Source organism: Rhodoferax sp. LS1R11, assembly GCF_056521395.1.
This window is the reverse complement of record NZ_JBWMAW010000002.1, coordinates 1-114,486: the sequence shown is the minus strand read 5'-3', so window position 1 is coordinate 114,486 and position 114,486 is coordinate 1. Positions and strand designations below refer to the sequence as shown.

The following is a 114,486-nucleotide window of genomic DNA, read 5'->3' as shown; positions in this document are numbered from 1 at the left end:
CAGAAGATCGTCGACGGCCTGCGCACCGGCAACAACTTCGCTACCAGTGGTCAGCTGATTGATCGCATGGCATTTGTTGCCTGCGCATCCTACGCCGGCATGGGCAAACGCACCGATGCCGCCGTGGAAGCGCTGGCGATTGCCGCTGCCACCAACAATACCGACATCGATGTCGCCGGTTGCGCCACGATGGGCGAGAAGCTGGTAGTGCGTCCCGGTGCGGAAATTGTGGTGTCGATCGTGGTGCGTGACCCAGACGGCAGTAACTTCTCACCCTATACGTTCCCCAACCCGTCGCTCAAGCAGATCGGTGTGACCCAGCCTCTGAACATGCCGGAGGTCGATCACATCGATCTGGTCCGAGGCATGGTCACGGGCTACAAGACACCCGGAACGGCGGACTATGCGGGCGAATGGCCGCGTAACACCAACTGGCTCAAGACGGACGGTACGACGGTCGGTCTGGGTGCGGTTCCTGCCGGGGCAAAGAACACGTCGGCAAGCGTGATCAGGACCTTCAGCGATGCGGGCGCAAATCCTTGGGTCTCTGTGCTCGTGGACAACGCGTCTTTCCTGAAAATGACCTACCGGATACCGGCCGTGTCGGCTTCCCAATATGTACGGATTCGTGGCACCAACCTGCCTGCGTCCGTTCCTTTTGAGACGGATGCCAATGGCAATCCCTTGTCTGATTTGTACACCAATGCCGGCAACACCGCCAAGCTGGCTATTCCGTGCACGACAGTGGGTGGCACTTTGACTGGCGATGCGATTGACGGGTGCCCTGCGCACTTGCCAACGGTCAGCGGTCAGAAGATGGTTGCGTATGACGTGGCAGCTTGGTCTGATTTGTGGTTCTACAGTAACCCGATCTACATCCAGGTGAACGGCTCGTCGACGGTCGCAGGCGTCCAGTAACTCCAGCGGGTTGAATCACCCGAGGCGCCGCGCGACATCGTGCGGCGCTTTTTTCGTTTTTGCCGATATTCATTGAACACGACATGTCCACATCACCACAGAAATTCTCCATGCCAAATAGCAAGGCAGCTTTTGAAGGCAACGTAGAACGGCCAACCTCCTGGTTGCGCGAACCCCTTTTGCATTTTGTCGTGCTTGGTCTACTGTTGTTCACGGTCGACCATTTCCTGTTCACGCGTGCTGACGATCCTCGCACCATCGTCGTGGGAGCGCAGGTTGATCGTGAAGCCCAACAGGTATTCAAGGCTTCGCGCGGACGCGAAGCCAATGCCGAGGAACTGGCAGCGTTGCGCAAGATCTGGCTGGACAACGAGGTGCTCTACCGCGAGGGACTCGCACTGCAGGTGGACAAAGGCGACACCGCCATTCGCGAACGCGTGATCTTCAAGGCCCTGAGCATCGTCGACGCAAACGTCAAACGTCCTCCGTTCGACGACAAGGTGTTGCGTGACTGGTTTGAAAGCCACCGTAGCAAATACGATGAGCCGCTGCGCTACGACTTCAAGGAGGCCGTACTATCGGGCGACAACTCGGAAGCTGCGACCCGTGCGTTCGCGTCTGAGTTGAACACCGGTGCGCCCGGCGACGCCAAGGCGGGCTTGCGTGTATTCACGGGTCGACCCAAGTCCAATTTGCTGCAGAGTTACGGGGCCGAATTTACCCAGGCGCTGGAACAGGCGCCGCCCGGGGAATGGCGGGCCCAGTCGACAAAGGACGGCTGGCGCGTGATCCAGCTCAACGCGCTCGTGCCCGGCAAGCCGGCAGTCTTTGAAACCCTGCATGGCATTGTGTTGCAGGACTGGACCGACTCGGTGATGGCCGAGCAGCGCAGTGCCGCAGTGCATGCGCTGGCCAAGAAATACAAAATTCAGGTTGAGGGTGCGGCGAAATGACGCGGCTGCTGCGCGCGATGCTGGCTGTGATCATCGCCGTGCTCACCCATGCGGCCGGGGCACACGAGATCAGCATGGCCGAGATGCAGTTGCATGAGATGTCACCCGGACAGTTCCTGTTGCAATGGGCTGCGGGTGAAAAGGGCGATCCACGGGACGACCTGACGCCAGTCTGGCCTGACGGTTGCATGGCCGAGAACAACGTACTGCGCTGCGGGCCGGCTGGCTTGTCCGGAACCGTCTCGATGGAGGGTGTGGGCAAGAAATATTCAGCCGCTTTGCTGAAGGTGTTCTGGCAAGATGGCCAGTCGCGCGTCTACACCCTGACAGCGGGTCAGCCAACGGTGCAACTGTTTGGTTCGGCAGACGACAAACGCGCAATGGGCGAGATTGCGATGGCCTACATCGTGCTGGGTTTCGAGCACATCATGAGTGGTATCGATCACCTGCTTTTCGTGATGGGGCTGTTGTTCTTGGTCGGTTTCCGGCGCCAGCTGGTCTGGACCATCACGGCTTTCACGGTCGCCCACAGCTTGGCGCTTGTCAGTGTGGCGCTTGGCTGGCTGACGTTGCGTCCCACGCCAGTTGAGGCCTGCATTGCATTGTCCATTGTCCTGGTGGCGTCGGAAGCGCTAGGACACAGGATGACGCTCGCAAGGCAATGGCCAGCACTGGTGGCCTTTCTGTTCGGCCTGGTGCATGGCATGGGCTTTGCCGGCGCGCTGAAGGAAATCGGCCTGCCGGAGAACCATATGCTGGTCGCGCTGCTGACCTTCAATCTCGGTGTGGAAGTTGGCCAGCTGGTGGCCGTGGCCGCAGCATGGTTGTTGTTGCGTCCCTTGGGCTTTGTGTGGCCCAGGGTTGACCGGTTACGCACAGTGGTGTTGTACGCCATTGGCTCACTTGCGGCCTATTGGTCGTTCTTGCGCATTTTTGCGCTCGTGTTCAATTGACAAGGTGGGGGTTTTTATGAGTTCAGCAGTAGTTTTTTCCTCCGACGCCAATGCCCGGGCCGGGAGCTGGATCCGGCTGGGTCTGTCGGTTTTGATGTTGTGTGCGCCGGTTTTGGCTCAGGCGCACACGGAATCAGGCACCGTTGGCGGATTCATCAGCGGTTTTCTGCACCCGCTGACCGGGCTGGATCACATTGTTGCGATGGTGGCGGTCGGCATCTGGGGGGCCTGGCTGGGTGCGCCCGCCATGTGGCTGCTTCCGGTCATTTTTCCCCTGGTGATGGCCTTGGGCGGCGCATTGGGAATCCTCGGTGTCCCGCTATCTGGCGTCGAATTGGCGATTGCTTTGTCCGGAGTCGTACTGGGCGTGATGGTGGCCTTTGCCATACGCCCGCCGCTGTGGGTGGCTGCCGTCCTGGTGGGATTCTTCTCGATCTTCCATGGCTACGCGCACGGTGCAGAGTTGCCGGAGGCGGCCAACGCCGTCACATATGCCGTGGGTTTTGTCGTCGCCACCGGCATGCTGCATTTGGGCGGCATTGCGGTCGGGTTGCTGGTTCGCTGGCCTTGGGGTCGTATCGCGGTACGTGGTTGCGGTGGCTTGATCGCGGCGACCGGCGTGGTTTTCCTGCTCCGCACGCTGTGAGTTCTGCCCGTTGTTGTAGCAGGCAAGGCTTCAGTCTGGCGCTGCTGTCATGCGCTGGGCTGCTTCTGCCAACGAATGTGTTGGCCCATGGCGCAGTACCGGGAATGAAAGGGCTGGGTATCGGCCTGATTCATCCGTTGATGACGCCGGCCCATTTGCTGCTGCTGTTGGCGATGGGATTGCTCGCGGGCCATCGGGTTTCAAGGCGCCCGGGCCTGCCGATGCTGTTGTTCATGCCATTTTCTGCCGTGGCGTTGCTCTCGACGGTCCGGTTTTCGATCCCCTCCGGGATGCAGTTGCTAGTGCTGTTACTGGCGTTGGGTTATTCGCTGCTGGTGGCCTTGTCGGTTCGCCTGACTGACAAGACCATGGCGGCCCTTTTTGCAGTGGCCGCGGCCGCTCTTGGGCTGGACTCCGGCGTGGCTGGAGGCGCCGCGGCAACATCTGTGGCTGTCACACTGGCAGGAACGTGGATCGGTCTGAACCTGTTCGCAGTCAACTTTGTCTACTACACCACGATCTTGCCGCGCAAGTATTGGGTCATGACGGGAATACGGGTGGCGGGTTCATGGATTGCTGCAATCTGCTTTCTGGTGATCGCATTCGCGCTGAAGGACATGGGCCTGTTCTGAGCACCCCACAGGTGAACAAGGACATGCGGTCCGCCTGCCCGTCTTGGACCTAATTCAGTTCGCCCAGCACCTGTGCCGCTTCAGGCCGCGCCGGTTGCAGGCGCGACAACTCTTTGAGCAGCAACCGTGCTGGTGGCGCATCGATCCGGCCGAGCGCGGTGGCCATTTGCAGCAACGGTTCGTAGGCGGGCCGGAAGTCCGGGCTGATACGCAAGACGGACAACAGCGGGTCGCGAACTTGCGTCAGCATGCGACGCACGTCGGCTGACGGGCGTATATCGCGGCCGATTTCGATGTAACGCGTGCGCGCCGCCCAATAGGCGGCCATGCGCCTTTGCATCGCGGTGTCCGGTTCGGGGCCAAACAGGTCGGCCGGTGTGATCGCCAGTTCCTGCAGGAGCTCAATGAGCCGGTCGCGCGGCAGGGAGTCGGGTGCATAAGTGATGCGAGGTGCGCCGTAGGCCACCACCGGGCGGTCATCGGTATTCGCACGTGACTCGCCCGCAAAGTGCGCGAGAGATTCCGGGCCCGCGATGAAGCTGCCAAGCACGGAAAATTCATCGGGAAAACCCAACGCGGCGGGAGGCTGTGACCACGTGGCGTTTTCGATGCGCGCGCGTACTTGCGTGGCATCGAAGTGTCGCCTGTCGGTGCGTCCGACCAGGCCGATCACCGGCGTGTCCAGGCTGTTGGTGGCGAGCATGGCCCAGCCACCCGGATAAACGGCGACAAACGATTGCACGATGGCCCTTAGCGTTTGCAGGTCCAACTGGTGCAATGGCAACCACTGGCAGAACAGCCCGCCATCGGCCAGGCGCTGACGCACCGCCTGGAAATGCTCGACGGTGTAGAGCGCGCCCGAACCACTGCGCGCGGGATGGAAGTTGTCGGACACGATGACATCGTATTGTTGCGCCGAAGCCCTTACATAGCGCCGTGCATCGGCCGCAATCATGTGCAGGCGCGGGTTCGGCGCGCCGTCTGTCAGCGCACGCGTGAAGATTGCGGACGCTGCGATGACCTCGGGCAGCAACTCCACGACGTCAACTTGTAGCTCAGGTTCTGCAGTCGCAGAAGCCGACGTGACGCCGGTTCCCAAGCCAAGAAACAAAGCGCGTCGCGGCGCTGGATGCAGCAGCAGCGGCAACATGGCCTGGCGCGCATCGGCCAGGTAGCTGTTGCTGCTGCCTTCCTGCTGGCGGTTGTCGATACGTAGCCGCATGACGCCTTGGGCGTCTTCGACCACGCTGACCGCCGCCATCGCGCCATCCCGATAACTGACGATATGGCCCCCCTCGGGCACGTCGACAAAGGCCAGTGGCGGCGCCCACACCATCAGTCCCAAGGTTACGCCAGCCGGGACCCACACCATGGGAGAGTTCCAGAAGTCTGGCAACGCAAGTGCCAGATAGCCGGCCGCGATGATCAACAGTGCGAACTTGGGCCCGAGTGCGGGAACGAGCAACACACCAAACAGAAAGGGCGCGGCAGCGGCGCCGAGCGTATTGAACGCAAGCGCACGACCGAACGGCACGCCGGCAGTGCGGGCTTGTGTGGTCAGATGGCTGAACAATGCGCCCATCGCCAGCGTTGGCAGTGCGAATGCGACGAGCGCCATCGCCGCTTCGGCCGCAATCGCCGCTGCCATGCCGCCGTGCAACGCCTCGCGCACCCAAGCTTGAAGCGCCTGCACGCCCCACAATGCACATGTTGCCAGGAGACTGCTCGCTGCCAGGGCGCAGAGCAGTCGGTTGCGCATGCGATCCGGTGCTTGCGTGCCAGCGAGCCATCGCTGGTAAATAGCGGCGCCGACGGCGGTACCCGCCAGATAGACCGCCAACAGCATCGCAAAGGTATAGACCGTGTTCTCTGCCACCTGGCTGAGGACACGAACCACCAGTACCTCGTAACCGATGCCGAGCAATCCGGTCAGTGTCAGCAGCAGCATCAATCTGCCGGCGTTGACGACTGGTTCGCAGCGGTTTACAGCTTCGCCGTGGGCGGCGCCGTCGAAACGCAGGCGCATGGCCAACGCTGCACAGCCCACGTTGAGTGCTGCGCACAACAGCGTCGTACGTACCAGGCCCAGCGTCGGCACCAGCCAGAACGCGGCCGCCAGAACACCGATCACTGCGCCCAGCGTATTGCTCGCGTACAACATCGCGATGGAACGGCCGTCACGCCGCATGTACCCCACTACCCGTTCCATTGCCGGGAGCGTTGCGCCCATTGCCGCGGTGGCCGGTAGCAGCAGCACGAAGGTGCCAATGAACGACGTGGCCCATTGCCAGGCCGGGTCCGGTTGTGTGCCGGCAATGGAGATCAGCCATCCGCCCAGAGGATCCATCAGGAGTGCCAAAGCGACGCTCCAAGCGGCGATGACCAACTCGCAGGCCACATACCAGTGTGCGGGTTGTGCACTGCGGGAAATTCGTTGCCCGAGCGCCCATGCGCCCAGCGCCAAGCCGCCGAAAAATGCCGCTACAACGGCCAGAACGGCGGCGGTTTCATGACCGAGCCAGATGGCACATTGTTGCGTCCAGACGATCTGATAACCCAGTGACGCGAAACCGGAAGCACCCATCAACAGCATGGCAAGACGCTGGTGTGTGTGTGTTGATTGCGTGGGCCGGGCGAGTGCTAAAGAAGGGGCGGGTTGCATTCCGCGATGGTAGCGATGCATTGCGTCAATTTGAAGAAAGCCGCTATTCATCCAGCGGTCACCACCGCTTCTGCGCTGCGTCCGGTTATCCCAACCCCATGGCCAGGCTCAGCCGCTGAACTGGATTCTGTAATCCCAGGAGTCGAGCCGCGTGGGAATGGCGTTGAAGGACAGCGTGATGCGGCGCTCGCCCTGGTTCGGTGGAACCGCGTGCATCAGGTAACTCGGAAACAGCACCATGTCGCCCGGAGTCGGTGCAGGGCTGATCCATTTGTCGGCACTGTAGGGTCCGGGCGTGGTTCCCGCGTGCTCGTTCTTGAACGCGAAATCGGTACCGCCGGGCGATTTCATGAATACCGTCTGCGATTGTGGGTGTGTCGGCGTCAGGTAGACCACGCCAGAGATGAAGCTGTTGGCATGGTTGTGCATGGCCTGGCGACCATCCTGGTCCAGCACGTTGACCCACATCTCCTTGATGGCCCAGGGCATGTGCTCGCCGAACAGCAAGGCGCCGAACTCCGTCAGTTTGGGTGTTATTCGTGCGGCAGCTTCGGTAAATAGAGGACTGTCAGCAGGACGTAGCATCTCGGTATGCGACAGGTTGGGCGAGGAGTTGTTATCGCGCATCGCCAGCGTGCTGAAATGCGTGACCAGATTGTCGACGAGGGTCTTGTCCAGCGTCGCAGGTGCGCGCATGAACGGGATGGGGAAAAGACCGATGATTTCATCCATGATGCAGGTGTCGTTGCGGTGGGCCGGCAAGTCGTTCAGGAAATGCCGGCCGAGTTGGCAGTTTTAGTAAAAAGTTGGAGCACTCTGCCAGGACGGCAGAGCAGCGTGTTCGGTCTTTATTCGGAAACGAACTCGGTGCTTGTGAATTGCGCGTGACTCCACAGCAAAGAAACACCCAGGAGAAGCTTTGTTCCCGCTTTCTCCTTGATCTGGAATTTACATTCCAGGCTGACATCGCCGTCTTCGCCCATCAATTGTGTTTTGCTCCCCACATCGCAAACGAGTGGCGCGTCATTGAGCGTGGAAGTGATTGACGCGGTTGTGTCGTCGTGACTACCCGCCAAGTTGGCTTTGACACGGAAGCGCTGCACGGCTCCAGTTGCCTCAAGCGGACACTTGAACTCTATCAAGTCCCCGCCGGCAGACTGGGAATCACAAGTCAGGCTTCTGCCAGCCGCAGAGGTGGGCGCTTCGGCCGCCGGGGCAAGATTTGCTGAACATAGAACGATCACGGCAATGACTAGTCTGATCACGGTATTCCTCGTATTCGTCCATACGCGCTTATGCGCTCTAACTGAAAAGTCAGGGGTTGCGCACTGTTGCTCAGGTCCCCTGTGACGCCTGGCCAGCCAAGATTAGAAACCTTGACTAAGTCAGGGAGATTACATTTTTCGCGATGCAGATGAAATGCGGGCGTAAATTATTTACCCGCGCCGGTCCCCGCTAAAATCCGCCGGTGAATACCTCCCTGACCGAACGACAAAAATCCTGGCTGACCCTGGCCGGACTCTGGACCCTGCTGCTGATCATGGCGGCCCTGCGGCCTCTGGCGGTGCCCGACGAGGGCCGTTATGGCGAAATCGGCCGCTGGATGCTGCAAAGCGGCGACTGGCTCACACCGCGCCTCAACGGTATTCCCTTTTTCCATAAACCGCCTTATGTCTACTGGCTGGAGGCCATGTCCCTGGCAGTCTTTGGCGTCAACGAACTGGCGCTGCGACTGGTGCCGGCGCTGCATGTGGGCATGATGCTCACCGCCCTGTATCTGGCGGCGCGCACCATCAGCACCGAACGCATCGCCCGCCGTGCCGCCATCATGCTGGGCACCAGCCTGACCTTTTTGATCGGCGGTCAGTACGTGAACCACGACATGGCGGTGGCGGCCTGGATTGGGGTGGCCATCTGGTGCTTTGCGTTTGCCTTCATGGCGGGTGACAAACCTCACGCCAATTGGGCTCGTGTGGGTTTCATGGCCTGTGGTTTTGGCATGCTGAGCAAAGGCCTGATCGGCATTGCGCTGCCTGGCCTGGTGATTTTCCTCTGGCTGATCTGGACGCGCCAGTTCAAAAAATTGCTGTACCTGCCCTGGGTGAGCGGCCTGGCTCTGTTCGCCGCCATTGCCTTGCCGTGGTTCGTGATTGCCCAGCAAAAATACCCGCAACTTTTTAACTACATGTTCATCGGGCAGCAGCTCAACCGCTACACCGCCGCCACCTACAACAACCCGCAACCCTGGTGGTTTTACCTGTTGTCGATTGCCTTGCTGCTGTTCCCCTGGGTGTTCTTTTCGTTGAAGCAGGTGCGCCCCCAGACCGCTCAGGCGCCGGGTGCCATGGCCCAAGAGTGGCACAGTCTGTGCTGGATCTGGGCCGGGGCCATCCTCGCGTTTTTCTCCATTCCCAACTCGAAGCTGATTGGCTACATTCTGCCGGTGATTCCCGCCATGGCGCTGTTGTCGGCCCTGGGCTGGGAGCGTGTCATGGCCCCGCGCGCGGCGTCACGCAAGATTTTTGCGGCGCTGTGTGTGCTCAATATTGGCGTGGCACTTGCACTGGTCCTCAAGGTGGGGGACGTCACCCGCACCGGGCGCGCGCAAGATATTGCCCTGGCGCTGGCCTGCGAGGCAACACCGACTGACACGGTCTATGTGTCGGATGCCTTTCCTTACGACCTGCCGTTTTATGCCCAGACGAGCAAACCCATGGTGGTGCTGGAGAACTGGCCCCTGTTGCGCAAGCAGGTCGGTGACGGTTGGCAGCGCGAGTTGTTTGAAGGCGCTGATTTTGATGCCCAGGCCACCCGCTTGCTGCAAGGGCCTGAAGAACTGGCCAAGGCCGGTGCGGTGGCTGGCAACTGGTTTGCTGCACGCACGGGCAACAAAATGACCGAGGGTCTGGCGGGCTGGAGCGTGTTTTTTGAGGGCGCTGGCTGGGTGCTCTACCAGTCAGGCAAGGGCTTAGCGGCGGAAGGCCCAAAAGCGGCTGAACACAAAGGTTTGCCCGGCTGCAAAGACCAGGGCCACAAATAAAGCCAGCAGCGAGGGCCAGCCCAGCCCGCGCAACAGCACCATGAAGACCAGTTCATTGCTGGCAAAACCGGCCAGCGCGGTCACGGCAAAGCGGCCCAGGCTGGTGCCCACACTGGTGGCCGAATCCTTGAAGCTCAGGAGCCGGTGACCCGCAAAGCTGACAAAAAACGCAATGAAAAAACCCAGCGCATTGGCTATCTCGGGCCACATGTGGTCTTGCGCCAGCGCGAACACCACCATGTGGGTGAGGGCTGCCGCGCCCCCCACGGCCAAAAACCAGAAGGTGGAGGGGCTCAAAGAAACGAGGCCTGGCCGCTTGCAAGGGGCAACTCGGCACCGGCAGCAAGGGCGGGTGCCTGCAGGCCGCTGCCTTCGCGCTGGCTGATCAGATAGGCAGGCCGCTGCTTGACCTCTTCGTAAATACGGCCCACATACTCCGCCAGCACACCCACGGACAACAGCTGGATGCCACTGAAAAACATCATGCCGACCACGATCGTGGCATAGCCCGGCACGGCAATGCCGGTGATGAAGTACTCCCCTACCACCCAGGCGCCGTAGCCCAGGGCAATGGCTGACAAGGCGAGTCCGACCACGGTCAAGGCGCGCAAGGGCGCGATGGAAAACGCCAGCATGCCGGTGAGCGCCAGCGAAATGGAGCCCCGCAGGCCAAAGTTGCTCTTGCCGTCGGCACGGGGCAGCGGCTGGTAGTCAATGGCCGTGCTGTTGAAGCCGACCCAGGCGTACAGCCCCTTCATGAACCGGTTGCGCTCGGGCAGGCTTTTCAGGGCCTGCACCACCTTGCGGTCCATTAGCCGGAAGTCGCCCGCATTGGCAGGAATCTTCACCCGGTTACCAAAATTCACCATTTTGTAGAACAAGCCCGTCAGGCTGACCTGCAGTCCGGACTGGTCTTCACGGGTTTTGCGCACCGCATAGACCACGTCCGCACCGTCTTTCCACTTTTGCAACATTTCAGGCACCAGGGCCACAGGGTGCTGCCCGTCAGCGTCCATCAAGACCACCACGTCGCCACGGGTTGCGTCGATGCCCGCTGTCAGGGCGGGTTCTTTGCCAAAGTTGCGCGAGAGTTTGAGGTAAACCACCTGCGGGTGGGCGGCGCACAGGGCCTTCATGACCTGGGTGGTGTCGTCCCGGCTGCCGTCATCGACCACGATCAGCTCGACGGCGTCGCTCAAAAAGGAGAGCACGTTCAAAATTTGGGGCACCACAGCGCCAAGGTTGCGCGCCTCATTGAAGGCGGGAATCACGCAGGAGATGGAGGGAGACTGGGTAGAGCGGGTCATCATGGCCGAATCATGCCAAAAGAAAACCCCGTCCAGCGTCGCTGGCGGGGTTTTTTTGCAATTTGGGGCGTCAAATCATGACGCCGCCTGCGTGGTAAGCGGTTTACTTGCTCAGGCACTCTTTCATGAAGGCCTTGCGCTCGTCGCCCTTGAGCTTCTTGGCGCCTGCGTCCACATTGCAGGTTTTCATCTTGCTTTGTTGGGTTTCTTTCTTGGCGCTCAGGCACTCTTTCATGAAGGCTTTGCGCTCATCCCCTTTTTTGTCAGCCGCGTCTTTGTTGCACATGCCCATTTTGCTCTGCTGGGGCGTCTTGGCATCCGCATCCGCGGCGTGGGCGGTGCCCAGAGAGAGAGTTAAGCCCAAGGCGAGGAGGGTCAATAATTTCTTCATCATGCTTCCTGTCGAAACGAGTTGAGGGGGATCCCGGGCGATATTCCAGCATAGAACACCCTGTTTGGCAAACCCGGCGGCAACGCCTTGTGACAATGTTGGCGGTATGTCCATTTTTCGGGTCTGGCGTGCCTCGTAAAATCGACGGATGCTGTCTGTAAAAATTGAATTACTCGAATCCCTGGCGCAAGCCCTGGAAAACCTCTCACCCGGCGCCGGTGCCAAAGCCGCCTTTGAGTCGCCCAAAGTCGCGGCCCATGGCGACTTGGCCACCACCGCTGCCATGCAACTGGCCAAGCCGCTCAAACTCAATCCGCGCCAACTGGCCGAGACCCTGCGTTCGGCCTTGCTGGCCGCGGTGCCCTATCAGCGCTGGGTCGAGGCCATTGACATTGCCGGTCCCGGCTTTATCAACATCAAACTCAAACCCGAGGCCAAACAGCAGATCGTGCGCGAGGTGCTGACCCAGACCACCACGTTCGGTGCGCAGGCTCCAACGGGCCACCGCATGCTGGTGGAGTTCGTGTCGGCCAATCCGACTGGGCCGCTGCATGTGGGCCACGGCCGCCAGGCCGCCCTGGGTGACGCAATTTGCAACCTGTTTCAGACCCAGGGCTGGGACGTGCACCGGGAGTTCTATTACAACGACGCCGGGGTGCAGATCGGCACACTGGCCAACAGCACCCAACTGCGCGCCAAGGGCTTCAAGCCGGGCGACGCCGAGTGGCCCGAGCTGGCTTACAACGGGGACTACATTGCCGACATTGCCACGGACTTTCTGGCGAAAAAGACGGTCAAGTCAGATGACCGCGAGTTCACGGCGTCAGGCGATGTCGAGGCGCTGGACGATATTCGCCAATTTGCCGTGGCCTACCTGCGCCATGAACAAGACCTGGATCTGCAGGCCTTCTCGGTCAAGTTTGACAACTACTACCTGGAATCCAGCCTGTACACCAGTGGCAAGGTTGACGCGGTGGTCCAGCGCCTGCAGGACGCCGGCAAGACCTATGAGCTGGACGGCGCGCTGTGGCTCAAGTCCACCGAGTACGGGGACGACAAGGACCGCGTCATGCGCAAAGGCGACGGCAGCTACACCTATTTTGTGCCTGACGTGGCCTACCACATCACCAAGTGGGAGCGGGGCTTTGAGAAGGTGGTCAACATCCAGGGCACCGACCACCACGGCACCATCGCCCGCGTGCGGGCGGGGCTGCAGGCGGCCAATGTGGGCATCCCCCAAGGGTACCCGGACTATGTGTTGCACACCATGGTACGGGTGGTGCGTGGGGGCGAAGAGGTCAAAATCTCCAAGCGTGCGGGCAGCTATGTCACGCTGCGCGACCTGATCGAGTGGACCAGCAAGGATGCCGTGCGCTTCTTCCTGCTCAGCCGCAAGCCTGACACCGAGTACACCTTCGATGTGGACCTCGCCATTGCCAAGAACAACGACAACCCGGTGTACTACGTGCAATACGCCCACGCCCGCATTTGTTCGGTGCTGGCGGCCTGGCGCGAGAAGGACGGCGGCGATGCGGCGACGCTCAAGGATGTGGATCTCTCCGCGCTGCAAAGCCCGCAAGCCCAGGCGCTGATGCTGTTGCTGGCCAAGTACCCTGACATGCTGACTGCTGCGGCGGTGGACTTTGCGCCGCACGATGTCACTTTCTACCTGCGCGAACTCGCTGCTTGCTACCACAGCTACTACGATGCCGAGCGCATTCTGGTCGATGATGAAGCCGTCAAGCTGGCCCGTCTGGCGCTCGTCGCCGCGACGGCGCAGGTGTTGCACAATGGTTTGGCCGTGCTGGGTGTGAGTGCCCCGCAAAAGATGTAAACAAAGAGAGAGAGACAGCGAATGAAACAGCAACGTGGTGGAACCATCCTGGGGTTCATTGTTGGGGTTGTGGTCGGTTTGGCTGCGGCGTTGGCCGTGGCGGTCTATGTCACCAAAGTCCCGGTCCCGTTTGTCAGCAAATGGCAAAGCCGTACGGCCGATATGGATGTGGCCGAGAGCAAAAAGAACAAAGACTGGGACCCCAACACCCCTTTGTATGGCAAGAACCCGGCCAAGCCCATCACACCCGCTCCGGCTCCGGTGACTGAGACGGCGCCAGCCGACGGAGCGGCGGTGGTTGCGCCTCCTGTGGCTGTGGTCAAGGCCAAACCGGCTTTTACGGCGGCCTCAGACGCTGCCCCCACGACAGCTCCGAAAACGAAAGCTGACGTGAAGTCGGCCAGCAGCGTGGACCCCTTGGGCGATCTCGCCAAGGCCAAGTCCTCTGGCGCGACCGCTGAACCATTCACCTACTTCGTGCAGGCGGGCGCATTTCGCACCCCCGAAGACGCAGAAAGCCAGCGTGCAAAATTGTCTCTCAGTGGCATAGAAGCCCGGGTGACCGAGCGTGAACAGGCCGGGCGGGCCGTGTTTCGGGTGCGGGTCGGGCCTTTTGACAAAAAGGACGAAGCCGAACGAACCAAGGAAAAACTGGACGCCGCCGGGATGGACACCGCGTTGGTCCGGGTACAGCGTTAATCCCCCTGAACGGTGCGAAGTACCGAACTTATCGTCGCCATCCTGATCCGATATCTTTTTGTTTGGAGTATTTGAAGATGAAACGTCGTGAATTTTCTCTGGCTTGCAGTGCGGCTGCAGGGGCTGCACTGGTTCCGTTGGCTGCCCAGGCGCAAGCGAAGCCGCCTGAGGCAGGTACGGATTATCTGGTGGTGGAGAAGCCCGCTGCCGTCGAAGCCAAGGCCGGGATCATCGAGGTTGTTGAATTCTTTTGGTACAGCTGCCCCCATTGCAACGCCTTCGAGCCCACTTTTGACGCCTGGAGCAAGCGCGTACCCAAAGACGTCATGGTGCGCCGGGTGCCGGTCGCGTTCCGTGACGACTTCGTGCCGCAGCAGCGCCTGTTTTATGCCCTGGAGGCCATGGGCCTGATCGACAAGCTTCACAGCAAGGTGTTTGCCGCGATTCATGTGGAAAAACAAAGCCTGGACAAGGTCGGCCCCATCGGAGACTGGGTGGCCAAGCAGGGCGTGGACAAGGCCAAGTTCCTGGAGCACTTCAATTCCTTCTCCGTCTCCACCAAAGCGTCTCGCGGCACCCAGTTGCAAAACGCCTACAAGGTGGAAGGCGTTCCCGCCCTGGGCATTGGCGGGCGTTTTTACACCGATGGCTCGTTGGCCAAGAGCATGGAGCGCGCACTGAAAGTAGCTGAGCACCTGATGGCAGGCATTCGCACGGGCCGGTGATCACCTCATTCGCTGAACTGGCCCGGGTGGCAGGGCGTTCAGCCGGGACGCCGTTGCGGCTAAGCGACAGCTCGTGTCTGTCAAGCAGATTCAGGCATTTGTGACGTAACAGGCTTGAGTCAACGCTTACCGTCGTTACAATCCAAAGGCAACGTATTAATGCAAGATTCGTGCCTTTATGAAATCATCACTTTCCTCTCTGCTTTTGATCGCGGCGCTGGCCCTTTCGGGGGGAATCGCGCACGCCGACAAAGCGGACCGCAACAAGCCCATGAATGTGGAAGCTGATACCTTGCGTTACGACGACGCCAAGAAGACCAGTGTCTTCACCGGCGGCGTGGTCTTGACCAAGGGCAGCATCGTGATTCGGGGTACCAAAATTGAGGTTCGCCAGGACGCCGAGGGTTACCAGTTCGGGCTGGTGACTTCGGAGCCCGGCAAGCTGGCCTACTTCCGGCAAAAACGTGAAGGCCTGGATGAGTACATCGAAGGCGAAGGCGAGACCATCGAGTACGACAGCCGGGCCGACACCGTCAAGTTCATCAAAAAAGCGCAGCTGCGCCGCTTTCAGGGCACCAAACTGAACGACGAAATGACCGGCGCCGTTATTTTCTACAACAATAGCACAGACGTTTTCACGATTGATGGCTCAGTGGCCAAGGCCAGTCCGGGCACGCCAGCCGGGCGCGTGCGTGTCATGCTGACACCCAAGTCGGACCCTGCTGCGGCCAACGGCGCAAGCCCTTCGCCGGTGCTGCGCGCCAGCCCGACGCCGGAGGAGCCGAAAAAGTGACGAACGACGTCTCTGTGGCCGAGGCCTCGTCTCGGGCCGATGGCCTCAACGGCGAAAGCCGGCTTGTGGCCAGCCACCTGCAGAAGTTCTATGGCAGCCGCAAGGCCGTCAAGGACGTGTCGCTGACGGTTCGAAAAGGCGAGGTGGTGGGCCTGCTGGGTCCCAACGGTGCGGGCAAAACCACGTCGTTCTACATGATTGTGGGCCTGGTGCGCGCCACCTCGGGTGACATCACCATTGATGGCCAGTCCATCGAGCACATGCCCATTCACCGGCGGGCCCGCCTGGGGCTGAGTTACCTGCCGCAGGAAGCCTCCATTTTTCGCAAGCTCAATGTGGAAGACAACGTGCGCGCCGTGCTGGAGCTGCAGCGCGACGAGGCCGGCAAACCCCTGGGCAAAGCCGAGATCGAGAAACGTCTGACCGAGCTGCTGCAGGAGTTGCGCGTGGACCACCTGCGGGAAACGCCCGCCCTGGCGCTGTCCGGTGGCGAGCGGCGCCGGGTTGAAATTGCCCGCGCGCTGGCTACCCAGCCCCGGTTCATTCTGCTGGACGAACCGTTTGCCGGGATTGACCCGATTGCCGTGATCGAGATCCAGCGCATCATCAGTTTTTTGAAAGCCCGGGGTCTGGGCGTGCTGATCACCGACCACAACGTGCGCGAAACCCTGGGCATTTGTGATCACGCCTACATCATCAGCGACGGCACCGTGCTCGCTGAGGGCACACCTTCCGAGATCGTCAACGACGCCAACGTGCGTCGGGTCTATCTGGGTGAACACTTCAAAATGTAGATATATGGCCCCCACGTTTGTCACTGCGTGTACTGCACTGCCCCCCGAGGGGGGCTGGCCTTGCTTGGGGCGGCCCGGCGCGGCGGCCTTTACTCACGCGCCCGACACTGCGGTGAGCACATGAAGCAAGGTCTTTCCCTCCGTGTTTCGCAGCACCTGGCGCTCACGCCGCAGTTGCAGCAGTCGATCCGCCTGTTGCAACTCTCCACGCTGGAGCTGAGCCAGGAAGTCGACCAGATGCTGGACGACAACCCGTTTCTGGAGCTGGGCGCAGACCAGCCGGTGCGCGAGGAGTTTGGTCTGGCGCAGGCCGATACGCCCGTGCGCAATGACGATCTCAATGCCGAAGCTGCTACCAATACTGTAGCTGACTACGCAGTAGAGACGAGGGCTACAGGCGAAAATGATACTGAAGTCACGCCGCTGTCCGCCGACGACGGCCAAAGTTGGGAAGGCGATGGCAGCGCCTCCCTGTCACCCGACGACAGCGAGTGGGGTGGCGATGCCAAGCCCAGCACCAACAACCTCAACGGCAACGAAGACGCCGATGTGACCGAGATGGCGCGCACCCAGGAGTCGCTGCAAAGTCATTTGCACCGCCAGGCGCTGGCCTTGCGTTTGAGTGAGGAAGACCGCGCCGCCCTGCGATTTTTGATCGAGTCCCTGAACGACGACGGCTACCTGGAGGACACACTCATCTCGCTGGCCCAGGGCCTGGCCGGGGACGGCGATGCCGAGCAGGTCGAACAACTGGTGCACCATTTCACGGTGGCGCTGTCGCTGCTGCAAAGCCTGGAGCCCGCGGGGGTCGGGGCGCGCCATCTGGCCGAGTGCCTGACCTTGCAACTGAAGGCCTTGCTGGCCAGGGCGGTGACGGACCCGGCCTCCCGACAGTTGCAGTCGGTCCTGAAGGTGGCCTTGCGCATCTGTGCCCAGCCGATGGACCTGCTGGCGCGACGCGACGTGAAGCGACTCGTTCAGGTGTGCGCGGTCACCGATGCCGCCGTGCGCGAAGCCATTGCGCTCATCGCCCGCCTGGAGCCCAAGCCGGGCCGGCGGTTTGTGAATGTGGAACGCAACATCGTGGTGCCCGATGTGCTGGTGGTCAAGGTCGGCAAGGGCGCTCAGGCCAAATTCCAGGTGCGGCTCAATGCCGAGGTGATGCCCCGCCTGCGGGTGCATGACATCTACGCCAACGCGCTCAAGCAGCACAAGGGCGGCGGTAGCGAGTCGTCCAACTTTGCGGCGCTGCAGCAGCGGCTGCAGGAGGCGCGCTGGTTCATCAAGAACATCCAGCAGCGCTTTGACACGATTTTGCGGGTCAGCAACGCCATTGTGGAGCGTCAAAAGAGCTTCTTCACCCATGGTGAACTGGCCATGCGCCCCTTGGTGCTGCGCGAGATTGCCGACGAGCTGGGCCTGCACGAATCGACCATCAGCCGGGTGACCACGGCCAAGTACATGGCCACGCCGTTTGGCACGTTTGAGCTCAAGTATTTCTTTGGCTCCGGCCTGGGCACCGACTCGGGCGGCAACGCATCCAGCACCGCAGTGCGCGCCCTGATCAAGCAATTCATCAGCGCCGAAAGCGTGACCAAGCCGCTCAGCGACAACCAGATTTCCGAGATGCTCAAAGAGCAGGGCATCGACTGCGCCCGCCGCACGGTGGCCAAATACCGCGAAGGTCTGCGGATTGCCCCCGCATCCTTGCGCAAGGCGCTGTAGCGCCTTTATCCAGAACACCATGAACCAACTTCAATTATTTTTGCCCTGCGCCGCCGGCGTCGAGGACTACCTGGCGCCCGAGATTCTGCGCATCACCGGCTTGCCGCCAGGCTGCGTGACCAAGCAGCGCGGCGGCGTGGCCGTGCGCACCTCCATGGCGCATGCCATGCTGCTCAATCTGTACAGCCGCCTGGCCCAGCGCGTGCTGGTGCTGCTGTCCTACACCGAGTACCGTGGCGAGCAGGACCTGTACCGCGCCGCCAGCGAGGTGGCGTGGGAGCGCTGGTTCACGCCGAAGGAAAGCATCAAGGTGGAGGTAACGGCGCAACACAGCCCGCTCACCTCGTTGAACTTTGCGGCGCTCAAGATCAAGGACGCGGTGTGCGACCGGTTTCGGGAGACCGCGGGCGGTGTGCGTCCGGACGTCAACACCCAGTGGCCCGACGTGCGTATTTACACCCACCTCACCACCGACCACTGCTCGCTGTACATCGACACCTCGGGCGAGCCGCTGTTCAAACGTGGCTGGCGCGAGGACAAGGGGGATGCGCCCTTGAAGGAAACCCTGGCCGCGGCCATGATTGCCGCCAGTGGCTGGGCCGATGGCGACGAAGATTTGCAGCCCTTGTACGACCCCTGCTGCGGCAGCGGCACCGTGGTGATTGAGGCGGCCCAGATCGCGTGCAACATCGCGGCGGGCAGCCGTCGCCGGTTTGCGTTCGAAAAGTATTTGCCCTTCCGCCGCGCGGAGTGGGAGAGCCTGAAACAGGAAGCGGCGGATGCCGAGGTAGTGCGCGAGCCCGGTCAAAAGCCCATTATTTTTGGCAGCGACGTGGCCCACCGCATGGTCGATTTCGCCCAGCGCAATGCGCAGCGCGCCGGGGTGGCCGACGTCATCGAGTTCCGCGGCGGCGATGCCTTGCAGCGCATGCCCCCGGTAGACGGCGGTGGCGTGATGCTGCTGAACCCGCCGTATGGCGAGCGCATTGACGTGGGCGGCGTGGCCAAGGGCTCGCTGGGCGCTTACGACGATGAGGATGAGGCGCAAGTGGGCCGCTTTGGTGCCCGTGAACTGGCCCACACCGACGGCGGCGGCGAGTTCTTCAGCCAGCTGGCCACGCACTGGAAGAAAAACTATGCCGGCTGGACCGCCTGGGTGCTGACCCCCGACCTCAAGCTGCCCGGCAAGATGCGCCTCAAGGAGTCGCGCCGCGTGCCCATGTGGAACGGCCCCATCGAATGCCGTTTGTTCAAGTTCGACATGGTCAAAGGCTCAGCGCGCGCCAAATGATTGTTCTGGACACCAATATCGTCCTGGACCTGTTTGTCTTCAATGACCCGGCCACGCCGCCGCTGAGGGTGGCGCTGGCTGATAAAAAACTGCAGTGGATTGCCACGCAGGCGATGCACGATGAACTGGAGCGGGTGCTGGCCTATCCCAAGATCGTGGCGCGCATGGCGTTTTACCAAGTCACCGCGGCGCAGGTGCTGGCGCAGTTTGACGCGCGGGTGCAAATGGTGGATGCGGCGCCCAAGGCCAGCGTGACCTGCCGCGACCCCGACGACCAGAAGTTCATCGACCTGGCGGTGGCCCACAAGTGTTTGCTGCTGAGCAAGGATGCAGCCGTGCTTTGTATGTCAAAAAGGCTTCTGGCCCAGGGTGTACGTGCACAGGTAGCTATAAATTCAATAGCATAGGCGTCTGCCGCCGGTTTTTACCGGATCGGCACAAACAACTTCACGATACCCCGCACGCTGACCAGATTGCCCGGGTTGGCGGTCTCGTCCAGCACGGCACTCATGCGTTGGAGCACGCGCGGGCTGTGGCGGGCGCGCCAGATCAGCAGGTCCATCAGCCAGGGGTGGTCGGTGACCTGGGTGGCTTTTTCATACAGGTCAAAACGGGGCTTGAGCCCCAAGAGCGCGGCTTCATAGGCGGCGCGCACCTGGGCTTCCGGTGTGCTGGCAGCGCGCCCGTCCAGAATGACCTGCGCGGCCAGCAGGCCGGTTTCCATGGCCTTGCCGATGCCTTCACCGGTGAAGGCGTAGGTGCTGCCCAGCACCTCGCCCGTGCCCAGCAGACCGGGGCGGGTGTACAAGGCGCCTTCGAGCGAGCAGCGCAGAGGGGCCCCCTTCATGTCCCCCAGCAGGGTGCCGGTGGCCATGAGCTCTTTCGCTGGCGGGTGCACCTCGCAAAACGCTTTCAGCATGTCACGCAGGTTGCCGCCCGAGCCTGCGGCACCGACGCCGTCCACCAGGCCCACACCGATATTGAAGATGCCACCCGGACCAGGAAAGACCCAGCCATAGCCGCGTTGCAGGCGCTTGTGCCATACCATTTCCAGTTGGGTGATGCGCCCCACCAGGGCGTCATTTTTGACGTAGCCGCGCATCGCAATACCCGTGGGCGTGCGGCGCTGGCACAGGCCGGCGGCGATCATGGCTTGCGGTACGGCACCGGTGGCCAGCACCACCCAACGCGAGCGCACCTCGTGCGACGAGGCACCAGAAGTCAGCCGTGCGCCGACCACCGTCTCGCCGTCCAGTAGCGGGGCCTCAAACCGCCACGGCGTGTGCAGTCTGGCACCTGCCCGCACGGCAGCGCGGCACAGGATATGGTCCAGCACCTTGCGCGGCAGCACGGCCAGCGTGCCCGGCACATTGACGCACCCACCGCGGTGGCTGAAGCAGGCCACGGCGGTTGCCGGTTGCGCCTGGGCCATCACTTCTTCGTAGACGCCGAGCTTGGCCAGGGCGGCGTGCGAATCGGGAATCAGCCCGTCGCCACAAATTTTGTCGCGCGGAAAATCCTGCTGGTCCACCAGCAGGACGTCCATCCCGGCGCGCGCCAACCACTGGGCGCAGGCGCTGCCGGCCGGGCCCGCACCGACGACCAGCACGTCACAGGTCGTCGGCATGGCGGTCGGTAGCCGTGTTTTCATGCCAAATAGGCTTCTAGCCCACTATCCACGTGCACTGGCAGCTATGAAGTTTGTAGCGCAAAGCTGTCGCTGCTGGCCAGCGGCCAGGTGTTCTGGTAGATCAGCGGCAGGCTGCTCAGGTCGTCTTGCAGCAAGGCGCCTTCGGGCAACAGGGTCAGGATCAGCTGGGCCAGTGACTGCACTTTGCGGTCGGCGGTGCGCCGCACGATGTGGTGGGCCGTGATGTCCTGCGGGTGCTCCACGCCCACGGCTTGCACCATTTCTTTCAGCGCATGCAACGTTTGCTGGTGAAAGTTGTACACCCGTTCGGCCGTGCCCAATACCGTCTGGTCGAGCGCAATGAGCACCATGACAATGGAGATGCCTGCCATGGCGGCGACGGAGCAGGATTTGACGTTGTGTGCAGGCATGCGGTGATTGTGCTGACGTGTTGGTGATCAAACACGTTGAAATTTTTGACAAAAATGGCGGTTAGCGCCTGATGTGCGGGCGTCTGATATCCATCCAGATCATAGCGAAAAGCGCTCCACGACTGGCCAGTCGAGAGTTGAATGAATCTGAGTGGCTACCGCTACTGCAAGCTGAACTGGACCAGACGGCACACTTACCTTACGCCACGGCCATCAAGCACATGTTGACGCGCCAATCCAGATAAAAATTTGGTTCGAACAATTGATCATGGCGAAGAAAGCCAAGACCACATAACGCTCCACGACGTACTTTGGCTGCAGATGTATGACTTAAGATGCCCTCTTCATCAGGGATAAAAAAGCGACCAACATGCTCAGTCCAGCACTACGCCCGCGCGAACGCGACGCGCTCATTCAGTCCCTGCGCGCAGGCGTTACCCCCTTGTTGGGAGCCAGGCACATTCAAGTTGGACGTGATGCTGAAATCGCGGCACTTGAGAAAAATCTGGATCACATCGCCGATGGTGGATCAGCCTTTCGCCTGGTCATCGGTGAGTACGGCTCCGGCAAAACATTCTTCATGAACCTGGTACGCGGTGCGGCCATGGACCGCCAGCTGGTGGTGGCTCACGCTGACCTCAACCCCAGTCGTCGGCTGCAATCGTCTGGTGGCGAAGCCCGCAGCCTCTATGCCGAGCTGATGAAAAATATGGCCATCCGCACCAAGCCAGAAGGCGGTGCGCTCCAAACGGTGGTTGAAAAATTCATCACCACCGCGCTGGTTGAGGCGCGCAAGGCGGGCAGCAAGCCTGAAGACATCATTCACGAGCGGCTGGGCAATCTGAGCGAACTCGTCATGGGCTACGACTTCGCGACGGTGATTGCCGCCTACTGGCGTGCTTACGAAAAAGACGACGATACCCTCAAAGACAACGCCATCCGCTGGCTGCGCGGCGAATTCACCGCCAAATCTGACGCTAGACGTGCCCTTGGCGTGCGTGAAATCATTGGCGACGCCGCCCTTTACGATCAGCTCAAACTCATGGCCAAATTTTGCCGTTTGGCCGGTTACAAAGGCTTGCTCATTTGTCTGGACGAACTGGTCAACCTCTACAAGCTGGCCAACACCCAGGCGCGCAACGGAAATTACGAACAGATTTTGCGCATTCTTAACGATCTGGAGCAAGGCACCGCTGAAGGGCTTGGTTTTGTGTTGGGCGGCACACCCGAGTTCCTGATGGACCCGCGGCGTGGGCTCTTCAGCTATCCGGCGCTGCAATCGCGGCTGGCGGACAACCCGTTTGCACGCGATGACCTTCTGGACATGTCGGGCCCGGTTCTAAAACTTGGCAGTTTGGGGCGAGAGCAATTTGTTGCCTTGCTGCGCAAACTGGACTGCGCGTACAACAGCGGCAAGCCAGACTTTGCGCCTTTTCCGGATGAGGCATTTGCAGCCTTTATGCGCCACTGTGAGCAACGCATTGGCGAGGCGACGTTTCGCACACCGCGCACCACGATTACTGCATTTATTGGGTTACTGGCGGTACTGGAACAGAACAAAACTGCGAATTGGTTGTCACTGCTGGGGCAAACATACATTTCACTGGATGCAGCGCGAGGCGCTTCAATCACTGGTGACGAGTTAACAAATCTTATTTTGTGAAACGCAATAGGGAAACTATGGAACTTGCCGAAATGGGCTTTAGTGAAAAGGCTTTGAACATTGCGACTACGCGTCCAAAAGAATGGACGCTATTGCTGTACGCACAACTCCTTGACGATGAAATACTTGGTGTTAAATTTTATTTGGCAAAATATCCACCGCTTGATATGCGTAATCATTCAAGATTAAAATCCTTAAGAAGTTTTTCGGATTTAACGAACGTGATCGAAGATCTCATGAATACGCTAAACGTTTTTATAGGTTTTCAAAATTTTCTTGCGCCAATATTTTCAACTGAAAATAATGAACTTGCGTTCGAAGGAATTAATACTGATGGAAACCTAATCGAGCTCAAAAAATTGGCGGATCGAGCGGCAAATTTGTATCGTGAAATTGCTATTTTTCTAACCGAGAGAGAGCTTTATCAAAAGAATTTTGAAGAATTTATATGTCGAAATATAAGTCACAAAGATGAATTGGATCTTGAAGTAATAAAAGCCACAAAAATTATTTGTGATTGTTTAGATATATCAAATAAATTCTTCATCGTAGGAGCTTCTAAATTCTTGGAGACTGTTGCTGGAATTGCTGATTATTATCGCGAAGTAGTCCAGTCTGTAGTGTCAGGGGGGAATGCAAATCGAAAGCGGGTATATATTATAAAAATAATGGATTGTGGAGAAATAGTTCCACATATTCAGGCCGCAACCAAAGCAATTTTTTTGATACGCCAAGAAAGAGGTGCAAACACGGGCGCGACAATAACAAACTCGCAGTCGAAGGGTATCAGAGATTTCTCTTCGCTTTTGGAGGTTGTCATATGGATTTCAGGTTTCTCAAAAGTAACTTTGGCTCAGTTGCGCGCTGCTCTTTTACCGCTCGATCTTTTTCCAGGTGCAGTAATTGATGACCTGAATGAACGCGCGATTGAACTTACTGATGAAATGGCCTTTGAGGAAGGCAATAGTGAAATATTGGTTAATAAAGAGGCGTTACTGAAAGTCATTTCTGCTTGGCAGAAAACGTAAAGTTTCAGATCATGCTTATCAAGAAAGATCCAGGCATGAATCGCTTTGACCGTATCACTGTTAACCCCGCTGTCGTTAGCGGGCAGCCCTGCATCCGCGGCACGAGTTGCAGCGCGAATACCCACAACTCGAAGCCGAGGATATTCGGCATGCCTTTGACTTTACAGTCACGTCTTGGTTTAACTTTATTGCGGAGGCCTGAATGCCTAGCGTTTCATCATTGACTATTAAAGGCTACAAATCAATTCGTTCACTTGAGAACTTCCCATTGGGGCAACTCAACGTGTTGATTGGGGCCAATGGCGCGGGCAAGAGTAACTTCATCAACTTGTTTCGCTTGCTGCATGAAGCCGTCGATCAGAACTTGCAGCTTCATGTGCAAAAACAAGGCGGGCCAGATGCTCTGCTGCATTTTGGGCGTGCGGTGACGGAGCGGCTGCATGTGGCTTTTCAGTTCGACATGGCCGGGCACCCGGGCATACGGCAAGGCTACCGATTTAATCTACTTCCAACGCTAGACAATCGGTTGATTTTTGAATCTGAAGAAAGCTTGTATTTTGGCGGCGAGCTACCGGTAGCCAACCCCAGCCGTTTGTTGGGCCAGGGGCACAGTGAGTCGAAGCTCAAAGATGCAAGCGACAGTCGTTCAAAATTGGTTTATCCCTGCGTCAGCAACTGGCGTGTTTATCATTTTCACGATACCAGCGACACAGCCCGAGTCAAGCAGCGTCACGCCACCAATGACAATCTGCGTCTCAAAACGGATGCCGCCAATCTGGCGGCCTATGTGCGTATGCTGCGGCTCGACCATCCCGCGGCCTACACACGCATCATTGAAACCATTCGGCTGGTAATGCCATTTTTTGATGACTTTATACAACGCCCAGGTGAGCCAGACTCTATCGAACTGGAATGGTTGCAAAAAGGCATGCCAGACACACCCTTCAGGGCCAGCACCTTATCTGACGGCAGTTTGCGGTTTATTTGTCTGGTCACGCTGTTGTTACAGCCCATTGAGCTGCTGCCAGATACCCTGCTGGTTGACGAACCAGAACTAGGTTTGCACCCCTACGCTATTGCCGTACTTGCGGATGTTTTCAAACAAGTGGCTGAAGACAAGCAGGTTATCGTGTCAACCCAGTCGGTTGAACTTGTCAATGCCCTAGCACCTGAAGATGTGATTGTGGTGGAGCAAGACGATGGTGCCTCCACGTTCAAGCGCTTCACCCAGGCCGATCTGGCGGACTGGCTGCAAGAGTATTCGATGGGCGAACTCTGGCTTCGCAACATTTTGGGCGGGCGGCCCTGAGATGGTGGAAGTCATCGCCATTGTCGAAGGCGTTACAGAAGAGGTGTTCATTAAGCAACTGGTGGCACCTGCTTTACGGTCTTTCCAGATTTTCATCAAACCCGTGATGCTGAGCACCTCCAAAGATGCCAGGGGTGGTGCGGTGTCGTTTGACCGTTTGAAACGCAACCTGCGCAACATTTCAAGACAGTATCCGCACGCGGTGGTGACGACGCTGCTGGATTTGTATGGGCTGCCCACCAGCTTTCCAGGGTTCGCTGCGGCCAAACTAGAACCGAATGTTTACCTGCGAGTGCAGGCACTGGAGGCAGCATTGCACCAAGCCATCATTGCGCATGTGGGGTGCCGGGCAGAGCGGTTTTTACCATACATCCAACCATATGAATTTGAAGGTTTGTTGTTCTCTGATGTGGTTGAACTTTGCAACACTGAACCTGCGTGGTTGGGTAGTTTGGCTGCGTTGTCGGGCGTGCGCGCGGCCGCAAAGACACCAGAACACATCAACAACGGCTTTGACACCAAGCCGTCCAAACGGCTAGAACTCCTGCTACTTCCCAGATACAAAAAGACCTTGCATGGCCCCAAAGCCGCAGAGCGCATCACGCTGGCAGTGATGGAGCGCGAGTGCTTGCACTTCGGGGCTTGGATAAATCAGCTTAGAGGACTGGCAGCATAGGATGAATAGCAGAATGATGTTGCTGCTTTACGCTGATGTATATTTATTTTGATAGCGCGTTACGCTTGCAAGGCAAACCTTGCAAGGCAAACCTTGCAAGGCAACTTTATCAATAAACCACGACTGGAAATAACACCATGCAAACGCTGAAACAGGAAGCCATCGACCAACTGGTGCGCGTCATCGTTCAAGAGGTTGACCCGCAGGAGGTGATTCTGTTTGGCTCGCATGCACGGGGGGATGCTAGAGCGGACTCTGACGTTGACGTGATGGTGATCGAGCAGGAGCCGTTTTCTGCGCAACGGAGCCGCCGCGCCGAATACACCCGGCTGTCAAAGGCGCTGCGCGAGTTCCCGGGCGCCCTGGACATACTTATCTACAGTCGCGACGAGTTTGACTACTGGAAAGACTCACCCAACCATGTTGTGGGGCGGGCACAGCGGGAAGGACGAGTTATCCATGTCCGACATTAAGCAAGCCAATGCCATGATGCGTGTGGCACAGCGGGACCTTAAAGCGCTCGGTGGGATGGTCAATGTTGAAATTTTTGCTGACGAGATTTTTGGGTTTCATGTGCAGCAAGCTGTTGAAAAGAGTTTGAAGGCGTGGATGTGTGCGATTGGGGTCACCTATCCCTTTACGCATCAAATCACCCGGCTGCTGGTGCTGCTCAGGGATGCAGGCGCAGAGGTTGACGCATTTTGGTGCTTGGACGAGTTCACCATTTACGCGCACCAAGCACGCTATGAAGAAGGCCATTTGGCAGCCGATGCACCCCTGGAGCGTGAAAGTCTGATCCAAGCAATCAGCGTTCTGGTCAGCAGGGTCCACCATGAAATCGGATTGCGCGTCATACAAGATGTTTAAACGCCTGGCTCCGCCCTTGCAACGCGCCCTTTGGGAACTCGGTTGGAAAGGACTGAGAGATACACAGGTGCAGGCGCTGCCCCTGATTCTTGACACCCGGGACGATGTCGTCATCTCTGCGGCAACCGCTGCTGGCAAGACCGAAGCCGCTTTTTTACCGCTGCTCACCCGCTTGTGGCAGGGGCAATCAGCCCCGAACAATGCCGGTGAATTGGGTTCGGATTCTGCCGAGTCGCCCCGAGGTGTGATTTTGTATGTGGGGCCTGTCAAAGCACTCATTAACGACCAGGTGGAGCGCTTGCAGGTTTTTTGTGAGCGCATGGACATTCCCGTCTATCCGTGGCACGGGGATGTGGGTCAATCATCGCGCAAGCTTTTTTTTGCTGACCCGCGCGGTGTGGTCTTGATCACCCCGGAGTCTTTGGAGTCGCTGTTATTTCGGCGCGGTGCGGACCTGCGGCATATCTTTGCGGCGCTGCAAGCGGTGGTCATTGACGAACTGCACGCCTTTATTGGCAATGTTCGGGGCCGACAGCTACAGAGTTTGTTGCACCGACTGGAGGCACAGTTGGGTCAGCGTGTGCAGCGCATAGGACTCTCGGCCACGCTCGGTGATATGGGGTTGGCCGCCGAATTTTTGCGCCCAGGTCATGGGGCCGCAGTCCACATCGTCGCGACACACGGCGAAAAGCGAAACATTCAACTGGCCGTCAAAGCCATTTTGCAATCGAACACCGCCACTCAAACCAAACAGGACGCACACTGGACCATTGCTGACGAGTTGTTTGAACGCTTGCGCGGAGCCAACTATTTGGTGTTTCCTGCAGGCGTCGGCATGGTTGAGTTTTATGCCGATGCCTTGCGAAAACGCTGCGAGGGTGCAGGTTTGCCGGTGACCTACTTTCCACACCACGGGCGGCTCGCCAAAAGTGAGCGAGAGGAAACCGAAGCAGAACTTAAGCGTGGCAATCTGCCCGTCAGTGCCATTTGCACCACCACCCTTGAGATGGGTATCGACATTGGTTCCATCAAAGGCGTGGTGCAAATAGGTGCTCCACAAACGGTAGCCAGTCTGTGCCAGCGCATTGGCAGAGCCGGGCGGCGCGAGGGTGATGTGGCGGTGTTGTGGCAGTACTGCATTGCTGAAACACTCGGCCCTGGTGCGGGTTGTATGGACAGCCTGTACGAAGATTTGGTGCAAGCCGTGGCCGTGATTCAGCTCTTTCTGGCGAAATGGTATGAGCCATCCATGGTCGGCGCGTTGCACTACTCCACGCTAATCCAACAGGTACTTAGTCTGGTCGGAGAACGTCATGGCACCACTGCCGCGCAGGCTTACCAAATGCTGTGCCAAACAGGGCCATTCAAAGGGGTGAGTGAAGCCAACTTTATAGCGCTGCTGCGGGCCATGGCTGCCAAGGACTTGCTAATGCAAGACGCCAACAAGTTCTTGCTCCATGGCACCCGGGGCGAAAAGATGGTCAACCATTACACCTTCTATGCCGCGTTCCCGGATTCGCAGGAATATCGTTTGCGACAGGGTGGCAAAGATCTTGGTACCTTGCCTCTGCAAGGTAGCAGTGCGCGTGGCGACGTGATCACCTTTGCCGGTCGGCGCTGGCGCATTGAAGACATTGACCACGAAAAACGTTTGGTGGAGTTGACTGCATCAAGCATGGGAAAGCTGCCAAGGACGAGAGGCTGCGGCACGCCTGTCCATCAGCGTGTTCGCCAGGAGATGCGTGCGATCTTGGTGGGTTGTGAGATGCCGGTTTGGCTGGATCCGACAGCGCAGTCGCTATTGCGCGATGCTCAACGGCAATACAAGGCACTGCAACTGAATGAGGCTTGGTACGTCGTGGAAGGTCATACGGTTTACTTGTTTCTTTGGGAAGGCGATCAAGTACAAGCGGCATTGGTCGTGCTGTTGATGAACCAAGGAAAACAGGCGGACAACAATGGCATTTGTGTTGCGGTGAGACACACAACTCCTGACGTCTTGGTAGACATATTGGCAAAAATCGCTAACCAGCCCTGCCCATCGCCGGAGCAAGTCCTAACGAGAAAGCAAATTGGAAATCCAGAAAAATGGGATTGGATATTGCCTGATGATCTTTTCATGACTGGTTATGCCAGCCGCGCATTGGCGCTTGAGGAGGCTCATGCGTTGTGCATGAAGCTATCCAATTCCTAGCGCGTAAATAAGCCTCCAGCCCTCTATTCACGTGCGCAGGCAGCTATTAATTTTGTAGCGAAAAGCTGTGGCTGCTGGCCAGCGGCCAGGTGTGCTGGTAAATCAGCGGCAGGCTGCTCAGGTCGTCCTGCAGCAAGGCGCCTTCGGGCAACAGGGTCAGGATCAGCTGCGCCAGCGACTGCACCTTGCGGTCGGCGGTGCGCCGCACGATGTGGTGGGCCGTGATGTCCTGCGGATGCTCCACGCCCACGGCCTGCACCATCTCCTTGAGTGCATGCAGCGTTTGCTGGTGAAAGTTGTACACCCGCTCGGCCTTGTCCGGCACCACCAGCGACTGCTGGCGCACTGGGTCTTGTGTGGTCACGCCGGTGGGGCAGTGGCCGGTGTGGCAGTGCTGCGCCTGAATGCAGCCCAGCGCAAACATGAAGCCGCGCGCGCTGTTGCACCAGTCGGCGCCCAGCGCCATCAGGCGGGCGATGTCAAAGGCGCTCACGACCTTGCCCGCGCAGCCAATCTTGATCTTGTCGCGCAAGCCTGCGCCCCGCAGCGTGTTGTGCACCAGCAGCAGGCCCTCCTGCAAGGGCGAACCGATGTGGTCGGTGAATTCGAGCGGCGCCGCCCCTGTGCCGCCCTCGGCACCGTCCACCACAATGAAGTCGGGCGTGATGCCGGTGACCTGCATGGCCTTGACCATGGCAAACCACTCCCACGGGTGCCCGATGCACAGCTTGAACCCGGTCGGTTTGCCGCCGGAGAGTTCACGCAGCCGCGCAATGAACTGCATCATCTCCACGGGCGTGGTGAACGCGCTGTGCGAGGCGGGCGACACACAGTCCACCCCCGCGTGCACCCCACGTGCCTCGGCAATTTCGGTCGTGACCTTGGGGCCGGGCAACATGCCGCCGTGGCCGGGCTTGGCGCCCTGGCTGAGCTTGAGTTCAATCAGCTTGACCTGCGGGTCCCGCGCGTTGACGGCGAACTTGTCGGCGTTGAAGCTGCCGTCGTCGTTGCGGCAGCCAAAGTAGCCGGAGGCGACCTCCCAGATCAGGTCGCCGCCATGCACCCGGTGGTGGACCGAAATCGACCCTTCGCCCGTGTCGTGCGCAAAACCACCGCGCTTGGCACCGGCGTTGAGGGCCAGGATGGCGTTGGCGCTCAAGGCACCAAAGCTCATGGCCGAGATATTGAACACACTCATCGAGTAGGGCTGCGCCGTTGCGGGGCCCACCGTGATGCGAAAGTCGTGCGAGGCCAGCTTGGTGGGCGCCACCGAGTGGTTCATCCACTCGTAGCCGTCCTCGTACACCGTCAGTTGCGTGCCAAACGGGCGTTTGTCTGACTCGCCCTTGGCACGCTGGTACACCAGCGAGCGCTGCGCCCGAGAGAACGGCGTGGCTTCGCTGTCGCTCTCAATGAAGTACTGGCGTATCTCCGGGCGCACAAACTCCATCATGAAGCGCAGGTGGCCGATGATGGGGTAGTTGCGCAGAATGGACCGCCTGACCTGGCGCACGTCATACACGCCCGTGGCCACCAGTGCAGAAAACAGGACGAAGGCCGCCGCCCCCTGGCCAAACACAATCAGGCTGAACAAGCTCAGCAACAGGCCCAATCCACTGAGCCCAAAGGCGGTGTATCGGACGGGGAAAATAGTGTTCAGGTAATCGAGCATGGGTGGGTTCCTTGTGCCAGCACGATACCAGCAAGCCCGGCAAGGCAAAATAGGGGGATGAACCAAGACCTGCCCCTGTCCCCCGCGGACCCCGAAAAAACACTGCCTGCCCTGACGCTCGAACCTGTGAGCGCGGATGAATTTGACGAAATCGACGCCATCCTCGACGAGCTTCGCAGCCGCTACGACGAAACGCCCCAGTGGGAGTTTTGTGAAGGCTTCATGGCCGCGCTCATCTGCTGCCGCCGCGTCATTCCCCCCTCTGAATACCTGCCAGTGCTGCTGGCTATCGGAGACGAAGGCGGCGAAGACGAAGGCTCGTTTGCCGACGAAGCGCAGCACATGCGCTTTCTGGAACTCTGGACACGTCGCTGGAACGAAGTGGCCGTGGCCCTCAACACCCAGATCAAGGCGCTGGACGACGACGCGGCCTACCAGCCCGAGGTGATGGACGTGCGGGGCGCCATTGCGGCCCTGCCCGAAGAAGAGCGCGCCGCCATGGAAGGCGAGGCTATTCCCTCATTCGGCCAGGTGTGGGCCCTGGGCTTCATGTTTGTCGTCGAGGCCTGGCCCGAGGAATGGGCCGCCCCGCGCGACAAAGAGGCCGTGAAATGGCTCAATGGCGCGCTCGAGGCCATTGTGGCCATCACCGAAGACGACAAGGAGCCCGCCACGCTGTCCGTCTTTGACGACGACGGCCCACCCAGCATGAGCCTCAAGCGCCTGAACGAATTTGCCGATGCCGTGTGGGCCGTGTACGACCTGCGCGAACTCTGGCGCAACCTCGGGCCCCGTGTGGAAACGATCCACCGCGTGGCAACGCCAGGCCGTAACGACCCTTGCTCCTGCGGCAGCGGAAAAAAATACAAGAAGTGCTGCGGGGCTTGAGCCCCCGCACGGGTGCCTGACCTCAATGCACCTGTGCCTGGGCGTCTGTCGCCGCGCCGGACCGGAGCGCCACCTCGGCGTACCGGTTGCCTGATGGGGTCGGGCAGATGCGGATAAACAGCACAAAGTCCTCGACCTTGACCAGGTAGCTGTCCTGGCATCCTTGCGCGGCAGAAAACTCGAACTGGCCACTGGCCAGCACAGCGCAGTTTTGGGGCGACGCATTGGCCGTCAGTCCGTGCACTTCGAAAAAACGGCCATCCTCAGGGTGGCCTTGCGTCACGACACCACTCGGAAACAGGTGGGCCACGGTATCTTGAAGGTTCATCGGATCCTCCTTGAGTCAGGTCTGTCGCTGCCGGGTCATTAAATGCTGCAGCGCAGCATTTGCGAAATTCTAGAGCAAAACAGGTCCTTTGGGTAGGCCAGCGCATCGGCCAGTTGTAATTGCGGGGGAGTCATCACCGTATAGTGGCGTGAGGAAAAGTGCCGCGTAAACTTCGTTGGTTAAAAATGGAATAGCGAACTTCATGAAAAAACTGTCACGACTTCTCATCGTATTCGGCCTCCTGTCGGCTGGGCTCTCGCATGCGGCAGATGTCAGTGTGGCCGTCGCGGCCAACTTCACGGCTCCGATGCAAAAAATTGCCGCTGCCTTCGAGCAGGAGACCGGACACAAGGCGGGGCTTTCCTTTGGTTCGACCGGCAAGTTTTATGCGCAAATCAAGCATGGTGCCCCGTTTCAGATGCTGCTTGCGGCGGACGACGAAACCCCCGCGCGGCTTGAAAAAGAAGGACTAACGCTTCCTGGCACACGGTTCACCTACGCCATTGGGCGGCTGGTGCTCTGGAGCAGGCAGCCAGGATGGGTGGATGACAAAGGCGAAGTCCTGCGCAAAGGAGCCTTTGAACGCCTTGCTGTGGCTGACCCGAAGCTGGCGCCCTATGGTGCAGCGGCCATGGAAACCTTGACCAGGCTTGGGTTGTTGCCAGGGCTTCAAGGGCGCTTGGTTCAAGGGGAGAACATCGCTCAAACCTACCAGTTTGTGGCGACGGGTAACGCCGCTCTGGGGTTTGTCGCACTTTCACAAGTGACGTCTGATGGCCGCCTCACAGAAGGCTCCGCCTGGGTCGTTCCTGCCAACCTGCATACGGCCATCCGGCAAGACGCCGTCGTGCTCTCATCGGGCAAAGACAATCCGGCTGCGACTGCCTTGGTGGCTTACCTGAAAGGGGACAAGGCACGCGCCATTATTCGGTCATTTGGATACGAACTCTAGGCTACAAAGATGCCCTATAGCGCTGCTGACCTGGATGCCGTCTGGTTGACGCTCAAACTGGCCAGTCTGACCACCCTCCTGTTGTTGCTCTTAGCCACCCCACTGGCTTGGTGGCTGGCGAACACCACCTCCCGATGGCGGGCCCCCATTGGTGCGGTCGTTGCCCTGCCTTTGGTGCTGCCGCCTACGGTGCTTGGGTTTTACTTGCTGGTGATGCTGGGGCCCGACGGCCCCGGAGGGCAGCTCACACAGTGGCTGGGCATTGGCGCATTGCCGTTTACTTTTGCCGGGCTGGTGATGGGGTCCGTTGTTTACTCCTTGCCTTTCGCCGTGCAGCCTCTGCAGCATGCGTTTGAGGGTATCGGTACTCGCCCGATGGAGGTTGCCGCGACGCTTCGGGCCAGCCCTCTGGACGCCTTCTTCACGGTTGCCTTGCCATTGGCCCGGCCCGGTTTTGTGACCGCCGCGATACTGACTTTTGCACACACCATTGGCGAGTTCGGCATTGTGCTGATGCTGGGAGGCAACATCCCTGGTGCCACTCGCGTGATTTCCACCCAGATTTATGGGCATGTGGAAGCCATGGAGTACGGGCAAGCGCATTGGCTGGCGGGTGGCATGCTGGTCTTCTCGTTCGTGGTTTTGTTGGGACTGGGGATGCTGAACAAGCGGAACGCCCGAGTGCTCTCATAACCGTGCGAAGGCCTCACGGGTCAAGCCGCTTTGGTAAAGCCACGGGAAGTCTTGCATTTCATTCAGCGTGAGCCGTGAGAGTTCGGCGTAGGGGTCGACTGCATCATCCGGATTGTTGGCCTTGTGCTGGGTCGCTGTGTATTTTTTGCAGGTCTCCGAGATGTACTTGAGCGCATCCCTTCGCAACTCGGGGCCCCGGATTTCGTCGGCAATTGCGCAGATGTGTCCCATCACGAACTCGCTGGGGTTCTTGGTGTCGTCTTTGCAGACATGGAAAAACAAGTCGTAATCCCTGGTTCGAACCAGGTAGCTTGCTCTGCGTGAGAACGGCTGTTGGCCATTGGGGTGACTACGGTTGGCCAAAATTTGGCAATTTTCGGGCTCCCATGGCCCGCGAAGCCCGATGACTTCGAAAAAACCCCCGGCCGTCTCACTCCGGCTGCGAACGATGCCCTTGGGGAAGATTTGAGTTAAGACATGTTGACTGCACATGGCGTTTTCCCTGTGGTTTGTTGTTCAGACCCTCAATATGGCGCGACAACATTCCCCCGTCTGTGCGCAAGCGAACCAACGCCAATGTGCGCTGGACGCCGAAATCAGAGCGCCGATCCACCTGTTCAGTCAGCTGGGCACCACCGGCCAGAATCCGGACACACACTGGCCCGTGCACCGTTCAGCCAGACTTGCTCATCATCCAGCCGCAAAGAGGTTGAAGGGTCGATGTCGAAGACGATTCGAAGTGCGTGCGCGACATGGACATGCTCGATGGGAAGCTCCCAGGTCAGGAATATCTGGGTGCAATCCCGTTCAGGGGGAAAGTCGGCCACATTAAAGCCATCGCTGTGGCGCTCAATGACCGCATGAGGCTGGCCCGTATCAAAGATCACCACCGTACCCCGGGTCAGGGGGATGCGATGACCTGTAGACGGAAAATGCAGGTCCAGCCCCTTGTCTTCGCTCAGGAAGAGATTGCAAAAGGCGGCACCGCCATACTGTGCGCCGTCGTGGTGGTACTTCGCGCCGCGGCAGGCCATCAGGGCGACATCACTGGCGGCCAGCACGTCACCCAGACCGAGCGTGCGCGTCCAATCGGACACCACCTGCACGCACTGGCTGTAGTCCGGCCAGCGCATACGCGCTCGCGCCAAAGGCAATGCCTCGACGTCTCCGGCCTCCAGACCCAGGCGCAACGAGGTCTCTCTTTTCCAATCGACCACCAGCCTGGCCGGTGGCGCAGGTACATCGACCGTACCTGACAGCACGACATCACTCACGCTGCGACTGCGGATGGCATCACCACTCCAGTAATAGGAAGCATGGAGGTCTCGCGCACGATGCGCTTGAGGGGTGGGGCTCATCTGAATCAGTGTAGTCAGGATTGACCGTGGGTTTCGACCGTTGCAGCAGATCAAGTATCACGCCCAGCTGGAATGATTCAAATGCAGTACGGACTCCTTTGAAATCAACAAGTGACAAAGGCTCGCCGAATCCCCCAAATGGGGGATAGCTAGTGGCCAATATCCCGAATACATTCACCTTATCAGGCGTTCTATTCACTTTTTCAGCAACTAGGCAGCGCAATCGCTGTACTCTTAAACGATATAGATGAATATTCTGCTCTGCCGATTGACTTCACACGGCACTGACAACCACCCCACCGCGCCAAAACCGCATTACCTACTGGTTTTCATTGAGTGACATTAGCGCAACCAATCTGAAGTCAATATTGCACTCCAAGCGAGCCAATATCTACTACCTTGAGCATTGCCGGGTTCTCGTCAACGGGGGACGGGTCGAATATGTCACTGACGAAGGTAAACGTTCCCTGTACTGGAACATACCGATAGCAAATACGACCACTGTTCTCTTGGGAACAGGTACGTCTGTGACCCAAGCCGCCATGCGGGAGTTAGCCAAAGCGGGCGTACTGCTGGGATTCTGCGGTGGCGGTGGAACGCCATTGTTCAGCGCCAACGAAATGGATATTGAAGTGGCCTGGTTTTCGCCTCAAAGCGAATACCGCCCAACCGAGTATTTGCAACATTGGGTGAGGTTTTGGTTTGACGACAGTTTGCGTCTTGCCGCAGCCAAAGAATTTCAGCAAGTTCGTCTGGAGCGGGTTTGTCAACAATGGAAAAGGATGGGGCATGTCAAAGACAGTCCATGCACAGTTGATAGCGATGTACTGGACCAACTGCTCAAGCAATCTCTGCAAGGCATCACAACCGCTGCCAACCAAATGGAGCTATTGACCGAGGAAGGGCGACTGACCAAGCAACTGTATCGGCTGGTCGCCGAGGCGACCCGGTACGGCGACTTTGTTCGCAGTCAACGCGGCAACAGCCTCGACACCGCCAATCAGTTTTTGGACCACGGAAATTACCTGGCCTATGGATTGGCCGCTACGGCAACCTGGGTGCTTGGTCTCCCGCACGGTCTGGCCGTGTTACACGGAAAAACCCGCCGTGGTGGACTGGTGTTCGATGTCGCCGATTTGGTCAAGGATGCGGTCATCCTACCCCAGGCATTCATCTCGGCGATGCGAGGCGACTCAGAGCAGGAGTTCCGTCAGGCCTGCATTGAGAGCTTGACCCGCAGCGAATCGCTGGACTTCATGATCGATACCCTCAAGGCAGTGGCGCTTAAGGTTGGTCGAGTCGCTCAGGACAAAGCCAGCGCGTGAATATCCTGCTCATTTCGCAATGCGACAAACGGGCGCTTACAGAAACACGACGCATCCTTGATCAGTTTGGCGAGCGGCGCGGGGAGCGAACCTGGCAAACGCCCATCACCAAAGAGGGCCTTGAGACATTACGTCAGTTGTTGCGTAAAACCGCACGTAAAAACACGGCGGTCGCTTGTCATTGGATACGCGGACTGGATCACAGCGAACTGCTGTGGACCGTCGGCGATGCAAGCCGGTTCAATGGTCAGGGCGCAGTGCCTACCAACACCACGACACGCAACATCTTGCGCCGTCACGATGAAAACGATTGGCACACGGGCGAAGATATTCATTTGTTGACTGCTCTGGCCGCGCTGCTGCATGATTTGGGTAAAGCCAGCCGCGCCTTTCAGATGCGGCTGGAAGGTAAGCTCATTGAACGCAACCAGTACCGGCACGAATGGGTTTCGCTACGCCTGTTTGAAGCATTCGTTGGCTCAGACGACGACGCTACCTGGCTGGCCCGGCTGGCCGCACCCACGCCAGCGGACGATGCTGCCTGGCTGGATTATCGACAGGGGAGATTACGGCGGGACGGGTTGGACGGATCTGTTCCCTCGCCATTTGCCGCAATGGCGCGGGCTCCTCTGGCACAGGCAATCGGTTGGCTGGTGGTCTCGCACCACCGGTTGCCTACGTTGCCATACAACAGTGATGGCAGTCGGGGTGATTTTCAAATTGGACAACTGTCCAACGTGCTCCAGCGCATCGACGCGGGCTGGAACGAACGAACCGATGGCGGCGACGCCAACCATTTACCCCTGTACTGGAGTTTTCCGCACGGCCTGCCGGTCATCACCGAACTCTGGCGCAAGGGTGCTGCCCGCCTGGCGCAACGCCTGAAAACCTTGTGCGCCCAGCCTGGCAAGGGCAACTGGCTGGCCAATCCATACGTGATGCACATTTCCAGGCTGTGCCTGATGCTGGCCGATCACCACTATTCCAGCCTGTCAGGCAAAGACACTGGCCGCGTCGAAGTACCCAAAGGCTACCCGCTCTACGCCAATACCAATGGCGGCCCCGGTGATTTCAACCAGACGCTGGACGAACACTTGCTGGGCGTCACCCAGCACAGCGCCGAGGTGACTCATGCACTGCCGCGTTTTGACGAACAGCTTCCGCGCTTGGCTCGCCACAAAGGGCTGCGTAAACGCTCACAAGATGCACGTTTTCGCTGGCAAGACAAGGCCGCTGACACGGCAGCGGCGATGCGTGAACGGTCGATGCGACACGGTGCCTTCATCGTCAACATGGCCTCTACTGGCTGCGGAAAAACACTGGCCAATGCCCGCATCATGTACGCACTGGCCGATGCTGAACGCGGCATGCGCTGCGCCTTTGCCATGGGCCTGCGCACCCTCACGCTCCAGACGGGGCGGGCGTTTCGCGACTTGCTGGGTCTGGGCGACGACGATTTAGCAATCCGGGTTGGCGGCTCAGCTAGCCGGGCGTTGTTCAAGCACTATGAGCAGCAGGCCGAAGCCACCGGTTCCGCATCGCGTCAGTCGCTACTCGATGAAGATTCCTACGTCCGTTTTGAGGGCAACCACGATGCCCACCCGCTGCTACGCCGTGTGATGCACGACCCGCAGGTGCGCTCGCTGCTGGCCGCACCGCTGCTAGTCTGCACCATTGATCACCTGACGCCCGCCACCGAAAGCGAACGCGGAGGGCGCCAGATTGCCCCCATGTTGCGCTTGATGAGTGGTGACCTCGTGCTGGACGAGCCCGATGACTTTGACATCAGCGACCTGCCCGCGCTCACCCGGCTGGTGCACTGGGCCGGGCTGCTGGGCGCGCGGGTTCTGCTGTCATCGGCCACCTTGCCGCCAGCCTTGGTGCAGGGTCTGTTTGAGGCATACCGTAATGGCCGTCAGCATTTTGAACGCAACCGGGGTGAACGCCCAGGCACTGGCGAGCCCATGTCCGAAGTGTGCTGCGCCTGGTTCGATGAGTTCAACCAAGCGCAGGCCGATTGCGGGGATTCTCCCGGGTTTGTTGCGGCGCATGACGCCTTTGCTGCTAAACGCCACGACCGCCTGGCAGCTGCCCAAGTGCGCAGGCGCTGCGCGCTATTGCCCCTGAATCTGGGCGCTGACCGCGATCAACAGCCCGAGCAGTTTGCCGGTATTGCGCTCAAAGCCGCTCTGGCGCTGCACGAACAACATCACAGTATTGACCCTCACAGTGCCAAGCGAGTCAGCTTTGGGCTCATCCGCATGGCCAATATCGAGCCGCTGGTGGACGTGGCGCTGGCGTTGTACCGTCTGGGTGTGCCCGATGGCGTGCGGATCCACTTGTGTACCTATCACTCACAGTTTCCGCTGCTGATCCGTTCTGCGATTGAGCACCAACTGGATCAGGCATTGAATCGCCGCTGGCCAGACCGTGAGCAGCCTGAACCCGTTTTCCAATTGCCCGCCATCCGTCGACTACTCGACGCCCACGACGAACCCGATCAGCTATTTATTGTTCTGGGCTCCCCGGTGACCGAAGTGGGGCGGGATCACGACTATGACTGGGCGGTGGTAGAGCCCTCATCCATGCGTTCGTTGATTCAATTGGCCGGGCGCATCCGGCGCCACCGCGACGGTGAATGCCAATCCCCAAATTTGCTCGTTTTTGACACCAATCTGCGCCATTTTCGTGAGCCTGGCCGAGCTGCGTTTTGTAAGCCGGGGTTTGAAAGCATCGCTTTTCTGATGGAAACCCACAGCCTGACCCAGCTGCTATCGGCCGCTGAACGAGAGGTGATTGACGCCCGCCCCCGCATCGTGGCAAGGCCCTCCGCACAGTTGCAGCCACGCACCCGGCTTGTCGATCTGGAGCACACCCGCATGCGCCACACCATGCTGGTACAAGCGATCAATGCAGCCCCCGCGGCACCTGGTGTGCGTCAGCGTAAGTCAACTTTATCGGGCAGCAGTACACCCGTTCTCAACGCCACCAGTTGGTGGCTGCTGCCGCCCGCCGATGCCCTGCTCACCGCCGTGTTGCCGCAGCAGCAGCCGTTTCGGCTCGACACCCTGAAACGGGTTGATCTGGAACTGCGCCCGAACGACGATGAAGACGACTATGAGCTGGTCTTGTTGATGGACAAACCCAATGGTCGGCGCGGCGAAAAACTGGGGGTCAAGGTGGAGACGTCGCAACACCATCGCATTGCCGACCAAGACGTTCAGGGCCACGGGATCAGCGCGTGGGGGCAGACTTGCTATTGGGACGCCCTTACTGAGCTGGCCACTGAACTCGATATGTCGCTAACCGACTGCGCCCGCCGCTTTGGCACCGTCACCTTGCCCGAAAACGCCAACGGTTGGCGTTTTCATCCGGCATTGGGGTTCACGAAGGCGCGGGTATAAAAAGGCCAACACTATGGTCGACCAGCTGCCTATTCGGCAGTAAAAAAACACAAAACGCGTAATTTTCTGAGCTGCTTTTCAGCAGTCCATAAAGCTTACACTATTGAAAATATACAAAATTATTAACACTAAACGTGTAATGGATGTAGTACGATTTGTACAGCCAACTTAAAGGGAGGAACCTGAATGCCAAACCCCGATCCGCAACGTGTCACCGAATTGCGGGCCCTCATTGCTGATTTTTTACAAAAACGGCTCAATGACAAGCTCGAAAAACTCGCCCCTGACGACCCTAAACGTGCTGAACTTCAGCAAGATTTCATCCCCTCCGCCTGGCTTGACGACGCTGCCCGGCGTGTCGGGCAGATTCAGGCGGTCACGCATTCGCTCAAGCCGATTCACCCCGATGCCAAAGGAACCAACCTTTACAGTCCACCGCAGGCACTGCCTGAGTTGCCTGTCGTGGGCAGTCACTGTCTGGGTGAGGACTTTGCAGGCGATGTGGTCGGCAACGCCGCCGCGCTGGATGTCCATAAATTTCTGAAATTGATCTACCAGGGTCGCAGCCTGCTGACGTTGGTGCTGGCCCGGAATGCTGATCTGGCGGCTGCGTTGAGTGACGATCCCGCGCAAGCAACCGCCTGGATCAGCGCTTTTGCCGGGCTGGTCGACCCGCGCGGTCGGGTCGCTTCGCACACCCTCGCCAAACAGCTTTACTGGCTGACCGGTGATGACCCGCATGACGACGCCAACTACCACCTGTTGGCCCCGCTGTATGCCAGTTCGCTGGCGCACCATGTGTACCAGACGGTGCAGGACGACCGTTTCAGCGAAGACGCCAAAGCCGCCCGCGATGCCCGGAAAGCCGGCACTTTCAGTGACCGCCCGGTACGTGAATACCCGCAACTGGCGATTCAACAACTCGGCGGAACCAAGCCGCAAAACATCAGCCAGCTCAACAGCGAACGGCGCGGCAACAATCTTTTGCTGGCTTCGCTGCCGCCTATTTGGCGCTCGGTTGAGCTGAAACCACTGCTCAACACCGATTCGATGTTCCTGCGCTACAGCCGTCGCCCCGAAGTCAGGCAGCAAGTCAAAACCTTGCTGGTCTTTCTCAAGTCCGACCCGGCGCGTAACGTTGAAACCCGTGCCAACCGGGCGGAAATGGTCAAGACCCTGATTGACGAGTTTCTGCAATTTACGGCGGAACTTCGCACACTGGCACCGGGCTGGAGCCAATCCACCGAGTGCCGCCTGGCCAGCGCAGAAAAGCATTGGCTCGATCCTGACGGCGTAGAGCAAGCCTGCATTGACTCTGATCGACCCCTGCCCACCGATACCGATGAGCGCATCAGTACCGCGTTTGCCAACTGGCTCAACGCCCAGCTGCGCGACCCGCTGCCGATGGGCGACCCCGAGTTTCTGGAATGGCGCAAACAGATGCACGAAAAAATCAAAGCCGAAGAACGGGAGGGGCGTGATGCCGACTGAAGAAACTACATGCAATGCACTGCTGGTATTGCCACGCCTGCGGGTGCAAAACGCCAACACCATTTCCAGCCCTTTGACCTGGGGGTTTCCGGCCATCACCGCCTTCACCGGCTTGATGACGGCGCTGGAGCGGCGCCTGGGGCCGCAAGCGGGTTTGGCCCTGCATGGCGTCGGCGTCATTTGTCATGGCTTTGAGCCTCAGGTCACGCGGGGCGGCTACACCCGCAGCTTTCACCTCACGCGCAACCCGGTGCTGCAAGACGGCGGCACCGCTGCGATTGTGGAAGAGGGCCGGGCCCACCTCGACATCACCCTGGTGTTTGATGTCGAGCTGGACGTCGCCCGCTCAGGCGAAGCCGAACGTGCTCAACTGGCCGCCCATATCGGAGAGCTGGTCGCAGGCATGCGCGTGGCGGGTGGCAGCGTGATGCCCGCGTTGCCTGGCACCTTTCGCAACCCGCCACGCCCGCTGCTGGCGTTGTTACCGGATAAAGAGGAAGAACGCGCCAAGCAATTCAGTCGATTCAGTCGCCGCTGGCTACCCGGTTTTGCGCTGGTGTCTCGAGACGACGTGCTCCAGGCTCGCCAGCTTGAGCTGCAAGCAATCCAACCTGGTGCCACGCTGCTGGACGCATGGCTTGACCTGTCCCGAATCAACCACCGCGCCACCCGCTGCCACACGACGGATGAAAAAACAGGTGAGCCGCTTGAAACTATTGAGTGGGTAACCGATACCCGCCCGGGCTGGATCGTGCCGATTCCCGTCGGCTTTGCGCCACTGACCGCCTTGCACCCGCCCGGCACCGTCGCTGGCGCGCGGGATGCCAACGTGCACTTCCAGTTTGTGGAAAGTATCTATTCCATGGGGCAGTGGATCAGCCCACACCGCCTCAGTGATGTCGAGCAGCTGTTGTGGCGGCTTGACGACCCGGCCACCGGCCTGTACCGCTGCCTCAATGCTTTTCGTCCCGCGTCCGTTTCTCATACCAATTAAATTCAAGGAGTTCTCCCATGGCAACCACCGCCCTCAAAACCGCTTCCGTGTTGGCCTTCGAGCGCAAGCTCGACCCGTCTGATGCCCTGTTTTCTTCCGGCCTTTGGGCCGACCGTACCGCCAGCACGACATGGCCCAGCGTGACCGTGCGTGCCAAATCGGTGCGCGGCACCATTTCCAACCGCCTCAAAACCAAGGACCAAGACCCCGCAAAGCTTGATGCAGCCATCGAAAACCCCAACCTGCAAACGGTGGACGTGGCCACTTTGCCTGCCGATGCCGACACGCTCAAAGTCAGCTTCACCCTGCGTGTGCTGAGCGGCGCGGGCACGCCGTCGGCCTGCAACAACGCCGACTATCAGCGCAAACTGCTTGACACGGTGAAAGCTTATGTCGATGCCTACAGTTTTGGCGAGTTGGCTCGCCGTTACGCTTGCAACCTGGCCAATGGGCGCTTTCTCTGGCGTAATCGTCTTGGCGCTGAGCAGGTGGAAGTGCAGGTGGCCCAGTTAGTCAATGGCCTGCCCGCGCAGAGCTGGACTTTTGACGCTTTGGCACTGTCGCTGCGGCATTTTGACGCCCCACCCGCAGCCGCCACAGGGTTAGCGCAACTGGGCAGCCTGATTGCCAATGGTCTGGCGGGCAGCCACCATGTGCTGCTGCAAGTCACCGCCTTTGTGCGCATCGGCGCTGGGCAGGAAGTGTTCCCCTCACAGGAACTCATTCTGGACAAGGAAAAAAGCGGCAAGAGCAAAACGCTCTACTCCGTTAACAACATCGCCGCCATGCACTCGCAAAAAGTGGGTAACGCTTTGCGCGCCATTGACACCTGGTACCCCGAAGCCGACCAGAACGGCCCGATTGCCGTGGAACCCTACGGCTCGGTGACGACGCAGGGCAAGGCCTATCGCAAACCGACCGACAAGGTGGATTTTTATTCGCTGCTCGACGGCTGGCTGATCAAGGACAAGACCCCCGCGCCTGAGCAGCAGCATTTTGTGATGGCCACCCTGATTCGCGGCGGCGTGTTTGGCGACGCAGGCAAGGACTGACGCCATGGATCACTATGTTGACATTGAGGTGCAGCCGGACCCGGAGTTCCCGGCCAACCAGCTGATGAGTGCGCTCTACGCCAAACTGCACCGGGTGCTGGTGGCGCAGGGGTGCAAGCGCATTGGCGTGAGTCTGCCGGGCGTGGATGGAGTGGGCGCACATCTGGGTACACGCCTTCGCTTGCACGGAGAACTTGGTGCCCTGACAACGCTATTGGCGAGCGACTGGCTTGCCGGTATGCGTGACCACGTCGCACTGACACAACCCGCGCGGGTGCCCGACAGTGCGCAGCATCGCGTGGTGAAGCGTGTGCAGGTCAAGAGCAGCCCCGAGCGACTGCGCCGACGGCTGATGCGTCGTCACGCGCTGAGCGAGCAGGAGGCGTGCCAGCGCATTCCGGACGACGTGGCGCGCTTTACACACCTGCCTTTTGTTCAATTGCGCAGCACCAGCACGGGGCAGCCCTTCAGGCTGTTTATCCACCACGGGCCGATCCTGTCTGGTGCGATCCCAGGCGACTTCAACGCCTACGGGTTGAGTCAGGAAGCGACAATCCCTTGGTTTTGACCCTTTTTTAGGGATCTTCAACAGTTCCTTAAAAATCAACGACTTACACGCCTCTCATTTTTTATGGCTGGCGCGCTTATCTTGGTTCAAATTGCTTATTTGACTGGTACTTACGCGAATTTGTCTCTAGTTCACTGCCGCATAGGCAGCTCAGAAAGCGCTAAGCGTGAGTTTCGGAGACGCCCGCCAGTTCACTGCCGCATAGGCAGCTCAGAAAGTTATGTTAATGAGTTGAAAGGCCGGAATCCCGTTCACTGCCGCATAGGCAGCTCAGAAAAGCACAGAAACTTAGTAAAGCCAAGAAGCAAGGTTCACTGCCGCATAGGCAGCTCAGAAACATTAAAGCCGTCATGTGCATAAACTGTGCGGGTTCACTGCCGCATAGGCAGCTCAGAAAGACTTGCGAATCGCATTAGTCGAGCAGTATCTGTTCACTGCCGCATAGGCAGCTCAGAAAGTAGAGACCGCCGGTGAAAACGTCACGGCTAGGTTCACTGCCGCATAGGCAGCTCAGAAAATATCTGGACTGCCGCTGTGGGCACGTTTGATGTTCACTGCCGCATAGGCAGCTCAGAAATCGACGAATCCGGGATCATCAAGCATCACAACGTTCACTGCCGCATAGGCAGCTCAGAAAAACTCAAAAACCAGATCACGAACGATCATTGAGTTCACTGCCGCATAGGCAGCTCAGAAAAAGCAGAGATCAAACGCGCATCAAAGTCAGTGGTTCACTGCCGCATAGGCAGCTCAGAAACGGCACCGTGCGCTATTACACCAGCGCTGCGAGTTCACTGCCGCATAGGCAGCTCAGAAATACTACGACATCAATTCCTTGTTTTTTGACGTGTTCACTGCCGCATAGGCAGCTCAGAAATACTACGTTTTTTGTTCTTGTTTTCTCTACTAGTTCACTGCCGCATAGGCAGCTCAGAAATGCCAGCAAAAACGCTGACTACCGCGCCTCGGGGTTCACTGCCGCATAGGCAGCTCAGAAAAACTTGCCGCCGATGGTTTGCCCATCGACCTGGTTCACTGCCGCATAGGCAGCTCAGAAAGATTAACGGCATGACAAACGACGAGGCCGCTAGTTCACTGCCGCATAGGCAGCTCAGAAATGCCCTGGGTGGCGGCTGGTGTCGCTGAACAAGTTCACTGCCGCATAGGCAGCTCAGAAAGTTACCGGAAACGAGTTGCGACTCAACCCGGAGTTCACTGCCGCATAGGCAGCTCAGAAAAGACCGGGGCGGCGCTCGCTGTAGGTGCTGCCGTTCACTGCCGCATAGGCAGCTCAGAAAGTGATGCAGGCGAACCAGTGTTCTCTCTTGGCGTTCACTGCCGCATAGGCAGCTCAGAAAACTTCAACAGGTGCCGCCGCCTGCACGTACTTGTTCACTGCCGCATAGGCAGCTCAGAAATGTACGGGCACATCGATCGATTAAAAACACAAGTTCACTGCCGCATAGGCAGCTCAGAAAGCCAGGGCCACAGCTTTGGCAGCGGTGTCGCCGTTCACTGCCGCATAGGCAGCTCAGAAAATTGTGGGACTCGTCATCGTGGGGGATGGGGAGTTCACTGCCGCATAGGCAGCTCAGAAAAGTCGCAACGACTGGACTCGTCATCCATTTCTGTTCACTGCCGCATAGGCAGCTCAGAAAAGCGCGAACGACCTTGCGTAATTGAGAAATGCGTTCACTGCCGCATAGGCAGCTCAGAAAAGATCAAGGTTGAGGAGGACCGCAAGGCCCTGGTTCACTGCCGCATAGGCAGCTCAGAAAAAGTTGCGCCACAACATTTGAAGTTGTGTAGCGTTCACTGCCGCATAGGCAGCTCAGAAAATGGTGTGACAACCACTTGCAGTACCGGGTTTGTTCACTGCCGCATAGGCAGCTCAGAAAATTGGAAGGTGGCCTATTGGGGGGCTTGTGCCGTTCACTGCCGCATAGGCAGCTCAGAAAAGGAACGTAGCCGACACGGCGCGTTTGCGAAAGTTCACTGCCGCATAGGCAGCTCAGAAAAACGGCGGCATCTACCAAAGCGGACGCACCGCGTTCACTGCCGCATAGGCAGCTCAGAAAAATTGGCTTGTAGCAAAGTTGGAAGTCCCCTAGTTCACTGCCGCATAGGCAGCTCAGAAAGCGTGGAACGGCTACCCCAAAGACTACATTGGGTTCACTGCCGCATAGGCAGCTCAGAAATATTAAAGATGTGTTAATACACGGAATCACTGGGTTCACTGCCGCATAGGCAGCTCAGAAACCCATAGCATGCTGCTGTGCAATCGACTCCATGTTCACTGCCGCATAGGCAGCTCAGAAAAGGCCGCGCAGCACCTTGCCGCCGCCGCGAATGTTCACTGCCGCATAGGCAGCTCAGAAAATGCCTTTGGTGGTAGTGACGTCGTACACCACGTTCACTGCCGCATAGGCAGCTCAGAAATTCGTTAAACATGACCCGAGCCAACGGCTCAAGTTCACTGCCGCATAGGCAGCTCAGAAAGAAGCCATCCGCGCATCCCGCGAAGCCGCTGGGTTCACTGCCGCATAGGCAGCTCAGAAATCTCAAGGGCGTCTAGCGTCTGTTGCAATAGTGTTCACTGCCGCATAGGCAGCTCAGAAAGTCTTCGCTTTTGGTTCCATGAAGTTGATTGAGTTCACTGCCGCATAGGCAGCTCAGAAATGACCGCAACGAAAGACACCATGAAAAAATACGTTCACTGCCGCATAGGCAGCTCAGAAATAACTAGCGAGCGAAACATCAAAGTCATCATCGTTCACTGCCGCATAGGCAGCTCAGAAATGTCCAAAGTGGCTTTTTTAACGTCCATGAACGTTCACTGCCGCATAGGCAGCTCAGAAAAGGGCCATGCGCTCTGCTGGTGTCATGGAGGTGTTCACTGCCGCATAGGCAGCTCAGAAAAGACGTATCTACGGCAAGCGGTTCCCACGTCCGTTCACTGCCGCATAGGCAGCTCAGAAAAGACTGAAGATGACACGCCGTCAGGCGATTGAGTTCACTGCCGCATAGGCAGCTCAGAAATTTGGATATGACGGTCAGGCTGTCTTGATTAAGTTCACTGCCGCATAGGCAGCTCAGAAAGGCTTGGCAATGTCACGGTGAGCGCGACCGCTGTTCACTGCCGCATAGGCAGCTCAGAAAGAGCCCCACCGCCCATGCGTACAGCGCCGAAGGTTCACTGCCGCATAGGCAGCTCAGAAATTGCGCGAGATCAGAAATTCTTCAGGCGGCACGTTCACTGCCGCATAGGCAGCTCAGAAAGTGATGAAACTGCAGCACAAGCTGATCGGATCGTTCACTGCCGCATAGGCAGCTCAGAAAGCAGTGAAACACTTCTGAAGCACGTCTTTCAAGTTCACTGCCGCATAGGCAGCTCAGAAAAGCGACGTGCAAACGCTGATCGACATGCTGGCGTTCACTGCCGCATAGGCAGCTCAGAAATCAGCGAGAGGCTTTAGATCAGGGAGAGGCGCGTTCACTGCCGCATAGGCAGCTCAGAAATGCTGGCCAATCTCACCATTGCGACGATCATGGTTCACTGCCGCATAGGCAGCTCAGAAAAACCTGAGCAGCAAGCGCCGCCCCGATGGGAGGTTCACTGCCGCATAGGCAGCTCAGAAAACTTTGCGGGCCAGCATCGTGAGCGCGAAGGCGTTCACTGCCGCATAGGCAGCTCAGAAAGTAGCGGATTTCGTAGCGGTCGATGATAAAAAGTTCACTGCCGCATAGGCAGCTCAGAAAACAAGTACTGGGCAGGCCCTGCGAGAGTTAGTGTTCACTGCCGCATAGGCAGCTCAGAAATGGGTGAGAAGAACAACACCCGCTTTCGGATGGTTCACTGCCGCATAGGCAGCTCAGAAATCATTGCTAGCGTGCACCCTGCCACATCCATTGTTCACTGCCGCATAGGCAGCTCAGAAAGATGCGGCTTCAATCAGTGCTGTATCCATTTTGTTCACTGCCGCATAGGCAGCTCAGAAATACGTCATGAGGCCACTTGCCGATGGTTCACCGTTCACTGCCGCATAGGCAGCTCAGAAAGGGCCAATGAAGACGCCGTGGTCGGCGTAAAAGTTCACTGCCGCATAGGCAGCTCAGAAACTTGATCTTCACGGCATGGTCTGACACGTAACGTTCACTGCCGCATAGGCAGCTCAGAAAAAGAGGTGAATTGGTCAGAAGACGCCCTCGAAGTTCACTGCCGCATAGGCAGCTCAGAAAAGCGGGTTCATCGCCCAGGGCTTGACCATGCGGTTCACTGCCGCATAGGCAGCTCAGAAATTCACCGGCCATAAGAACGTGGCCGCTTCATCGTTCACTGCCGCATAGGCAGCTCAGAAAGCCTGGCGGGCTGGCGTGTTGATTTCAAATTCGTTCACTGCCGCATAGGCAGCTCAGAAAGCTCTGACGCGCATCATTGCCGCGCCCTTGCCGTTCACTGCCGCATAGGCAGCTCAGAAAGGACGAAGCTGCAATTTATAGAAGCCGTCCAGGTTCACTGCCGCATAGGCAGCTCAGAAAACACCGCGGCCAAAATCGTGGAGAACGCGGGCGTTCACTGCCGCATAGGCAGCTCAGAAAACTGTTGACCATGGGCGGCAACTTCTCGTTGAGTTCACTGCCGCATAGGCAGCTCAGAAAGATACCCAATTACTAACAAACCAGCGACCAAAGTTCACTGCCGCATAGGCAGCTCAGAAATCGAAAGACCTGGACGCTTACAACGCTTTCAAGTTCACTGCCGCATAGGCAGCTCAGAAAAATGGATGGCTGACAACGCTGGCTCTGACTGCGTTCACTGCCGCATAGGCAGCTCAGAAAAGTGGAAAGAAGCCATGATGCAAGGGCTTTGTGTTCACTGCCGCATAGGCAGCTCAGAAAGGTCATTGATCCCATGACGGGTCAGCCTGTCAGTTCACTGCCGCATAGGCAGCTCAGAAAAGGCAGAGCGATTAACCCTCCGTTGTGTGATCGTTCACTGCCGCATAGGCAGCTCAGAAAAGTGGATGCACTAGATCAGTGGAATTCGTGGCGTTCACTGCCGCATAGGCAGCTCAGAAATTGCGCGAGATGGCGGCGCGGGCTTGCGTGGGGTTCACTGCCGCATAGGCAGCTCAGAAAGTGCAGGGTTTTGGTTTCAAAGTCGAAGTCAAGTTCACTGCCGCATAGGCAGCTCAGAAAATCTCGAACAGGTCGCACTGCTCAGAGCAACCGTTCACTGCCGCATAGGCAGCTCAGAAAGCAATGTACCTCATGCCAACTGGTGTGGACGGGTTCACTGCCGCATAGGCAGCTCAGAAAACTGAGCTCAAACGTCAGGCCCTGTACCTCACGTTCACTGCCGCATAGGCAGCTCAGAAAAGTGATGCCGCCGCCCGCCGTACTGGTGGTGCGTTCACTGCCGCATAGGCAGCTCAGAAAATGATGGCATGTTCGATGGCGTCGGCCTTGGTGTTCACTGCCGCATAGGCAGCTCAGAAAACCGTCCAAGTGATGGCCCTTGCGAAAGCTGAGTCCAGTTCATAGCCGCGAGCCTTAGCGGCTACCTGCTCAAGCAATACGCACGGGCTGAACGTCCGCGCGGTGGTGGCAGCCAAGGGTATGTTGCCCTTCGACGAGCTGGCGACGCGATCCCGGAAAGTTAGATTAATTCAGCAATGGCTTTTCCTATCTCGGTGGTCGACGCGCTGCCGCCAAGGTCGCGCGTGCGCGGGCCACTCAAAAGCACCGTCTCAATCGCCTTGACGATCGCGTCGTGCGCCTCGCTGTGGCCGAGGAAGTCGAGCATCAGCGCGCCCGACCAGATCATCGCGATCGGATTGGCGATGTTCTGACCATAGATGTCTGGCGCCGAGCCGTGTACCGGCTCGAACAGCGACGGAAAGCTACGCTCCGGGTTCAGGTTCGCCGACGGCGCCAGGCCGATCGTGCCGGTGCAGGCCGGGCCGAGGTCGGACAGGATGTCGCCGAACAGGTTGCTCGCGACCACCACATCGAAGCGATTCGGTTGCAGCACGAAGCGTGCGCTGAGGATGTCAATGTGCTGCTTGTCGATGGTGACCTCGGGGTAGCCAGCGCCGACGGCGTCAGCGCGACTGTCCCACCAGGGCATGCTGATCGCGATGCCGTTACTCTTGGTTGCAACCGTCAGGTGCTTGCGGGCCCGGCTCTTCGCGAGCTCGAACGCGTACTTCAGCACCCGGTCCGTGCCGAAGCGCGAAAACACAGACTCCTGGATCACGATCTCGCGATCGGTACCTGGGTACATCGTACCGCCAAGGTTGGTGTACTCGCCCTCTGTGTTTTCGCGCACGACGAAGAAGTCGATGTCGCCGGCCTTGCGCCCGGCCAGCGGACACGGCACGCCGTCGAACAGCCGCACAGGGCGCAAGTTGATGTACTGGTCGAACTCGCGGCGGAATTTCAGCAGCGAACCCCACAGCGAGATGTGGTCGGGCACCGTTGCCGGCCAGCCGACCGCGCCGAAGTAGACCGCGTCGTGGTCCTGAAGTTGCTCTTTCCAGTCGTCGGGCATCATCGCGCCGGTCTTGGCGTAGTAGTCGCAGCTGGCCCACTCGATCTGTGTGAGCTGCAGCCCGAAGCCGAAGCGCCGCGATGCTGCTTCAAGGACGCGCAGACCCTCGGGCATGACTTCCTTGCCGATGCCGTCGCCGGGAATCGCTGCGATCTTGAGTACCTTGGTTCCACTGTTCATGATGATCTCCTGGTTGGTGTATGTGAACTTTAAAGCGCCGAGATCCCCTGTTTTTGGGGGTAAAGTGGAACCCGTCTCAACCTAAAGTTGATAATCCAAGTTCATGAGCAACGCCATCCAGCCATCCGAAATCAGCTTCTTTGCCGCTGTGGCGTCCAGCGGGAGCCTGAGCGCTGCTGCGCGGGAACTGGGCATCACGACGTCAGCGGTGAGCAAACGATTGCTTCAAATGGAGGCTCGGCTCGGTTTCTCACTGCTGAATCGAACCACGCGGCGCATGAGCTTGACGCCGGAGGGCGATGTGTTTTTTGACAAAGCAAAAAAGATCCTCTCCGACGTAGACGACCTGAATCAACTCATGGCCCGCGACAAGGGGGCACCCAAGGGACTGCTGCGCATCAACGCCACCTTTGGGTTCGGACGGATGCATGTGGCACCTCTCATCGCTCACTTCTCGGCGAAGTACCCACAAGTGGACGTTCAACTGCTTCTTTCAGCGCACCCGCCGCCCCTCACAGACGACAGTTTTGATATCTGCGTGCGTTTCGGCGAGCCGCCGGATGCCCGTGTGCTGTCGCGTTACCTCGCCTCAAACCGGCGCTTGCTGTGCGCTTCTCCCAAATACATTGCGAGGCATGGTCAACCCAAGCAGCCCCATGAGTTGGTGCGGCACAACTGTATCGTGATCCGGCAAGGCGACGAGGCCTATGGCGTGTGGCGCCTGTCGTCGGGCAGCGAGACCACGCAACGACCTGAGACGGTCAAGGTGCGCGGCAATTTGTCGACCAACGACGGCGAGATCGCTGTCAACTGGGCATTGGATGGGTTGGGTGTTCTCATGCGAGCCGAATTTGACATTCAACGCTACTTGGCGAGTGGTCGCCTGGTGCAAGTACTGCCGCAGTACTACACGCCCAGCGCTGACATTTATGCGGTTATTCCCCAGCGCCACCAACTGTCGACACGCGTGCAGGTGTTCGTAGAGTTCCTGAGCGCAGCGTTAAAACCTGATCAGTAGATTCGCAAATGCCGCCACCTCAACCTCTCTGACAACGCCATCTTTCCCCCCAAACTACCAGGGCAAAGCCACCCCATCGTGGTTGAAAAACCCGCCGGATTCAGAGGCGCCCAGTCCGTCCAGAATCCCCAGCAATCGCCGCGCTGCATCCCTGGGCTGCATGACCTTCAGCCCCGTTTTGGCAAAGGGCGCGGACAGGCTGGTATGCACCGTGCCGGGGTGCACGGCGATGCACGCGGCCTCGGGGCGGCGGCGGCGCAGTTCGATGGCGGCGGTGTGCACCAGCTGGTTCAGCGCGGCCTTGCTGGCGCGGTAGCTGTACCAGCCGCCCAAGCGGTTGTCGCCAATGCTGCCGACCTTGGCGGACAGTGTGGCAAACACGGCTTTGCCTTGGCGCGGTAGCAGCGGCAAAAAGTGTTTCATCAGCAGCGCGGGGCCGATGGCGTTGACGGCAAATGACTGGGCCATGTGCACCGGGTCCAGTTGCTGCCAACTCTTCTCGGGCTGATGGGCTGGGCTGTGCAACATGCCTGTGGCATCAATCACCAGGCGCAGGTCTTGGCCTCGTGCGGCAATGTGTTGTGCCGCATGGGCCATGCTGGCTTCATCACACAGGTCCAGCGCGGGCACGCTGGCGCGCGAGAGGCCCACGGCGCCCGCAAACGAGGTGTCGTTTTCAAGTTGTTCCAGCAGCGCTGCGCCCAGGCCGCCGGTGGCGCCGATGACCAGGGCCAGACCGCCGGACGGCCATGATTGCAACAACGCGGGATCAGCCATGCGGTGTAAAAAAAGCGGCCAGGTGGGCCGCTGTTTCCCGTGGCAATTCTTCGGGGATGAAATGCCCGGCGGCCATAGCTTGGCCCTGCACCACGCTCGCGCATTGGGCCTGCCACAGGTCCAGCGGGTTGAACAGGCGTTGCACCACACCGCGTGCGCCCCACAGCACCAGGGTGTCGCAGGCAATCTTGCCGCCGCCACGGGCCTGCTCGGCACGGCTGGCACGGTCATGTTCAAGGTCAATGCCTGCGCTGGCGCGGTAGTCTTCGCACATGGCATGAATGGTTTCGGGCTGGCCAAAGCAGCGTTCGTATTCGGCCAGCGCGGCGGGTTCGATGTAGTCCATGCCGGCAGAACCCCAACCTCCGAGCTTGGCATGCAAGTAGGCCATCGGGTTGCCACCAATCATGCTCTCGGGCAGCGGCTGCGGCTGGATCAGGTGAAACCAGTGGTAGTAGGCGCGGGCAAATTCGAAGTGGGTGGCGGCATACATGTCGAGCGTGGGCGCGATGTCGATGACGCACAGCTTGCGCACCCGTGTGGGATGGTCCACCGCCAGCCGGTGCGCGACCCGTCCGCCGCGGTCATGGCCGCACAGGTAGAACGTGGCCACACCCAACGCATCCATGACCTCCACCATGTCTTGTGCCAGGGCGCGTTTGCTGTAGTTGCTGTGGTCGGGCAACCCGGGTGCCTTGGACGAGTCGCCATAGCCGCGCAGGTCCGGCATGACCAGATAGAAATCCTGTTGCAGTTGTTGTGCGACGCGGTGCCACATCACATGGCTTTGTGGAAAGCCGTGAAGCAGCAGCATCACGGGCCGGTCGCCAGGCATGCCACGAGCAACGTGGGCCGCGATGCGCGCGCCACTGACATCGAAGTGGCGGAATTCGAAATTGTCAAACCAGTTCATGGGGGTAGTCCAAGTGAGGGCCATCGTGCCAAACAGGCGCACAGTGGGGCAAAGGGTAATGCAAAATCAGTCAACTCGTGCAAAGGGGCTTTTGATGCATCGTCGCAATTTCATCCGTGTCGTCGGTGGGCGCACTGTGGCTGCTGCCATCGGGTCGACGACTCTGACAGGCTGCACGGCCGGCATGCCGGCTGAAGCCGTTGAAGCGTGGAACGGCCCGGGGGACGAATTGGCGGCGGACCTTGATGTGAGGCGCTGGCTTTTGAGTTACGCCATCCTGGCGCCCCATTCGCACAACCTGCAGTCCTGGTTTGTCGATCTGGGCACGCCCAACGAAATCGGTCTGAGCTGTGACCTGACCCGTCTGTTGCCGCAGACCGACCCGCAGTACCGCCAGATCATGATGAGTCACGGCACCTTCCTTGAACTGCTGGACCTGGCTGCCCGTGAGCGGGGCCTGCGGGCCGACATCACCTTGTTTCCGCAGGGCACTTTTGGGTCACGTCATGTGGATGTGCGCCCCATCGCGCGTATCCGGCTGACGCCCGACGCCGCGGTTCAGAAGGACCCGTTGTTCGGCCAGATTTTGCAGCGTCACACCAACCGCAACGCGTACGACACGGCTCGCCCCGTGGCCGCCGAGGCCTGGCAAGCCATGGCGCAGGCGGTCAAGCTCAACCTCTTGCGGTTTGGCTTTGTCGATGCGAGTCAGTCCGCGGCCCTGGCTGCGCACCGGCGCATTGCGGGGGAAGCCTGGCGCATTGAACTCAGCACACCGCGCGTGGTGATGGAAACCTACAAGGTGCTGCGCGTGGGCGCCTCAGAGGTCGCGACGCACCGCGACGGCCTGGCCTTGCTGGATCCGATGGTGGTGCTGATGAGCCGCGTCGGCCTGTTTGACCGCAGCAAGGCGCCCGGTCCGGATGACTACGCCACCACAAGCCAGATCAAGGATTTTGAGAAAAAGCTGGACTCGACGGCAGGTTTTCTCTGGATGGTGACCGCGGGCAATGACCGCGTTACCCAGATCAACGCAGGGCGTGCCTACGCCCGCGTGCAGCTGGCCGCCACCGGTCACGGGGTGGCGATGCAGCCCTTGCAACAGGCCTTGCAGGAATACCCGGAGCAGGCCAAACCGTATGCCGATATTCGGGGCCTGCTGGAGGCGCCTGAACCCGCGCAGACGGTGCAAATGTGGGCTCGGGTGGGTTATGCGTTGCCGGTCGGGCCTGCGCCACGGAGGCGCTTGAAAAGCTTCATTCGGGTCTGACGCCCGGGATGAGTCGCGTGGGTCAGCCCAGCAGCGCCACCAGGCGCGCAAAGGCGTGCTGCACGGTCGCCGCGCGCACGGCGGCGCGGTCGCCTTCAAAGTGGCACTTTTCGGTGATGACCTGGCCCGGTACGGCAAACCCAAACCACACCGTGCCCACAGGCTTGGCCGGGCTGCCGCCCGTGGGGCCGGCGACGCCAGTGACCGCCACCGCCACCTGCGCGTGGGAGTGGGTCAGGGCACCCACCACCATGGCCCGCGCCACACCTTCACAGACCGCACCTGCGCGGCGCAGCAGGCGTTCTTCAACACCCAGCATCTCGGTTTTGGCGTCGTTGGAGTAGGTCACAAAACCGCGTTCGAACCAGGCGCTGGAACCTGCCAGGTCCGTGCAGGCGGCAGAAATCATGCCGCCGGTGCAGCTCTCGGCGGTGGCCAGTTTCAATTGCTTTTTTTGAAGTAAATCGGCCAGTAGCCCAGGTAGGACGTGCGCAGGCTGCTCTGTTTTTGATAGCATATAAGTCATTGGTAAAACCTCCATCCCGCCATCACCAGCAGGGTGCAGCCGGCTGCCACGTAGTCGTCCAGCATGATGCCAAAGCCCGCCTTGCGCCAGGCGGCCGGGTCGGTGACCGGGTTCACGTCATGGAACAAGCCGTCGGCCCAGGCGACCGGGCCTGGCTTGACGGCGTCAAAAAACCGGAACAGGGCAAAGGCCACTAACTGCCCCCAAAAGCCAGCTGGCGTGACCAGCCACAGCACCAGCCAGAAAGCGGCAATCTCGTCCCACACCACGCTGCCGGGGTCTTGCACGCGCATGTTTTTGGCAGTGACGGTGCTGGCCCACCAGCCCACCGGCACGGCGGCCAGCATCAGCCACGCCCAGCGTGTGTCGTTCATCCAGGGTTGCAACGCCAGAAAGGCCAGCCACGCCCACAGCGTGCCGGCTGTACCCGGTGCAAAGGGGCTCAAGCCCGAGCCAAAGCCCATGGCAATGAAGTGCGCCGGGTGCGACAGCATGAAGCGCGCATTGGGACGCCTGGGCCCGGTGTTGACAGAAGGAATCGCGTGATCAAGCATGACGCAATTATCGGGTGGCCCGCCCGGGTCACGCAGGCAGGCCGATGTAAAAGGGTGAAAATGGCCTGTCACCAAGGGAGAAGCAACATGATCAAACGCGTCGGCATCATCGGGACGGGTTGGGTGGGCACCAGCGTGGCCATCTCCACCCTGCAATCAGGGGCGGCCGACGAGTTGTGGCTGCATGACACGCGCGAGGCGGTGGCGCAGGGCGAGGCCATGGACCTGGCCCACGGGGCGGCCTTTTACCCGGCCTGCAAGGTGCGGGTGGCCAGCATCGAGGAAATGCGCCAGGCGCAGGTGGTGGTCGTGGCGGCCGGGCGCAACAGCCAGCCCGGGCAGTCGCGGCTGGACCTGCTGCGCGACAACGTCCGTGTGATCACCGACATTGGCCGGGCGCTGGCCGGCTTTGGCGGGACGGTGGTGCTGGTGACCAACCCGGTGGATGTGCTGACGCTGGTGATGGCCGAGGCCAGTGGCTTGCCGCTGGAGCGCGTGCTGGGCACGGGCACCATGCTCGACACCGCGCGACTGCGGCAAATGCTGGGCCAGGAACTGGGCCTGGACACCCATTCAATCCATGCCCAAGTGGTGGGCGAGCACGGGGACTCCGAAGTGGTCTTGTGGTCAGGCGCGCGGGTGGGGGGTGTCCCCCTGCGAGACTGGCCGGGCTGGTCGGCCGACCAGGAGCCCCGCATCGCGCAAGAGGTGCGGGAGGCGGGCTACGAAGTTATTCAGCGCAAGGGCGCCACCAACCACGCCATTGGCCTGGTGACGGCCAACCTGCTGCGCAGCATGTTGCGCGGCGAGCGCCGGGTACTCACCGTGTCACGCGTGCAGGAAGGCGCGCTCGGCCTGCATGGCGTGGCACTGTCGTTGCCCACGCTGGTCGGGGTGGAGGGCGGCACCCGCGTTGTGGAGCCGTCCATGACCGACAGCGAGCGCGAGGCCCTGATGCATTCGGCGGATGTGTTGCGTCAGGCCCGTGCCTCGCTGGATGCGGTGTGACCCGGGTCAGAACAGGTTGCCCACGTTGAGCAAGGCCAGCACGCCCAGAGTGGCGAAGATGACCGCGGCAATGCCATGAACCAGGGGCATGGACACCTTCTTGCCGATGGTGTCGCCCAGAAAAACCGCGGGCACGTCCGCCAGCATCATGCCCAGCGTGGTGCCGGCCACCACCGGGATCAGGTCGTGGTAGCGGGCCGCCAGGGCGACGGTGGCGATCTGGGTTTTGTCGCCCATCTCGGCCAGGAAGAAGGCCAGGAAGGTGGTGCCAAAAACGCCAAAGCGCTGCTTGCCGCTGGCGGCATCGTCGTCGGCCTTGTCGGGAATCAGAATCCACCCCGCCATGGCGATGAAGGAGATGCCCACCACCCAGCGAAGCATATCGGGCCCCAATTGGGCCGCAATCCAGACGCCGACCAGGCCGGCCAGTCCGTGGTTCAGGAGAGTGGCGGCCAGAATGCCCAGGATGATGGGGACGGGGCGTTTGAAGGTGGCGGCGAGCAGGAACGCCAGCAATTGGGTTTTGTCGCCCATTTCGCCAAGCGCGACGACACCGGTGGATATGAGAAAAGCTTCCATGAGAACTCCAGGGGCCAGTGAATACCGAAGACCACACGGCATCCCCGGCCCATCCGGAGGCAGTGCGGTCAAAGGTCTTGCCAGGCTGGAAGCTGTTCGCACCATGGCCGTGAGGACCAAGTATGTTGACGCGAACCCCTGCTGTTGCAGGGCGGCTACTCCCCAATGACGAGAGCGGCCCCAGTATAACTTTGGTGGTCACCCGGAGCGTGGGCCCGGGCGAGGGGAAATCCCTATAGTGATATTTGGACGGATAGCTAACCATGCCCCATGAAGCACCACACAAGGAGAAGTCATCCGTGAACACCGTACCGTCTGACATGCTGGCCCTGCAACGTCTGTACCTCTGGGAGAAAACATCGCCCGAACGTGTCGCACTGACCCAGCCCATGGGGGGCGGTGTGACCCAGGATTTCACCTGGGCCCAGGTGGCTGACCAGGCGCGGCGCATGGCCACCCACCTGAAATCTCAGGGCTGGGAGCCCGGTGCCAAAGTGGCCATCCTCTCCAAAAACTGCGCCTGGTGGTTGATGAGTGACCTGGCCATCTGGATGGCGGGTTATGTGTCGGTGCCGCTGTACCCCACGCTGTCGCATGAAACGGTCGCGCAGATATTGACCCACAGCGAAGCGCGCGCCTGCTTCATTGGCAAGCTCGACGGCTGGGAGGGCATGAAGCCGGGCGTACCGGCCGGCATGCCCTGCATCAGTTACCCCCTGTCACCGCCTGACGCCAAAAAGAACTACGAAGGGTGGGACGCTATTTGCGCACGCAACCAGCCCATGCAAGGTCAGGTCACGCGCGATGCCGGGGAGCTGGCCACGCTGATCTACACCTCGGGCACCACCGGTCAGCCCAAGGGTGTGATGCACAGCTTCGGCAACTTTGCGTGGGCGCTGGACACGGGCATCAAGCGCATCCCGATGAACGTCGATGACCGCATGCTCTCCTACCTGCCGCTGGCCCATGTGGTCGAGCGGGTGTTGGTGGAGCACGGTTGGCTTCGCACCGGCCTGCGGGTGTACTTTGCGGACTCGCTGGACACCTTCACGGCGGACCTGCAGCGCGCCCGGCCGACGATCTTCTTTTCGGTCCCGCGGCTGTGGGTCAAGTTTCAGCATGGGGTGCATCACAAGATGCCACCGGCCAAACTCAACCGCTTGCTCTCCATCCCGATCATCGGTGGTCTGGTGCGGCGCAAGGTGCTCAAGGCCCTGGGATTGGACCAATGCACGTTTGCCGCGGGGGGCGCAGCGCCCATGCCCGTGGCGCTGCTGGCCTGGTACCGCCGGCTGGGGCTGCCGGTCAATGAGGGTTACGGCATGACCGAAAACCTGGCGTTGTCGCACCTCACCCTGCCGGGCCAAAACCAGGAGGGAACCGTCGGCCCTGCCTACCCCGGCGTGGAGGTGCGCATTGATGCGCAGACCGGCGAGATCCAGATGCGCAGCCCCGCCTTGATGCAGGGCTACTACAAGGCGCCCGAACAAACCCGCGAGGCCCTGGGTGAGGACGGCTGGCTTCGGACCGGCGACAAGGGGCACATTGACGCGCAGGGCAACCTGCACATCACCGGACGGGTCAAAGACCTCTTCAAGACCAGCAAGGGCAAGTACGTGGCGCCTGCGCCGATTGAGGACAAACTCGTCATGCATGAGGCCGTGGAGGCCTGCGTGGTGACCGGCGCCAACCTGGGCCAGCCGCTGGGCATCGTGATGCTCAACCCTGAAGCGGTGGCGCAGGTGCGTGATCCGGCCGCCCGGTCGGCGCTGGAGGTTTCGCTGGCGGCGCATTTGGAGCGCATCAACGCGACGCTCGACCCGCACGAGCAACTCAAATGCATTGTGGTGGTGACCACGGCCTGGACCGTGGACAACGACATCATCACGCCCACGTTCAAGGTCAAGCGCAACCGCATTGAAGACATCTACGCCAAGAACTACGACGCGTGGGAAGCGTCGGGTCAAAAAGTGATCTGGCAACAGGCCTGATTTACGGCAGCGTCGCCAACCACTCCGCCCAGTAATCGATACAGGCGCGGATTTTGGGCAGGCGGTGGCGCTCTTGCAGCATCACGGCAAAGATCGGTATCGGCGGGCTGATGAACTGGTCTTGCAGCAGAGGCACCAATTTGCCCTCGCGCACCAGTGGCAGGGCATACAGGTCATTCAGCCGCGCGATGCCCACACCATGCAGCACCAGGCTCAGCAGCAAGGCACTGTTGTCCGTGCGGGTGTGGCCCTTGATTTGCAGTTCTTTGGAGCCTGGCGTGTTGCCCAGCGTCCAGCGGTTCAGGGTCGGGCTGGCGCTGCTGGCAATCAGCCGGTGGCGCTGCAAATCTGCCGCATCGGCGGGCCTGCCAAACGCGGTGAGATAGCCCGGTGACGCGTACAGCGTGCGCCCATGCGTGCCAATCTGGCGTGCCACCAGCGTCTCGCTGTTGGCTGTGCCGCTGCGAATGGCAATGTCAATGCCGTCACGCGCCATATCGACCATGCGGTCATCGGCGCCAATGTCCAGGTGCAGCTGCGGGTAGCGCTGGTACAGGCCGCACAGACTGGGCGCCACAATACATTCGGCCATCAGGGGGCTTGTGCTCAGGCGTACCCAGCCGCTGGGGCCGTTGAGCTTGCCGGTCAGCTCGCTGCCCAGTTCTGCCGTGGTATCGAGCAGGCGCCGGCCATAGGTCAGAAACGTGTCGCCCTCGTCGGTCAGGCTCAGTCCGTGCGTGCTGCGGTGCAACAGGCGCACGCCACAAGCCGCCTCCAGCCGGGCCAGCGAACGCGTGACCTGACTCACCGGCACATCGCGCTCGCGGGCGGCGGCAGACAGGGTGCCGAGTTCGGCAATGCGGGTGAACAGCGCGACGTCATCAAGTTGGAGTTGCATGGGCGGATTTTGCTGTTGTTTTGCAATTAGTGCAAAACCAATATGAGATATTGGTGGTTTCCGACGATTGCTTAATTCAATAAAGTTCAGTCCATACCCACTTAAGAAGGACTGCACCATGAACTCCGCCTTTGACAACCTGATCCGCCGGGCGCCTGGCCGTAACGCCCGCTCGTCCACCCCAAAATCAGGTGCCTGATCATGCCGACGCTGCAACTCAAAATCTCGCCCTTGCACAACCCCTCACGCTACCGCGCACTGGCGAGCGCACTGACCGATTTGACGGCCTTGCATCTGGGCAAACGCCCGGAGGTCACGGCCGTGATGATTGACGACGTCCCCGCTGCCCGCTGGCATATTGGCGGCCAAGACGTCGCCGGCCCCACCGCCTTTCTGGAAATCAGCGTGACGGCGGGCACCAACACGGCGCAAGAAAAGGCGGCGTTCATTGCCGCCGCATTTGCGGAGTTGCAACGCCAGGTGGGGCAGGGGGCGCCGCTGGCCCACGCCAGTTACGTCATCGTTCGGGAGGTGCCGGCGACCGACTGGGGTTATGGCGGACAGACGCAGGCCGCACGCAAGGTGCGCAACGCTCCTGACTGATGCCCCGCCCCCTGAATTTGAAGCCGTCGCCGCTGGCGGCGTTGCCGTTGCCCAGCCGGTTGGCGTACACAAAATTGGCCAGCTTCACCTCATGGGCGACATAAGGTGCCGCAGACGCCGCGGTGGGAAAGCGTCTGGGCCACACTTTCATCAGGCGGGCGGCGGTCCTGTAGAACAGGCCTTCGATCAGGCGGTTGAACTGCCCTGATTCAAAACCCGTTTGCGCCAGAAAGCTGCTCAGACGTGCCCGCGTGTTGATCTGGTACGTGTCCAGCGCGGGGTTCAGCGCCTGCGCCCATCCGGCAGGGTCTGAGCACAGAGGAAATACTTTTTTGAGAAGGTCCGCTGTCAGCATGGGTTACTCCCCGGTTCTGGTCATGCTGGTTGGTTTGGCGCTTCCATCAACCAGCCCATGACGCGACAATTTGAAACCTGATGGGCGGCGGCGGGTTGACAAATATCAACAGTTTTGCATCGTTGAGGGCCTGTCGCCGGTGTCGGTTACACGCCGATATTGCTATATTTTTAATAGCTGCTTGCGCACGTATCATCTGGGCTACAGCCCTAAAACGCTTAAAAATTCATGCGCTGCCGCCCCATGCACCGGGGAGTTTCGTGACGAGCCCGGCAAACGCTGGCCGACTACTTGCGCGCTTCAGTGCCCTCCTGGGCTTGCCGTGGCGATTCCTGGGGGCCCAGGTTGTTTTGCACGCGCTGCAAGAGCGCCAGCAACGTCTGGTGTTCCTGCGCGCTGAAGCCGGCCACGGCGCTGGCACCCAGTTGCCGGGCCTGCTGCTGCAAGGTGTGCTGCACCGCCTGTCCTTCGGCGCTCAGCGTCAGGCGCAGGTTGCGCCGGTCGGCTTCGTCGGCCTCGGCCAGCAGCAAACCGCGCTCGCGCAGGCTCTTGATCAGGCGTGCCAGCTGCGCCTTGTCGCGCCCGCTGTGCTGCGCCAGGTCGCTTTGCGTGGCGCCGGGCTGGCGGCCAAAGTAGCCCAGCACCTTGCTCTCCATGTGCGTGATGTCATGCGGACCGTCGCGCAGCACCCGGTACTGCTGGGAGCGGTACTGGTGCATGACCGTGTGAATGGACTCCAGCACATCGTCTTCCGGCGAGGTGGGCTTATGGTTGACATTGTCAATTGATTTGTGCATGATAGGAGATATTGTCAACTATTTAACTGTTTACCACCATGACCACAGATACCCCCGTCAGCCGCGTGCAACGTGTGCGCCACGAACTCAAGCGCCGCGACCTGCAGGTCACGCGTGTCGAGACCCTCAGCCCTCACTTCCGGAGCATCACGTTTGCGGGTGAGTCGCTGGGCGATTTCGTCAGCGCGTCGTTTGACGACCACGTCAAGTTCATGCTGGACGCCGAGGGTGCCGAGCCGGTGCGCCGCGACTACACCCCGCGCCGCTACAACACGGCCGCCCGCGAATTGACGATTGAGTTTGCGGTGCACGGCGAGGGCCGTGCGGCGCAATGGGCCGCACACGCCACGCCCGGCCAGTGGGCCACTGTTGGCGGGCCGCGCGGCTCGTTCATCATCCCCACCGATTACGCTTGGCACCTGCTGGTGGGCGATGAAACGGCCCTGCCGGCCATCCACCGTCGCCTGGAAGAACTGCCCGCCGGCACCCGCGCACTGGTGGTGGTGCAGCTGGCCGATGCCGCCGACCGCCGGGACCTGCGCAGTGCGGCCGATGTCAGCGTGCAGTGGGTATCCACAGCCGAGGCCCTGCAGACGACCGTCCGCGCGCTGGATCTGCCGCCTGGCGAAGGTTATGCCTGGTGCGCGGGCGAGGCCAATGCCATGGCCAGCCTGCGCCGCCTGCTGCTTGAGGAGAAGGGTCTCGACCCCAAGGCGATGCGCGTTGCCGCTTACTGGAAGCGCGGCGCCACGGCGCACCACGAAAACCTGGAAGACAAGGCGTGATGCCTGGCGCTCAGGCAAAGTGGTCGAACGACGTGAACGTATTCACCACGGCTTGTCCCTGCGCGTCCACCAGCCGCAGGCCGCGCTCGGCGTCCAGGTGACCAATGCGGGTGACGGCCGTTTGGCTGGTCCGGGCGGCCGAGGCGACGGCGGCGCGGGCCGAGGCGGGGGCGGTGAACAGCAGCTCGTAATCGTCACCACCGGCCAACGCCCAGGTTTGCCATTGAAGTGGTGTTATTTTTGAGTCAAATAGGCCTGTAGCGCTTGTACAGCATGCGTAAGAAGCTATCAAAGAAGTAGCAAGCTCCACCTCCACCGTGGCTCCCACACCGGACTGTTTCAGGAGGTGGCCGAGGTCACCGAGCAGGCCGTCGCTCACGTCAATGGCCGCCGTGGCCACGCCGCGCAAGGCCAGGCCCAGGGCCACGCGCGGGGTGGGGGTTTCCAGCCGCAGGCGGGCGGTTGCCAGCACCGCTTCGGGTACGGACACGCTGCCAAGCAGCACTTCCAGCGCCAACCGCGCGTCACCCAGTGTGCCGCTCACATAGAGGTCGTCCCCCGCTCGGGCGCCGGAGCGCAGCAGGGCTTGTGAACGCCCCTGAACCACGGGCACTTCGCCAAACACCGTGATGCAAATGTTGAGCGGCCCTTGCGTGGTGTCGCCGCCCACCAGCTCACAGCCATGCGCGTCGGCCAGCGCCAACAGGCCTTGAGAGAAGGGCGCCAGCCAGGCTTCGTCGACCCGGGGCAGCGCCAGGGCCAGGGTAAAGGCCAGCGGTTTGGCGCCACAGGCGGCCAGGTCGCTCAGGTTCACGGCCAGGGCCTTGTGCCCCAGAAACTGCGGGTTCACGTCGGGAAAGAAATGACGGCCTTCCACCAGCATGTCGCTGGATATGGCCAGCTGCGTGCCGGGTGCCGGTTGCAGCAGCGCGCAGTCGTCGCCCACCCCCAGCACGGCCTGACGTGCCGGGCGTTTGAAGTAGCGCTCGATCAGGTCAAATTCACCCATGGGCATCAGCCTTTTTGCTCTGATGGCAGCACCGCATCCGGTGTTGGCCAGAAAAAGCTCAGCGGCGCATGGCGCCAGCGCTGCCAGATGACATCGCGAATCTGCGCCCGGGCCACACCGGTCACATTGTGGGCGCGCAGCGCCAGCCGGAAGGCCATGTAAAAGCTCACCCCCAGGTTCAGGGCGCCCACCACCGGCAAGGCCGCCACACACCACCAGAGTGCGGGTTCGCGCACCACGTCCCAGCCAATGGCCGCACACGCCGCGCCCAGTTGCCCGGCCGACAGGGTGACATGGCGCACCTCCAGCCCCAGGCCAAAGAAGGTGGCAAATGCCGGAATCAGCCCCAGCATGAAGCCCAGCGAGATGTTGGACGCAAAGCCTGAAATATTGGCCCGCGTGAACGCCGCCCAACGCTGCGCCCGCTCCTCGCCCAGGAAGGTCGTGATGCGCGGGTTGTAGCGCATGGCCGAGTCCAGCCGGTGCAGCACAAACCAGTTTTCCACCCAGCCCGCAATGATGCTGGAGGCAAACAGCAGCACGCCGGTGAAGGCCGCAAACAGGGCGGTCGGCCCCAACAGCGTGAGCGAGTGAAAGACATACTCGGCGTCCTTGACGTCAATCATCGGGTGGCTGGTGGCCAGCTGGATCGCGCCCGAGATCAGCAGCACGACCGGGAACACCATCAAGACATTGCCCAGCACGGCGGCCACCTGGGAGCGCACCAGGTGGGTGACCTCGTCGGCAAACGCGTCCAGTGCGCCTGGGTTGCTCAAGTCCTTGAGCTTGGCGGCCATGGCGGGCGCTGTCATGGCGGGCTGCTTGGTGGCCAGGGTGAAGTGCAGCAACTGGATCACCAAAAAACTGCCGGCGTAGGCCACACCCGCCCAAAACCCGCCCCAGAAGGCCGACAGACCGAGCGCCATCACGGCGAATTTCATCCAGGTGGTGGCTGCCGTCAAGGCGCCGCCGCCAGCCGCCATGCGCAGCATGGCGCGGTACTCGGCCACGGTACGGGTGATGTAGTGCTCGCCGGTTTCGGAGCTGCGTTCGGCCACTTTGGCCGCCAGCATGGACGAGTTGGAGGCCACCAGCGCCCGCAGGCTGCGCCGCTCCTGGCCCACGGTCACCAGGTGTGACAGCAGCCGCGCGGTGCTGGTGCCCGTGTGCGCCGACATCAGGCAGTCCAGCAGGGCGCGAATGCGCAGCACCCGTTCACGCAACTGGCGCAACTGAAACACCAGGTTGACCGAAATGCCGTGTGCGTCCAGGTGCGTGTACACCGAGGCGGCCGCACTGCGGCAGGCCTCCAACCGCTCGCGACACTGTTGCAGAGCGGCCTGGCGTTCGTCTGTGTCCACGTCGGGCGAGGCCAGGTAGACCTCACGCAGGGTGTCAAAGTCCCGTGTCAGGGCGTGAAACGGGCTGGCTTCGCGCGCCGGTGCGCTCATGCGCAAACGCAATTCGGGCGAGAAGCCGGTGGCCCGGATCTGGCTGGTACAAAAGGTGATGGCTTCGAGCACATTGCCTTGCCATTGCGAGATGGCAGGCCCCAAATCCTCGGCGCCAGGTTTGGCCGGCAAGGCCAGCAAGCCCGCAATTTGGTTCAGCATGGGCTCGTCCAGCGCGGTCAACCACTGGGCGTCAAAGCCCTTGGAGAGCACCAGCGAAAACAGGGCCGAGGCGTCCGCCGTCTCGGGCGTACAGGGCAGCAGTTTCAGGCGAAGGCGTTCGCCAAACTCGCTGGCAAAGGCGCTGCGGGTGGCAAATCCGTAGTCGGCCAACAGGGTAGTGCCGTCAATCGTGTCCACCAGCGCCTGCCACCAGGCCTGCAGGCGCAGACGGGTCTCGGGGCGAGCCAGCAGGGCGTCAAGAAAAAGTTGCACCCGGGCGATCGAGGCAGGCACGGAGGTGGCGTCGCCACGAATCCACTCGACGAGCGCAATCAGCCAGAGGTGCCGCTGCACCATGTCGGCCTGGGGGTCCAGGGCGCTTAGCAGTTCGGGCAGATCATGCAAGCGCTTCATGGGGCGGGCCGTCAATGCAGGGTGCGGGTGCCGCCACTGGCACTCAGGGCGTCCAGCACGAACATGGGCACATCGGTGTCAAACTTTTCGCCATCTTCGGCCACGCAGAAAAAGCTGCCGTGCATGGTGCCGGTGGGGGTACGCAGGCGGGTGCCGCTGGTGTACTCAAAGGTCTGGCCCGGTTTGAGCAGCGGCTGCTGCCCGACCACCCCCAAGCCCCTGACTTTCTCGGTATGGCCATTGGCGTCATTCACGTTCCAGGTGCGCGAGATGAGCTGCGCGGGCACCTCGCCCGTGTTGGAGATGGTGATGGTGTACGAAAACACATACAGACCCTGCTCTGGCGCCGATTGCTCAGCCAGGTAGTGGGGTGCGACTTCAACTCTGAATTGATACTTGGACATGGTGCAATGCTATCCTGAAAGCTTGTGGGACGGACCGCACGCCACCCAATGGACCCGCTTCAAACTCAACCGATTAAAATTCGGCTATGACCTTCCGCATCGCCCCCTCCATTCTGTCTGCCGACTTCGCCCGCCTGGGTGATGAGGTCAAAAACGTCATTGCCGCTGGCAGTGACTGGATTCACTTCGACGTGATGGACAACCATTACGTGCCCAACCTCACTTTCGGCCCCATGATCTGCAGCGCCTTGAAGCCCCATGCCAAAACCGCGGCTGGCGTGGCCGTGCCGATCGACGTGCACCTGATGGTGCAGCCGGTGGACGCGCTGGCAGCGGCTTTTGCCGAGGCGGGTGCTGACTTCATCAGCTTTCACCCCGACGCTTCAGGCCATGTGCACCGCAGCATCCAGGCCATCAAGTCCAAAGGCTGCAAGGCCGGTCTGGTGTTCAACCCAGCCGAGCCGCTGGACGTGCTGGACTGGGTGATTGAAGACATTGACCTGATCCTCATCATGAGTGTCAACCCGGGTTTTGGGGGCCAGAGCTTCATTGATTCCGCCCTGCGCAAGATCGAAGACGTGCGTCGGCGCATCACGGCCAGCGACAAGGACATTCGCCTGGAAGTCGATGGCGGCATCAAGATCGACAACATCCGTCGCGTGGCTGACGCCGGGGCCGACACCTTTGTGGCGGGCAGCGCCATTTTTGGCAAGCCGGACTACAAGGCGGTGGTGGATGCGATGCGGGTCGAACTGGGCGCGTAATTTGCTGGTTTTGTGGCGGGCTTGCCCCGCAACGCACAGGGCTAGGGCGTGCTGAGTTTCGGCAGTTCCAGCGTCACGCTCACCGGGGCGTCCACGCTCGCTGCCAGCGCGGCGCTGCGGGGCGCGACCGAGCGCAGCACCAAGCCGTCACTCACCGTGGTGCCCACAGGGTACGGTTTGGCGGGCTGGCCATCAATCGAAATCAGGGCGTAGCCACGTTGGCTGCGTTCAGCCACCACGCCGGTGAGATTGAATCGGCTGGCAACACTCTCTGCCTGGGCGCTGGGTAAGACCGGCGCCGCAGCTTGTCCGCCGCCCAGCAACCGGGCCATCACCAGCGGGTCGGTCTGCCCCGGTTGGGCAAACGCCACGGGAATGCCGGGGCCTGCAGGGGCAGGCGCCATCCATTTCAATACCCAATACGCCGCACTGGCGGCAGCCAGGGCAGCGACCGTGAAAGTAACAATTCGTAGCCACCAGAGGCTGTACGTGGGAGTCTGCATGGGCCGATTATCATTGAAGCCACCACGATCAATAAGTGACCCCACCCCATGAACGCAATTCCCGTCCCATTGAGCCAACGAGTCCAAAAAGGCTTCACGCTGATCGAGCTCATGGTGGTGCTGTTGATCATTGGCGTGTTGGCAGCGCTGATCGTGCCCAACGTGCTGGACCGGGCCGACGATGCCCGCGTCACGGCGGCCAAAACCGATGTCAACAACCTGATGCAGGCACTCAAGCTCTACCGCCTGGACAACCAGCGTTACCCCACGACCGAGCAGGGCCTGCAGGCCTTGCTGGTCAAGCCCACCGCCGCCCCGGTGCCGCCGAACTGGAAGACTTACCTCGACCAACTGCCCAACGACCCCTGGGGCAAGGCCTATGTGTACATCAACCCCGGCGTCAAGGGTGAGGTGGACGTGATGTCCTTCGGCGCCGACGGTCAGGCCGGTGGCGAGGGCAAAAATGCAGACATTGGCAGCTGGCAGCCGTAAAACCCGAAGCACCGGTTTCACGCTGCTGGAGCTGCTGGTCGTCGTGGCCATCGTGGCGATGGTCTCGGCCGGTGTGGGCCTGGCCATGCGCGACAGCTCTGCGGTGCAGTTGGAGCGTGACGGGCAGCGTCTGGCAGCTTTGCTGGAGTCGGCGCGGGCCCGCTCACGGGTGACGGGCGTGCCGGTGCGGTGGCAAGCCCGTGACGCCGGGTTCCGGTTCGAGGGCCTGGTGGCGTCCGACTTGCCCGCGCAATGGCTGGACCAGGACACCCGCGCCGCGGGTACAGCGGCCGAACCCGGTGGCGTCACCTTGCTGCTCGGGCCCGAGCCCATCATTGGCCCGCAAGAGGTGGTGCTGGTGTCGCGCAGCCAGCCCGGCAAAAGCGTGCGCCTGGCCACCGATGGTGTGCGCCCGTTTGCCATTCAGCCAAACCTGCCATGAAAAGGACCACGACCAGCCTTCACGGCGCGCGGGGTTTCACCCTGGTGGAAGTGCTGGTCGCGCTGGGCATTGTGGCCATTGCCTTGACCGCGGGGTTGCAGGCCACGGCCTCGCTCACCCGCAATGCACAGCGCCAGTCCGACGTGCTGCTGGCCCAGATCTGTGCGGAGAATGAACTCATTCGCACCCGCCTGTCGAAACAAATGCCGGGCGTGGGCGACACCGTGGTGACGTGCGTGCAGGGTGGCCAGACCTTCAGCGTGAACCTGGCCGTGCGGCCCACCCCCAACCCCAATTTTCGTCGGGTCGATGCCCAGGTTCTCAGTGGCGAGTCCTCCATCCTGCGCCTTTCCACCGTGGTGGGGCGCTACTGATGAACCGGCGTCGTCTGCGTGGTTTCACGCTCATTGAATTGCTGGTGGCCATCAGCCTGATGGCTTTGATGGCGGTCTTGAGCTGGCGTGGCCTGGACGGCATGACACGTGCGCAGACCCGCATGCAGCAGCGCGCCGATGACGTGCTCGCCCTGCAGGCCGGGCTGGCGCAGTGGGGCGCGGACCTGGACGCATTGGCCCGGCAGCCCAACACCCCGAGTCTGGATTGGGATGGCCGCGCGCTGCGCATTCTGCGCCGGGGCACCGCCACGCCGGGCGAAGGCCTGCGTGTGGTGGCCTGGTCTCGCCGCCTGGTGGACGGCAGCAACCAGTGGCTGCGATGGCAGTCACCTCCCGTGACGACGCGGGCCGACTTGCAGCAGGCCTGGCAAAAAGCCGCCCAGTGGGCGCAGAACCCGAGCGATGAAGACCGCAAGCGCGAAGTGCGCATCGTGCCGCTGGACCAATGGCAAATCTACTATTACCGCAGCGACACCTGGAGCAATCCGCTCTCCAGCGAAGGCGCCGCCACGGACAACACCGCGGCCGGTGACCTCATGATTCCCGACGGCGTGCGCCTGGTGCTGACGCTGGCGCCGGGCCAAGCCATCAGCGGCACCCTGACGCGCGACTGGCTGAATCCGACCGTGGGCGGTGGCAAATGATGCCGGCAGGCCGTCGCACCCAGCGCGGTGCCGCCATCCTCACGGCCATGCTCACCGTGGTGCTGGTCGCCACGCTGGCTACCGCCGCACTCTGGCAGCAGTGGCGCGGGGTGGAGGTCGAGGCGGCCGAGCGGGGCCGTGTGCAGTCGTCCTGGGTGCTGACCGGGGCGCTGGATTGGGCCCGGCTGATCCTGCGCGAAGATGGCCGCAAGGGCGGCGCCGACCACCTGACCGAGCCCTGGGCCGTGCCCCTGGCGCAGGCCCGGCTGTCCACCTTTTTGGCCGCTGACCGCAGTGATGCGCTCGCGGCGGAGGACACGCCCGATGCCTTCCTGTCCGGGCAAATGGTGGACTTGCAGTCCCGCCTCAACGTGACCAACCTGGTGCAGGAAGGCAAGGTTCACGAACCCAGCCGCCTGGCGTTTGCCCGCCTGTTTGACCTGCTCAACCTGCCCCCCAGCGAACTCAAGGCCATGGCCGACAACCTGCGCCTGGCGCTGGAACCGCAGGGCGAGCAGGGCGCGAGTGCCGCGGCACGGCTGGTGCCGCAGGAGGTGGAGCAACTGACCTGGGTCGGCGTGTCGCCTGCCAGCATTCGCCAGTTGCGCCCCTTCATCACGGTCCTGCCGGTGCGCACGCCGGTTAACCTCAACACCGCCCCGGCCGAGGTGATTTATGCCTGTGTGGCGGGCCTTGAACTGGCGGACGCCCACCGTCTGGTGACGGCCCGAAACACCACCCATCTGGCGTCGCTGGCCGACGCCTCCAAAGTCGTTGGCCATACCGCCACGCCATTCAACGACGCGCAGCACAGCGTCTCCACCCGGTTCTTTGAAGTGCGCGGCAATCTGCAGGTGGAGCAGACCACCGTGGTCGAACAATCCGTGGTGCAGCGCGATGGGCTGGATGTCAAAACATTGTCCAAAAAACGGGGTGTGGCCGCGCCGCCTGGCTCTCTACAATGACTTAACAACACCTGCGCATGACCACCCTGATCGTTACCCTCCCTCACGCGCCGTCCGAGACGGGCGCCCTGTATGACTACGTGCTCACGCCCGATGGCAGCACGGTAGGCGAGCAGTCGCGCGTGCCGCTGGGGTTGCTGCCCGGCGTGGCCAGCCGGGGCGGTGAGGTGGTCGCGCTGGTGGCCGCCCCGTATGTGTCCTGGCACCAGGTGTCATTGCCCAAGGGCACGCTCGGCCGCAGCTTGTTCAAGGAAGGCGGCGCCCAGCGCGTGCGCGCCGTGCTGGAGGGCTTGCTTGAAGACCGTCTGCTGGACGATACGGCCCAGCTGCACTTTGCCATCGAGCCGCAGCCGGATGCTGATGCGCCCGTCTGGGTGGCCGTGTGTGACCGGGCCTGGCTGCGTGCCGGGCTGCAGGCGCTGGAGCAGGGCGGCTTGCCGGTCAGCCGCATCGTGCCGGAATTCACGCCGGACATGCCGCTCGACACGCTCCATGTGTTGGGTGAGCCGGACCACGCCCAGCTGGTGTTCAACACCGGCGCCGGTGTCACGGTGTGGCCCCTGTCCAGGGCGTCGGTCACTGCGCTGAAGTGGCCGCAAGACCGGGCCGTGGTCGCCGAACCGGCCGTGGCCGGTCTGGCCGAACAGTTGCTGGGGCGCTCAGTCACCCTGCAACAGGGCGTCCAGCGCAGCCTGCAGGCCGCGGCTTCCCGGTGGGACCTGGCGCAGTTTGACCTGGTCAACTCCAGCCGCGCCCGCACCTGGAAACGTTGGTCCGAGGCATTCACCACCCTGGCCCGGGCCCCGCGCTGGCGCCCGGCGCGGTTTGCCTTGCTGGCCTTGCTGGCCGTCAATGCGCTGGGCCTGAACGCCTGGGCCTGGAAAGAGCAGGCCCTGGTCAGCGCCAAGCGCGTGGCCGTGCGGGACGTGTTGACCACCACATTCCCGGTCGTGCGTGTGGTGGTGGATGCGCCCATTCAAATGGCCAAGGAGCTTGCCGCCTTGCAGCAGTCCAGCGGCTTGGCGTCCGGCCGTGACCTGGAGGCGATGTTAGGGGCTTTTGGGGCTGTAGCCCCGGCCAATGCTGCACCAAGTGCTATTGAATTCGCAGCAGGTGAATTGCGCCTGAAAGGCCTCCAACTCAGCCCCGATGACGTCGCCGCCTTGTCGTTCAAGCTCAAGCCCCAAGGTTATGCGGCCATCGTCGATGGTGACAGCGTCGTGGTCAGGCAGGGAGCGGGCTTATGATGTTGCCATCCCGTCTTCAGGCTCGCTGGAATGAAACATCGCCCCGCGAGCAGCGTCTTTTGCTCGTTGCGCTCGCTCTGGTCGCGGCTGCGCTGGTGTGGTGGGTCGCACTGGCCCCGGCGCTGGCCACCCTGCGCGCCGCTGACAAGCAGCACCAGGCGCTCGATGCCCAGTTGCAGCACATGCAGCAACTCCAGACGCAGGCCCAAACGCTGCAGGCACAGCCCCGCATGGCGTTTGACGAGGCCCGCCGTCTGCTGGAAGCCTCCGTGAAGCCTTTGGGCGCCACGGCGCAATTGGTCGTGGTGGGCGACCGGGTCACGGTCACGCTCAAGGCGATTTCCGCCGACAGCCTGGCGCAGTGGCTGGCCCAGGCTCGCCTGAACGCGCGCGCCTTGCCGGGCGAGGCGCGGTTGACCCGCAACGCCGCTGGCACCTGGGATGGTGCCCTGGTGTTGAACCTGCCCGCACGCTGAGGTCCCTGCCGGTGGCGCGATCCCGTTCTGACTCCAACCCCTCCCCGCCGTGGGCCTGGGCGCTGGCGGGCGCCTTGCTGGGGCTGGTGCTGGCGGTGCTGTTCAATGCCCCGGCACGCTGGCTCACATCGGCTTTGCAGCAGGGCAGCGGGGACCGCGTCCTGTTTCAGGCCACCCGCGGCACCGTCTGGAACGGTTCGACCCAACTGGCCTTGGCGGGCGGCACCGGCAGCCATGACGCCGTCGCCTTGCCGGGCCGGATCAGCTGGGGGATCAAACCCTCTTTGTCAGGGCTGCAGGTGGACCTGCAGGTTGACTGCTGCACCCGGCAGCCCTTGCACTTGAGCCTGCTGCCGCAGTGGGGCGGTGCCAAGGTGGTGCTGGCCGACAGCCTGTCCCAGTGGCCTGCGCAGTGGCTGACCGGCTTGGGCACGCCGTGGAACACCGTGCAGGCTGAAGGTCAACTGGCGGTGTCGACCCAAGGGCTGGAGGTAGCGTGGGCGGCCGGGCGCCTGGTGCTGGCCGGGCGGGCGCAGCTGGATGCCGCGCAAATCTCGTCACGCCTGTCGACCCTGAAGCCGATGGGCAGTTACCGCATCACGGTGCTCGGCGGGGCGACGCCCTCGTTGCAGCTGGAAACACTGGACGGAAGCCTACAATTGTCCGGCGCTGGCCAGTGGGTGGGCTCGAAATTCCGGTTTGACGGCGTTGCCAGCGCCACCCCCGAGCGCCTTGACGCTTTGTCCAATCTCCTGAACATCATCGGGCGCCGAGACGGCGCACGCGCCATCATCAAAGTGGGTTGAATCCGTATGAAATTCCGTGACTTCCGACCCCTGTTTAATGCTACTTATTTGATAGCTTCTCCCGCCCTATTGGCGGGGGCTATAGGCCTTTTTTCTATAAATTCCCAGGCGCAGATCGCGGCGGGCACCCGGGCCGGTGAGCCCGTCACCCTGAACTTCAGCAACGCCGAGATTGACGCCGTGGCCCGCACCATGGCCAGCATCACCGGGTACAACGTGGTGGTGGACCCGCGCGTCAAGGGCACCCTCACCCTGGTGACCGACAAGCCCGTGAGCCGCGTGGTTGCCATGAACCAGTTTCTGGCCGCCTTGCGATTGCAGGGTTTCACCATGGTGGAGTCGGCCGGTTTGTACAAAGTGGTGCCCGAGGCCGATGCCAAGCTGCAAAGCGGCGCGGTCGCGGTGGGCGAGGGCCCCTTGGGTGGTGCGGTGGGCAACCAGATCACCACGCAGATTTTTCGCCTCAACTTCGAGTCGGCCAACAACCTGGTGCCGGTGCTGCGCCCGCTGATCAGCCCCAACAACACCATCAACGTCAATCCCGGCAACAACTCGCTGGTCATCACCGACTACGCTGACAACCTGCGGCGCATGGCGCGCATCATCGCGGCCATGGATGTCTCCAACGCCACGGGTGTGGAGGTGTTGCCGCTCAAACACGCCATCGCGGTGGACCTGGCGCCCCTGGTGCTGCGCCTGGTGGAGTCGTCGGGCGCCGCGGCGCCTGCGGGTCAGGCGGACAGTTCGTTCAAGACCACGCTGATTGCCGAGCCGCGCTCCAACACGCTGATTCTCCGTGCCGCCAACCCGGCGCGCGTGGCCCTGGTCAAGTCCCTGATCGAGAAGCTCGATCAACCCGCCGCGGGTAACACCAACGGCGCCGCCGGCAACATTTACGTGGTGTACCTGAAAAACGCCGATGCCACCAAACTGGCCGCCACCCTGCGCGCGGCCATGTCCGGCGAGGTCCGCACCGCTGCCGCCAGCCCGGCCACGGCGTCAGTTGGCGCGGCGGCAACGGCCAGTGCCGCCACCCCGGCGGCCTCCACCGGCGGCCAGATTCAGGCCGACTCAGCCACCAACTCGCTCATCATCACCGCGCCCGAGCCGCAGTACCGCCAGTTGCGTGCCGTCATCGACAAACTCGATGCCCGCCGCGCCCAGGTGCTGGTGGAGAGCCTGATTGTGGAAGTGAACGCCGACAAGGCGGCCGAGTTCGGCATCCAGTGGCAAGGCCCCCTGGGCAAGAGCGGCGACAGCGTCATTGGCCTGTTGGGCACCAACTTTGGCACGGCGGGCAAAAACATCATCAACCTCGCCACCGGCGCGGGGGCCGTGTCGCCGGGTTCGGGCCTCAATATTGGTGCAGCGATCCGCAGCAACGGGGTGTATGTGCTGGGCTTTCTGGCGAACTTTCTGGAGACCAGCGGCAGTGGCAACGTGCTCTCCACGCCCAATTTGCTGACGCTGGACAACGAGGAAGCCAAGATCGTGATTGGCGAAAACGTGCCCTTCGTCACCGGCCAGTTCACCAACACCGGCAGCACCACCGGCACGGTCAATCCGTTTCAGACCATCGAGCGCAAGGACGTGGGCCTGACGCTCAAGGTCCGCCCGCAAATCAACGAGAACGGCACGGTGAAGCTGGTGATCTACCAGGAAACCTCGGCCGTCAAAGCGGGTACCGAACTGGCCGCCAATGGCCCCACCACCAACAAGCGCACGATCGAGTCGACCGTGCTGGTGGACGACGGCGCCATCGTGGTGCTGGGCGGTCTGCTGCAGGACAAGTACACCGGCAACCAGGAGAAAGTGCCGGGCCTGGGCGATATGCCGTTTTTTGGCAACCTGTTCAAGAGCGAGTCCCGCGCCCGCGCCAAGACCAACCTGATGGTGTTTCTGCGGCCCGTGGTGGTGCGTGACGCACAGGCCACAGACCGGCTGTCGATGGACCGTTATGACCTGATGCGCTCCGGCATGAAAGACGCACAACCCATCCCGAGCCAACTGGTGCCCATCAACGAGGCGCCGCTGCTGCCCGAACTGTCCAACAACAAAGGCCCGGCCTCCGAGGTGATGCTGAAGCGTGAGAGCCCGACGCTGACCTTGCCGCCCGTCAACACGCAGCCTTGACCGGGAGCTTGTCTGCCATGCGTCACCCGCTGCCCTACGCCTTTGCCCGCACCCACCAGCTGCTGCTGGAAGACGATGCCGGCGCGCTCACGCTGTTTGTGCACCCGGATTCGGGCGCCAGCGCCGTCAGTGAGGTGATGCGCAAATACCCCGTGGGCCAACTGGAGTCGCTCGGCGCCCAGGCTTTGATTCAGCGCATCAGCGTCGCCTACGCGCAGGGCGAGTCCAGCGCTGCCGCCGTGGTGAGTGAGGTGGAGAGTGACGCCGACCTGTCCCGCATGATGCAGGACCTGCCCGCGATTGAGGACTTGCTGGAAACCTCGGACGACGCGCCCATCATCCGCATGCTCAACGCGCTGCTCACGCAGGCCGCGCGCGATGGCGCCAGTGACATCCACATCGAACCCTACGAGCGGCATTCGAGCGTGCGCTTTCGGGTCGATGGCACGTTGCGCGAGGTGGTGCAACCGAACCGTGCGCTGCACGCCGCCCTGATCTCGCGTCTGAAGATCATGGCCGACCTGGACATTGCCGAGCGGCGCCTGCCGCAAGACGGCCGCATCTCGCTGCGCATTGGCACGCGGGCGGTGGACGTGCGGGTGAGCACATTGCCCAGCGCCCATGGGGAGCGTGCGGTGTTGCGCCTGCTGGACAAGTCCGAAGGCAAGCTCAGTCTGGAAGCGCTGGGCATGCAGGGCGACAGCCTGGCCCGTTTTCAGCGCCTGATCGAGCAGCCGCACGGCATCATTCTGGTGACCGGGCCCACGGGCTCGGGCAAGACCACCACGCTGTATGCGGCGCTGAGCCGGTTGGATGCCGCACGCAGCAACATCATGACGGTGGAAGACCCGATCGAGTACGAACTCTCGGGCGTTGGCCAGACGCAGGTCAACGCCAAGATTGAACTCACCTTTGCCAAGGCCTTGCGCGCCATCCTGCGCCAGGACCCGGACGTGATCATGATTGGCGAAATCCGTGATTTCGAGACGGCGCAGATTGCCATTCAGGCCTCGCTCACCGGCCACCTCGTGCTGGCCACGCTGCACACCAATGACGCCACCAGTGCGGTGACGCGGCTGACCGACATGGGGGTGGAGCCTTTCCTGCTGAGTTCCTCCCTGTTGGGGGTGCTGGCGCAGCGGCTGGTGCGCAAGCTCTGTGTGCACTGCCACGGTGCCGGTTGCGCGCACTGTGGCCAGACCGGGTACGCGGGGCGCAGCGGCGTGTTTGAACTGCTGGTGACGGATGACGCCATTCGTGCCCAGATTCACAGCCGCGCCTCGGAGGCTGACATCCGCACCGCCGCCCTGGCGGGGGGCATGAAGCTGATGCGCGACGATGGCGAGCGGCTGGTGCAACTGGGCCTGACCTCGCGCGAAGAACTGGTGCGCGTGACGCGCGACTAGCCGTATTGAAAAGCACAGCGCATGCCGGTCTACTCATTTGAAGCCCTCACCCCCGAGGGACAAACCCGCAAAGGCGTGATCGAGGCCGACTCGGCCCGCGCCGCACGCGGCATGCTGCGCAGCCAGGCCATGGTGCCGCTCAACGTCGAAGCTGTCGGCCCCGAGGCTGACCGGCAACAGGGTAAAAGTGGTTCGGGGATTGGCCGCTACAAACGACGCGTTTTCAACGCCACCGGCCTGGGGGTGTGGACACGCCAGCTGGCCGGTCTGGTGTCGTCCGGCCTGCCGCTGGAGCGGGCCTTGACCTCGCTGTCCGATGAAGCCGAGCGTGATGTGGAGCGCCACCTGGTGGCCTCCTTGCGCGCCGAGGTGAACGGCGGCTCCACCTTCGCGCGGGCGCTGTCGCAACACCCGCGGGAATTCACGACCATCTTCATTGCCGTCATCGGTGCGGGCGAGCAAAGCGGCAAGCTGGGGCTGGTGCTGGAGCGCCTGGCTGATGACCTGGAAGAGCAGCAGGCCCTCCAGGCCAAGCTCGTGGGCGCGGCGTTGTACCCGGCCATCGTGACGCTGGTGGCGATTGCCATCGTGCTGTTTTTGGTGACCTACGTGGTGCCGCAGGTGGCCCACGTGTTTGTGGGCAGCAAGCGGGCGCTTCCCATCCTCACTGTGCTCATGATCGGTTTGAGTGACTTTGTGCGCAGCTACGGATGGTTGATGCTGGTCGCTATTATTTTTATAGCTATAGGTGCACGGTACGCCTTGGCTAACGCCGCTTTTCGTGAAAAGTTTGACGCCGCCTGGCTGAACCTGCCCATCCTGGGTAAACTCTCGCGCAGCTACAACACTGCACGTTTTGCCAGCACCTTGGCCATGCTGGCCGCAGCCGGGGTGCCCATTCTGAAAGCACTGCAGGCCGCGGCCGAGACGCTGTCCAACCGCGCCATGCGAGCCGACGCGCTGGATGCGCTGGTGCTGGTGCGCGAAGGTGCACCACTGGCTTCTGCCCTGGCGCAGAAAAAGCGCTTCCCCGGTTTGCTTTCGATGTTTGCCCGCCTAGGGGAACAAACCGGCCAGCTGCCAGTGATGCTGCAGCGCGCCTCCAAACAACTCAGCACCGAGGTGGTGCGCCGCGCCATGCAACTCGCCACGCTGCTGGAGCCGCTGCTGATTGTGGCCATGGGTGTGGTGGTGATGCTGATCGTACTGGCCGTGCTGTTGCCCATCATCCAGCTCAATCAACTGGTCAAGTAAGACGCGTGTCCGTCTATTTGTCATAAATCGTGTGTGCCGGTCAACCCGTGCGTCACCCCAGCGTTGTAGATACAAGCCTGAATGAAATCGGGCCTGCTTGAGTTAGTCGAAGCAGCTGCGACTATCGTTTTTGTTCAAAGAAATATTCATCATGACCTCTATCAAAACTCTCTTCGTTGGCGCCTTGATTTCTGCTGTGGCCGCCGTGTCTTTCGCTGCAGCACCTGCTGCTGACGTGAAGGCTACACCTGCTGTCCCCGCTGTTGCCGCCACCGCAGCGACACCCGCCGTAGCTGCAACGCCTGCGGCGTCTGCCGCCAAGGCCGTGAAGAAGACAGCCGCTAAAAAGCCCGCTGCCAAAAAAGTGAAAAAAGCCGCTGTGGCCAAAAAAGCTGCTGCTGCAGCACCCGCTGCCTCTGCTGCCAAATAAGCAGGCGAACTATAAAAAAGGGGGGCTGAGGAAACTCAGCCCCCCTTTTTTTTGATCGTGCCGTCGTGATGGAAACGATGCGCCTCATCTGTATCAAGGTGAATCAAATTGGAGCAACCTTGTATCAACGCGGGCAACGCAGTCTAGGGTAAAGCCGTTCCCTGGCAACCGTTCCGCGACAACAAACGGCCACCTTGCTCTCTGAAATAGCCTCGTCATCCCATCTCCGCATCGTCGGGCATGCATTTTGCGGTAGGGAATCGTCACGCAGTCACATGCGTGACTTTTTTCAAACAACAATGAGGAGCTTTCAATGAGCAAGATGGTGAAGTATTCAATGCCCAAAAAACTGGTGGCCGTGGCTGCCCTGGCGCTGGTGTCTGGTGCGGCTGTGGCGCAAAGTTCCGTGACCGTGTATGGCAATATTGATCTCGGCTTGTTATTCCAAAATAACGCGGCACCGACGGTGTCCTCTCCACAGGTCTACAACGGCGGCATTTCGCCCAGCATTTGGGGCTTCCGGGGTTCGGAAGATTTGGGCAATGGCTTGAAGGCCAGTTTCAATCTTGAATCACACTTTTCTGCGGACACGGGCGCCTCGGTAGCCCCACTCTTCCGTCGGCAAGCCAATGTCGGACTGTCGTCTGCCACCTTGGGCACGCTGACCTTGGGCACGATGTACAGCCCGGCGGTATTGGCTTTTGCGGCGACCGATCCGCGTGGTCTGCGCGAGAACTTCTCCGGCCTGTATTCATGGGCCTACAACTCGGGCGTGCTGGCCGGTCCCAATACCAACAGCGATGTCGGTGTGTTCATGCACAACGCCATTTCCTATAGCAACACGGTCGGTCCGGTGAACCTTGCCGTGGGTTATAGCGTGGCCGAAAACAGTGCCGTTGGCCCGACAGGTGGCGCCGTGCTGGCACTGGGTGCCAGCTACACCGGCCCGGTGTCTTTGTCGGCCGCTTACCAGACGACCGACAGAGCCAATACGTCGGACCAGCTGAGCGCCATGTATTCCGTGGGCGCGGGCTACACCATGGGCTCGTTGACCGGCAAGCTCAACTACTTGCGTGGCACGAACAAAAATGCCGCAGGCGCGCAGACCAGCAATGTCGAAGTGATTGGCTTGGGCGTGGACTGGAAGCCTGCCTCCAACAACACCGTGATCGCCGCGCTTTATTACGGCAAGGACAAGGACGACAGCACCAACAAAACCACGTCATTCATTTTGAGCGATGAATACGCCTTGTCCAAACGCACCACCCTGTACGGCACCGTGGCTTTTGTGACGACCGACAAAATGGCGAATGGCGGCACCACCGGGTTGATGACCTCGGTGGTGGCGGGCGGTACGCTTGCTGACACCAACGCCACCTTGTTCAACCTGGGTATCAAACACTCGTTCTAGGCGCTGTGGTGAATAAGTGGGGCTAAAGATTGGCCGGGCTTTGCAACATCTACGGTTTGCGAAATCGAAATATATTTCGCCAGCTGTGACCCTTTTGGGCCGGTTTCGCAGGCCTATTGGCCTGCCTTCCTGCCTCATGATCACACCTGTGCCAACAGGCTCTGCCGACCGAGGTAGATGTTGGCCAGCGCCAATTAAGTGAGCGCCCGTGTCGCTTTCTTTAGCAAGCCGCGGTAACTCACATTGCCAAATCCCCACAGGCGCCTAACTACGCCAAAGACATGCTTTATCAGTGAACGGATGCGTGACTTGTTGCGGTTCTTGGCGCGCACCACCTCATCAATGAAGCCTTTGTAGCGGGTCCGATAGTTGGTGAAGTCTTTCGTTTTGGGGCCTTGCTGGCAATCAGTTGTTTCTGGCTGGCATAGGCAGAGTCACTCCTATATGTGGAGATAGATTTTATCAATTGGATATTGATTGTTAATATTTTTATTAACAGCTCGCCGGTTTGTACGATTCAAAAATCACGGTGCAAGGTACTCACGGCAAAGCAGAGATAGCATCATTCACCGATAAGATTACCATTGCAGCTATGAATTTACTATTGGTGAGGCTCTGATGGAGGATAAGTCGACAGTTGCATGCAGCACGGCAGAAGGTGAACGCCGAATTTATTCGGCTCCAGCGCTGGAAAAAGGCTTAGATATCCTCGAGATGCTGTGCCGCAGCGACGGACCTTTATCCCAGAAGGAAATGGCGAAAAAACTAGGTCGTAGCGTGGGCGAAATTTACCGTATGGTGACTTGCTTGGTTGACCGAAATTATGTAGCACAGATCGATGAAAGTACTTACACGATCACCACGAAGCTGTATGAACTGTCGCACATAAATCCTCCGACGCACAGGTTGCTTTTTGAAGCGATGCCGATCATGCAAAGACTGGCCAACGAGCTTGACCAATCCTGCCACCTCACAGTTTATTCCCAAGGTAAGCAATTGGTGCTGGCCAAGGTTGATGCGCCCAGTGGAATGGGTTTTAGTGTTCGAACAGGTTCCGAACTCGACGTGTTGATTTCAGCATCAGGCCGTGTGCTTTTGGCTTTTCAAAATCCTGAAACAACCAGGTTGTGGATTGAAGAATCTATTCAGCGGCGCCCGGATCAATCAGATCCTCAAACAGCTGCGATTCTGGACACGATTCGAAAGATTGGCTTTGAGTCAATTCCCAGCGTGCAAGTGCGCGGCCTATATGCGGTGAGTTTTCCTATTCTTGATACGCAGGGAAAGGCGTTGGCTGCACTGACCGTGCCCTACGCCGAGCGCATTGATCAGAACCAGCGAAAGTCGATCCCGGAAGTGACGGCAGTGCTGGGTACCGCTGCGCGTACGTTGTCGGGAAAAGTAGGTGGAACTGTGCGAGTTAACATGCCTGCATAAAGTCGACAGGCACTGGGTTGCCAGATGACAGCCTTGATGCGTCAGTGTTCAGATGCTATTGCCGAACCTGACCTCAACATGGCAACCACTTCGTCTTCGTTGAAGCCCATTTCGTTGAGCAATTGTTTTGTTTCCCAACCTTTTGGTTGGGAACAACTCCGCAGTGGTAAGTAGGATTCATTGACACGTATTGAGGCACGAATGGCGGCAGTCTTTCCCTCCGTGGGATGCTGCTCGTGCTGAATTAATCCGACTGCGGTTAGATGTTTGTCTCGGGGAAGAGTCTCAAGGGTATGGCACGGCTGAGCTGCGATATCGGCCTTTTGCAATATTTCCAGCCACTCATTGGTAGTCTTATCCGTAAGCGGTGTACCTCTGATTTCAAACCATTGTGTTACATTTTTTGCGCGTGCTGCCACAGAAATAAATCGCGGGTCATTGAGCAGTTCATCTCTACCGGTAACACTCAAGAACGCACTGACCTGTGTATTCGTATTCACAGTGAAGGAAATCCACCCGTCAGCTGTTTTTACAGGTTTGTTGTGAGGGCTCAATAGCCGGAGGTCTCCGGGCGGTCCTACTGGCGGATCAAAGCTATGTTGTGCAAGATGTTCCTGCAGAACAAACGCAGCCATGGTTTCGAACATGGGTACTTCAATCGTGCAGCCAATTCCGCTGGCCTTGTGTTCAACTATGGCGGCAAGAATTGACCCTGCTGCAATTTCTCCCGCAACATGGTCGCAAATTAGCATAGGCACATAGTTGGGGCTTCCATCGCGACGAAGAAAAAGGCCTGCCATTCCAGTTGCTCCTTGAACAACGCTGTCGTAAGTGGGCTGACCCGCGTACGGACCGTCTGTTCCATATCCAGTGATTAAGCAATAAACTTTTTCCGGATAACGACCTCTGATTGTTTCTGCATCCAACCTGAGTTTCTTCAAGGCTTGAGGCCGCATGTTGGCAACGATGACGTCTGCAGATGCAACAAGTCGCTCCATTACATCGCGGGCTTCCGGGTTTTTTAGATCGAGGCAGATGTTGCGCTTTCCCCGATTCAAATGAAGATACGTTCCAGAGTGACTGCCCGTGGGGGATGCCCCGCCAAGACCTCGCATTAGGTCACCTTCTGGGCTTTCGACCTTGATGATCTCTGCTCCATATTGACCTAGTCTCCAGGTGCAGACCGGGCCTACAACGACACTTGTCAGATCCAGCACCCGAATGCCTTTTAAGGGATTAAAGCTCATTGGTTTGCACCTCCATGTCGACAGCGAGCGTTGAACGGTTGTCATAGGCCTGCAATTGCCATCTTGAGTCAATCCTGTTGGCAACCATAGTGATAGGGCTTCCACAAAATAGAGGCGACACATGACGTGCATTGAAGGATGCAGGGGACACGCCTACTTCCTGACGCAGAAATTCAGTCAGTAGTAATGTAGCCAGTCCTCCATTGACGACTAGATCAGGAAAGCCCTCTACGTTGCGTGCATGTGCTCGGTCAAGGTGGATCTTGTGTGAGTTGAATCCAAGAGCCGAGTACTGAAAAAGAAAGGTCTCATCCGGCACCACCGTCTTGACCCATTTCCCAGTCACATTTGCAGAGATATCAGCGCCAGTCGGCGCTGAAGCGCCTTTTGTTGCTGGTAGTAGAAAATACGTTTGAGTTTCAACGAGTGCAGGGGCGGCGTCATCTTGAAGTCGCAATTCATGCTGAATTGTGGCCACCACCATAGGTCCTGTTTTCGTGGTCTTCCGAGTGAGGCTTTGTATTGAGCTGTTACGCATCACCGAAGCGCCAATAGGTATGTCTATCACGTACGCAACCGATCTGCTGCCAAGCATGAGCCGTGGAAGTCCAAGGTCCGGCATCGTCACACCAAGGCCCGGAAAGCCGTCGGCACGCAGTTGCGACCTTCTTGTATCCGCGCCCATCAAGATGAATTGCCATCCCCGCGGAAGTGGAGCACCTTCAACGAAATCATCCGGGTTTAGATTGAGCATCGCTGCGACTCTCCGCACAGATGAAGCACTGCAGATTTCTCGTCGAATAGTGTCCCCTTGTGTTGCAGCAAGAGACAAGTAGTCATGGTTTATTTGATTCATTTGTGAATCCTATCATTCATTGGCGATTCGCAAAACACCGTTATCAGCAAAAAAACGGCATATATCTTAGGGATAACCCCTATATAATTTCATGGGCGAATTTATTGATTCATATGTAAACTTACACGTCGCACCGTTCAGGGCTAAGTAGAGCTCCCAGCCCAATCAAGTGGAGCGACCTCTAATGGCTTTAGCTACTAGAGGGGTTGCAACCTAACCTAAGGAAAGCGCTATGGAATTTAAGTTTCATCACATGAACATTTGCACAGACAACTTGCCCAGATTGACCAAGTTCTACAAGACTTTATTTGAACTGGGAACGATTACCGACAACGCACATACCGTCATCAGTCGAGATCGCGACGACCGTGCATATACGGGCAAGGTTGACTTTTTGACCGATGGGGACATTGAGTTTCATTGGTCGGAGCGTGATCTGGAAACTGGCTTCAAGATGAAGAAGTTCGTTAACCCAATGGGACATGGTCACTTTTGTTTCCGGACCGATGACATCCAGGGCTTCATGCGCAAATGTGATGCCATGGGTATCCGCTATTCGGACTACGGATGCTGGGCTATTCCCGGTTGGCATCAGGTCTTTCTCTACGACCCAGATGGCCATTGCATCGAAGTTCATCAACCCAACGTGTTCTGACTCACTTCACATCATCGAGACAAAACAGCAGGAGACAACATGACATCTATAAACGAAGAAAAAGTAATCGGCATCCATCAAAACGGACGTCGAGATGCACTCAAGCTTATCGCTGGCGTAGCTGCCACAACATTGATTCCGGGTGCAGTACTAGCGCAAAGTGCCGGAAAATTCAATTTTAAAATAGCGATTACCTTGCCTGAGAGCCATCCAACTCCCATCGCATTGAAGGCGGCATGTGCAGAGATTTTGAAAGAGTCGAACGGGCGTTTGAATGTCGAGGTCTATCCAAGTGGTCAGTTGGGTAGTGATACGGATACGCTCTCCCAAGTTCGCTCCGGTGCAATCGATTTCATTTGCACAGCAGGTTCAATCTATGGGAACCTGATGCCTACGGCTGCAATCAATTCGATTGCATTTGCATTCCCTGACTATCCAACCGTTTGGAAGGCTATGGATGGTGACCTTGGCGCGCACATTCGAGCGTCGTTTGATAAGGTCAATTTGACCCAAGTCGGTAGGGTCTTCGACCACGGATTCCGTCAAATCACGCACTCGTCCAAACCAATCAACACCCCTAAAGACCTGGTAGGCATGAAGATCCGAGTGCCCGCAACACCGTTGTGGACATCTATGTTCAAAAGTCTGGATGCATCTCCTGCAACCGTGCCAATCGGTGAACTCTACACAGCGCTTCAGACCAAGGTGGTCGATGGACAGGAAAATGCCTTGCCAACGATTGATGCAGTAAAACTGTATGAAGTTCAGAAATATTGCTCCACCACATCGCATATGTGGGAGTATTTTTCTCTGGTGGGAAACAAGAAAAATTGGAATTCATTGCCCGAAGATTTGAGAGCGATGGCCACTCTAATTTTTGAAGCGCATGCATTGAAGCAACGTGCTGCGCATGAAGCATTGAACTCGACGCTTGAAGCCAAGCTGAAGGGATTGGGTATGCAGTTCAATCGAGTGGAGAGACAGCCATTCCGTGAAACCTTGCAGAAAGCAGGCTACTACGCCGAATGGCAAAAGAAGTTCGGCCCTGAAACATGGTCCCTGCTCGAAAAGTACACAGGAAAACTTGTCTAGCCGACACATTCCAGGAGGTCGGTCAGGCTGGATCGACTCCTACTTGTCTCCCCTGCAGTGTCCCGCTGGCAGTGCAGAGAGATACAACTATCGACAGCAAGTCGATGCAATTGCAAGATTCGCGCATCTGCGAACATTTCATTTGGAGACGCCCCTTTGGACACGTCAAATCTTACTCAGAAGTCGTCAGAAGTTAAAGCGAACGTCCGCGTGGATACCGCGTGGCTTAGGGCCGTCGCAAAAGTTGACCGGATCCTGGCATTCGTAACTGAGGTTCCTGCGGCTATCTTGGTGCTGTTGGAAATTCTGGTGCTGTTTGGTGGAGTGGTGAGTCGATATGCCATCCATCGGCCTCTCACTTGGTCCGATGAACTTGCGTCTGTGATGTTTTTATGGCTCGCGATGTTGGGATCCGTCATTGCATTTCGGCGGTCAGCGCACATGCGCATGACAGCACTTGTAGATATGGCCTCCTCGGAAAGGCGCGCATTTTTAGATCTCTTGGGCGTAGTCGCAGCAGCCACTTTTTTGGTCCTGGTCGGTTACCCAGCCTACGAATTTGCAATGGACGAGGCTATCGTCACATCGCCTTCACTCGAAATATCCAATGCCTGGCGTGCCTCGGCTTTGCCCGCCGGAATATTGCTGATGAGCGTTGCCGCAGCGTTGAAATTAGCTGAGGTTTCCAATTGGAAGCGGTTAGTGTCAGCCTTAGCTGTTTCAGTAGTGGCAGTTGGCGCACTCTATCTAATGAGTCCCGTTTTTCAAGGCCTTGGGAATATCAACCTGTTCATATTTTTTGTTGTCATTGTCGCCATTTTGGTCCTCACCGGAGTGCCAATTGCCTTCGCGTTCGGATTGGCGACATTGGGCTACATAGCGTTGACGACTACTAAACCCACAAGTGTCATTATTGGTCGCATGGATGAAGGCATGTCGCACATCGTGCTCCTCGCGGTTCCACTATTTGTCTTCCTAGGAGTTGTTCTCGAACTTAGCGGTATGGCAAAGGCGATGGTGAGATTCCTCGCATCGTTATTGGGTCATGTTCGTGGCGGCCTTTCCTACGTGCTTGTTGGAGGCATGTATTTGGTTTCCGGAATTTCAGGTTCGAAGGCAGCGGATATGGCAGCTATCGCACCGGTTCTGTTCCCTGAAATGCGCAAGCGAGGCGTTGATGAGGGTGAAATGGTTGCCCTGCTCGCGGCCACTGGAGCCCAGACTGAAACGATTCCTCCGAGCATCGTGCTCATTACCATTGGATCAGTAACAGGAGTTTCAATCGCGGCTTTGTTCTCCGGCGGCTTAGTCCCGGCGTTGGTGTTAGCGGCATTGTTGTGCTTTGTCGTGTGGCTGAGAAACCGCAATGCTGATATGTCAGGTGCTCAACGCGCAACCTGGAGTGAAATCGGACGTGCCTTGCTGGTTGCCAGTCCTGCACTCGCACTTCCTTTCATTATTCGCGCTGCGGTGATGGAAGGAGTAGCCACCGCCACGGAAGTTTCAACCATTGGAATCGCGTATGCACTTCTTGCCGGCGCACTGATCTATCGTCAGTTGGATTACAAAAAACTCTGGCCGGCATTGATCGATACAGCCGCACTGTCTGGCGCAATCTTGTTGATCATCGGAACGGCAACAGGCATGGCCTGGGCTCTTACGCAGTCAGGATTTTCGCGTGAACTTGCGCAATTGATGACGCAGCTACCAGGAGGGGCAGCGGGATTCCTTGCTGTGTCCATCTTGGCATTCATTATTCTGGGTAGTGTGCTGGAAGGGATTCCGGCCATTGTTGTGTTCGGACCGTTGCTGTTTCCGATCGCCAAGCAGTTCGGCATCAATGACGTGCACTACTCAATGGTTGTCGTACTAGCTATGGGTATTGGTCTATTTGCCCCGCCATTTGGGGTTGGATATTACGCAGCATGTGCTATCAGCGGCGTGAGTCCAAGTAAGGGAATGAAGCCAATTGTTGGATACATCGTAGCCCTTATTGTCGGAACGCTAATCGTGGCCGCAATACCCGGTCTATCCACAGGGTTCGGCCGTTAATGGGCGCGTCTAAAACATATTTTGTAACCGGTGCTGCCGGATACATAGGCGGCTCAATAGCCGAAAAAATAATCAAGACTGGGGCCCGTGTACGCGGATTGGTCAGAGGCAGTGCAAATGCAGAGAAACTTTTCGAGTGGGGAATTGAGCCCGTCATGGGCGATCTGAACGATGCTAATTTGCTAATCCATGAGGCAACGCAATCCGATGGCGTGATTAATGCTGCCAGCGCAGATCATCCAGATTCGGTGAATGCGATTTTAAAAGGGTTAGAAGGTTCTGGAAAACCTTTCATCCATACCAGTGGATCAAGCATTGTTGGCGATGACGCCCGTGGTATGAAGATTAGCGAGCAGGTGTACGACGAAGATACACCGCTGATTGTTCAGCCCTTGAAGCAACCACGCCGCGATATTGATGTGATGGTGCTGAGAGCTGCAAAATCCGACGTTCGGTCCATAGTAATCTGCCCGAGTCTCATCTATGGTCAGGGTCGAGGCTTAAATTCCAAGAGTGTCCAAATTCCATTTCTTGTTGAAAACGCTCAGCGCACTGGGTTTGTACAAATTGTTGGGGCCGGGAAGAACGTATGGTCCAACGTACATATCGATGATGTTGTTGACCTTTATTTACTAGCGTTGGCAAAAGCCCCGGCTGGCTCATTCTATTTTGCGGCTAATGGAGAAGCGTCGTTTCTTGAACTTGGAACCGCTATCGCAAAGAGGTTGGGCCTTTCCGAAGTGAATTCGTTGGATCCTGAAGCTGCGGCCAGTCTTTGGGGCATTCCAAGAGCGTATTACTCATTTGGGAGTAACAGCCGAGTTCGGTCGGTGCATGCGAAGCTGGAACTGGGATGGGCACCCCGTCATACATCAGCCGTTGATTGGATTCTCAACTCGATGCCAATCGAATCAGTTGACATTAAAAACTAGAAACGAGAGAAGTATGTTACTTAAAGACAAAGTGTGCGTGATCGTGGGCGCCGCATCTCTACGGAGCATCGGCTACGCAACAGCCCAACTCTTTGCCGAACATGGTGCAAAGGTTGTGGTGGTTGACGTCATGATGGACGAAATGGTGTTGCAAGAGGTCAAATCGTCCATAGAAGCACAAGTAAAAGGACCGATCTCAGTGCATGGCGTACGGTGTGACGTAAGTAGACCTGACGATTGTGAAAACTTGGTTCGTCAGGTCATGGAGCTTCACGGAACAATTGACTGCTTGGTGAATTCTGCCGGAATTGTGCGATCGCAACCGATACTGGAGATCAGCGAAAAAGACCTTGACCTCATGTTTGATATCAATCTAAAAGGGGCCTTCTTTTTGTGCCAAAGCGTTCTTAGAATTTTCGCGGAGAAAAAATCAGGAACCATAGTGAATGTTGCGTCGTTGGCTGCACAACGAGGAGGCGGATTGGTTGGCGGTTCGCACTACGCAGCTTCAAAGGGCGGTATGTTGAGTATGACAAAAAGTATTGCCCGCGAATTTGGCGCATTTGGAATTCGTGCGAATGCTATCTGTCCGGCAATGATTGAAACCCAAATGCTTGATGGACTCTCAGATGAGCGGCTGCGCGGAATCATCGAAGCAATTCCATTGAGGCGAACTGGGACAACGCGTGAGATGGCCGGTGCATGCCTTTTTCTTGCTTCCGAACTTTCCGGTTTTATTACTGGCGCCACCATTGATGTCAATGGTGGTACGCACATCCACTGAAGCTTCAAACATCCACCGTCGAAGGTAAATTCTTCAACCGTCAATGATGCTCACGCCATCAAAAAGGTACTAAAAAATGATTTTGGAAATAGCCGACATTCAGATCAAGCCAGGACAGAACGCAGAGTTTGAAAATGCGGTTCATACCGCTTTGACAACGATATTTCCTAAGGCTAAGGGATTCCTATCCCACAAATTTCATGCCTGTATTGAATCAAAGGATCGGTACGTCCTGCAATTGGCGTGGATGACACTGGAAGACCACACGGTTGACTTCCGGGGATCGGCATTATTTACGGAATGGCGAGCCCTAGTCGGAGCCTACTTTGCTCAAGCGCCGCACGTAGAGCATTTTGAGCTTGTGAGTGCCTCAGAAAAAACTTTAGGGTAAGAGTCAAACCCGTCAAGTCTCTGCAGACCATTGCGTTGGCAGGTTCAAGAGGCTAGTTCACGAGTAAAAAATTATTCGCGGTGTCAAAAGCTCCGCAAAGAAAGGTGAGGAAACCGATGGCACTAGACCAAGAGACATTTCCTCTGCTAATAGACAGCGTTCACAAATTCGTTCGTGATCGGCTGATGCCAGCAGAAGATCATGTGGAGGAGCGTGACGAGGTTCCTTTGGACATCATCTCCGACATGAAAGAACTCGGTTTATTTGGCATATCTATACCTGAGCAGTATGGTGGTATTGGACTTTCCATGTCGCAAGAATGCCAAGTGGCATATGAGTTGGGTCACACGGCACTCGCGTTTCGATCTGTTGTTGGTACAAACATTGGAATTGGATCGCAAGGAATTTTGATGGACGGAACACAGGAGCAGAAAGATAAATATCTGCCTGAGATTGCGTCCGGAGACCTGATTGTTGCATTCGCATTGACCGAGTCAGACGCTGGGTCTGACCCCGCCTCGCTGAAAACATCCGCTGTTCTAACTGGTGAAAATTATGCCATCAACGGAAGCAAGCGATACATAACGAATGCCCCAAGGGCGGGTGCTTTCACATTGATGGCTCGTACAAGTGGAGGCGGTGCCAATGGCATATCGGCGTTTATTGTTCCCGCAGTGACTGATGGAATATCGCTGGGAAGGGCTGACAAGAAAATGGGTCAACGTGGGACTAAGACCTGCGATGTCTACCTGGACAATGTCTTGGTTCCAGAGAAAAACATCATTGGTGGAATTCCGGGCCGTGGGTTTAAAACTGCAATGAAAGTATTGGACAGGGGGCGGTTGCACCTCTCTGCTTTGGCTTGCGGTATGGCGAATCGCATTTTGCAAGAAAGTCTTTCCTACGCACGTCAACGGAAACAATTTGGTCAGCGTATTGGGGATTTTCAACTTATACAGGCGATGCTCGCAGATAGCCAGGCGGAAATATTGGCCGGATGGAGCCTAGTACAAACAGTGGCTAGCCGCTACGAAGAAAAGCCAATTGGACTGTTTGACGCAGAGGTCAGTATGCAGGCATCTTGCGCCAAGATGTTCACCACAGAGATGGTAGGGCGTGTCGCTGATCGGGGCGTTCAAATTCATGGTGGTGCCGGATATATCAATGAGTACAAAGTTGAACGCTTCTATCGTGATGCGCGACTACTTCGCTTGTATGAAGGAACTACGCAAATTCAGCAACTCGTAATAGGGAAGCAACTGATGCGTTCCGAATGATGAGTACTCCGATAAAAAATATGCTGAAGATCAAAAGCAGAGTCGCCGTCATTGAGCTAAATAGCCCGCCACTTAACTGCCTGGGGCAAGCTATTCGCTTGCAGGTAGTTCAAATGATAGGGGCCGCCCTTGCCAATGATTTGGTCCAAGGCATTGTGTTGGTGGGGAATGGCAATACATTTTCAACGGGCGTGGAACTTTCAGGGTACGAAACCGGGTCATACCTTCACGAGCCGGATCTTAACGCGGTCATATCCGCCGTTGAGAAAAGTCAAAAACCAGTTGTTGCTGCCATAGCTGGGATTGCTTCAGGTGGTGGTCTGGAGCTTGCCCTGGCTTGTCATGGACGCGTTGCTTTAGCGACGGCCAAAATTGGTTTTCTGGAAGTCATTTCGGGATTGATTCCATGCGCCGGCGGTACGCAGCGGCTGCCCCGGATGATTGGAGTGGATGCTGCACTCACGATGCTTCTCTCTGGTCAATTGACAAGTGTCATGAACTCTTCATGCTCTGGTTTGTTTAACACTGTTTGCGAGGATGATCTTCTATCTGCTGCAATACAAGATGTGGCTCAATTAGTTGCGTCGAAGGATTCATGGATCAATGTACGGGAGACTCGTCTTGACGCACTAAAAGTACAGGAATGCGTTACGTCGAAGCGATCAAAGCTCAATTATCGTCAGCAGTTGCAGCCCGCGTACGCTGCCGCCTTAGACGCAGTGCTGGCTACCTCGCAATCGTTTGATGATGGGCTGGAGATTGAGCGCGCACTGTTTTTTGGTTTGGCTTCGTCATCCTCATCACTTGCTCTTAGATACCTGATTAATGCCGAGCGTGAGGCGAGTCAATTGCCCTCAGATCTGCACGCTAAGCCACGGAAAGTGGATGTTGTGGCCGTCATTGGTGCTGGAACCATGGGATCGGGTATCGCCATTGCGGCATTGGATGCTGGACTGACTGTTCTCCTGCTGGAGCAAAGCGACGACGCTTTAGGGCGCGCCCTGGATCGAATTAAATCTCATTACCACGAACGTGTGCAAAGCGGAAAGATGCTAATAGCACTTGCAGAAAAGTGCGAGTCACGTTTGATGATGTCGACAGACTGGTCACGTTTGATGGTAGCTGACCTGGTTATAGAAGCTGTCTTTGAGGAATTGGACGTAAAGAGAGACGTCTTCAGAAAGATTGATACATATGCCCGTCGAGGTGCGGTACTGGCAACAAACACCTCCTATCTGGATGTGGATGCCATTGCTGCATTTACCCGGCGTCCCCAAGACGTTTTAGGACTTCATTTTTTCAGTCCAGCCAACGTGATGAAGTTGTTGGAGGTTGTTCGTGGGAAGAACACTTCTGCTGATGTTTTAGCGACAGCGATGGGTTTGGGAACTCGGCTGCAGAAAACGCCAGTCTTGTGTGGTAATTCATTTGGATTTATAGGCAACCGCATATATAACGCGTACCGCCGACAGTGTGAATTTATGTTGGAGGATGGCGTGTGGCCCGAGGATGTCGATCGTGCGTTGACTGACATGGGATTTGCGATGGGGCCCTTCGCGGTGGCAGATCTATCCGGCCTGGACATTGCATGGCGAATGCGCAAGGCACAGGCAATGACGCGGGATCCACGCGAGCGATATGTTTCCATCCTGGATAAGTTGTGCGAACAAGGTCGTTTGGGGCGTAAAACGAGCGCTGGATATTACGCCTACAAGGATGGGAAAAAGGCAGCGACGGCAGATGCGACGGTCCGTACCTTGATCGAGCAAGCCAGCATCGATCGCGGCATTGAACGACGCAGTCTATCTGCACACGATATTCAACGGCGGGCACTTTTGTCGATGGTCAACGAGGCTGCCCTTCTGTTTGCAGAAGGTGTCGCGACAAGAGCCGAGGACGTTGACGTCGTTCTCACACAAGGTTATGGATTCCCTCGCTGGGAAGGGGGGCCTGTCTTCTGGGCCAGACAACAAGATCGCAATGGACTTGAGGAAGAACTGGCACAACTGGCACGTGAGGCGGGCTATGGGTACGAACTGTGCAATTTAGAAATTTTGCTTTAGGAATTTGATAATGAAGAAGAGAAGTGAAGACGCTTTCATCTGCGACGCGATCCGCACCCCCTTTGGCCGCTATGGCGGCGCGCTATCGAACGTGCGCGCCGACGACCTGGGCGCCATTCCGCTGCGCGCGCTGATGTCGCGCAACCCCAACGTCGATTGGGCTGAGATAACGGACGTATTGTTTGGATGCGCCAACCAGGCTGGAGAAGACAACCGCAACGTCGCGCGCATGAGCAGTCTGCTCGCAGGGCTGCCGGTTGAAGTGCCCGGAGCCACCATCAACCGCCTCTGCGGCTCCAGCCTCGACGCCGTGGGCACAGCCGCGCGAGCCATCAAGAGCGGCGAAGCGCAGTTGATGATTGCGGGCGGGGTGGAAAGCATGAGCCGCGCCCCCTTTGTCATGCCCAAAGCCGAGAGTGCCTTTAGCCGCGCCAACGCGATCTATGACACCACCATCGGCTGGCGCTTTGTTAACAAGCTCATGAAGGCGCAGTACGGTGTGGACTCCATGCCTGAGACCGCTGAAAACGTGGCCATGGACTTTGGTATTGAACGTGCAGCGCAGGACCAGATGGCCCTGCGCTCGCAACTCAACGCGGTGCGTGCCCAACAAAGCGGTTTCTTCGATGCGGAAATCACCCCGGTGACGATTACGCAGAAAAAAGGCGACCCCATCATCGTGACGCAGGACGAACACCCCCGCGCCACCTCGCTGGAGAGCCTGGCCAAGCTCAGGGGCGTGGTGCGCCCCGATGGCACCGTGACAGCCGGTAACGCCTCCGGGGTGAACGACGGCGCTTGTGCCCTGCTGCTCGCCAACGAATCCGCGGCCCTGCGTCATGGCCTGACGCCACGAGCCCGCGTGGTGGGCATGGCCGCAGCCGGCGTGGCGCCCCGCATCATGGGTTTTGGCCCGGCCCCGGCCACGCGCAAGGTATTGGCACTGACAGGTTTGAGTCTGGCGCAGATGGATGTGATTGAGCTCAATGAGGCCTTCGCAGCGCAGGGTTTGGCCGTGTTGCGCGACCTCGGCCTGGCGGATGACGATGCCCGCGTCAACCCGAACGGCGGCGCCATCGCGCTGGGACATCCGTTGGGTGCCAGTGGCGCCCGGCTGATCACGACAGCCGTGAACCAGTTGCACCGCATGGGTGGCCGTTATGCCCTGTGCACCATGTGCATCGGGGTGGGGCAGGGCATCGCCGTCATTGTTGAACGCGTGTAAGCCACTTTTCCGAAGATCACGATCGATGTAGACGGTACATCAATGCAGCAGATGGGTTCTATTTAAAAAAAACGGAGACATTCACTGAACATCAGTAGTGTCCCAACGTTCATCAGAGGAGAACGAGCTGATTGGGCTCGAAATCCGACTCTGAATTTGTCGAGGGTGGCGTAAGTAGTTGATTTATTGGGATAGTTTCAAACATGGACAGACTCAAGATTTGTAGGATTCCATACAGGGTGTGATGCTCAAGATGCAATCGTTTCTTCGCAATGGCGATCAACAGATAGGTGGATATCGCAATCCAGATCTGCGTCTTTACCGCGTTCTCGCTGGTGCCAAAGAACACCTTGATGCGCAAATGCTGCTTAATCCATTTGAAGAACAACTCCACCTGCCAGCGCTGGCGGTACAGGTCGGCAATCAACTGCGGTTTCAATGCGAAGTTGTTGGTCAAAAACACCCGTCGTTTTCCCGTATCGTCCTTGACCGCCACGCGGCGCAGCGTCGTGGGGTAGTCCTTGCTCAAATAGTGCGTCGTCAGCACACCCGTCTGATCGCACAGCACCGCAGTGTTGATTCGATCCACTGGGTGCGAGTAGCGTCGCTTGAATTTGGTATTGCTCTTGGCGCGCGTCACGAAGAAGGCTTGCGCCTCGTGAATGACGAACAGTCGAGCGAAATCCAGATAGCCCCGGTCCATCAGGTAGAAGGCCCCCGGCTCCAGCACCAAATCGTCCAGGACGTTGACCTCGTGGGTCTTGCCATCCGCAATGTGAATGAAGCTGGGGATGCTTCCTCTCAAATCGAGCAAGGTATGCAGCTTGATGGCGGCCTTGGTCGAGCGAAATGGTGCCCACGAAAATACCGACAGACAGAGATCGATGGTGCTGGCGTCGAAGGCATACACCGCCGCGTCGAGCTCCACGCCAAACGGCTCCTTGGCGTACAGCGGTCGTGCAATACCAATCAGGTGCTGGGCGAAGTCCGCATAGATTTGCCACGGGCGTGTAGCGTTCGCATTGACCAGCGTGTTGCGCGAAATCGTTTGGCAACGAAAACCCATGTGATACAGATACCGAGCTTGCGCACGCAGGTTGACTTCGATGTCCCGCAAAGATTCTCGATAGGTCAATTGGGCGAATGCCATCGCGAAGAACTGGTCCAGACACGACAAGTCCTTGACCTTGTGTTCGCCCCGGTGATCGGCAACACAGCGGCGAAACGAACTCAGCGGCCGGTAGACGAGGAGTTGCGCAAATACGAGCTTGCCTTGGTGCATGGTGGGTTTTGGCGGGAATCCGCGAAAAACCCGAAGTCTGACTTTCGACGTTCAAATCGAGACCAGACTCAAGCATCAAATTTATCAGGCAAATCATTAACTTACGACGTTCCGATGTGACAACGTGTGTGACACTACTGAATGAACATCAGAAATAAATTCTGCAGTCAACTCGAGTGCCAGAGAACTTGGACGCCCTCATACTTCACTGCAACTGCGGTCGTCCAAACGGCTGTATTGGCGACTGGATGCGGTGGCAGCAATGGAGATTCGACAGTAACCAATGCTGAGAAGGTCGGCTGTGAAAGCTTCATCGGAACAAAAATCGCCGGCGGCACAGTTCAGTCTGCAACTGCAGTTTCGGCTGGGGACCACGCCCCCTGGTCAACCAACAGCGTTAACAGGTCTTCCGGCCTTTTGCAAAGTCACTGCAACGATGCGGCCATCAGCAGACTCAAACATTGCCGTCGAACTATGGATGCCTAGACAAAATTGGAACGGCCGCTTTCTTGGTACTGGAAATGGCGGCGGAGCAGGTGCTATTTCTTACGGAACCGGTATAGCTGAAGGGCTGAAACGAGGGTTCGCTTCGGCCAATACTGATCTCGGCACTGCGCCTGATTCCAATCTGGCTGTAGACCATCCTGAACGCTGGAGTGACTTTGGTTATCGTGAAAATCATGAAATGACTGTTGCAGCGAAGACACTGATTTCTGCTTGCTATCAGGCTGCTCCACGGACCTCGATATTTTCAGGGTGTTCCACCGGAGGTCAGCAGCCCCTTTCGATCGCTCAACGCTACCCGGAAGATTACAACGGTATCGTGGTAGGCGCGCCGGCAAACAATCGCACACATCTCAAAACGCTGTTTTTGAGTAACATGCAGGCACTAAATGCGCCGGGTGCCATGCTCTCGCAAGCTAAGTTGGACATGGTTACAAGCAAAGTCATACCCGCTTGCGTTGGTAAGGACGGAGGTGCGCCTACAGACAACTACCTGACTGATCCTCGTCAATGCAACTTTGATCCTGAAACGTTGCCAAAGTGCTCGGGAGCTGACAATGACACGTGTCTTACAGCACCACAGTTGACCGCATTGAAAGCGACATGGACCGGGCCGGTTAATCCACGGACTGGGGAGAGAATTTTTTCCGGTCTCCCGTTTGGCTCTGAAAGCGCTGTATTCGGTTTGGCATTCCAAGGCGACACAGTCTCATGGCCGTCCCAGCAGTTTTACTCTTTTAAGTGGGCGCTTGGAGCAAATTGGAATTACACGATGTTCGATTTTGATCACGATATGGATGCGGTGTGATGCACGCCTAGCTTCGTCCCTAAACGCAAACGATGCCAATTTGGCCCAGTTTCAGGCCAATGGAGGAACGCTAATGATGTTCAATGGGACGATGGATCCGGGTGTTCCTTACTCAAGCCCGATTGAGTATGACGAACGTGTGGTTCAGGCACAAGGCGGCGATCTTGCCGGAACTCAAGGTTTCTTCCGTTTTTACCAAGTACCGGGTATGGGTCACTGCAGCAGCATCACAGGCGGCGCAGGTGTAGGCGATTTCGGTCAAGCGTATTCACCCTTCGTTCCAAAAGATCAATCTCATGACATTATCTTGAAGCTCGTTGATTGGATCGAAAAGAAAAACACGCAAGACAGCATCATCGCTACAAAATATACAGATTCATCTGGCACTACTGTCGCGATGGAGCGACCTATCTGTACCTATTCTAAGATTCCAACGTACCTAAGCGGAGACGCCTCAAAGGCAAGCAGTTTTCAGTGTGTCGACGCTCCTCGCAACGGAGTTCCTGTTCCGGCGGCAAAATACCTCAACTGAGAATTTGATGCATCCTTTCCAAGGGAAAAAGCATGAAATTTCAGGTCTTCTCCTATTCCATAAGGTGACAATGTTCATCATTAAGTGCCCCGTGTCGCCCGCGACGGCGCTCTCTTGCCGTCACTATCGGCGAACAGTTCTACAAAAAGTTTTCGCATCCACATGTTGGCAGGATCCCGGTTCAATTTAGCATGCCAAAAAAGATTGATTGCAATATCCGGCAAGCGTGCTGGATGCGGCGATGTAGCGAGACCAAAAGGTACCTCGCATCGCTCTGCGAATCGTTCTGGCAAAGTGGAGATGAGATTAGTTGTTTGAAGGATGTGACCCACGGCAATGAAGTGCGGCACCACCAATCGCATCTTGCGTTTGATGCCTGCACGCTCCAGTAAACCATCCACCTCGCCGTGCCCCGTATTTGCAGCAATGACACCAACATGGTCAAGTTCAGAAAATTGCTTTAACGACATTGGCGATTTGGCTACCGGATGATCCTTGCGAAAGACGCACACATACCTGTGGCGAAACAGTCGGCGTTGAAAGAATCCTGCCTGCAGGTTGGGCAATAGGCCTAGCGCCAAATCGACCGTGCCTGATTCCATGTCTTCCTTCAAGTTTCCGGAGTTAGGCCGCACCGTGCTCACACGCACGTTGGGTGCCAACTTGGACAACGCAACCATCAACGGCGGGATGAAGTACATCTCACCAATATCGGTCATTGCCAATTGGAAATTGCGTGCACTGGATAGCGGGTCAAACGAGTCGCGTGTGGTAAACGCTGTTTGGAGCGCGTTCAGCGCATAAATTACGGGCTCTGCCAAATGCAATGCGTACGGCGTGGGTTCCATGCCCCGTGATGTCCGCAAAAACAGCTCGTCCTTTAGTACGGCGCGCAATCGCTTGAGGGCATTGCTAACGGCTGGTTGCGTCAAGCTTAGCTTTTCGGCCGCAGTGGAGACGCTGCGGTCCAAGAGAAGCTGATTGAAGACAACCAGGAGATTCAGGTCAATTTCTCGCAAGTTCATACAAGCCACCTTTATTCACAACGGTGATTCTAACTATTGGATTTGGTTTATCGACTTATATCTCTCGAATCTCCACAATCACGCCAAACAGGAGACATAGGCATCTGCCTTCAAAATATGGAACTCGTCGTAGAACCCCTTAACGTCCGGCTGAATGTGGAAAGCGGTAGCAATCTGCTGGATGTGCTCCGGGCCAACCAATTGCCGATTTCCTACAGCTGCATGTCTGGACGCTGCGGTACCTGCCGCTGCCGCGTTTTGTCTGGCCAGGTGCGCGACAGCGGCCCCGAAGCCGGGCGCCCCCACGCGGGAAAAGACGACTATGTGCTGGCCTGCCAGGCCGTGTTGACCGACAACTGCACCATCGAATTGCCCGAGGTGGATGAGGTGGTCGTGCACACCGCGCGAATTGTGAAGGGCACGGTCACGGCCATTGAAGAAGCCACCCATGACATCCGCCGCATCCGGGTCAAGCTGGCCAAGCCGATTGAATTCAGCGCCGGGCAATATTCCAGCGTGCAGTTCACTCCCGAACACATCCGCCCTTACTCTATGGCTGGTTTGCATGATGACAGCGAATGGGAATTCCAGATTCGCCGGGTACCCGATGGCCGGGTCACCGCCTTCATTTTTGATGAACTGAAAGTCGGTGCGGCCCTTCGTATCAGCGGCCCGCTGGGCACTGCCTATCTGCGGAAAAAACACACCGGCCCCATGCTCTGCGTGGGTGGCGGCACGGGCTTGGCTCCGGTGCTGTCCATCGTGCGGGGCGCCTTGGCGGCCGGCATGCAAAACCCCATTCACCTGTACTTTGGCGTGCGCAGTGCCCAAGACGTGTACGACGCAGACCGCCTGCAGGCCTTGGCAGCGGCGCACCCGAACGTGATCGTCCACATTGTCGTGGCCACCGGAACTACCGGTTCCGGTCATCGCAGCGGGCTGGTCACCGACGCGATTGAAAAAGACCTCGGGGCACTGGCAGGCTGGCGCGCCTATCTGTGCGGCGCCCCTGCCATGGTGGACGCCCTCAACCTGCTCGTGACCCGCATGGGTGTGGAGTCCGGCCATGTCCACGCAGATGCTTTTTATCCCAGTGGCGTCTGACACGCCCTGAATGCACTGACACCCAGGCAACCAAAGCCAAGCAACTAAAGGAGACAAGCGATGAGTGAAACCAACACCGTGTTCCCCGAGAACCCAACATGGCCGGGCGAGGGAACGAGCCGGGTGCCCTTCTGGGCCTATACCCGCGAAGATTTGTACAAGAAGGAATTGGATCGCCTGTTCTATAACGACCACTGGTGCTATGTCGGACTGGAAGCGGAAATCCCCAACGCAGGCGACTTCCGCCGTACCGTGATTGGTGAGCGCTCAGTCGTCATGGTTCGTGATCCGGACGGTGGGGTCAATGTGATCGAAAACGTGTGCGCCCACCGGGGGATGCGATTTTGCCGCGAGCGCAACGGCCATGCCAAGGACTTCCACTGCCCCTACCACCAATGGAACTACAGCCTCAAGGGCGATCTGCAGGGCGTGCCCTTTATTCGCGGCGTCAAGCAAGAGGGCAAAGTCAACGGCGGCATGCCCAAAGACTTCAAGGTGTCAGACCATGGGTTGACCAAACTCAAGGTGGCAGTACGAGGTGGTGTCGTGTTCGCCTCATTCGACCACGACATTGAACCCTTCGAAGAATTTCTGGGCCCCACCATCCTGAAATACTTTGACCGCGTGTTCGATGGCCGTAAGTTGGAGATTCTGGGCTACCGCCGCCAGCGCATTCCGGGCAACTGGAAATTGATGCAAGAGAACATCAAAGACCCGTACCACCCCGGCCTGCTGCATACCTGGTTCTCCACCTTTGGACTGTGGCGCGCGGATAACAAGTCTGAGCTGAAGATGGACGAACACTTCCGCCATGCCGCCATGATTTCCACGCGTGGGCAGGGCGGCAAGAACGCGGATGTGGTGTCCGGTGTGGACAGCTTCAAGGACCAGATGAAGGTGAACGACCCGCGCTTGCTGGACATCGTGCCGGAACCCTGGTGGGGCGGCCCCACGGCGGTGATGACCACGATCTTCCCGAGCGTGATCATCCAGCAGCAGGTCAACAGCGTTTCCACACGTCACATCCAACCCAACGGCCACGGCTCGTTTGACTTTGTTTGGACCCACTTCGGCTTTGCTGATGACACACCAGAGATGAAGGAACGTCGCCTGATCCAGGCCAATCTGTTCGGCCCAGCAGGCTTTGTGTCTGCGGACGACGGTGAGGTTATTGAATGGTCGCAACAAGGCTTTGAACAAAAGCCGGCGCACCGCACGGTCATCGAGATGGGTGGCTATGACATCGCGGACGCGGACCACATGGTCACCGAGACCCTGATTCGTGGCATGTACAACTACTGGCGCAAGGTGATGGGGGAATAACCATGATGGACTTCAAGACTTACTTCGAACTGCTTAACCTCTACAGCGACTACGCCATGGTTTGCGACTCGTCCGAGTGGGAAAAATGGCCCGATTTCTTTGTGGAGGAGGGCACCTACCGCTTGCAGCCGCGCGAGAACTTCGACCAGGGCCTGCCCCTTTGCCTGCTGGCATTGGAGAGCAAGAACATGATTCGCGACCGCGTGTATGGCGTCAAAGAAACCATGTACCACGATCCCTACTACCAGCGCCACATCGTGGGCACGCCGCGTGTGGTGAAGGTGGAGCGCGGCATTGATGGCGACCGCATCACCTCGGAAGCCAACTACACCGTGATCCGCACCAAGTATGACGGCGACTCCACTGTCTTCAATGTCGGCTATTACCACGATGTCATCGTGCGCACACCGGAGGGACTGAAGTTCCAGTCACGCCTGTGCGTGTACGACAGCGAGATGATCGCCAACTCCATTATTTATCCCATTTAAGGATCAGCCTCATGTCTGAAAACTGGATTGATGCTGCTGCCCTGGCTGATGTGCCCGAGGGGGATGTGATTGGCGTGCAGGTGGCGGGCAGGGAGATTGCTTTGTATGAAGTCGAAGGCGAGGTCTTCGCCACCGACAACATCTGCACCCATGGCCACGCGCGTATGAGCGACGGCTTTCTGGAAGGGCGCGAAATAGAGTGCCCCTTGCACCAGGGTCGATTTAATGTCTGTACCGGTCAAGCCCTGTGCGCACCACTCACCGAGAACATCAAAACCTATTCGGTACGCATAGAAAACATGCGCGTGATGTTGAAGCTCGACTGAAATAACTGGCTGAACGCACCCACTGATTTGACGAATGATTGCGCCACCCTGCGGGGGGCGCTTATACCAATGAGGAGACAAATATGAAATTGCATACCATCGCCAAAACTATTGCCTGCAGCACGACCGCTCTGTGTCTGTCCGTAGCGCATGCCGAGATCAAGATCGGCTTTACAGCGCCCTTGTCCGGACCCGTGGCCGCTGTGGGCCAGGACCAGTACGACGGCTTTATGCTGGGCATTGAAGCCCTGGGGAAAAAACTGGGTGGTGAAGCCGTCACGGTCTTGCGTGAAGACGACCAGCTCAAGCCCGAGCTGGGCAACCAGATTGCACGCAAGCTGATTGACCGCGACAAGGTGGACGCCATTGTGGGCTTGGGATTCTCCAATGTGCTGATGGCCAGTCTGCCGCGAATTGTGGAGTCAGGCACCGTAGCCATTGCCACCAATGCGGGTCCGTCCCCACTGGCCGGTGCTGGCTGCCTGCCCAATGTGTTCTCCATGTCCTGGCAAAACGACGGTACCGCTGAGGCCATGGGCAAGTATGCTCAGGACAGCGGCTACAAGCGTATTTACCTGATGGCGCCCAATTACCAGGCCGGCAAGGACTATGTCGCCGGCTTCAAGCGCTACTTCAAGGGCCAGGTGCTTGACGAGGTGTACACCCAAGTCAACCAGCCCGACTATGCGGCAGAGATCGCCCAGTTGCAGGCTGCCGGACCCGATGCCGTGTTCGTGTTCTATCCGGGTGGCATGGGCGTGAACTTCGTCAAGCAGTTCAGCCAGGCCGGCCTGGGGAAAAAGGTTCCGCTGCTGTCCGCCTTTACCGTGGACGGCACGACCTTGCCTTCGCTGCGCGATGCAGCCGTCGGCACCATCTCGGGGGCCATGTGGGATGTGGCGCTGAAGACACCGGGCAACGCTGACTTCATTGCCAGCTTCAGCAAGAAGTACGGTCGCGTTCCCAGTCATTACGCGGCTGTTGCCTATGACACGGCCAAACTGCTGGACATTGCCGTGCGCAAGGTCAAGGGCAATACCGCTGACAAGGCGGCATTCGCTGCCGCAGTTAAGTCCGCCGGTGCCGAGCTGAAGTCCATCCGCGGTCCGTTCCGGTTCAACACCAACAACATGCCGGTGCAGAACTACTACGCCTTCCAGACCGTCAAGGAAGGCAGCGAGGTCACAGTCAAGCAGTTGGGCACGCCATTGCCTGGCCACCAGGATGCTTACGTAGCGCTGTGCAAGGCTAAGTGATGTCGGCTTCCCTGCTCATCGCGCAGTTGCTCAACGGCCTGCAGTACGGCGTCATGCTGTTTCTGCTGGCCGCCGGCCTGACGCTGGTGTTCGGGATCATGAGCTTTGTCAACCTGGCCCATGGTTCGCTGTACATGCTGGGCGCCTATGCGGCGGCCGTGGTGGGCGGGTACACCGGCTCTTTCGCACTCGGAGTGCTGGCGGCGGTAGTCACCGGTGTGGTGGTGGGCATGATGCTGGAATGGGTGGCTGTGTCCCGCCTGTACCGGCGTGACCACCTCGACCATGTGCTGGCGACCTTTGGCCTGGTGCTCTTCTTCAATGAAGTGGTACGCATGGTCTGGGGCCCGCAGCCCATGTTTGTCACGCTGCCCGAATCGCTCTCCGGCACGGTCGAATTCATGGGCTTCAGCTACCCCAGCTACCGATTCCTGATCATTGCCGTCGGCCTGGTGGTGGCTGCTGGCAGCCAGTGGCTGATCCACAAGACCCGAGTCGGCATGCTGATCCGAGCCGGTTCGGTCAACCCGCAGATGGTGGGTGCTTTGGGTGTCAACATCGGCCTGCTGAACGCCATGCTGTTCGCACTGGGCTCGGCTCTCGCGGCCCTGGCCGGCGCCATGGCCGGGCCGATTTTGTCGGTGCAAAGCGGTATGGGCGAGCCCGTACTTATCACGACGCTGGTGGTGATCGTGATTGGCGGCATTGGCTCCGTGCATGGTGCGCTCTATGCCGGCATCATTGTTGGCCTGGTCGATACGCTGGGACGCACCTTTTTGCCCATGATCATCCGCGCCTTTGCCGACAGAGAAGTCGCCAACGCCGCCGGTCCCGCCCTTGCCTCCATGCTGATTTACGTGCTGATGGCCGTGATCCTGGCCTGGCGTCCGCAAGGCCTGTTTCCCGCCAACAAGGCCAAGTCATGAAGAACCTGCTACGTCCGGCACAGCTCATACCGGTGCTGTTGCTGCTGGCCCTGGCCGTGCTGCCGCCGGTTGCCACGGCCATGGATGACAACTTCTGGGTGGCCTTCTTTGCCCGCGTCCTGGTCTACGCCATCGCAGCCAGCGCGCTGAACATTGCGCTGGGTTTTGGTGGCCTGGTCAGCCTGGGGCACGCCCTGTTTATCGGCATTGGCATGTACAGCGTTTCGCTGCCAGCTTTCTATGGTGTGTCTTCCGGATGGGTGCATCTGGCAGCCTGTGTGCTGGTGTGTGCCGTGGTGGGCGGCGCGACCGGCCTGATTAGCCTGCGCACCTCGGGCATTGCCTTCATCATGATCACACTGGCTTTTGCACAAATGGGCTACTTCGTCATTGTTAGCCTCAAGCAATATGGCGGTGACGATGGCATGGGCATTGCAGTTGCCAGTGAATTTTTCGGCCTGCAACTGAACACGCCCATGGCCGTCTACTACTGTGCCTGGGGTGTGTTGGTTGCGTTGACCTGGTGGGTTTTGCGCCTGCGGGCCTCTCCCTTTGGCATGGCTTTGCGCGCCGGTCGCCAGAATGCCCGTCGTGTCATGTCCGTCGGCCTGGCGCTGCAGCGCTACCAGTTGGCCGCCTACACGCTGTCGGCCGTGCTCTGCGGAGTGGCCGGCATGCTGCTGGCCAATCTGAATGCCTATGCGTCACCCAGCAGCATGGCCTGGACGGTGTCGGGCGAGCTCATCGTCATGGTGGTGTTGGGTGGCTTGGGCAGCGTCTTTGGCCCCTTCCTGGGTGCCTTGACCTTTCTCGGAACGGAAGAAGTACTGAAGGCCGCCACCGAGCATTGGATGGCCGTGTTTGGCCTGGCCATTCTGGCGGTCGCCATGCTGGGCAAAACCGGCCTGGTAGGCTGGCTGCAGAACCGCTCCGCCAAGAAAGGCACCGCATGAAAACACTGTTGCAAACAGAAGCCCTGACCAAGCGCTATGGCGCGATCCTGGTCACGGACAAGGTGTCGCTGGACGTGAGGGAAGGCGAACTGCATGCCATCATTGGCCCCAACGGTGCAGGCAAGACCACGTTGATCAACCAGCTGTCGGGCGAGCTGCGCTCGGACAGCGGGCGCATCCGCTTCGGCGATGAAGATGTGAGCGCATTGGGCATCAATGCCCGTGCCCGCCTGGGGCTGGTGCGCTCCTACCAGATCACCTCGGTGTTCGACGAATTCACTGTATTGGAAAATGCTACGCTGGCCGCCCTGGGTGCCCGCACTCATGCCTTCCGGTTCTGGCAATCGCTGCTGGGGGACCGTGAGGCCCTGGCCGCCGCGCAGGAAGGCATAGAGGCAGCGGGCCTCAGCGCGCGCAGCCAGGCGCTGGCATCCGAACTGGGCTACGGTGAGCGTCGCCAACTGGAGCTGGCCATGGCGCTGGCCGCGCGGCCCAAGTTCTTGTTGCTCGATGAGCCCATGGCGGGCATGAGCGTGCAGGAGTCGGCCGCCGTGGTGGCACTGCTGCAGTCGCTGAAGCGCAAGTACACGATTCTGCTGGTCGAGCATGACATGAACGCCGTGTTCGCCCTGGCTGACCGCATCAGCGTGTTGGTGTACGGCCGCCTGATGGTGACGGGCACACCCGAGGAAATCCGTGGCAATGCGGAAGTGCGCGCCATTTACCTCGGTGAAGAGGAGATCGCATGAGTCTGCAACCCCTGTTGAAGGTGACGGGTTTGAAGGCAGGTTACGGCGCCGCCCAGGTGCTGTTTGGTGTGGACCTGTCGGTGGCCGAAGGTGAGGTCATTACCTTGCTTGGGCGCAACGGCATGGGCCGCTCCACCACCATCAAGTGCCTGTTCGGTTTACTGGAGCCCAAGGCGGGTGCAATCGAATTTGGCGGTAAACGCACCGAAGGTCTGCCGTCCCACCAGATTGCCAAGCTGGGTCTGGGCCTGGTGCCGGAAGGCCGCCAGATTTTTCCGAACCTGACGGTGGAAGAAAACCTGGTTGCCACGGCGCGCAGCAATGCCGCCAACGGCCTCAAGCACTGGAGTCTGGAGCGGGTCTACGGCTTCTTTCCGCGCCTGCAGGAGCGGCGCAACAACATGGGCTCACAACTCTCGGGCGGAGAACAGCAGATGCTGGCCATCGGCCGCGCCCTGATGACCAACCCGCGGCTGGTGGTGCTGGACGAAGCCACCGAAGGCCTGGCGCCACTGATTCGCACCGAGATCTGGCGTGCGCTGGGGGAGCTGAAGAATGAAGGCCTGTCCCTGATCGTGATCGACAAAAACCTGGGCCCCTTGCTGGATCTGGCAGACCGCCACTTCGTGTTGGAAAAAGGCTTGGTCGTCTGGTCCGGTACTTCCAGCGAACTGCGGGCTGAGCCGCGCATCGTGCATGAGTACCTGGGTGTTTAAGGCTAGCAAACCCTGCGACTGCGCAGGGAGGAACACATGAGCGACTCCAAGTCCAAAGCCATCGGCATCATTCGCGCGGAGCATCGCGCCCTGGGCGCGGTGATCAACAACATCAAGGCGATGTTGCAAGAGGTGCAAGCAGAGCGCATGGTCATGGATTTCCGGTTGTTTTGGGCCATGGTCTATTACATCGATGCTTTCCCCGACCGCTTGCACCACCCCAAGGAAGACGACTGGCTGTTTGCCTGCCTGAAACAACGCACGCAACTGGCCGATAGCCTGATTGACTCCCTGCAGAGCCAGCACCAGGCTGAGCTGGCAGCGTTGGCGGGCATGCGTCGTGATCTGGGCAACTTCGAAGCCGGGGTACTCGGCAGTCTGGAAGCCTTGCAGGCCACCGTTGCCGCCTACGCTGACTTCACCTGGAAGCATTTGCGTGCGGAGGAAAACGAACTCCTCCCGCTGGCAGAAGCTCACTTGCTGGCGTCAGACTGGGACGCGATTGCCCATGCCTTTGCGCAAAACGCAGACCCACTGATGGGCTCAACAGACAAAACGTTGTTTGACGCCTTGTTTCACGACATCGTCAACCGCACACCCGCGCCCCTTGGTTTGGGCGCAGCCTGACTTATACCGGAGAACACACATGGAAGAAAACAACCGTTTTGACACCCTGGGGCGTCTGGAAGACCTGCCGCAGACCTACCGCGACCAACTCACTAAGCGTAATCTAGTTCCCCTATGGCCCAGCTTGCGCGGCGTGTTGCCGCCGAATATCCCGACGCGCAAGACACAGACCACGCATTGGCCCTATAGCGAGATTCGCGAGCTGTTGATACAGGCCGGTGAATTGACACCCATCGAGAAGGCCGAGCGCCGCGTACTGGTGCTGGCCAATCCAGGTCACGGCCTGACCAACATGCAGGCGAGTGCTGCCATGTACCTGGGCATGCAACTGTTGTTGCCTGGAGAGCTGGCGCCGGTGCACCGTCACACGCCCAATGCCGTGCGCATGGTGGTGGAAGGTGACGGTGCCTGGACGCTGGTGGGGGGAGAAAAATGCCCCATGCAGCGCGGTGACCTGATCCTCACGCCCACCGGCCTTTGGCACGAGCACGGCCATGACGGCAAAGACCCGGTGATCTGGCTGGATGTGCTGGACCTGCCCCTGGTCTACTACACCGAAACCTCCTACCACCTAGAAGGCCCCAGCCAGAGCGTCACCGAGGGCCAGGGCTTCAAGGCCTATGCCCGTGGCGGTGTTGTGCCCACCAAGGTATTCCAGCGTTCGGACAAGGCCTACCCCATGCTGCGCTACCCTTGGGTCGATGCCAAAGCGGCACTGCTGTCGCTGGCTGAAGAACAGACCACCTCCGACGCGGTGCAGGTCACCTATGTCAACCCCGAGACCGGCGCCGATGTGGAAAACATCCTGGGCTTCTATGCGCTGATGCTGCGCCCCGGCGAGAGCTTGCGCCTGCCGGCACGCTCGCCCGCCCAAGTGTTTCACCAGATCGAAGGCCAGACTGATGTGCAGGTGGAAACCACCGCCTTCACCCTGGTCGAGGCAGACACCTGCTGTGCGCCCGGCTATACCGCAGTTACCCTGAAGAACCGCTCTGCCACGGAACCCGCCTTCCTGTTTGTGGCGGATGAAGCGCCACTGCACCGCAAGCTGGGTGTGTACGAGAACCGGGGCTGAGTCTCGCCACGCATTCCTGCAGACATCCCGATAGAACCCTTTCAACCTTTTTTGGAAAAACCATGACCCAATACCTGTTTAGCCCCCCATCCGCCATGTCCGCGCCCATTCATGGGCTGGATGCCCGTTTTCCGATCAACCGCCTGTTCTTTGTCGGCCGCAACTACCACGCCCACGCGGTGGAAATGGGCCGTCCGGTGGACAAGTCGGTGGAACGCCCGTTCTACTTCACCAAGGCGCCGCAGACCCTGACGATTTCGGGCAGCACCGTGGCCTACCCTCCCGAGACTAGCAACTACCATTTCGAGATGGAGATGGTGGTGGCCATTGGCAAGGCGGGCTTTCGCGTCAAGGCGGAAGACGCCCACACGCTGATCTATGGCTACGCCGCGGGCCTGGACATGACGCGCCGCGACCTGCAACTGGTAGCCCGCGACAAGGGCCGACCCTGGGACCTGGGCAAAGACGTGGAGCAATCGTCTGTGTGCTCGGAAATCGTGCCCATGGAAGGCGTGATCATTGACAGCGGCGCCATCGCCCTGGAAGTCAACGGCCAGACCAAGCAGTCGTCCGATGTGGACAAGCTGATCTGGAATGTGCGTGAACTGATTGCCGACCTCTCGCTGTTCTACCACCTGCAACCTGGCGACCTGATTTACACCGGCACGCCCGAAGGCGTGGGCCCGGTGGTGGCGGGTGACAAGATCACCGGCCGCGTGGCCGGTGTGGCCGAAGTGGCCCTGACGGTTGGCGCGCCCGAATAGGCCGGCGCGATGAAGCTCTACAACTTCTTTCGCAGCGGCACCTCGCACCGCCTGCGAATTGCGCTCAACCTCAAAGGTCTGAGCTGCGACTACGTGGCGGTGGACCTGCGCAAGAACGAACACCATGGCGCGGCCTTCAAGGCGCTCAACCCGCAGGGCCTGGTGCCGGCGCTGGTGGATGGCGAGCAGGTGCTGACGCAGTCCGTGGCCATCATCGAATGGCTGGAAGAACGCTACCCCACGCCCGCCTTGCTGCCCACCGATGTGAATGACCGGGCCCATGTGCGGGCGCTGGCGGCGTTGGTCGGTTGCGATATCCACCCCGTGAACAACAAACGCATTCTGGACACACTGCGTGCCAGCTTCGGTGCGGATGACGCGGCCATCAACCAGTGGTGCGGCAGATGGATCAGCGATGGTTTTGATGCCTATGAAGCCCTGCTGGCGGCCGACACCCGGCGCGCCGGTTTCAGCTTTGGCAATGCGCCCGGCTTGGCCGATGCCTACCTGATTCCGCAAGTTGAGAGCGCACGCCGTTTCAAGGTGGATCTGGGACGTTGGCCATTCATCATGGCAGTGGAAGCGAACTGCAATGCCCTGGAGGCTTTCCAGCGCGCAGCACCCATGGCGCAACCGGACGCATCGTAATTGACATAGCATCAGCCACTTCTTGAAGGACCGGCCATGCAATCCCTCTTCTTTTCTACCCAGGCGGACCGGATTGCACTGGCGCGCCAGCGGTATTTTGAAGAAGGTGAGCTGCTCTCAGGTGTGGTCAGCGAGGCCGTGTTCCAGTCCTGGGCCCGCTGCCTAAGGCTGAAGCAGGACCCGCGCGGGCAGTTGGAGTTCCAGCCGGTGTCCGCCAGTCGGGCGCAGCTGGCCTTGCAGAAGAATCGCCTGCTGCGCGATGCCTGGTTGGCAGAAGCCACTGAGCTCGACGCGGTGCTGGGGGCCACGAATTGCGGCGCCATGCTGACCGACCCCAGCGGGGTATTGATCGGGGCGACCTGCTCACGTCGCGTGCATGAAAAGGTTACGCCGGTGGCGCACCGCATAGGCGTCAACTTCGCCGAAGAGGCCGTAGGAACTACTGCGCCTGGCATTGTCGCGCGCACCGGCAAACAGGCCTCTGTACAGGGGGCTGAGCACTTCTCCGAGAGTGTCAACTTCATGCACTGCGCGGCCGCCCCCATTCGCGACATCCATGGCAATCTGGCCGGTGTGCTGGACATGTCCAGCGAAGGGATTGCCTTTAATTTTGATGCGGCATCTGTGGTGGGCCTGTACGCGTCTTCCATCGAAAACCGTTTGCTGTTATCCCAATCCGGTGAGCACCTGATCGTGCGCTTCCAGATTTCTACGGCTATGCTGGATACGCCCATGGCGGGCCTGATGGGAGTGGATATGCAGGGCCGCATTGTCTGGCGTAACGCAGCGGCGTCCAGGCTATTGGGTATGGCCCCGGACGGCGAGCAGACCGGTTCCAGCAAAGTGGACGAGATTTTGCAAAGCAGCTTTTCGGAACTGGCCTCCAGCCGAGGTGGCTCCCATTCCTTGTTGCGCTTGCCAAACGGATTGCAGGTGCATGTGCGTTGTGAACTGCAAGCGCGCGACGGCCACCGCCAACTCTTTGCTGTTGGCAAGCCATCGCAAGAAACCCCATCGGTGGACATCAGCGCGGACATTTCGTTACCCGGTGTGAGCGTGCCGGAGCAAGACTCAGCGCCGCCTGCAGTCGAGCCACCTGAGCCCGCCAGTCTGCGTGATGCCGATGTGGATTTGATCGCCAGAACGCTGAAAGAGTGCGGTGGCAATGTCTCCGCAGCGGCCCGCAAGCTGCGGGTGTCTCGCGGTCTGATTTACCGCAGAACGCAGGGCGCGTAGACACCTATTGCGCATGGCCTGCGGACTTGGCCTGGGTGCTCTTTGGCGCCCCAGTTGTTCTCATATGGAACAACCAGGTACTAGGGAAATCCCGATGTATTTGGAGTGGCGACAAATTTTTAAAGTGCATGTTCGGTGGCGCAGTGTGTGCGCATGGCAAGTGCCACTGGAGACAGCACTTTTAACCACTACCCATTCAAAACGCATGACCATGAATACCGATTCACAAAACCCGAATTCCCCATCCGATGGCTTGCTGGAGCATCTTGAGCGCGCCCTGATTGCCGGTCGCATGAGTCGCCGTGGCTTTATGCGCACAGCCACTGCTGCAGGCTTCTCCACTATTGGACTGAGCGCTTTGGCCGACGAACTGGATGCCATTCGCGCCAACCAAAACGAGCGCAGCGCCAAGCTGCAAGCGGCCTATGACTATGTAGTGGTTGGTGCCGGTTCAGCGGCCTGTGCGCTGGTGGGGCGATTGGCAACGCGCAAGGACGCCTCCATTCTCATGATCGAGGCTGGCGACTGGGACGTGGCGTCTTCGGTGATGGACCCCAGCGTATGGTTCAGCAACCTGGGCTCGGAGCGCGACTGGAAGGACGTTGCCCTGGCCGCACCCAGCACCAACAACCGCGCTATTCCAGAACACATGGGCCGCGTGGTGGGTGGCGGCAGTAGCATCAATGCAACCATTTGGGCACGCCCCTTCAAGGCCGACCTGGAGTTCTGGGCCGATGTCAGTGGCGATCGCGCCTGGGGCTACGAGTCCGGGCTGGAAATCTACCGTCGCATGGAAAACTGGCAGGGCGCACCGGACGCCCGTTACCGCGGCAAAAACGGCCCCGTATGGTGCCAGCCGGCCAATAACCCGCACCCCGTGGCACCCGCCATGCTGGAGGCTTGCCGTGCCCTGGGCTACCCGGTGTTTTCCGACCAAAATGGCGTGCGTGAAGAAGGCGGCATTGGCTTCGCGTTGATGAACCAGATCATCCGTGATGGCCGCCGCCAGAGCATGGCCCGCTCCTACCTGTACCCGATTTTGTCGCGTCCCAATGTCACGGTGATCGTCAACACCCATGTGGACCGATTGACCTTTGCCGGCACCAAGGTCACCGGTGTGCAGATCGCCACTGCGGCTGGCCCCAAGAACATCAGCGCCAACACTGAGGTGATTGTCAGCGCCGGCGGCATCAACACGCCCAAGCTGCTGATGCTCAGCGGCATTGGCGACGAGGCCAAGCTGAGCCAGCACGGCATCAAGACACTGGTGAATGCCAAGGAAGTGGGCCGCAACTTCCAGGATCATATCCTGCACGGCGGCTGCATCTGGGAGCCCAAGGAACACATTCCGCACCGCAACAGCGCGGCCAATGCAGCGGGCTTTCTCAAGAGCCAGGCATCTTTGGTATCGCCCGACGTCAACCTGGTGCAGATCGAGCTGCCCTATGCCAGCGATGTGGTCGGCAAAGAGTATTCGCCTCCCGGCACCAGCTGGGCGTTGTGCGCCGGCCTGGTGGCACCCAAGAGCCGTGGCGAGATCCGCCTGAGCTCGGTCAACCCTGCCGATCGCCCGGTGGTCGATGCCCGCTTCATGAGCCATCCTGATGACGTCAAGGCCCTGGCCTTTGGCATTGAGGTGTGCCGCGAGATTGGCAACTCGGCCGCCATGAAAGACTTTGTGAAGCGCGAAGTGGCGCCCGGCAAGAAACTCACCGGCAAAGCCATGGAAGACTTTGTGCGTAATGGCGCCACCACCTACTTCCACCAGTCCGGCACCTGCCGCATGGGCCGGGACGGCGAGGCTGTGGTGGACAGCATGCTGCGCGTGAACGGTGTGCAGGGCCTGCGCATTGCCGACAGCTCCATCATGCCGCGAATTCCCGGCGTGGCCACCATGGCGACCTGCGCCCTGATTGGCGAACGCATGGCCGACATCCTGACCCAGGGCGCCTAAGCCGTGCAGTCAACCCGAATAACCCCGAAGCATTAACCCAAGGAAAACAGCATGGAATCCCAACTCATTATTGACAACCAGACCGTGGCTGCCAAGTCCGGCGCCACCTTCACCCGCAACCACCCCGATAGCGGTGAAGTGATCACCAACGCTGCCGCCGGTGGTGTGGAAGATGCGGTGGCTGCGGTCAACTCGGCCCAGACCGCCTTCCTGAGCTGGCGCAACAGCGCGCCCTCAGAGCGCCGCCGCCTGCTGCTCAAGGCCGCTGATGTGCTGGAATCCAAGACGCCGCAATTCATTGAGGTGATGGCCGCCGAAGTGGGCGCCGCTGCCCTGTGGGCCGGCTTTAACGTGCACTTGGCCGCCAACCTGTTCCGCGAAGCCGCCTCCATGGTCACCCAGATCCAGGGTGAAACCATTCCCACCGACAAGCCTGGTGCACTGTCCATGACCGTGCGTCAGCCCGTGGGCGTGGTCCTGAGCATCGTGCCATGGAATGGGCCCGTGGTGTTGGCCGCCCGTGCCATTGCCTACCCGATTGCCTGCGGCAACACCGTGGTATTCCGTGCATCGGAAGCCAGCCCCAAAACCCATTTGCTGGTGGCCGATGCGCTGGTGGAAGCCGGCTTCCCACCCGGTGTTTTGAACGTGGTGACCAATGCGCCGAAGGATGCGCCGGAAGTTATCGATGCGCTGATCGCGCACAATGCGGTGCGCCGTATCAACTTTACCGGCTCCACCCGCGTGGGCCGCATCATTGCGCAAAAGGCGGCCACCCATTTGAAGCGTTGCCTGCTGGAACTGGGCGGCAAGTCGCCCCAGGTGGTGCTGGACGATGCCAACATCGACGAAGCCGTGAAGGCCGCGGTGTTTGGCTCTTTCCTCTACCAAGGCCAGATTTGCATGTCCACCGAACGCCTGGTTGTGGACGAGGCAGTTGCTGATGAGTTTGTCGCCAAGTTTGCGGCCCGCGCCAAGGAATTGGTGATGGGAGACCCGCGCGTTAACCCTGGTTGCGTGATCGGCCCCATGGTGGCCAGCGAATCGGGCACGCGCCTGAACGCCATGATTGACGATGCCCTGGCCAAGGGTGCTGTCCTGGCGTGCGGTGGTAAGGCGAATGGAGCCATCATGTCGGCGACCATCGTGGACCATGTCAAACCCGGCATGACCATCTATGGCGACGAAACCTTCGGCCCCATCACCACTGTGGTCCGCGTCAAGGGTGTGGAAGAGGCCGTGGCCGTAGCCAACGACAGCGACTATGGACTGTCCGCTGCCGTCTTTGGACGTGATGTGACCCGCGCACTGGGCGTGGCCATGCGCATCGAATCAGGATCGGTGCACGTCAACGGCTCCACCGTACAGAACGAAGCGCAGGCCCCGTACGGTGGCACCAAGAACAGCGGCTACGGCAAGTTTGATGGCCGTGCGGTCATCGATGAATTCACTGAACTCAAATGGATCACCATCGAGCCATCGGTGCAGCAGTATCCGGTCTAAATGAAGGTTGATGGTGGGGCGCTAGCGCCCCGCTGTCCATTGCATTCTTTCAGCGCATCGGCTGGTATTGACCCATCGTCCCGAGTCAGGCGAGTGGGTCATATTCTCAAAATAAACAGGAGACAAAAATGAAGACTTGTAACAATCTGAAATGGACCACACTGGCAGCAGCGATCTTGCTGTCCGCCTTGGGTAGCGCCGCACAGGCGACCGAGGGCGGCGGTGGAGTCTATCCCAACGGCAATGAAGGTTACCTGGCCGGCGCATTGCCACCTCCTGGCACCTACTACCTGACCTATGCATCCCACTATGAAGCGTCTACCTTGCGGGACAACAGCGGAAACAAGATTCCCCTGAATTTCAATGTGCAGGCGGATGCCCTTGCCTTGCGAGTAGTTCACGTAACAGAGCGGCAGATCTTGGGTGGACAGTTGCTGTTCCACGCTATCGCACCCTTAGTCAATCTCAAGGTTCAGGTGGGCACTGCCAACGGCAGCACCTCAGGCCTGGCAGATATGGTGTTCGGCACGGGACTGGGCTACCACGCATCAGATAAGCTGCACTATGTGTGGGCTGTGGATGTCACCGCGCCCACAGGCAGCTATGACAGCAGCAAAGTGGCCAACCTCAGCCGGAACTACTGGAATATCGAACCAGTATTCGCCTTGTCCTATGTTCAGCCGAAGGGCTTCAATGGAGATGTGAAAATCATGTATGACTTCAATGGAGTCAACAACACGACCAACTACCGTTCCGGACAAGAGCTCCATGCCGACTATTCCGCAGGATGGGCCCTGGGCAATGGGTGGACGTTAGGTGTGGGTGGTTATATCTACCAGCAGACTACCGATGACCAGCAAAATGGCGCAACCGTTGCCAACAGTAAGGGCAAGGCCTATGCATTCGGCCCTGCCGTCAAATACGACAGTGGCAAGGGTTGGTTTCTAACGGCAAAGTTTGAGCAGGAATATGGCGTAGTGAACCGCACAGAAGGGTCAGGCTTCAAGATCAAGGCCCTACTGCCCTTTTGACCGGTACATTGCACCGCATCCATTTAAGGCAATGCTGATTAAGGTCCACGCCACCCGAGGGTGAAACGTTACATGTCAATGAAACAACAAACCTTGGCGATGGCCGCCGATCAAGGCTCAGGATACGAGCAGTACCGCAAGCCC

At 59.2% G+C, this 114,486-nt stretch carries 108 protein-coding genes, 1 pseudogene, 1 CRISPR repeat array and 1 riboswitch (1 of these 111 only partly in view); of the genes and pseudogenes, 79 read left to right on the top strand and 30 right to left on the bottom strand.

Annotated elements, in window-relative coordinates; translation table 11 throughout:
• The 5 genes from AC097N_RS03265 to AC097N_RS03245 form a co-directional block, all read left to right on the top strand.
• On the top strand, positions 1–918 hold the 3' end of the coding sequence (locus tag AC097N_RS03265) for a hypothetical protein (RefSeq protein ID WP_479579311.1). 1,329 nt of this gene lie to the left of the window's left edge; only the last 918 of its 2,247 coding nucleotides appear in the window; the start codon falls outside the window, past its left edge; its stop codon occupies positions 916–918.
• A gap of 191 nt (positions 919–1,109) precedes the next feature.
• A complete protein-coding gene (locus AC097N_RS03260) occupies positions 1,110–1,871 on the top strand; it encodes a peptidyl-prolyl cis-trans isomerase (protein ID WP_479579310.1) in 762 nt (253 codons plus the stop codon).
• Positions 1,868–2,824: a HupE/UreJ family protein gene (locus AC097N_RS03255; protein ID WP_479579309.1), complete on the top strand. Its 957-nt coding sequence runs from the start codon at positions 1,868–1,870 to the stop codon at positions 2,822–2,824. Before AC097N_RS03260 ends, AC097N_RS03255 begins: the two co-directional genes overlap by 4 nt.
• A gap of 16 nt (positions 2,825–2,840) precedes the next feature.
• Complete coding sequence (locus AC097N_RS03250) at positions 2,841–3,470, top strand: HupE/UreJ family protein (RefSeq protein ID WP_479579308.1); 630 nt, start codon at positions 2,841–2,843, stop codon at positions 3,468–3,470.
• Positions 3,467–4,102: a HupE/UreJ family protein gene (locus AC097N_RS03245; RefSeq protein WP_479579307.1), complete on the top strand. Its 636-nt coding sequence runs from the start codon at positions 3,467–3,469 to the stop codon at positions 4,100–4,102. Before AC097N_RS03250 ends, AC097N_RS03245 begins: the two co-directional genes overlap by 4 nt.
• A 49-nt stretch (positions 4,103–4,151) precedes the next feature.
• Here AC097N_RS03245 and AC097N_RS03240 read toward each other — a convergent pair whose 3' ends face one another.
• From AC097N_RS03240 to AC097N_RS03230, 3 genes are all read right to left on the bottom strand, one after another.
• Positions 4,152–6,695: a spermidine synthase gene (locus tag AC097N_RS03240; RefSeq protein ID WP_479579306.1), complete on the bottom strand. Its 2,544-nt coding sequence runs from the start codon at positions 6,693–6,695 to the stop codon at positions 4,152–4,154.
• Positions 6,696–6,872: 177 nt separating this feature from the next.
• Positions 6,873–7,496: a TIGR02466 family protein gene (locus tag AC097N_RS03235; RefSeq protein ID WP_479579305.1), complete on the bottom strand. Its 624-nt coding sequence runs from the start codon at positions 7,494–7,496 to the stop codon at positions 6,873–6,875.
• A 116-nt stretch (positions 7,497–7,612) separates the two neighbouring features.
• Positions 7,613–8,029, bottom strand: coding sequence for a hypothetical protein (locus AC097N_RS03230; protein ID WP_479579304.1), 417 nt, complete (start codon positions 8,027–8,029; stop codon positions 7,613–7,615).
• 203 nt (positions 8,030–8,232) lie between these two features.
• On the opposite strand from AC097N_RS03230, the gene AC097N_RS03225 reads away from it, so the two are divergent.
• Positions 8,233–9,804: an ArnT family glycosyltransferase gene (locus tag AC097N_RS03225; protein ID WP_479579303.1), complete on the top strand. Its 1,572-nt coding sequence runs from the start codon at positions 8,233–8,235 to the stop codon at positions 9,802–9,804.
• Here AC097N_RS03225 and AC097N_RS03220 read toward each other — a convergent pair.
• From AC097N_RS03220 to AC097N_RS03210, 3 genes are all read right to left on the bottom strand, one after another.
• The gene (locus AC097N_RS03220; RefSeq protein ID WP_479579302.1) at positions 9,733–10,101 is read right to left on the bottom strand and encodes a GtrA family protein; all 369 of its coding nucleotides are present in this window, start codon (positions 10,099–10,101) and stop codon (positions 9,733–9,735) included. The genes AC097N_RS03225 and AC097N_RS03220 overlap by 72 nt on opposite strands.
• Positions 10,098–11,111, bottom strand: coding sequence for a glycosyltransferase family 2 protein (locus AC097N_RS03215; protein ID WP_479579301.1), 1,014 nt, complete (start codon positions 11,109–11,111; stop codon positions 10,098–10,100). The genes AC097N_RS03220 and AC097N_RS03215 overlap by 4 nt, the downstream gene beginning before the upstream one ends.
• Positions 11,112–11,214: 103 nt before the next feature.
• Entirely contained in the window at positions 11,215–11,502 is a 288-nt protein-coding gene (locus AC097N_RS03210; protein WP_479579300.1) for a PsiF family protein, read from the bottom strand.
• A gap of 148 nt (positions 11,503–11,650) precedes the next feature.
• Between AC097N_RS03210 and argS the strand changes: the two genes are divergently transcribed.
• From argS to AC097N_RS03170, 8 genes are all read left to right on the top strand, one after another.
• Positions 11,651–13,336 (top strand): arginine--tRNA ligase, encoded by a 1,686-nt coding sequence (gene argS / locus AC097N_RS03205; protein WP_479579299.1) that lies wholly within the window; start codon positions 11,651–11,653, stop codon positions 13,334–13,336.
• Positions 13,337–13,357: 21 nt separating this feature from the next.
• Positions 13,358–14,035, top strand: a complete 678-nt coding sequence (locus AC097N_RS03200) for an SPOR domain-containing protein (protein WP_479579298.1) — start codon at positions 13,358–13,360, stop codon at positions 14,033–14,035.
• Between the two features lie 77 nt (positions 14,036–14,112).
• Entirely contained in the window at positions 14,113–14,760 is a 648-nt protein-coding gene (locus tag AC097N_RS03195; RefSeq protein ID WP_479579297.1) for a thiol:disulfide interchange protein DsbA/DsbL, read from the top strand.
• A 178-nt stretch (positions 14,761–14,938) separates the two neighbouring features.
• Positions 14,939–15,553 carry a lipopolysaccharide transport periplasmic protein LptA gene (lptA, locus tag AC097N_RS03190; RefSeq protein ID WP_479579296.1) on the top strand — a complete coding sequence of 205 codons (615 nt, stop codon included), beginning with the start codon at positions 14,939–14,941 and terminating at the stop codon, positions 15,551–15,553.
• Positions 15,550–16,347, top strand: a complete 798-nt coding sequence (gene lptB / locus AC097N_RS03185; RefSeq protein WP_479579295.1) for an LPS export ABC transporter ATP-binding protein — start codon at positions 15,550–15,552, stop codon at positions 16,345–16,347. Before lptA ends, lptB begins: the two co-directional genes overlap by 4 nt.
• Before the next feature lie 120 nt (positions 16,348–16,467).
• On the top strand, positions 16,468–18,072 hold the full coding sequence (rpoN, locus tag AC097N_RS03180) for an RNA polymerase factor sigma-54 (RefSeq protein ID WP_479579294.1): 1,605 nt from the start codon (positions 16,468–16,470) through the stop codon (positions 18,070–18,072).
• 19 nt (positions 18,073–18,091) lie between these two features.
• Complete coding sequence (locus tag AC097N_RS03175) at positions 18,092–19,363, top strand: THUMP domain-containing class I SAM-dependent RNA methyltransferase (RefSeq protein ID WP_479579293.1); 1,272 nt, start codon at positions 18,092–18,094, stop codon at positions 19,361–19,363.
• Complete coding sequence (locus AC097N_RS03170) at positions 19,360–19,770, top strand: putative toxin-antitoxin system toxin component, PIN family (protein ID WP_479579292.1); 411 nt, start codon at positions 19,360–19,362, stop codon at positions 19,768–19,770. Before AC097N_RS03175 ends, AC097N_RS03170 begins: the two co-directional genes overlap by 4 nt.
• Before the next feature lie 17 nt (positions 19,771–19,787).
• On the opposite strand, the gene AC097N_RS03165 is transcribed toward AC097N_RS03170, so the two are convergent.
• Positions 19,788–21,014, bottom strand: a complete 1,227-nt coding sequence (locus AC097N_RS03165) for an NAD(P)/FAD-dependent oxidoreductase (RefSeq protein ID WP_479579291.1) — start codon at positions 21,012–21,014, stop codon at positions 19,788–19,790.
• Between the two features lie 41 nt (positions 21,015–21,055).
• Positions 21,056–21,424: a hypothetical protein gene (locus AC097N_RS03160; protein ID WP_479579290.1), complete on the bottom strand. Its 369-nt coding sequence runs from the start codon at positions 21,422–21,424 to the stop codon at positions 21,056–21,058.
• Positions 21,425–21,794: 370 nt separating this feature from the next.
• On the opposite strand from AC097N_RS03160, the gene AC097N_RS03155 reads away from it, so the two are divergent.
• The 7 genes from AC097N_RS03155 (at position 21,795) to AC097N_RS03125 (ending at position 29,161) form a co-directional block, all read left to right on the top strand.
• Positions 21,795–23,087, top strand: coding sequence for an ATP-binding protein (locus AC097N_RS03155; protein WP_479579289.1), 1,293 nt, complete (start codon positions 21,795–21,797; stop codon positions 23,085–23,087).
• Between the two features lie 17 nt (positions 23,088–23,104).
• Positions 23,105–24,115, top strand: a complete 1,011-nt coding sequence (locus AC097N_RS03150; protein ID WP_479579288.1) for a hypothetical protein — start codon at positions 23,105–23,107, stop codon at positions 24,113–24,115.
• Between the two features lie 202 nt (positions 24,116–24,317).
• Complete coding sequence (locus tag AC097N_RS03145; RefSeq protein ID WP_479579287.1) at positions 24,318–25,424, top strand: AAA family ATPase; 1,107 nt, start codon at positions 24,318–24,320, stop codon at positions 25,422–25,424.
• Positions 25,425–25,428: 4 nt separating this feature from the next.
• Positions 25,429–26,100, top strand: coding sequence for a DUF4276 family protein (locus AC097N_RS03140; protein ID WP_479579286.1), 672 nt, complete (start codon positions 25,429–25,431; stop codon positions 26,098–26,100).
• A gap of 137 nt (positions 26,101–26,237) precedes the next feature.
• Positions 26,238–26,573, top strand: a complete 336-nt coding sequence (locus AC097N_RS03135; protein ID WP_479579285.1) for a nucleotidyltransferase domain-containing protein — start codon at positions 26,238–26,240, stop codon at positions 26,571–26,573.
• Positions 26,560–26,967 (top strand): HEPN domain-containing protein, encoded by a 408-nt coding sequence (locus AC097N_RS03130; protein ID WP_479579284.1) that lies wholly within the window; start codon positions 26,560–26,562, stop codon positions 26,965–26,967. Before AC097N_RS03135 ends, AC097N_RS03130 begins: the two co-directional genes overlap by 14 nt.
• Before the next feature lie 16 nt (positions 26,968–26,983).
• Positions 26,984–29,161 (top strand): DEAD/DEAH box helicase, encoded by a 2,178-nt coding sequence (locus tag AC097N_RS03125; RefSeq protein WP_479579283.1) that lies wholly within the window; start codon positions 26,984–26,986, stop codon positions 29,159–29,161.
• 46 nt (positions 29,162–29,207) lie between these two features.
• Here the strand turns inward: AC097N_RS03125 and AC097N_RS03120 are convergent, their stop codons facing one another.
• Positions 29,208–30,833, bottom strand: a complete 1,626-nt coding sequence (locus AC097N_RS03120; protein ID WP_479579282.1) for an FMN-binding glutamate synthase family protein — start codon at positions 30,831–30,833, stop codon at positions 29,208–29,210.
• 57 nt (positions 30,834–30,890) lie between these two features.
• Here AC097N_RS03120 and AC097N_RS03115 point away from each other — a divergent pair, with 57 nt between their 5' ends.
• Positions 30,891–31,721 (top strand): YecA/YgfB family protein, encoded by an 831-nt coding sequence (locus AC097N_RS03115; protein WP_479579281.1) that lies wholly within the window; start codon positions 30,891–30,893, stop codon positions 31,719–31,721.
• A gap of 22 nt (positions 31,722–31,743) precedes the next feature.
• Here the strand turns inward: AC097N_RS03115 and AC097N_RS03110 are convergent, their stop codons facing one another.
• The gene (locus tag AC097N_RS03110) at positions 31,744–32,049 is read right to left on the bottom strand and encodes a hypothetical protein (RefSeq protein WP_479579280.1); all 306 of its coding nucleotides are present in this window, start codon (positions 32,047–32,049) and stop codon (positions 31,744–31,746) included.
• Between the two features lie 202 nt (positions 32,050–32,251).
• Here AC097N_RS03110 and modA point away from each other — a divergent pair, with 202 nt between their 5' ends.
• Complete coding sequence (modA, locus tag AC097N_RS03105; RefSeq protein WP_479579279.1) at positions 32,252–33,001, top strand: molybdate ABC transporter substrate-binding protein; 750 nt, start codon at positions 32,252–32,254, stop codon at positions 32,999–33,001.
• Positions 33,002–33,010: 9 nt separating this feature from the next.
• Complete coding sequence (modB, locus tag AC097N_RS03100; protein WP_479579278.1) at positions 33,011–33,694, top strand: molybdate ABC transporter permease subunit; 684 nt, start codon at positions 33,011–33,013, stop codon at positions 33,692–33,694.
• Here the strand turns inward: modB and AC097N_RS03095 are convergent.
• Together AC097N_RS03095 and AC097N_RS03090 are read right to left on the bottom strand one after the other, a co-directional pair.
• The gene (locus AC097N_RS03095) at positions 33,689–33,976 is read right to left on the bottom strand and encodes a hypothetical protein (protein WP_479579277.1); all 288 of its coding nucleotides are present in this window, start codon (positions 33,974–33,976) and stop codon (positions 33,689–33,691) included. The genes modB and AC097N_RS03095 overlap by 6 nt on opposite strands.
• A gap of 335 nt (positions 33,977–34,311) precedes the next feature.
• Positions 34,312–35,052, bottom strand: coding sequence for a hypothetical protein (locus tag AC097N_RS03090; protein ID WP_479579276.1), 741 nt, complete (start codon positions 35,050–35,052; stop codon positions 34,312–34,314).
• 332 nt (positions 35,053–35,384) lie between these two features.
• Here AC097N_RS03090 and cas1f point away from each other — a divergent pair, with 332 nt between their 5' ends.
• From cas1f to cas6f, 6 genes are all read left to right on the top strand, one after another.
• A complete protein-coding gene (gene cas1f, locus AC097N_RS03085; protein WP_479579275.1) occupies positions 35,385–36,377 on the top strand; it encodes a type I-F CRISPR-associated endonuclease Cas1f in 993 nt (330 codons plus the stop codon).
• A complete protein-coding gene (gene cas3f / locus AC097N_RS03080) occupies positions 36,374–39,781 on the top strand; it encodes a type I-F CRISPR-associated helicase Cas3f (protein ID WP_479579274.1) in 3,408 nt (1,135 codons plus the stop codon). Before cas1f ends, cas3f begins: the two co-directional genes overlap by 4 nt.
• Before the next feature lie 186 nt (positions 39,782–39,967).
• Positions 39,968–41,272, top strand: coding sequence for a type I-F CRISPR-associated protein Csy1 (gene csy1, locus AC097N_RS03075; protein WP_479579273.1), 1,305 nt, complete (start codon positions 39,968–39,970; stop codon positions 41,270–41,272).
• A complete protein-coding gene (gene csy2, locus AC097N_RS03070) occupies positions 41,262–42,266 on the top strand; it encodes a type I-F CRISPR-associated protein Csy2 (RefSeq protein ID WP_479579272.1) in 1,005 nt (334 codons plus the stop codon). Before csy1 ends, csy2 begins: the two co-directional genes overlap by 11 nt.
• Before the next feature lie 17 nt (positions 42,267–42,283).
• On the top strand, positions 42,284–43,318 hold the full coding sequence (csy3, locus tag AC097N_RS03065) for a type I-F CRISPR-associated protein Csy3 (RefSeq protein WP_479579271.1): 1,035 nt from the start codon (positions 42,284–42,286) through the stop codon (positions 43,316–43,318).
• Positions 43,319–43,322: 4 nt separating this feature from the next.
• Complete coding sequence (gene cas6f / locus AC097N_RS03060; protein WP_479579270.1) at positions 43,323–43,886, top strand: type I-F CRISPR-associated endoribonuclease Cas6/Csy4; 564 nt, start codon at positions 43,323–43,325, stop codon at positions 43,884–43,886.
• Between the two features lie 129 nt (positions 43,887–44,015).
• Positions 44,016–49,385: a CRISPR direct-repeat array (repeat unit 28 nt; unit sequence GTTCACTGCCGCATAGGCAGCTCAGAAA).
• A gap of 160 nt (positions 49,386–49,545) precedes the next feature.
• Here the strand turns inward: cas6f and AC097N_RS03055 are convergent.
• Positions 49,546–50,619 (bottom strand): tartrate dehydrogenase, encoded by a 1,074-nt coding sequence (locus tag AC097N_RS03055; protein ID WP_479579269.1) that lies wholly within the window; start codon positions 50,617–50,619, stop codon positions 49,546–49,548.
• Between the two features lie 103 nt (positions 50,620–50,722).
• Between AC097N_RS03055 and AC097N_RS03050 the strand changes: the two genes are divergently transcribed.
• Entirely contained in the window at positions 50,723–51,637 is a 915-nt protein-coding gene (locus tag AC097N_RS03050) for a LysR substrate-binding domain-containing protein (RefSeq protein ID WP_479579268.1), read from the top strand.
• A 54-nt stretch (positions 51,638–51,691) separates the two neighbouring features.
• On the opposite strand, the gene AC097N_RS03045 is transcribed toward AC097N_RS03050, so the two are convergent.
• Together AC097N_RS03045 and AC097N_RS03040 are read right to left on the bottom strand one after the other, a co-directional pair.
• Positions 51,692–52,414 (bottom strand): SDR family NAD(P)-dependent oxidoreductase, encoded by a 723-nt coding sequence (locus AC097N_RS03045; protein WP_479579267.1) that lies wholly within the window; start codon positions 52,412–52,414, stop codon positions 51,692–51,694.
• Positions 52,407–53,327: an alpha/beta fold hydrolase gene (locus tag AC097N_RS03040; protein ID WP_479579266.1), complete on the bottom strand. Its 921-nt coding sequence runs from the start codon at positions 53,325–53,327 to the stop codon at positions 52,407–52,409. The genes AC097N_RS03045 and AC097N_RS03040 overlap by 8 nt, the downstream gene beginning before the upstream one ends.
• Before the next feature lie 94 nt (positions 53,328–53,421).
• On the opposite strand from AC097N_RS03040, the gene AC097N_RS03035 reads away from it, so the two are divergent.
• Positions 53,422–54,597, top strand: a complete 1,176-nt coding sequence (locus tag AC097N_RS03035; protein WP_479579265.1) for an Acg family FMN-binding oxidoreductase — start codon at positions 53,422–53,424, stop codon at positions 54,595–54,597.
• Positions 54,598–54,619: 22 nt separating this feature from the next.
• On the opposite strand, the gene AC097N_RS03030 is transcribed toward AC097N_RS03035, so the two are convergent.
• Positions 54,620–55,123: a CinA family protein gene (locus AC097N_RS03030; protein WP_479579264.1), complete on the bottom strand. Its 504-nt coding sequence runs from the start codon at positions 55,121–55,123 to the stop codon at positions 54,620–54,622.
• On the bottom strand, positions 55,120–55,677 hold the full coding sequence (locus tag AC097N_RS03025) for a phosphatidylglycerophosphatase A family protein (RefSeq protein ID WP_479579263.1): 558 nt from the start codon (positions 55,675–55,677) through the stop codon (positions 55,120–55,122). Before AC097N_RS03025 ends, AC097N_RS03030 begins: the two co-directional genes overlap by 4 nt.
• An 87-nt stretch (positions 55,678–55,764) precedes the next feature.
• Here AC097N_RS03025 and AC097N_RS03020 point away from each other — a divergent pair, with 87 nt between their 5' ends.
• Complete coding sequence (locus AC097N_RS03020) at positions 55,765–56,685, top strand: L-lactate dehydrogenase (RefSeq protein WP_479579262.1); 921 nt, start codon at positions 55,765–55,767, stop codon at positions 56,683–56,685.
• A gap of 6 nt (positions 56,686–56,691) precedes the next feature.
• Here the strand turns inward: AC097N_RS03020 and AC097N_RS03015 are convergent, their stop codons facing one another.
• On the bottom strand, positions 56,692–57,264 hold the full coding sequence (locus tag AC097N_RS03015; RefSeq protein WP_479579261.1) for a TMEM165/GDT1 family protein: 573 nt from the start codon (positions 57,262–57,264) through the stop codon (positions 56,692–56,694).
• Positions 57,265–57,266: 2 nt separating this feature from the next.
• Positions 57,267–57,442: riboswitch (yybP-ykoY riboswitch) on the bottom strand.
• 121 nt (positions 57,443–57,563) lie between these two features.
• Between AC097N_RS03015 and AC097N_RS03010 the strand changes: the two genes are divergently transcribed.
• Positions 57,564–59,255 carry an AMP-binding protein gene (locus AC097N_RS03010; RefSeq protein ID WP_479579260.1) on the top strand — a complete coding sequence of 564 codons (1,692 nt, stop codon included), beginning with the start codon at positions 57,564–57,566 and terminating at the stop codon, positions 59,253–59,255.
• Position 59,256: 1 nt separating this feature from the next.
• On the opposite strand, the gene AC097N_RS03005 is transcribed toward AC097N_RS03010, so the two are convergent.
• Complete coding sequence (locus AC097N_RS03005) at positions 59,257–60,153, bottom strand: LysR family transcriptional regulator (RefSeq protein ID WP_479579259.1); 897 nt, start codon at positions 60,151–60,153, stop codon at positions 59,257–59,259.
• Between the two features lie 201 nt (positions 60,154–60,354).
• Between AC097N_RS03005 and AC097N_RS03000 the strand changes: the two genes are divergently transcribed.
• Positions 60,355–60,756 carry a tautomerase family protein gene (locus tag AC097N_RS03000; RefSeq protein ID WP_479579258.1) on the top strand — a complete coding sequence of 134 codons (402 nt, stop codon included), beginning with the start codon at positions 60,355–60,357 and terminating at the stop codon, positions 60,754–60,756.
• On the opposite strand, the gene AC097N_RS02995 is transcribed toward AC097N_RS03000, so the two are convergent.
• Complete coding sequence (locus AC097N_RS02995) at positions 60,671–61,111, bottom strand: hypothetical protein (RefSeq protein WP_479579257.1); 441 nt, start codon at positions 61,109–61,111, stop codon at positions 60,671–60,673. The genes AC097N_RS03000 and AC097N_RS02995 overlap by 86 nt on opposite strands.
• Positions 61,112–61,398: 287 nt before the next feature.
• On the bottom strand, positions 61,399–61,908 hold the full coding sequence (locus AC097N_RS02990; RefSeq protein ID WP_479579256.1) for a MarR family winged helix-turn-helix transcriptional regulator: 510 nt from the start codon (positions 61,906–61,908) through the stop codon (positions 61,399–61,401).
• Between the two features lie 38 nt (positions 61,909–61,946).
• Between AC097N_RS02990 and AC097N_RS02985 the strand changes: the two genes are divergently transcribed.
• Positions 61,947–62,693, top strand: coding sequence for a siderophore-interacting protein (locus tag AC097N_RS02985; protein WP_479579255.1), 747 nt, complete (start codon positions 61,947–61,949; stop codon positions 62,691–62,693).
• A 10-nt stretch (positions 62,694–62,703) separates the two neighbouring features.
• On the opposite strand, the gene thiL is transcribed toward AC097N_RS02985, so the two are convergent.
• From thiL to apaG, 3 genes are read right to left on the bottom strand one after another with little or no spacing between them, the layout of a single operon-like run.
• The gene (gene thiL, locus AC097N_RS02980) at positions 62,704–63,702 is read right to left on the bottom strand and encodes a thiamine-phosphate kinase (RefSeq protein WP_479579254.1); all 999 of its coding nucleotides are present in this window, start codon (positions 63,700–63,702) and stop codon (positions 62,704–62,706) included.
• 5 nt (positions 63,703–63,707) lie between these two features.
• A complete protein-coding gene (locus AC097N_RS02975) occupies positions 63,708–65,729 on the bottom strand; it encodes a site-specific recombinase (protein WP_479579253.1) in 2,022 nt (673 codons plus the stop codon).
• A gap of 11 nt (positions 65,730–65,740) precedes the next feature.
• Positions 65,741–66,133 carry a Co2+/Mg2+ efflux protein ApaG gene (gene apaG, locus AC097N_RS02970; RefSeq protein WP_479579252.1) on the bottom strand — a complete coding sequence of 131 codons (393 nt, stop codon included), beginning with the start codon at positions 66,131–66,133 and terminating at the stop codon, positions 65,741–65,743.
• A gap of 86 nt (positions 66,134–66,219) precedes the next feature.
• On the opposite strand from apaG, the gene rpe reads away from it, so the two are divergent.
• On the top strand, positions 66,220–66,897 hold the full coding sequence (gene rpe / locus AC097N_RS02965) for a ribulose-phosphate 3-epimerase (protein ID WP_479579251.1): 678 nt from the start codon (positions 66,220–66,222) through the stop codon (positions 66,895–66,897).
• 41 nt (positions 66,898–66,938) lie between these two features.
• Here rpe and AC097N_RS02960 read toward each other — a convergent pair whose 3' ends face one another.
• The gene (locus AC097N_RS02960; RefSeq protein WP_479579250.1) at positions 66,939–67,400 is read right to left on the bottom strand and encodes a type II secretion system protein N; all 462 of its coding nucleotides are present in this window, start codon (positions 67,398–67,400) and stop codon (positions 66,939–66,941) included.
• A 48-nt stretch (positions 67,401–67,448) separates the two neighbouring features.
• Between AC097N_RS02960 and gspG the strand changes: the two genes are divergently transcribed.
• The 13 genes from gspG (at position 67,449) to AC097N_RS02895 (ending at position 79,501) form a co-directional block, all read left to right on the top strand.
• Positions 67,449–67,892, top strand: a complete 444-nt coding sequence (gene gspG / locus AC097N_RS02955; RefSeq protein WP_479579249.1) for a type II secretion system major pseudopilin GspG — start codon at positions 67,449–67,451, stop codon at positions 67,890–67,892.
• The gene (locus AC097N_RS02950; protein ID WP_479579248.1) at positions 67,864–68,334 is read left to right on the top strand and encodes a prepilin-type N-terminal cleavage/methylation domain-containing protein; all 471 of its coding nucleotides are present in this window, start codon (positions 67,864–67,866) and stop codon (positions 68,332–68,334) included. Before gspG ends, AC097N_RS02950 begins: the two co-directional genes overlap by 29 nt.
• Positions 68,331–68,708 carry a type II secretion system minor pseudopilin GspI gene (gene gspI, locus AC097N_RS02945; RefSeq protein WP_479579247.1) on the top strand — a complete coding sequence of 126 codons (378 nt, stop codon included), beginning with the start codon at positions 68,331–68,333 and terminating at the stop codon, positions 68,706–68,708. Before AC097N_RS02950 ends, gspI begins: the two co-directional genes overlap by 4 nt.
• On the top strand, positions 68,708–69,373 hold the full coding sequence (locus tag AC097N_RS02940) for a PulJ/GspJ family protein (RefSeq protein ID WP_479579246.1): 666 nt from the start codon (positions 68,708–68,710) through the stop codon (positions 69,371–69,373). Before gspI ends, AC097N_RS02940 begins: the two co-directional genes overlap by 1 nt.
• Positions 69,373–70,338, top strand: coding sequence for a type II secretion system minor pseudopilin GspK (gene gspK / locus AC097N_RS02935; RefSeq protein WP_479579245.1), 966 nt, complete (start codon positions 69,373–69,375; stop codon positions 70,336–70,338). Before AC097N_RS02940 ends, gspK begins: the two co-directional genes overlap by 1 nt.
• A gap of 17 nt (positions 70,339–70,355) precedes the next feature.
• The gene (gspL, locus tag AC097N_RS02930; RefSeq protein ID WP_479579244.1) at positions 70,356–71,585 is read left to right on the top strand and encodes a type II secretion system protein GspL; all 1,230 of its coding nucleotides are present in this window, start codon (positions 70,356–70,358) and stop codon (positions 71,583–71,585) included.
• A complete protein-coding gene (gene gspM, locus AC097N_RS02925; protein ID WP_479579243.1) occupies positions 71,582–72,061 on the top strand; it encodes a type II secretion system protein GspM in 480 nt (159 codons plus the stop codon). The genes gspL and gspM overlap by 4 nt, the downstream gene beginning before the upstream one ends.
• A gap of 11 nt (positions 72,062–72,072) precedes the next feature.
• Positions 72,073–72,867, top strand: coding sequence for a type II secretion system protein N (gene gspN / locus AC097N_RS02920; RefSeq protein WP_479579242.1), 795 nt, complete (start codon positions 72,073–72,075; stop codon positions 72,865–72,867).
• Between the two features lie 6 nt (positions 72,868–72,873).
• Entirely contained in the window at positions 72,874–75,000 is a 2,127-nt protein-coding gene (gene gspD, locus AC097N_RS02915) for a type II secretion system secretin GspD (RefSeq protein WP_479579241.1), read from the top strand.
• A 17-nt stretch (positions 75,001–75,017) separates the two neighbouring features.
• Positions 75,018–76,406: a type II secretion system ATPase GspE gene (gene gspE, locus AC097N_RS02910; RefSeq protein WP_479579240.1), complete on the top strand. Its 1,389-nt coding sequence runs from the start codon at positions 75,018–75,020 to the stop codon at positions 76,404–76,406.
• 21 nt (positions 76,407–76,427) lie between these two features.
• On the top strand, positions 76,428–77,660 hold the full coding sequence (gspF, locus tag AC097N_RS02905; RefSeq protein ID WP_479579239.1) for a type II secretion system inner membrane protein GspF: 1,233 nt from the start codon (positions 76,428–76,430) through the stop codon (positions 77,658–77,660).
• A 151-nt stretch (positions 77,661–77,811) separates the two neighbouring features.
• Positions 77,812–78,090, top strand: a complete 279-nt coding sequence (locus tag AC097N_RS02900) for a hypothetical protein (protein WP_479579238.1) — start codon at positions 77,812–77,814, stop codon at positions 78,088–78,090.
• A gap of 313 nt (positions 78,091–78,403) precedes the next feature.
• Positions 78,404–79,501 (top strand): porin, encoded by a 1,098-nt coding sequence (locus tag AC097N_RS02895; protein ID WP_479579237.1) that lies wholly within the window; start codon positions 78,404–78,406, stop codon positions 79,499–79,501.
• A 194-nt stretch (positions 79,502–79,695) separates the two neighbouring features.
• On the opposite strand, the pseudogene AC097N_RS02890 reads toward AC097N_RS02895, so the two are convergent.
• A pseudogene (locus tag AC097N_RS02890) lies at positions 79,696–79,937 on the bottom strand (IS5/IS1182 family transposase); the annotation flags it as partial.
• 182 nt (positions 79,938–80,119) lie between these two features.
• On the opposite strand from AC097N_RS02890, the gene AC097N_RS02885 reads away from it, so the two are divergent.
• Positions 80,120–80,938: an IclR family transcriptional regulator gene (locus AC097N_RS02885; RefSeq protein ID WP_479579236.1), complete on the top strand. Its 819-nt coding sequence runs from the start codon at positions 80,120–80,122 to the stop codon at positions 80,936–80,938.
• Between the two features lie 41 nt (positions 80,939–80,979).
• Here AC097N_RS02885 and AC097N_RS02880 read toward each other — a convergent pair whose 3' ends face one another.
• Both AC097N_RS02880 and AC097N_RS02875 read right to left on the bottom strand, forming a co-directional pair.
• Positions 80,980–82,185, bottom strand: coding sequence for a CaiB/BaiF CoA transferase family protein (locus AC097N_RS02880; protein ID WP_479579235.1), 1,206 nt, complete (start codon positions 82,183–82,185; stop codon positions 80,980–80,982).
• Positions 82,175–83,041 carry an HTD2 family dehydratase gene (locus tag AC097N_RS02875; RefSeq protein ID WP_479579234.1) on the bottom strand — a complete coding sequence of 289 codons (867 nt, stop codon included), beginning with the start codon at positions 83,039–83,041 and terminating at the stop codon, positions 82,175–82,177. Before AC097N_RS02875 ends, AC097N_RS02880 begins: the two co-directional genes overlap by 11 nt.
• A gap of 232 nt (positions 83,042–83,273) precedes the next feature.
• On the opposite strand from AC097N_RS02875, the gene AC097N_RS02870 reads away from it, so the two are divergent.
• From AC097N_RS02870 to pcaF, 9 genes are all read left to right on the top strand, one after another.
• Positions 83,274–83,696 (top strand): VOC family protein, encoded by a 423-nt coding sequence (locus AC097N_RS02870; protein ID WP_479579233.1) that lies wholly within the window; start codon positions 83,274–83,276, stop codon positions 83,694–83,696.
• A gap of 39 nt (positions 83,697–83,735) precedes the next feature.
• Complete coding sequence (locus tag AC097N_RS02865; protein WP_479579232.1) at positions 83,736–84,788, top strand: TRAP transporter substrate-binding protein; 1,053 nt, start codon at positions 83,736–83,738, stop codon at positions 84,786–84,788.
• A 210-nt stretch (positions 84,789–84,998) separates the two neighbouring features.
• The gene (locus tag AC097N_RS02860) at positions 84,999–86,840 is read left to right on the top strand and encodes a TRAP transporter large permease (protein WP_479579574.1); all 1,842 of its coding nucleotides are present in this window, start codon (positions 84,999–85,001) and stop codon (positions 86,838–86,840) included.
• Positions 86,840–87,772, top strand: a complete 933-nt coding sequence (locus tag AC097N_RS02855; protein ID WP_479579231.1) for an NAD-dependent epimerase/dehydratase family protein — start codon at positions 86,840–86,842, stop codon at positions 87,770–87,772. The genes AC097N_RS02860 and AC097N_RS02855 overlap by 1 nt, the downstream gene beginning before the upstream one ends.
• A 13-nt stretch (positions 87,773–87,785) precedes the next feature.
• Positions 87,786–88,556, top strand: coding sequence for an SDR family NAD(P)-dependent oxidoreductase (locus AC097N_RS02850; protein ID WP_479579230.1), 771 nt, complete (start codon positions 87,786–87,788; stop codon positions 88,554–88,556).
• A 76-nt stretch (positions 88,557–88,632) separates the two neighbouring features.
• Entirely contained in the window at positions 88,633–88,947 is a 315-nt protein-coding gene (locus AC097N_RS02845; RefSeq protein WP_479579229.1) for an antibiotic biosynthesis monooxygenase family protein, read from the top strand.
• A 116-nt stretch (positions 88,948–89,063) separates the two neighbouring features.
• The gene (locus tag AC097N_RS02840) at positions 89,064–90,224 is read left to right on the top strand and encodes an acyl-CoA dehydrogenase family protein (protein ID WP_479579228.1); all 1,161 of its coding nucleotides are present in this window, start codon (positions 89,064–89,066) and stop codon (positions 90,222–90,224) included.
• Positions 90,225–90,244: 20 nt separating this feature from the next.
• The gene (locus tag AC097N_RS02835) at positions 90,245–92,287 is read left to right on the top strand and encodes a 3-hydroxyacyl-CoA dehydrogenase NAD-binding domain-containing protein (protein WP_479579227.1); all 2,043 of its coding nucleotides are present in this window, start codon (positions 90,245–90,247) and stop codon (positions 92,285–92,287) included.
• 10 nt (positions 92,288–92,297) lie between these two features.
• A complete protein-coding gene (gene pcaF / locus AC097N_RS02830) occupies positions 92,298–93,512 on the top strand; it encodes a 3-oxoadipyl-CoA thiolase (protein ID WP_479579226.1) in 1,215 nt (404 codons plus the stop codon).
• 112 nt (positions 93,513–93,624) lie between these two features.
• Here pcaF and AC097N_RS02825 read toward each other — a convergent pair whose 3' ends face one another.
• Positions 93,625–94,794, bottom strand: a complete 1,170-nt coding sequence (locus AC097N_RS02825) for an IS4 family transposase (protein WP_479579225.1) — start codon at positions 94,792–94,794, stop codon at positions 93,625–93,627.
• Between the two features lie 301 nt (positions 94,795–95,095).
• On the opposite strand from AC097N_RS02825, the gene AC097N_RS02820 reads away from it, so the two are divergent.
• Positions 95,096–96,106 carry a tannase/feruloyl esterase family alpha/beta hydrolase gene (locus tag AC097N_RS02820; RefSeq protein ID WP_479579224.1) on the top strand — a complete coding sequence of 337 codons (1,011 nt, stop codon included), beginning with the start codon at positions 95,096–95,098 and terminating at the stop codon, positions 96,104–96,106.
• Positions 96,096–96,638 carry a tannase/feruloyl esterase family alpha/beta hydrolase gene (locus AC097N_RS02815; protein ID WP_479579573.1) on the top strand — a complete coding sequence of 181 codons (543 nt, stop codon included), beginning with the start codon at positions 96,096–96,098 and terminating at the stop codon, positions 96,636–96,638. Before AC097N_RS02820 ends, AC097N_RS02815 begins: the two co-directional genes overlap by 11 nt.
• An 80-nt stretch (positions 96,639–96,718) precedes the next feature.
• Here the strand turns inward: AC097N_RS02815 and AC097N_RS02810 are convergent, their stop codons facing one another.
• A complete protein-coding gene (locus AC097N_RS02810) occupies positions 96,719–97,663 on the bottom strand; it encodes a LysR family transcriptional regulator (protein ID WP_479579223.1) in 945 nt (314 codons plus the stop codon).
• Positions 97,664–97,780: 117 nt separating this feature from the next.
• On the opposite strand from AC097N_RS02810, the gene AC097N_RS02805 reads away from it, so the two are divergent.
• From AC097N_RS02805 to AC097N_RS02725, 17 genes are all read left to right on the top strand, one after another.
• Positions 97,781–98,767 carry a 2Fe-2S iron-sulfur cluster-binding protein gene (locus tag AC097N_RS02805; RefSeq protein WP_479579222.1) on the top strand — a complete coding sequence of 329 codons (987 nt, stop codon included), beginning with the start codon at positions 97,781–97,783 and terminating at the stop codon, positions 98,765–98,767.
• A gap of 60 nt (positions 98,768–98,827) precedes the next feature.
• Positions 98,828–100,090 (top strand): aromatic ring-hydroxylating dioxygenase subunit alpha, encoded by a 1,263-nt coding sequence (locus tag AC097N_RS02800; RefSeq protein WP_479579221.1) that lies wholly within the window; start codon positions 98,828–98,830, stop codon positions 100,088–100,090.
• Between the two features lie 2 nt (positions 100,091–100,092).
• Positions 100,093–100,578, top strand: a complete 486-nt coding sequence (locus tag AC097N_RS02795) for an aromatic-ring-hydroxylating dioxygenase subunit beta (RefSeq protein WP_479579220.1) — start codon at positions 100,093–100,095, stop codon at positions 100,576–100,578.
• Positions 100,579–100,589: 11 nt separating this feature from the next.
• Positions 100,590–100,904 carry a naphthalene 1,2-dioxygenase/salicylate 5-hydroxylase systems ferredoxin NagAb gene (gene nagAb, locus AC097N_RS02790; RefSeq protein ID WP_479579219.1) on the top strand — a complete coding sequence of 105 codons (315 nt, stop codon included), beginning with the start codon at positions 100,590–100,592 and terminating at the stop codon, positions 100,902–100,904.
• Between the two features lie 83 nt (positions 100,905–100,987).
• Positions 100,988–102,160 (top strand): ABC transporter substrate-binding protein, encoded by a 1,173-nt coding sequence (locus tag AC097N_RS02785; protein WP_479579218.1) that lies wholly within the window; start codon positions 100,988–100,990, stop codon positions 102,158–102,160.
• The gene (locus AC097N_RS02780) at positions 102,160–103,086 is read left to right on the top strand and encodes a branched-chain amino acid ABC transporter permease (RefSeq protein ID WP_479579217.1); all 927 of its coding nucleotides are present in this window, start codon (positions 102,160–102,162) and stop codon (positions 103,084–103,086) included. Before AC097N_RS02785 ends, AC097N_RS02780 begins: the two co-directional genes overlap by 1 nt.
• Positions 103,083–104,039 carry a branched-chain amino acid ABC transporter permease gene (locus AC097N_RS02775; protein ID WP_479579216.1) on the top strand — a complete coding sequence of 319 codons (957 nt, stop codon included), beginning with the start codon at positions 103,083–103,085 and terminating at the stop codon, positions 104,037–104,039. Before AC097N_RS02780 ends, AC097N_RS02775 begins: the two co-directional genes overlap by 4 nt.
• A complete protein-coding gene (locus tag AC097N_RS02770; protein WP_479579215.1) occupies positions 104,036–104,788 on the top strand; it encodes an ABC transporter ATP-binding protein in 753 nt (250 codons plus the stop codon). Before AC097N_RS02775 ends, AC097N_RS02770 begins: the two co-directional genes overlap by 4 nt.
• Positions 104,785–105,504: an ABC transporter ATP-binding protein gene (locus AC097N_RS02765; RefSeq protein ID WP_479579214.1), complete on the top strand. Its 720-nt coding sequence runs from the start codon at positions 104,785–104,787 to the stop codon at positions 105,502–105,504. The genes AC097N_RS02770 and AC097N_RS02765 overlap by 4 nt, the downstream gene beginning before the upstream one ends.
• A gap of 36 nt (positions 105,505–105,540) precedes the next feature.
• Entirely contained in the window at positions 105,541–106,131 is a 591-nt protein-coding gene (locus AC097N_RS02760; protein ID WP_479579213.1) for a hemerythrin domain-containing protein, read from the top strand.
• A 19-nt stretch (positions 106,132–106,150) separates the two neighbouring features.
• On the top strand, positions 106,151–107,206 hold the full coding sequence (locus AC097N_RS02755) for a cupin domain-containing protein (RefSeq protein WP_479579212.1): 1,056 nt from the start codon (positions 106,151–106,153) through the stop codon (positions 107,204–107,206).
• 62 nt (positions 107,207–107,268) lie between these two features.
• On the top strand, positions 107,269–107,970 hold the full coding sequence (locus AC097N_RS02750) for a fumarylacetoacetate hydrolase family protein (RefSeq protein ID WP_479579211.1): 702 nt from the start codon (positions 107,269–107,271) through the stop codon (positions 107,968–107,970).
• Between the two features lie 9 nt (positions 107,971–107,979).
• On the top strand, positions 107,980–108,618 hold the full coding sequence (gene maiA, locus AC097N_RS02745; RefSeq protein ID WP_479579210.1) for a maleylacetoacetate isomerase: 639 nt from the start codon (positions 107,980–107,982) through the stop codon (positions 108,616–108,618).
• 36 nt (positions 108,619–108,654) lie between these two features.
• Positions 108,655–109,854, top strand: a complete 1,200-nt coding sequence (locus tag AC097N_RS02740; RefSeq protein ID WP_479579209.1) for a GAF domain-containing protein — start codon at positions 108,655–108,657, stop codon at positions 109,852–109,854.
• Positions 109,855–110,065: 211 nt separating this feature from the next.
• The gene (locus tag AC097N_RS02735) at positions 110,066–111,808 is read left to right on the top strand and encodes a GMC family oxidoreductase (protein ID WP_479579208.1); all 1,743 of its coding nucleotides are present in this window, start codon (positions 110,066–110,068) and stop codon (positions 111,806–111,808) included.
• A gap of 51 nt (positions 111,809–111,859) precedes the next feature.
• Positions 111,860–113,311 (top strand): aldehyde dehydrogenase, encoded by a 1,452-nt coding sequence (locus tag AC097N_RS02730; protein ID WP_479579207.1) that lies wholly within the window; start codon positions 111,860–111,862, stop codon positions 113,309–113,311.
• 128 nt (positions 113,312–113,439) lie between these two features.
• Positions 113,440–114,342, top strand: a complete 903-nt coding sequence (locus AC097N_RS02725; protein ID WP_479579206.1) for a SphA family protein — start codon at positions 113,440–113,442, stop codon at positions 114,340–114,342.
• Positions 114,343–114,486 lie beyond the last annotated feature (144 nt).

Bases quoted from the DNA above. Each gene is read 5' to 3' on its own strand.
- AC097N_RS03255 (WP_479579309.1), top strand. From the start codon at position 1,868: ATGACGCGGCTGCTGCGCGCGATGCTGGCTGTGATCATCGCCGTGCTC.
- AC097N_RS03250 (WP_479579308.1), top strand. From the start codon at position 2,841: ATGAGTTCAGCAGTAGTTTTTTCCTCCGACGCCAATGCCCGGGCCGGG.
- AC097N_RS03240 (WP_479579306.1), bottom strand. From the start codon at position 6,695: ATGCTGTTGATGGGTGCTTCCGGTTTCGCGTCACTGGGTTATCAGATC.
- AC097N_RS03235 (WP_479579305.1), bottom strand. From the start codon at position 7,496: ATGGATGAAATCATCGGTCTTTTCCCCATCCCGTTCATGCGCGCACCT.
- AC097N_RS03215 (WP_479579301.1), bottom strand. From the start codon at position 11,111: ATGACCCGCTCTACCCAGTCTCCCTCCATCTCCTGCGTGATTCCCGCC.
- AC097N_RS03210 (WP_479579300.1), bottom strand. From the start codon at position 11,502: ATGAAGAAATTATTGACCCTCCTCGCCTTGGGCTTAACTCTCTCTCTG.
- argS (WP_479579299.1), top strand. From the start codon at position 11,651: ATGCTGTCTGTAAAAATTGAATTACTCGAATCCCTGGCGCAAGCCCTG.
- AC097N_RS03200 (WP_479579298.1), top strand. From the start codon at position 13,358: ATGAAACAGCAACGTGGTGGAACCATCCTGGGGTTCATTGTTGGGGTT.
- AC097N_RS03195 (WP_479579297.1), top strand. From the start codon at position 14,113: ATGAAACGTCGTGAATTTTCTCTGGCTTGCAGTGCGGCTGCAGGGGCT.
- lptA (WP_479579296.1), top strand. From the start codon at position 14,939: ATGAAATCATCACTTTCCTCTCTGCTTTTGATCGCGGCGCTGGCCCTT.
- rpoN (WP_479579294.1), top strand. From the start codon at position 16,468: ATGAAGCAAGGTCTTTCCCTCCGTGTTTCGCAGCACCTGGCGCTCACG.
- AC097N_RS03175 (WP_479579293.1), top strand. From the start codon at position 18,092: ATGAACCAACTTCAATTATTTTTGCCCTGCGCCGCCGGCGTCGAGGAC.
- AC097N_RS03170 (WP_479579292.1), top strand. From the start codon at position 19,360: ATGATTGTTCTGGACACCAATATCGTCCTGGACCTGTTTGTCTTCAAT.
- AC097N_RS03165 (WP_479579291.1), bottom strand. From the start codon at position 21,014: ATGAAAACACGGCTACCGACCGCCATGCCGACGACCTGTGACGTGCTG.
- AC097N_RS03160 (WP_479579290.1), bottom strand. From the start codon at position 21,424: ATGCCTGCACACAACGTCAAATCCTGCTCCGTCGCCGCCATGGCAGGC.
- AC097N_RS03155 (WP_479579289.1), top strand. From the start codon at position 21,795: ATGCTCAGTCCAGCACTACGCCCGCGCGAACGCGACGCGCTCATTCAG.
- AC097N_RS03150 (WP_479579288.1), top strand. From the start codon at position 23,105: ATGGAACTTGCCGAAATGGGCTTTAGTGAAAAGGCTTTGAACATTGCG.
- AC097N_RS03145 (WP_479579287.1), top strand. From the start codon at position 24,318: ATGCCTAGCGTTTCATCATTGACTATTAAAGGCTACAAATCAATTCGT.
- AC097N_RS03135 (WP_479579285.1), top strand. From the start codon at position 26,238: ATGCAAACGCTGAAACAGGAAGCCATCGACCAACTGGTGCGCGTCATC.
- AC097N_RS03130 (WP_479579284.1), top strand. From the start codon at position 26,560: ATGTCCGACATTAAGCAAGCCAATGCCATGATGCGTGTGGCACAGCGG.
- AC097N_RS03120 (WP_479579282.1), bottom strand. From the start codon at position 30,833: ATGCTCGATTACCTGAACACTATTTTCCCCGTCCGATACACCGCCTTT.
- AC097N_RS03115 (WP_479579281.1), top strand. From the start codon at position 30,891: ATGAACCAAGACCTGCCCCTGTCCCCCGCGGACCCCGAAAAAACACTG.
- AC097N_RS03110 (WP_479579280.1), bottom strand. From the start codon at position 32,049: ATGAACCTTCAAGATACCGTGGCCCACCTGTTTCCGAGTGGTGTCGTG.
- modA (WP_479579279.1), top strand. From the start codon at position 32,252: ATGAAAAAACTGTCACGACTTCTCATCGTATTCGGCCTCCTGTCGGCT.
- modB (WP_479579278.1), top strand. From the start codon at position 33,011: ATGCCCTATAGCGCTGCTGACCTGGATGCCGTCTGGTTGACGCTCAAA.
- AC097N_RS03090 (WP_479579276.1), bottom strand. From the start codon at position 35,052: ATGAGCCCCACCCCTCAAGCGCATCGTGCGCGAGACCTCCATGCTTCC.
- csy1 (WP_479579273.1), top strand. From the start codon at position 39,968: ATGCCAAACCCCGATCCGCAACGTGTCACCGAATTGCGGGCCCTCATT.
- csy2 (WP_479579272.1), top strand. From the start codon at position 41,262: ATGCCGACTGAAGAAACTACATGCAATGCACTGCTGGTATTGCCACGC.
- csy3 (WP_479579271.1), top strand. From the start codon at position 42,284: ATGGCAACCACCGCCCTCAAAACCGCTTCCGTGTTGGCCTTCGAGCGC.
- cas6f (WP_479579270.1), top strand. From the start codon at position 43,323: ATGGATCACTATGTTGACATTGAGGTGCAGCCGGACCCGGAGTTCCCG.
- AC097N_RS03055 (WP_479579269.1), bottom strand. From the start codon at position 50,619: ATGAACAGTGGAACCAAGGTACTCAAGATCGCAGCGATTCCCGGCGAC.
- AC097N_RS03050 (WP_479579268.1), top strand. From the start codon at position 50,723: ATGAGCAACGCCATCCAGCCATCCGAAATCAGCTTCTTTGCCGCTGTG.
- AC097N_RS03045 (WP_479579267.1), bottom strand. From the start codon at position 52,414: ATGGCTGATCCCGCGTTGTTGCAATCATGGCCGTCCGGCGGTCTGGCC.
- AC097N_RS03040 (WP_479579266.1), bottom strand. From the start codon at position 53,327: ATGAACTGGTTTGACAATTTCGAATTCCGCCACTTCGATGTCAGTGGC.
- AC097N_RS03035 (WP_479579265.1), top strand. From the start codon at position 53,422: ATGCATCGTCGCAATTTCATCCGTGTCGTCGGTGGGCGCACTGTGGCT.
- AC097N_RS03030 (WP_479579264.1), bottom strand. From the start codon at position 55,123: ATGACTTATATGCTATCAAAAACAGAGCAGCCTGCGCACGTCCTACCT.
- AC097N_RS03025 (WP_479579263.1), bottom strand. From the start codon at position 55,677: ATGCTTGATCACGCGATTCCTTCTGTCAACACCGGGCCCAGGCGTCCC.
- AC097N_RS03020 (WP_479579262.1), top strand. From the start codon at position 55,765: ATGATCAAACGCGTCGGCATCATCGGGACGGGTTGGGTGGGCACCAGC.
- AC097N_RS03015 (WP_479579261.1), bottom strand. From the start codon at position 57,264: ATGGAAGCTTTTCTCATATCCACCGGTGTCGTCGCGCTTGGCGAAATG.
- AC097N_RS03005 (WP_479579259.1), bottom strand. From the start codon at position 60,153: ATGCAACTCCAACTTGATGACGTCGCGCTGTTCACCCGCATTGCCGAA.
- AC097N_RS03000 (WP_479579258.1), top strand. From the start codon at position 60,355: ATGCCGACGCTGCAACTCAAAATCTCGCCCTTGCACAACCCCTCACGC.
- AC097N_RS02995 (WP_479579257.1), bottom strand. From the start codon at position 61,111: ATGCTGACAGCGGACCTTCTCAAAAAAGTATTTCCTCTGTGCTCAGAC.
- AC097N_RS02990 (WP_479579256.1), bottom strand. From the start codon at position 61,908: ATGCACAAATCAATTGACAATGTCAACCATAAGCCCACCTCGCCGGAA.
- AC097N_RS02985 (WP_479579255.1), top strand. From the start codon at position 61,947: ATGACCACAGATACCCCCGTCAGCCGCGTGCAACGTGTGCGCCACGAA.
- thiL (WP_479579254.1), bottom strand. From the start codon at position 63,702: ATGGGTGAATTTGACCTGATCGAGCGCTACTTCAAACGCCCGGCACGT.
- AC097N_RS02975 (WP_479579253.1), bottom strand. From the start codon at position 65,729: ATGAAGCGCTTGCATGATCTGCCCGAACTGCTAAGCGCCCTGGACCCC.
- apaG (WP_479579252.1), bottom strand. From the start codon at position 66,133: ATGTCCAAGTATCAATTCAGAGTTGAAGTCGCACCCCACTACCTGGCT.
- rpe (WP_479579251.1), top strand. From the start codon at position 66,220: ATGACCTTCCGCATCGCCCCCTCCATTCTGTCTGCCGACTTCGCCCGC.
- AC097N_RS02960 (WP_479579250.1), bottom strand. From the start codon at position 67,400: ATGCAGACTCCCACGTACAGCCTCTGGTGGCTACGAATTGTTACTTTC.
- gspG (WP_479579249.1), top strand. From the start codon at position 67,449: ATGAACGCAATTCCCGTCCCATTGAGCCAACGAGTCCAAAAAGGCTTC.
- AC097N_RS02950 (WP_479579248.1), top strand. From the start codon at position 67,864: ATGCAGACATTGGCAGCTGGCAGCCGTAAAACCCGAAGCACCGGTTTC.
- gspI (WP_479579247.1), top strand. From the start codon at position 68,331: ATGAAAAGGACCACGACCAGCCTTCACGGCGCGCGGGGTTTCACCCTG.
- AC097N_RS02940 (WP_479579246.1), top strand. From the start codon at position 68,708: ATGAACCGGCGTCGTCTGCGTGGTTTCACGCTCATTGAATTGCTGGTG.
- gspK (WP_479579245.1), top strand. From the start codon at position 69,373: ATGCCGGCAGGCCGTCGCACCCAGCGCGGTGCCGCCATCCTCACGGCC.
- gspL (WP_479579244.1), top strand. From the start codon at position 70,356: ATGACCACCCTGATCGTTACCCTCCCTCACGCGCCGTCCGAGACGGGC.
- gspM (WP_479579243.1), top strand. From the start codon at position 71,582: ATGATGTTGCCATCCCGTCTTCAGGCTCGCTGGAATGAAACATCGCCC.
- gspD (WP_479579241.1), top strand. From the start codon at position 72,874: ATGAAATTCCGTGACTTCCGACCCCTGTTTAATGCTACTTATTTGATA.
- gspE (WP_479579240.1), top strand. From the start codon at position 75,018: ATGCGTCACCCGCTGCCCTACGCCTTTGCCCGCACCCACCAGCTGCTG.
- gspF (WP_479579239.1), top strand. From the start codon at position 76,428: ATGCCGGTCTACTCATTTGAAGCCCTCACCCCCGAGGGACAAACCCGC.
- AC097N_RS02900 (WP_479579238.1), top strand. From the start codon at position 77,812: ATGACCTCTATCAAAACTCTCTTCGTTGGCGCCTTGATTTCTGCTGTG.
- AC097N_RS02895 (WP_479579237.1), top strand. From the start codon at position 78,404: ATGAGCAAGATGGTGAAGTATTCAATGCCCAAAAAACTGGTGGCCGTG.
- AC097N_RS02885 (WP_479579236.1), top strand. From the start codon at position 80,120: ATGGAGGATAAGTCGACAGTTGCATGCAGCACGGCAGAAGGTGAACGC.
- AC097N_RS02880 (WP_479579235.1), bottom strand. From the start codon at position 82,185: ATGAGCTTTAATCCCTTAAAAGGCATTCGGGTGCTGGATCTGACAAGT.
- AC097N_RS02875 (WP_479579234.1), bottom strand. From the start codon at position 83,041: ATGAATCAAATAAACCATGACTACTTGTCTCTTGCTGCAACACAAGGG.
- AC097N_RS02870 (WP_479579233.1), top strand. From the start codon at position 83,274: ATGGAATTTAAGTTTCATCACATGAACATTTGCACAGACAACTTGCCC.
- AC097N_RS02865 (WP_479579232.1), top strand. From the start codon at position 83,736: ATGACATCTATAAACGAAGAAAAAGTAATCGGCATCCATCAAAACGGA.
- AC097N_RS02855 (WP_479579231.1), top strand. From the start codon at position 86,840: ATGGGCGCGTCTAAAACATATTTTGTAACCGGTGCTGCCGGATACATA.
- AC097N_RS02850 (WP_479579230.1), top strand. From the start codon at position 87,786: ATGTTACTTAAAGACAAAGTGTGCGTGATCGTGGGCGCCGCATCTCTA.
- AC097N_RS02845 (WP_479579229.1), top strand. From the start codon at position 88,633: ATGATTTTGGAAATAGCCGACATTCAGATCAAGCCAGGACAGAACGCA.
- AC097N_RS02840 (WP_479579228.1), top strand. From the start codon at position 89,064: ATGGCACTAGACCAAGAGACATTTCCTCTGCTAATAGACAGCGTTCAC.
- AC097N_RS02835 (WP_479579227.1), top strand. From the start codon at position 90,245: ATGCTGAAGATCAAAAGCAGAGTCGCCGTCATTGAGCTAAATAGCCCG.
- pcaF (WP_479579226.1), top strand. From the start codon at position 92,298: ATGAAGAAGAGAAGTGAAGACGCTTTCATCTGCGACGCGATCCGCACC.
- AC097N_RS02825 (WP_479579225.1), bottom strand. From the start codon at position 94,794: ATGCACCAAGGCAAGCTCGTATTTGCGCAACTCCTCGTCTACCGGCCG.
- AC097N_RS02815 (WP_479579573.1), top strand. From the start codon at position 96,096: ATGCGGTGTGATGCACGCCTAGCTTCGTCCCTAAACGCAAACGATGCC.
- AC097N_RS02810 (WP_479579223.1), bottom strand. From the start codon at position 97,663: ATGAACTTGCGAGAAATTGACCTGAATCTCCTGGTTGTCTTCAATCAG.
- AC097N_RS02805 (WP_479579222.1), top strand. From the start codon at position 97,781: ATGGAACTCGTCGTAGAACCCCTTAACGTCCGGCTGAATGTGGAAAGC.
- AC097N_RS02800 (WP_479579221.1), top strand. From the start codon at position 98,828: ATGAGTGAAACCAACACCGTGTTCCCCGAGAACCCAACATGGCCGGGC.
- AC097N_RS02795 (WP_479579220.1), top strand. From the start codon at position 100,093: ATGATGGACTTCAAGACTTACTTCGAACTGCTTAACCTCTACAGCGAC.
- nagAb (WP_479579219.1), top strand. From the start codon at position 100,590: ATGTCTGAAAACTGGATTGATGCTGCTGCCCTGGCTGATGTGCCCGAG.
- AC097N_RS02785 (WP_479579218.1), top strand. From the start codon at position 100,988: ATGAAATTGCATACCATCGCCAAAACTATTGCCTGCAGCACGACCGCT.
- AC097N_RS02780 (WP_479579217.1), top strand. From the start codon at position 102,160: ATGTCGGCTTCCCTGCTCATCGCGCAGTTGCTCAACGGCCTGCAGTAC.
- AC097N_RS02775 (WP_479579216.1), top strand. From the start codon at position 103,083: ATGAAGAACCTGCTACGTCCGGCACAGCTCATACCGGTGCTGTTGCTG.
- AC097N_RS02770 (WP_479579215.1), top strand. From the start codon at position 104,036: ATGAAAACACTGTTGCAAACAGAAGCCCTGACCAAGCGCTATGGCGCG.
- AC097N_RS02765 (WP_479579214.1), top strand. From the start codon at position 104,785: ATGAGTCTGCAACCCCTGTTGAAGGTGACGGGTTTGAAGGCAGGTTAC.
- AC097N_RS02760 (WP_479579213.1), top strand. From the start codon at position 105,541: ATGAGCGACTCCAAGTCCAAAGCCATCGGCATCATTCGCGCGGAGCAT.
- AC097N_RS02755 (WP_479579212.1), top strand. From the start codon at position 106,151: ATGGAAGAAAACAACCGTTTTGACACCCTGGGGCGTCTGGAAGACCTG.
- AC097N_RS02750 (WP_479579211.1), top strand. From the start codon at position 107,269: ATGACCCAATACCTGTTTAGCCCCCCATCCGCCATGTCCGCGCCCATT.
- maiA (WP_479579210.1), top strand. From the start codon at position 107,980: ATGAAGCTCTACAACTTCTTTCGCAGCGGCACCTCGCACCGCCTGCGA.
- AC097N_RS02740 (WP_479579209.1), top strand. From the start codon at position 108,655: ATGCAATCCCTCTTCTTTTCTACCCAGGCGGACCGGATTGCACTGGCG.
- AC097N_RS02735 (WP_479579208.1), top strand. From the start codon at position 110,066: ATGAATACCGATTCACAAAACCCGAATTCCCCATCCGATGGCTTGCTG.
- AC097N_RS02730 (WP_479579207.1), top strand. From the start codon at position 111,860: ATGGAATCCCAACTCATTATTGACAACCAGACCGTGGCTGCCAAGTCC.
- AC097N_RS02725 (WP_479579206.1), top strand. From the start codon at position 113,440: ATGAAGACTTGTAACAATCTGAAATGGACCACACTGGCAGCAGCGATC.